The sequence below is a fragment of the Chryseobacterium cupriresistens genome, from assembly GCF_046614675.1.
Classification (GTDB): Bacteria; Bacteroidota; Bacteroidia; order Flavobacteriales; family Weeksellaceae; genus Chryseobacterium; species Chryseobacterium cupriresistens.
Genome location: NZ_JBKKJT010000002.1, coordinates 57,672 through 173,014, shown reverse-complemented (window position 1 = coordinate 173,014; position 115,343 = coordinate 57,672). Strand labels below are relative to the sequence as shown.

General features: G+C 36.1%; 103 protein-coding genes and 1 tRNA gene (2 of these 104 cut by a window edge). 50 read left to right on the top strand and 54 right to left on the bottom strand.

Annotation, left to right across the window (positions count from 1 at the left end; genetic code table 11):
• The 12 genes from ACLI50_RS06010 to lpxB form a co-directional block, all read right to left on the bottom strand.
• Nucleotides 1-2,879 carry the 5' portion of a GEVED domain-containing protein gene (locus tag ACLI50_RS06010; protein WP_411413376.1) on the bottom strand. 1,555 nt of this gene lie to the left of the window's left edge, so only the first 2,879 of its 4,434 coding nucleotides appear in the window; its start codon is at nt 2,877-2,879; the stop codon falls past the left edge of the window.
• 167 nt (nt 2,880-3,046) lie between these two features.
• A complete protein-coding gene (locus ACLI50_RS06005) occupies nt 3,047-6,079 on the bottom strand; it encodes a reprolysin-like metallopeptidase (RefSeq protein ID WP_411413375.1) in 3,033 nt (1,010 codons plus the stop codon).
• A 277-nt stretch (nt 6,080-6,356) separates the two neighbouring features.
• Nucleotides 6,357-7,022, bottom strand: a complete 666-nt coding sequence (locus ACLI50_RS06000; protein WP_202841497.1) for a DUF6048 family protein — start codon at nt 7,020-7,022, stop codon at nt 6,357-6,359.
• Entirely contained in the window at nt 6,988-7,464 is a 477-nt protein-coding gene (locus ACLI50_RS05995) for a hypothetical protein (protein WP_411413374.1), read from the bottom strand. Before ACLI50_RS05995 ends, ACLI50_RS06000 begins: the two co-directional genes overlap by 35 nt.
• 30 nt (nt 7,465-7,494) lie before the next feature.
• The gene (gene rlmD / locus ACLI50_RS05990; RefSeq protein WP_110008260.1) at nt 7,495-8,907 is read right to left on the bottom strand and encodes a 23S rRNA (uracil(1939)-C(5))-methyltransferase RlmD; all 1,413 of its coding nucleotides are present in this window, start codon (nt 8,905-8,907) and stop codon (nt 7,495-7,497) included.
• A 108-nt stretch (nt 8,908-9,015) separates the two neighbouring features.
• Nucleotides 9,016-10,557 carry a TlpA family protein disulfide reductase gene (locus ACLI50_RS05985; RefSeq protein ID WP_227944177.1) on the bottom strand — a complete coding sequence of 514 codons (1,542 nt, stop codon included), beginning with the start codon at nt 10,555-10,557 and terminating at the stop codon, nt 9,016-9,018.
• 309 nt (nt 10,558-10,866) lie between these two features.
• Nucleotides 10,867-11,634: a succinate dehydrogenase/fumarate reductase iron-sulfur subunit gene (locus tag ACLI50_RS05980; RefSeq protein ID WP_062675785.1), complete on the bottom strand. Its 768-nt coding sequence runs from the start codon at nt 11,632-11,634 to the stop codon at nt 10,867-10,869.
• 24 nt (nt 11,635-11,658) lie between these two features.
• Complete coding sequence (locus ACLI50_RS05975; protein ID WP_202841501.1) at nt 11,659-13,671, bottom strand: fumarate reductase/succinate dehydrogenase flavoprotein subunit; 2,013 nt, start codon at nt 13,669-13,671, stop codon at nt 11,659-11,661.
• A 15-nt stretch (nt 13,672-13,686) separates the two neighbouring features.
• Nucleotides 13,687-14,349, bottom strand: a complete 663-nt coding sequence (locus ACLI50_RS05970) for a succinate dehydrogenase cytochrome b subunit (protein ID WP_411413373.1) — start codon at nt 14,347-14,349, stop codon at nt 13,687-13,689.
• Nucleotides 14,350-14,494: 145 nt separating this feature from the next.
• Entirely contained in the window at nt 14,495-16,267 is a 1,773-nt protein-coding gene (locus ACLI50_RS05965; RefSeq protein ID WP_411413372.1) for a ComEC/Rec2 family competence protein, read from the bottom strand.
• 141 nt (nt 16,268-16,408) lie between these two features.
• Nucleotides 16,409-17,500, bottom strand: a complete 1,092-nt coding sequence (locus ACLI50_RS05960) for a glycoside hydrolase family 99 protein (protein WP_411413371.1) — start codon at nt 17,498-17,500, stop codon at nt 16,409-16,411.
• 42 nt (nt 17,501-17,542) lie between these two features.
• A complete protein-coding gene (gene lpxB / locus ACLI50_RS05955) occupies nt 17,543-18,646 on the bottom strand; it encodes a lipid-A-disaccharide synthase (RefSeq protein WP_202841507.1) in 1,104 nt (367 codons plus the stop codon).
• A gap of 78 nt (nt 18,647-18,724) precedes the next feature.
• On the opposite strand from lpxB, the gene ACLI50_RS05950 reads away from it, so the two are divergent.
• Together ACLI50_RS05950 and ACLI50_RS05945 are read left to right on the top strand one after the other, a co-directional pair.
• A complete protein-coding gene (locus ACLI50_RS05950; protein ID WP_202841509.1) occupies nt 18,725-19,234 on the top strand; it encodes a DUF2480 family protein in 510 nt (169 codons plus the stop codon).
• Between the two features lie 109 nt (nt 19,235-19,343).
• Nucleotides 19,344-20,003 carry a DUF937 domain-containing protein gene (locus ACLI50_RS05945; RefSeq protein ID WP_202841511.1) on the top strand — a complete coding sequence of 220 codons (660 nt, stop codon included), beginning with the start codon at nt 19,344-19,346 and terminating at the stop codon, nt 20,001-20,003.
• Between the two features lie 57 nt (nt 20,004-20,060).
• Here the strand turns inward: ACLI50_RS05945 and ACLI50_RS05940 are convergent, their stop codons facing one another.
• Together ACLI50_RS05940 and ACLI50_RS05935 are read right to left on the bottom strand one after the other, a co-directional pair.
• Entirely contained in the window at nt 20,061-20,180 is a 120-nt protein-coding gene (locus ACLI50_RS05940) for a 30S ribosomal protein THX (protein ID WP_065119703.1), read from the bottom strand.
• A gap of 120 nt (nt 20,181-20,300) precedes the next feature.
• A complete protein-coding gene (locus ACLI50_RS05935; RefSeq protein WP_202841513.1) occupies nt 20,301-21,695 on the bottom strand; it encodes an MATE family efflux transporter in 1,395 nt (464 codons plus the stop codon).
• Nucleotides 21,696-21,807: 112 nt separating this feature from the next.
• Between ACLI50_RS05935 and ACLI50_RS05930 the strand changes: the two genes are divergently transcribed.
• The 3 genes from ACLI50_RS05930 (at nt 21,808) to ACLI50_RS05920 (ending at nt 25,904) form a co-directional block, all read left to right on the top strand.
• Nucleotides 21,808-22,170, top strand: coding sequence for an ankyrin repeat domain-containing protein (locus tag ACLI50_RS05930; RefSeq protein ID WP_411413370.1), 363 nt, complete (start codon nt 21,808-21,810; stop codon nt 22,168-22,170).
• Nucleotides 22,171-22,306: 136 nt separating this feature from the next.
• On the top strand, nt 22,307-24,061 hold the full coding sequence (aspS, locus tag ACLI50_RS05925) for an aspartate--tRNA ligase (RefSeq protein WP_411413369.1): 1,755 nt from the start codon (nt 22,307-22,309) through the stop codon (nt 24,059-24,061).
• Nucleotides 24,062-24,572: 511 nt separating this feature from the next.
• Nucleotides 24,573-25,904, top strand: a complete 1,332-nt coding sequence (locus ACLI50_RS05920) for a M12 family metallopeptidase (protein ID WP_202841519.1) — start codon at nt 24,573-24,575, stop codon at nt 25,902-25,904.
• An 86-nt stretch (nt 25,905-25,990) separates the two neighbouring features.
• Here ACLI50_RS05920 and ACLI50_RS05915 read toward each other — a convergent pair whose 3' ends face one another.
• Both ACLI50_RS05915 and ACLI50_RS05910 read right to left on the bottom strand, forming a co-directional pair.
• Complete coding sequence (locus ACLI50_RS05915; protein WP_411413368.1) at nt 25,991-27,268, bottom strand: adenylosuccinate synthase; 1,278 nt, start codon at nt 27,266-27,268, stop codon at nt 25,991-25,993.
• A gap of 178 nt (nt 27,269-27,446) precedes the next feature.
• Complete coding sequence (locus ACLI50_RS05910; RefSeq protein ID WP_202841524.1) at nt 27,447-28,016, bottom strand: Crp/Fnr family transcriptional regulator; 570 nt, start codon at nt 28,014-28,016, stop codon at nt 27,447-27,449.
• 146 nt (nt 28,017-28,162) lie between these two features.
• Here ACLI50_RS05910 and ku point away from each other — a divergent pair, with 146 nt between their 5' ends.
• From ku to ligD, 3 genes are all read left to right on the top strand, one after another.
• Entirely contained in the window at nt 28,163-28,948 is a 786-nt protein-coding gene (gene ku, locus ACLI50_RS05905) for a non-homologous end joining protein Ku (protein WP_411413367.1), read from the top strand.
• Nucleotides 28,948-29,553, top strand: coding sequence for a DNA polymerase ligase N-terminal domain-containing protein (locus tag ACLI50_RS05900; RefSeq protein WP_202841526.1), 606 nt, complete (start codon nt 28,948-28,950; stop codon nt 29,551-29,553). The genes ku and ACLI50_RS05900 overlap by 1 nt, the downstream gene beginning before the upstream one ends.
• Nucleotides 29,554-29,624: 71 nt before the next feature.
• Nucleotides 29,625-31,490, top strand: a complete 1,866-nt coding sequence (gene ligD / locus ACLI50_RS05895) for a DNA ligase D (RefSeq protein ID WP_411413366.1) — start codon at nt 29,625-29,627, stop codon at nt 31,488-31,490.
• Nucleotides 31,491-31,522: 32 nt separating this feature from the next.
• Here the strand turns inward: ligD and ACLI50_RS05890 are convergent, their stop codons facing one another.
• The 6 genes from ACLI50_RS05890 to ACLI50_RS05865 form a co-directional block, all read right to left on the bottom strand.
• Nucleotides 31,523-33,058 (bottom strand): T9SS type A sorting domain-containing protein, encoded by a 1,536-nt coding sequence (locus ACLI50_RS05890; RefSeq protein WP_343642805.1) that lies wholly within the window; start codon nt 33,056-33,058, stop codon nt 31,523-31,525.
• A 150-nt stretch (nt 33,059-33,208) separates the two neighbouring features.
• A complete protein-coding gene (locus ACLI50_RS05885; RefSeq protein ID WP_411413365.1) occupies nt 33,209-34,054 on the bottom strand; it encodes a mechanosensitive ion channel family protein in 846 nt (281 codons plus the stop codon).
• A gap of 280 nt (nt 34,055-34,334) precedes the next feature.
• A complete protein-coding gene (locus ACLI50_RS05880) occupies nt 34,335-35,069 on the bottom strand; it encodes an SDR family NAD(P)-dependent oxidoreductase (protein ID WP_202841535.1) in 735 nt (244 codons plus the stop codon).
• Between the two features lie 183 nt (nt 35,070-35,252).
• Entirely contained in the window at nt 35,253-35,612 is a 360-nt protein-coding gene (gene yajC, locus ACLI50_RS05875; RefSeq protein WP_202841537.1) for a preprotein translocase subunit YajC, read from the bottom strand.
• Between the two features lie 10 nt (nt 35,613-35,622).
• The gene (locus tag ACLI50_RS05870; protein ID WP_202841538.1) at nt 35,623-36,129 is read right to left on the bottom strand and encodes a DUF1573 domain-containing protein; all 507 of its coding nucleotides are present in this window, start codon (nt 36,127-36,129) and stop codon (nt 35,623-35,625) included.
• Between the two features lies 1 nt (nt 36,130).
• Nucleotides 36,131-37,036, bottom strand: coding sequence for a transcription antitermination protein NusB (locus ACLI50_RS05865; RefSeq protein ID WP_110008282.1), 906 nt, complete (start codon nt 37,034-37,036; stop codon nt 36,131-36,133).
• 91 nt (nt 37,037-37,127) lie between these two features.
• On the opposite strand from ACLI50_RS05865, the gene ACLI50_RS05860 reads away from it, so the two are divergent.
• Together ACLI50_RS05860 and ACLI50_RS05855 are read left to right on the top strand one after the other, a co-directional pair.
• Nucleotides 37,128-38,789 (top strand): ABC transporter ATP-binding protein, encoded by a 1,662-nt coding sequence (locus ACLI50_RS05860; RefSeq protein WP_202841539.1) that lies wholly within the window; start codon nt 37,128-37,130, stop codon nt 38,787-38,789.
• Nucleotides 38,790-38,888: 99 nt separating this feature from the next.
• A complete protein-coding gene (locus ACLI50_RS05855; RefSeq protein ID WP_027375472.1) occupies nt 38,889-39,224 on the top strand; it encodes a DUF3276 family protein in 336 nt (111 codons plus the stop codon).
• A gap of 111 nt (nt 39,225-39,335) precedes the next feature.
• Here ACLI50_RS05855 and ACLI50_RS05850 read toward each other — a convergent pair whose 3' ends face one another.
• The 13 genes from ACLI50_RS05850 to ACLI50_RS05790 form a co-directional block, all read right to left on the bottom strand.
• Nucleotides 39,336-41,687, bottom strand: coding sequence for an FG-GAP repeat domain-containing protein (locus ACLI50_RS05850; protein WP_411413364.1), 2,352 nt, complete (start codon nt 41,685-41,687; stop codon nt 39,336-39,338).
• Between the two features lie 213 nt (nt 41,688-41,900).
• The gene (locus ACLI50_RS05845) at nt 41,901-43,571 is read right to left on the bottom strand and encodes a T9SS type A sorting domain-containing protein (RefSeq protein ID WP_202841541.1); all 1,671 of its coding nucleotides are present in this window, start codon (nt 43,569-43,571) and stop codon (nt 41,901-41,903) included.
• A gap of 152 nt (nt 43,572-43,723) precedes the next feature.
• Nucleotides 43,724-43,799: transfer RNA gene (locus ACLI50_RS05840), tRNA-His, on the bottom strand.
• Nucleotides 43,800-43,834: 35 nt separating this feature from the next.
• Nucleotides 43,835-44,554 (bottom strand): bacillithiol biosynthesis deacetylase BshB1, encoded by a 720-nt coding sequence (gene bshB1, locus ACLI50_RS05835; RefSeq protein ID WP_062675760.1) that lies wholly within the window; start codon nt 44,552-44,554, stop codon nt 43,835-43,837.
• An 82-nt stretch (nt 44,555-44,636) separates the two neighbouring features.
• A complete protein-coding gene (locus ACLI50_RS05830; RefSeq protein ID WP_411413363.1) occupies nt 44,637-46,289 on the bottom strand; it encodes a tetratricopeptide repeat protein in 1,653 nt (550 codons plus the stop codon).
• 91 nt (nt 46,290-46,380) lie between these two features.
• The gene (locus ACLI50_RS05825; RefSeq protein ID WP_110008286.1) at nt 46,381-47,253 is read right to left on the bottom strand and encodes a PstS family phosphate ABC transporter substrate-binding protein; all 873 of its coding nucleotides are present in this window, start codon (nt 47,251-47,253) and stop codon (nt 46,381-46,383) included.
• Complete coding sequence (locus tag ACLI50_RS05820; RefSeq protein WP_171006307.1) at nt 47,243-47,440, bottom strand: DUF308 domain-containing protein; 198 nt, start codon at nt 47,438-47,440, stop codon at nt 47,243-47,245. The genes ACLI50_RS05825 and ACLI50_RS05820 overlap by 11 nt, the downstream gene beginning before the upstream one ends.
• A 75-nt stretch (nt 47,441-47,515) precedes the next feature.
• Entirely contained in the window at nt 47,516-48,358 is an 843-nt protein-coding gene (locus ACLI50_RS05815; protein WP_062675757.1) for an energy transducer TonB, read from the bottom strand.
• Nucleotides 48,359-48,387: 29 nt separating this feature from the next.
• Nucleotides 48,388-48,957, bottom strand: coding sequence for an ExbD/TolR family protein (locus ACLI50_RS05810; protein WP_202841545.1), 570 nt, complete (start codon nt 48,955-48,957; stop codon nt 48,388-48,390).
• A gap of 11 nt (nt 48,958-48,968) precedes the next feature.
• Complete coding sequence (locus ACLI50_RS05805) at nt 48,969-49,577, bottom strand: ExbD/TolR family protein (protein WP_047435560.1); 609 nt, start codon at nt 49,575-49,577, stop codon at nt 48,969-48,971.
• Between the two features lie 61 nt (nt 49,578-49,638).
• The gene (locus tag ACLI50_RS05800) at nt 49,639-50,502 is read right to left on the bottom strand and encodes a MotA/TolQ/ExbB proton channel family protein (protein ID WP_076594929.1); all 864 of its coding nucleotides are present in this window, start codon (nt 50,500-50,502) and stop codon (nt 49,639-49,641) included.
• Between the two features lie 240 nt (nt 50,503-50,742).
• Complete coding sequence (leuS, locus tag ACLI50_RS05795; protein WP_411413362.1) at nt 50,743-53,556, bottom strand: leucine--tRNA ligase; 2,814 nt, start codon at nt 53,554-53,556, stop codon at nt 50,743-50,745.
• Nucleotides 53,557-53,730: 174 nt separating this feature from the next.
• The gene (locus tag ACLI50_RS05790) at nt 53,731-54,207 is read right to left on the bottom strand and encodes a lipocalin-like domain-containing protein (protein ID WP_343643691.1); all 477 of its coding nucleotides are present in this window, start codon (nt 54,205-54,207) and stop codon (nt 53,731-53,733) included.
• Nucleotides 54,208-54,352: 145 nt separating this feature from the next.
• On the opposite strand from ACLI50_RS05790, the gene ACLI50_RS05785 reads away from it, so the two are divergent.
• Genes ACLI50_RS05785 through ACLI50_RS05775 form a run of 3 tightly spaced genes read left to right on the top strand, consistent with a single transcriptional unit; the run spans nt 54,353 to nt 56,788 of the window.
• Nucleotides 54,353-55,384 (top strand): acyltransferase family protein, encoded by a 1,032-nt coding sequence (locus ACLI50_RS05785; protein WP_171006308.1) that lies wholly within the window; start codon nt 54,353-54,355, stop codon nt 55,382-55,384.
• A gap of 22 nt (nt 55,385-55,406) precedes the next feature.
• Nucleotides 55,407-56,162: a glycosyltransferase family 2 protein gene (locus ACLI50_RS05780; protein WP_202841548.1), complete on the top strand. Its 756-nt coding sequence runs from the start codon at nt 55,407-55,409 to the stop codon at nt 56,160-56,162.
• Nucleotides 56,162-56,788 (top strand): calponin homology domain-containing protein, encoded by a 627-nt coding sequence (locus tag ACLI50_RS05775; RefSeq protein ID WP_343643692.1) that lies wholly within the window; start codon nt 56,162-56,164, stop codon nt 56,786-56,788. The genes ACLI50_RS05780 and ACLI50_RS05775 overlap by 1 nt, the downstream gene beginning before the upstream one ends.
• Here ACLI50_RS05775 and ACLI50_RS05770 read toward each other — a convergent pair.
• The 7 genes from ACLI50_RS05770 to ACLI50_RS05740 form a co-directional block, all read right to left on the bottom strand.
• Nucleotides 56,780-58,018 carry a 3-deoxy-D-manno-octulosonic acid transferase gene (locus ACLI50_RS05770; protein WP_411413361.1) on the bottom strand — a complete coding sequence of 413 codons (1,239 nt, stop codon included), beginning with the start codon at nt 58,016-58,018 and terminating at the stop codon, nt 56,780-56,782. The genes ACLI50_RS05775 and ACLI50_RS05770 overlap by 9 nt on opposite strands.
• Nucleotides 58,019-58,023: 5 nt before the next feature.
• The gene (locus tag ACLI50_RS05765) at nt 58,024-58,368 is read right to left on the bottom strand and encodes a cupin domain-containing protein (RefSeq protein ID WP_202841552.1); all 345 of its coding nucleotides are present in this window, start codon (nt 58,366-58,368) and stop codon (nt 58,024-58,026) included.
• Complete coding sequence (locus ACLI50_RS05760) at nt 58,365-58,832, bottom strand: DUF1648 domain-containing protein (protein WP_411413360.1); 468 nt, start codon at nt 58,830-58,832, stop codon at nt 58,365-58,367. Before ACLI50_RS05760 ends, ACLI50_RS05765 begins: the two co-directional genes overlap by 4 nt.
• 22 nt (nt 58,833-58,854) lie before the next feature.
• Nucleotides 58,855-59,571, bottom strand: coding sequence for a C40 family peptidase (locus ACLI50_RS05755; protein ID WP_110008296.1), 717 nt, complete (start codon nt 59,569-59,571; stop codon nt 58,855-58,857).
• 85 nt (nt 59,572-59,656) lie between these two features.
• On the bottom strand, nt 59,657-60,304 hold the full coding sequence (locus tag ACLI50_RS05750) for an O-methyltransferase (protein WP_202841554.1): 648 nt from the start codon (nt 60,302-60,304) through the stop codon (nt 59,657-59,659).
• Nucleotides 60,305-60,423: 119 nt separating this feature from the next.
• Nucleotides 60,424-60,579: a CCPGW family putative bacteriocin gene (locus tag ACLI50_RS05745; protein ID WP_407936191.1), complete on the bottom strand. Its 156-nt coding sequence runs from the start codon at nt 60,577-60,579 to the stop codon at nt 60,424-60,426.
• A 605-nt stretch (nt 60,580-61,184) separates the two neighbouring features.
• Nucleotides 61,185-62,018 (bottom strand): OmpA family protein, encoded by an 834-nt coding sequence (locus tag ACLI50_RS05740; RefSeq protein ID WP_227943355.1) that lies wholly within the window; start codon nt 62,016-62,018, stop codon nt 61,185-61,187.
• Between the two features lie 87 nt (nt 62,019-62,105).
• On the opposite strand from ACLI50_RS05740, the gene tilS reads away from it, so the two are divergent.
• The 9 genes from tilS (at nt 62,106) to ACLI50_RS05695 (ending at nt 71,576) form a co-directional block, all read left to right on the top strand.
• Nucleotides 62,106-63,458: a tRNA lysidine(34) synthetase TilS gene (tilS, locus tag ACLI50_RS05735; RefSeq protein ID WP_411413359.1), complete on the top strand. Its 1,353-nt coding sequence runs from the start codon at nt 62,106-62,108 to the stop codon at nt 63,456-63,458.
• Entirely contained in the window at nt 63,431-63,991 is a 561-nt protein-coding gene (locus ACLI50_RS05730; protein WP_411413358.1) for an RNA polymerase sigma factor, read from the top strand. Before tilS ends, ACLI50_RS05730 begins: the two co-directional genes overlap by 28 nt.
• Before the next feature lie 97 nt (nt 63,992-64,088).
• Nucleotides 64,089-65,030 (top strand): redoxin domain-containing protein, encoded by a 942-nt coding sequence (locus ACLI50_RS05725; RefSeq protein WP_411413357.1) that lies wholly within the window; start codon nt 64,089-64,091, stop codon nt 65,028-65,030.
• A 19-nt stretch (nt 65,031-65,049) separates the two neighbouring features.
• On the top strand, nt 65,050-65,229 hold the full coding sequence (locus ACLI50_RS05720) for a hypothetical protein (RefSeq protein ID WP_343643698.1): 180 nt from the start codon (nt 65,050-65,052) through the stop codon (nt 65,227-65,229).
• Between the two features lie 131 nt (nt 65,230-65,360).
• Complete coding sequence (locus ACLI50_RS05715) at nt 65,361-67,430, top strand: protein-disulfide reductase DsbD family protein (RefSeq protein ID WP_395971800.1); 2,070 nt, start codon at nt 65,361-65,363, stop codon at nt 67,428-67,430.
• 135 nt (nt 67,431-67,565) lie between these two features.
• Nucleotides 67,566-69,101: a T9SS type A sorting domain-containing protein gene (locus ACLI50_RS05710; protein WP_411413356.1), complete on the top strand. Its 1,536-nt coding sequence runs from the start codon at nt 67,566-67,568 to the stop codon at nt 69,099-69,101.
• Nucleotides 69,102-69,282: 181 nt separating this feature from the next.
• Nucleotides 69,283-69,807: a biopolymer transporter ExbD gene (locus ACLI50_RS05705; RefSeq protein ID WP_227943349.1), complete on the top strand. Its 525-nt coding sequence runs from the start codon at nt 69,283-69,285 to the stop codon at nt 69,805-69,807.
• A gap of 108 nt (nt 69,808-69,915) precedes the next feature.
• The gene (locus ACLI50_RS05700) at nt 69,916-70,698 is read left to right on the top strand and encodes an alpha/beta fold hydrolase (protein ID WP_343643373.1); all 783 of its coding nucleotides are present in this window, start codon (nt 69,916-69,918) and stop codon (nt 70,696-70,698) included.
• Nucleotides 70,699-70,769: 71 nt separating this feature from the next.
• The gene (locus ACLI50_RS05695) at nt 70,770-71,576 is read left to right on the top strand and encodes a patatin-like phospholipase family protein (protein ID WP_062675737.1); all 807 of its coding nucleotides are present in this window, start codon (nt 70,770-70,772) and stop codon (nt 71,574-71,576) included.
• A 33-nt stretch (nt 71,577-71,609) separates the two neighbouring features.
• Here ACLI50_RS05695 and ACLI50_RS05690 read toward each other — a convergent pair whose 3' ends face one another.
• Entirely contained in the window at nt 71,610-72,614 is a 1,005-nt protein-coding gene (locus ACLI50_RS05690) for a DHH family phosphoesterase (protein ID WP_110011456.1), read from the bottom strand.
• Nucleotides 72,615-72,850: 236 nt separating this feature from the next.
• On the opposite strand from ACLI50_RS05690, the gene rpmH reads away from it, so the two are divergent.
• Both rpmH and ACLI50_RS05680 read left to right on the top strand, forming a co-directional pair.
• On the top strand, nt 72,851-73,009 hold the full coding sequence (rpmH, locus tag ACLI50_RS05685) for a 50S ribosomal protein L34 (protein WP_002976260.1): 159 nt from the start codon (nt 72,851-72,853) through the stop codon (nt 73,007-73,009).
• Between the two features lie 152 nt (nt 73,010-73,161).
• A complete protein-coding gene (locus tag ACLI50_RS05680; RefSeq protein WP_076594903.1) occupies nt 73,162-73,872 on the top strand; it encodes a cell division ATP-binding protein FtsE in 711 nt (236 codons plus the stop codon).
• Between the two features lie 38 nt (nt 73,873-73,910).
• Here ACLI50_RS05680 and ACLI50_RS05675 read toward each other — a convergent pair whose 3' ends face one another.
• Genes ACLI50_RS05675 through ACLI50_RS05665 form a run of 3 tightly spaced genes read right to left on the bottom strand, consistent with a single transcriptional unit; the run spans nt 73,911 to nt 76,643 of the window.
• Nucleotides 73,911-74,603, bottom strand: coding sequence for a tRNA1(Val) (adenine(37)-N6)-methyltransferase (locus ACLI50_RS05675; protein ID WP_411413355.1), 693 nt, complete (start codon nt 74,601-74,603; stop codon nt 73,911-73,913).
• Complete coding sequence (locus tag ACLI50_RS05670) at nt 74,603-76,057, bottom strand: sensor histidine kinase (protein WP_110011458.1); 1,455 nt, start codon at nt 76,055-76,057, stop codon at nt 74,603-74,605. Before ACLI50_RS05670 ends, ACLI50_RS05675 begins: the two co-directional genes overlap by 1 nt.
• 1 nt (nt 76,058) lies before the next feature.
• Nucleotides 76,059-76,643 carry a riboflavin synthase gene (locus ACLI50_RS05665; protein ID WP_110011459.1) on the bottom strand — a complete coding sequence of 195 codons (585 nt, stop codon included), beginning with the start codon at nt 76,641-76,643 and terminating at the stop codon, nt 76,059-76,061.
• 48 nt (nt 76,644-76,691) lie between these two features.
• Between ACLI50_RS05665 and pdxA the strand changes: the two genes are divergently transcribed.
• The 13 genes from pdxA to ACLI50_RS05600 all read left to right on the top strand — a co-directional run bounded on the left by pdxA (nt 76,692) and on the right by ACLI50_RS05600 (nt 89,522).
• Nucleotides 76,692-77,783: a 4-hydroxythreonine-4-phosphate dehydrogenase PdxA gene (gene pdxA, locus ACLI50_RS05660; RefSeq protein WP_202841566.1), complete on the top strand. Its 1,092-nt coding sequence runs from the start codon at nt 76,692-76,694 to the stop codon at nt 77,781-77,783.
• Between the two features lie 84 nt (nt 77,784-77,867).
• Complete coding sequence (locus ACLI50_RS05655; protein ID WP_137906077.1) at nt 77,868-78,398, top strand: YceD family protein; 531 nt, start codon at nt 77,868-77,870, stop codon at nt 78,396-78,398.
• 67 nt (nt 78,399-78,465) lie between these two features.
• Nucleotides 78,466-78,669 carry a 50S ribosomal protein L32 gene (gene rpmF / locus ACLI50_RS05650; RefSeq protein WP_002976251.1) on the top strand — a complete coding sequence of 68 codons (204 nt, stop codon included), beginning with the start codon at nt 78,466-78,468 and terminating at the stop codon, nt 78,667-78,669.
• Between the two features lie 127 nt (nt 78,670-78,796).
• On the top strand, nt 78,797-79,279 hold the full coding sequence (accB, locus tag ACLI50_RS05645) for an acetyl-CoA carboxylase biotin carboxyl carrier protein (protein ID WP_034692974.1): 483 nt from the start codon (nt 78,797-78,799) through the stop codon (nt 79,277-79,279).
• A gap of 83 nt (nt 79,280-79,362) precedes the next feature.
• Entirely contained in the window at nt 79,363-80,718 is a 1,356-nt protein-coding gene (accC, locus tag ACLI50_RS05640) for an acetyl-CoA carboxylase biotin carboxylase subunit (RefSeq protein WP_110011462.1), read from the top strand.
• Between the two features lie 128 nt (nt 80,719-80,846).
• On the top strand, nt 80,847-81,419 hold the full coding sequence (locus ACLI50_RS05635; protein WP_238349655.1) for a Crp/Fnr family transcriptional regulator: 573 nt from the start codon (nt 80,847-80,849) through the stop codon (nt 81,417-81,419).
• A gap of 78 nt (nt 81,420-81,497) precedes the next feature.
• Nucleotides 81,498-82,631: an FAD-dependent oxidoreductase gene (locus ACLI50_RS05630; protein ID WP_202841568.1), complete on the top strand. Its 1,134-nt coding sequence runs from the start codon at nt 81,498-81,500 to the stop codon at nt 82,629-82,631.
• A 284-nt stretch (nt 82,632-82,915) separates the two neighbouring features.
• Complete coding sequence (gene rocD, locus ACLI50_RS05625; protein ID WP_411413354.1) at nt 82,916-84,163, top strand: ornithine--oxo-acid transaminase; 1,248 nt, start codon at nt 82,916-82,918, stop codon at nt 84,161-84,163.
• 398 nt (nt 84,164-84,561) lie between these two features.
• The gene (locus tag ACLI50_RS05620) at nt 84,562-85,308 is read left to right on the top strand and encodes a glycosyltransferase family 2 protein (protein ID WP_202844176.1); all 747 of its coding nucleotides are present in this window, start codon (nt 84,562-84,564) and stop codon (nt 85,306-85,308) included.
• Nucleotides 85,309-85,312: 4 nt separating this feature from the next.
• Nucleotides 85,313-86,299, top strand: coding sequence for a WaaS/CpsH family glycosyltransferase (locus tag ACLI50_RS05615; protein WP_110011465.1), 987 nt, complete (start codon nt 85,313-85,315; stop codon nt 86,297-86,299).
• A 3-nt stretch (nt 86,300-86,302) separates the two neighbouring features.
• A complete protein-coding gene (locus ACLI50_RS05610) occupies nt 86,303-87,490 on the top strand; it encodes a glycosyltransferase family 4 protein (RefSeq protein WP_343643375.1) in 1,188 nt (395 codons plus the stop codon).
• 6 nt (nt 87,491-87,496) lie between these two features.
• Complete coding sequence (locus ACLI50_RS05605) at nt 87,497-88,540, top strand: glycosyltransferase family 2 protein (protein ID WP_411413353.1); 1,044 nt, start codon at nt 87,497-87,499, stop codon at nt 88,538-88,540.
• Nucleotides 88,541-88,544: 4 nt separating this feature from the next.
• Nucleotides 88,545-89,522 carry a WaaS/CpsH family glycosyltransferase gene (locus ACLI50_RS05600; protein ID WP_411413352.1) on the top strand — a complete coding sequence of 326 codons (978 nt, stop codon included), beginning with the start codon at nt 88,545-88,547 and terminating at the stop codon, nt 89,520-89,522.
• A gap of 33 nt (nt 89,523-89,555) precedes the next feature.
• Here ACLI50_RS05600 and ACLI50_RS05595 read toward each other — a convergent pair whose 3' ends face one another.
• Nucleotides 89,556-91,622 (bottom strand): glycosyltransferase, encoded by a 2,067-nt coding sequence (locus ACLI50_RS05595; RefSeq protein WP_202841575.1) that lies wholly within the window; start codon nt 91,620-91,622, stop codon nt 89,556-89,558.
• 245 nt (nt 91,623-91,867) lie between these two features.
• Here ACLI50_RS05595 and ACLI50_RS05590 point away from each other — a divergent pair, with 245 nt between their 5' ends.
• A complete protein-coding gene (locus ACLI50_RS05590; RefSeq protein ID WP_110011470.1) occupies nt 91,868-92,917 on the top strand; it encodes a glycosyltransferase in 1,050 nt (349 codons plus the stop codon).
• A 110-nt stretch (nt 92,918-93,027) separates the two neighbouring features.
• On the opposite strand, the gene ACLI50_RS05585 is transcribed toward ACLI50_RS05590, so the two are convergent.
• Complete coding sequence (locus ACLI50_RS05585; RefSeq protein WP_411413351.1) at nt 93,028-93,798, bottom strand: hypothetical protein; 771 nt, start codon at nt 93,796-93,798, stop codon at nt 93,028-93,030.
• 300 nt (nt 93,799-94,098) lie between these two features.
• The gene (locus tag ACLI50_RS05580) at nt 94,099-95,487 is read right to left on the bottom strand and encodes an MAC/perforin domain-containing protein (RefSeq protein WP_411413350.1); all 1,389 of its coding nucleotides are present in this window, start codon (nt 95,485-95,487) and stop codon (nt 94,099-94,101) included.
• Between the two features lie 433 nt (nt 95,488-95,920).
• Here ACLI50_RS05580 and gltX point away from each other — a divergent pair, with 433 nt between their 5' ends.
• Nucleotides 95,921-97,429, top strand: coding sequence for a glutamate--tRNA ligase (gene gltX, locus ACLI50_RS05575; protein WP_411413349.1), 1,509 nt, complete (start codon nt 95,921-95,923; stop codon nt 97,427-97,429).
• A gap of 49 nt (nt 97,430-97,478) precedes the next feature.
• Nucleotides 97,479-98,435 (top strand): acetyl-CoA carboxylase carboxyltransferase subunit alpha, encoded by a 957-nt coding sequence (locus ACLI50_RS05570; protein ID WP_062675714.1) that lies wholly within the window; start codon nt 97,479-97,481, stop codon nt 98,433-98,435.
• 59 nt (nt 98,436-98,494) lie between these two features.
• Here the strand turns inward: ACLI50_RS05570 and ACLI50_RS05565 are convergent, their stop codons facing one another.
• A complete protein-coding gene (locus ACLI50_RS05565) occupies nt 98,495-99,259 on the bottom strand; it encodes a DUF6759 domain-containing protein (protein WP_411413348.1) in 765 nt (254 codons plus the stop codon).
• Between the two features lie 143 nt (nt 99,260-99,402).
• On the opposite strand from ACLI50_RS05565, the gene tsf reads away from it, so the two are divergent.
• The 8 genes from tsf to ACLI50_RS05525 all read left to right on the top strand — a co-directional run bounded on the left by tsf (nt 99,403) and on the right by ACLI50_RS05525 (nt 110,953).
• Nucleotides 99,403-100,227, top strand: a complete 825-nt coding sequence (gene tsf, locus ACLI50_RS05560; RefSeq protein WP_110011476.1) for a translation elongation factor Ts — start codon at nt 99,403-99,405, stop codon at nt 100,225-100,227.
• Between the two features lie 299 nt (nt 100,228-100,526).
• Nucleotides 100,527-103,358, top strand: coding sequence for a T9SS type B sorting domain-containing protein (locus tag ACLI50_RS05555; RefSeq protein ID WP_411413347.1), 2,832 nt, complete (start codon nt 100,527-100,529; stop codon nt 103,356-103,358).
• Nucleotides 103,359-103,581: 223 nt separating this feature from the next.
• Nucleotides 103,582-106,980 carry a T9SS type B sorting domain-containing protein gene (locus ACLI50_RS05550; protein WP_411413346.1) on the top strand — a complete coding sequence of 1,133 codons (3,399 nt, stop codon included), beginning with the start codon at nt 103,582-103,584 and terminating at the stop codon, nt 106,978-106,980.
• A gap of 203 nt (nt 106,981-107,183) precedes the next feature.
• On the top strand, nt 107,184-107,978 hold the full coding sequence (locus ACLI50_RS05545; protein ID WP_411413345.1) for a hypothetical protein: 795 nt from the start codon (nt 107,184-107,186) through the stop codon (nt 107,976-107,978).
• A gap of 284 nt (nt 107,979-108,262) precedes the next feature.
• A complete protein-coding gene (locus tag ACLI50_RS05540; RefSeq protein ID WP_227943326.1) occupies nt 108,263-109,027 on the top strand; it encodes a DUF6759 domain-containing protein in 765 nt (254 codons plus the stop codon).
• 96 nt (nt 109,028-109,123) lie between these two features.
• Complete coding sequence (gene trmB / locus ACLI50_RS05535; protein WP_411413344.1) at nt 109,124-109,801, top strand: tRNA (guanosine(46)-N7)-methyltransferase TrmB; 678 nt, start codon at nt 109,124-109,126, stop codon at nt 109,799-109,801.
• A gap of 15 nt (nt 109,802-109,816) precedes the next feature.
• Nucleotides 109,817-110,509, top strand: a complete 693-nt coding sequence (locus ACLI50_RS05530) for a DUF6759 domain-containing protein (protein WP_411413343.1) — start codon at nt 109,817-109,819, stop codon at nt 110,507-110,509.
• Nucleotides 110,510-110,515: 6 nt separating this feature from the next.
• Nucleotides 110,516-110,953 (top strand): DUF6759 domain-containing protein, encoded by a 438-nt coding sequence (locus ACLI50_RS05525; RefSeq protein ID WP_202841588.1) that lies wholly within the window; start codon nt 110,516-110,518, stop codon nt 110,951-110,953.
• 198 nt (nt 110,954-111,151) lie between these two features.
• Here the strand turns inward: ACLI50_RS05525 and rpsB are convergent, their stop codons facing one another.
• From rpsB to rplM, 3 genes are all read right to left on the bottom strand, one after another.
• Complete coding sequence (gene rpsB, locus ACLI50_RS05520) at nt 111,152-111,913, bottom strand: 30S ribosomal protein S2 (protein WP_002976219.1); 762 nt, start codon at nt 111,911-111,913, stop codon at nt 111,152-111,154.
• A 207-nt stretch (nt 111,914-112,120) separates the two neighbouring features.
• Nucleotides 112,121-112,507, bottom strand: a complete 387-nt coding sequence (rpsI, locus tag ACLI50_RS05515) for a 30S ribosomal protein S9 (protein WP_002976218.1) — start codon at nt 112,505-112,507, stop codon at nt 112,121-112,123.
• A gap of 6 nt (nt 112,508-112,513) precedes the next feature.
• The gene (rplM, locus tag ACLI50_RS05510) at nt 112,514-112,969 is read right to left on the bottom strand and encodes a 50S ribosomal protein L13 (protein ID WP_002976217.1); all 456 of its coding nucleotides are present in this window, start codon (nt 112,967-112,969) and stop codon (nt 112,514-112,516) included.
• Between the two features lie 348 nt (nt 112,970-113,317).
• Here rplM and ACLI50_RS05505 point away from each other — a divergent pair, with 348 nt between their 5' ends.
• Nucleotides 113,318-114,415, top strand: coding sequence for a DUF3667 domain-containing protein (locus ACLI50_RS05505; protein WP_137905661.1), 1,098 nt, complete (start codon nt 113,318-113,320; stop codon nt 114,413-114,415).
• 41 nt (nt 114,416-114,456) lie between these two features.
• Here ACLI50_RS05505 and ACLI50_RS05500 read toward each other — a convergent pair whose 3' ends face one another.
• Complete coding sequence (locus tag ACLI50_RS05500; protein ID WP_202841590.1) at nt 114,457-114,789, bottom strand: hypothetical protein; 333 nt, start codon at nt 114,787-114,789, stop codon at nt 114,457-114,459.
• 203 nt (nt 114,790-114,992) lie between these two features.
• Between ACLI50_RS05500 and ACLI50_RS05495 the strand changes: the two genes are divergently transcribed.
• Nucleotides 114,993-115,343: the 5' portion of a hypothetical protein gene (locus ACLI50_RS05495; RefSeq protein WP_047435683.1), read on the top strand. Its footprint extends 48 nt past the window's final position; the window shows 351 of its 399 coding nt (coding positions 1-351); its start codon is at nt 114,993-114,995; the stop codon falls past the right edge of the window.

Below are 115,343 nucleotides of genomic sequence, written 5' to 3'. Positions count from 1 at the left end.
ATTCTTACTCTGTAGTCTTCTACTTCTCCATCTACTGCGTTCTGACACATTACAGGAGCATTTGTACGTTTCAGTACAACCCTCATTGTAGTTGTTAATAGTCCTGTGTAAGCATTCGAAGGAACTGCAAAAGTAGCCGTCACCGGAGTTGTTGTGTTGGCTGGAGAAATTAAAATTCTCTCGGCATCTGTAAACTGTCCGTTTCTGTCAAAGTCGATCCAGGCTGTTACAGCATCGTTACCTGTTGCACCTGTCCAGCCTTTTGCTACGGAAATTTTATTATTCTGAGAATCTACATCTAAAGTAATAAGAGTTTCCGGAGAAGTATAACTGATATAATTGGTCTGTACCGAAGTATTATTCATCGGAGGAACTCCAAGGTTCGAAGAGGTAACTGTTACATTCGAAATATGGTCATTCGTACCCGTTCCTGTCATTTGACAGTAAGTTAATGGAGGGGTTGTGAATGTTACTGTTGACGAGTAAGAACCTGTGGAACCGTTACAAGTTGTAGAAACCTGAACATCATAATTAGTCTGCTCTGTAAGACCAGTAATTCCATAGAAGTTCTGACCCGCAGGAACTGTAGCTGTCTGCCACACTCCACCCGGAGAAACTCTCCATCTGATATTATAAGTAGCTCCTGCAGTAGCAACCCATGATACCGTTGCTGTAGTAGCTCCGATATTATTTACTGTAATATTTGTTGGAGCGGCCGTTGAACAAGGCTGAGCATCTACAAATTTTACTGCATAATCTTCTACCTCTCCCTGAGTGAATGTACCACAAGGGTTAGCATTATCAAAATATCTCATTACTACACGCATACGGGTAGGAAGAGTTCCTGTATACACGTTACCACTTGCAACGGTAGGTACTGAGAAAGTAGCCGTTACAGGAGTAGTTGTATTGTATGTGGTATTAAGAATTCTTTCACTGGTTTCAAATGTTCCGTTTCTGTTAAAGTCTACCCAGGCTGAAACTGCATATGAAGAAGGAGAACCCGGCCAGTATTTGTTTACAGAAATTTTATTATTTGCTGAACCTCTTTCAAAGATTACTACTCTTGTAGCATCCGGTGTATAATCTTTATAATTGTCAGATCCGGAATTACTCATCATAATAGGAGTATTCGTAGGAGTAACAGTTACATTATTAATATATCCGCTTGTTGCAGTATTGCTTGTAGGACCTGCTGTACAATAAGTAAGAGTAGGTGTTGTAAAGGTAACAGTTGGTGAGAATGCCCCTGTAGTACCTCCACAAACAGTGGCTACCTGTACATCGTATGCAGTCTGTTCCAATAATCCGGTAAGTAATTGGTTACTGATTAATGGTGTATTTACTGCAATCTGCTGCCATGCTCCGGAAGGAGAAACTCTGTATCTTACGATATAAGTAGCTCCTGTAGTGGATGTCCAAGTAACATTCGCTGAAGAAGGGGTTACATTATTAACCATGATATTAGATGGCGGTGCTGTAGAACATCCAGCCAAATCGATAAGTTTTACTGCATAGTCTTCAGTTTCACCATAATAATAAGTTCCACAAGCACTAATTGGGCTGTATTCATTTAATACAACACGCATTTTTGTAGTCAGGTTTCCTGTATAAGCACCACCGGCAGCAGTTGGTACTGTAAATGTAGCGGTAACCGGAGTTGTTGTATTACTTGGTGAAGTAAGTACTCTTTCACTCGCTTCAAAAACACCATTACGGTTAAAGTCAATCCAAACTCCTGTCAAGAAGCCGTACTGGTAGCCTGGCCACGTTTTTGAAACTGAAACGGTAGCTGTACCTCCTCTTACCAAAGTAACTACTCTTGCAGGATCTGTACTGTAATCTGTATAGCCACTCTGACCGGAGTTGCTGTACATAGACGGAGCACCTTGTGCATTTACAGAAACCTGATTGATATATCCATCAATATAGGTACTCGTAGCAGCGGAATTACAATAAGTAAGTGCAGGAGTTGTAAAGTTGACGCTGGAAGAGAATGCTCCCTGTGTTCCTCCACAGACAGTCGCTACCTGAACTTCATACTGAGTCTGCTCAGTTAATCCGGTAATAATCTGGTTTGCGACCATAGGAGTTGTCACATTGATTGTTGTCCAAGCTCCTCCTGATACAGGTCTGTATCTTACAACATAAGTGGCACCTGCAGAAAGGTACCAGCCTATATTAGCAGAAGTTGTTGTCAGGTTTGAAACTGTAATATTGGTAGGCGGAGCTGTTGAACAAGCCGGAAGCGGGTGGCTTTCCAACTGTATTCTGGGAATATCTGCAAGTCTGTCTTTTGCAGAAGGAGGTGCTGCAGGATCAGGATTTGCGCTATCTTCATAATAGATGATCCCCCTGTTTGCTCCTGCATTGTATGATCCCCAGGCCGTACCTGGAGAAGATGCATAATCAGGAGTTTTTTCATTTACAGCAACCACAAGGTTGTCTGTTCCATTCCATAAAAATGGTGTAGACAATTGAAGAGTTACCCAGCTTCCATTCGTTAAGTTAGGTAAAACTCCGTCAAACACCTGAGTCATAGAACTTACCGGAATCCAGCTTGTATTGGTGGCAAAGTTATTCTGGGTTGTATTTCCCATGTATACCAACCAATCCTTATATACAGCCTGAGAGGATGCAACGGTGGTGGAATAAAACTTTATAGCCGTGATATAGTTTGACGTACCTATAGCAGTCGTAAGCTCTGCAGCAGTATAAATCTGCTGAGAATAACTATACCCATAATAGGAACGTATGGGGAGATACACAGAGGTACCCGTTCCTGTCCCGATCTGGCCTGCCTGAGCCGAGACTTTGGATACAAAGCCTGTGCAAATCAAACAGAGAAACAGAATTAAAGAGGTAAAGAATTTCTTCATAATGTTTTCATTATAATATTAATCACACAAATCTAATCATTTTTTATTATTAATTTATAAGTACATTTATGTTTTTTTTATAAAAAAATAACAAATTAACTACTTATGATCTAAATAAAGAAATCCCCGGGAAGTTCCGGGGATTTACTAATATTTAAAGGTTATCTTTATTTCTTGATAAATTTAGATTTGAACTGTTCAATTCCTTTATCATCAATAGTAATTATATAACCACCTTTCACTAAAGCTGAAACATTTACTTTTCCATTATTGATATTTCCTCTGTCTACTAATTGTCCGGCAGCACTATAAATTTTATAAGTTGCTTTATCTGAAACTTTAGTAATATTTAAAACATCAGTTGCAGGATTTGGATAAATCTGAATACCATTATTTTTAACATCGTTTTCAGAAGTAGAAAGGTTACCTGTGATAACTACATTATAATCCTCAACCTCACCATCGAAAAGTTCTCCACAAACATAATCTGAAGGTAATGATAAACCAATGTTACCTCCTCCAGTTCCAGCACCTACATAGAATGCTACAACTCTCATTCTTAATGGCTGTCCTTCTACTGCATTCGCTGGAATTGTAACGTTTCCGCTTACTACAGTTGATGGCTGCGTTAATGTTACAGGATAATTCAATACTCTTTCTGAATCACTGAAAACACCATCTTTGTTAAAGTCTATAAATGCAGCTACCGTATCATAATCAGCACTACCGGAGTTCCCTACAGTAACAGACATAGGGTAAACATTCCCTTTTGTTAAGTTAATTTGAAGTGCTGTATTTGTTGTATAGTTTGTATATGTACTATTTACAGAAGTGTTATTTACATTCGCAAGTGTCACATTGGCAATATACTCATAGTCTGAACTTGTTGAAGCAGCTGCGCAGTAAGCAAGTGCAGGTGTACTGAAGTTTACGGATGTAGAATATGTTCCTACTGTAGTACCACAAACTAAAGCTACCTGAACTTCATACGTTGTACCATCAATTAAGTTACTTAAGTTGATTGAAGGAACTGCTGTATCAGCTTCAGTCCATACAGTTGTACCTACTTTTCTGTAACGTACTTTATAAGTTGCGCCTGTATAAGACATCCAGGATACACTTCCTGAAGACACTGTAATGTTACTTACAACAACGTTAGTTGGAGCAGCACTGCTACAAGCAGATAGAGGTGCAATACTTACAGGTCCTACCGCATAGAAAACATTTCCTATTGAAGAAACTCTTACTTTAATTGTCTGACCGTTCAATGAAGAAGGGAAAGTGAAGTTTTCGGATCCGTCATTAGGTGTTGATGCTGATAATACCATCCAGGTTGTTCCGTTATCTGTAGTGTAATCAATTTTTACATTAGCAACATTATAAGGAGCTGCATTGGTATTGGCAACAATCCATTGAACTGGCGTTGGAGTATTCACATCAGCATATTGGTTAGCTAATCTGAAAGGACCATTATCTCCTACAACAATAGTCTGAATTTTAAAAGCAGATTGCTGTTGGGCTACATTGGAATTATTATCTCTTACCGTTAATGCAAAATTTGTAGTTCTTGCCTTAGTAGATACGGCTTCCCATGTATTGTTCGCATTATTTAATACTCCGTTCATTACAGAAGTAAATTTCGGGAAGTATCTTGTCGGGCTTGCGTTTGGAGCAGCGGATCTGAATGAAGCTCCTGATGTTGTATTTCCTAAATTATACTTATCAATAGAAACTGAAGCATTATCTACCTCTTCCCAGGAATAAGTCATTGGATCATTTTCAGGATCTGTAGCAGAACCTGTTAAAGCAAAAGCAGTACCTTTAGGTATAGTATATGTTGGAAGATCAGCAATTACCGGTGGATTGTTAGTAATTGTAGTTTCTACATCACAAGTTTTTGCAATTAAATTAGCCTGTACCTGACCGATACTTGCTTTATGGAAATAAGGATCAGAGTTTTGCTGAACATCTGTATCAGGGCCGGTAATACCTGCATATCCCATGATGGTAGTTCCTGAACCTGGTTCCATATTTACTCCGCTTCCTTCAAGATTATGAGAGAAAGTATGGTTAGCTCCTAACTGGTGCCCCATTTCGTGTGCAACATAATCGATATCAAAGGCGTCACCAGACGGAATTCCATTCGCCGGAGAAGTAAATCCTGAACCTTTTCCTTTAGGAACTGCAGTTGTAGGATTGATACATACACACCCGATACATCCGGCGTTTCCTCCACCTCCTGATTTACCGAACAAGTGTCCGATATCATAGTTTTCGTTTCCAACATTGGCTGTCAAAGCTGCTTGCAGCTGTGTGTTCCAAGCCCCTTGTGATCCCGTTGCAGCTGCAGCATATGGATCGGTTGCCGGATCAATATAAATTACATTTGGAAAATTCTGTAAATTCAAATGCAATGCAAAATCTTTCTCAAAAACTCCATTTACTCTGGTTAGCGTGTTATTGATGGCAACCAATGCAGGAGCTCTTTTCTCGGCATCTGTAGCAGTGGCAGGCACGTTTGCAAGTGTCATAAAGTATTGTGTATACTCACCTGTAACAGACATTGCCAGTCTCATTGTTCTGTATTTCTTATCAGAACTTTTGTTAAAAGTTGTTGGCTGATTAGAGAATGACTGCCCATTTTTCAATAAAGCATCTATTTCCTTCTTAGCAGCAGGAGATTCTTCTGTAGAACACAGGAAACCGTTCTTATCCTTTTTTGTTTTAGGATGAACAGCGTAAACCGTTTTGTCTGCTGATGCCGGATCGATAAATTCATATTTATCTCCATGAATAATCATTGACTGAAAATCGTTAGGAGCGATACTGAATCTTAAGTATTTGGTAGGGTCATCGACACTTGTTCCAACATAAGATCCTAATTCATACTTGTCTGCCAGTTCTTTTACAACTACCGGAAAACTGTATACATTAAACCTTTCAATCTTCCCACTCATTGTAGGAAGAGAAATTACTACAGGAGTGGAATTAGCTCCCATTTCCTGTGCATTCTTCAGCTGAGATCTCAGTAAGTTCAGGTCCAGTTTATAGTACCCGTTACCTCTTACATTAGATTGATCTACTCTAAATCCTGTACTTCTTTTGTTGTCGTCTCCTTTTTTAAGAGAAGTAGGTGTCCATTGCCCGAACACTGCCCCTCCTATGCAAGTTAACATTAAAGCAGTAAATACTCTTTTCATAAATTAAAAAACAATTATAATTTCCGCCAAATATAGCTATTTTATAAATCAAACAAATTAAATAACTTAATATTTTTTAATATTATACATCTAAAAAACATATTCATTAAAAAAAACACAAATCAAAGAATATGATTAATTTTATATTCTATATATTGTACAATTCAAGAATTATCATTTATAAAAATTATAAGTAACATTCATTAAAAAAAACACAAACTTTAGGACAATCTAAAGTTTGTGTTTTTTATATTTTAAATGGTAAGAGCAGTTATTTCTAGAACTTATAAGCAATATTCCATGCAAACCCCATATTAAACTTTGAGGAACTTCTTCCAAAGCCGGGAACGATCATTGGAGAAATATCATCCTGTTTGGAAGTGTAAACCATATATCTTGGCTGAAGATTTACATCTATATAAAAATTGGAACTAAACAATTGCACTCTGCCCCCCAATGTACCTTCAAGCCAGAAAGAAGACTGAGAGGATGAAGGAAATGCTTCAGAGGAACTGCTTCCCCCAAATCCGCGAACGGGAATTGCCATATATTCCTGGTTATAGAATGATCCTGCTGCTTTTCCACCAGCATAAAATCCGTTGAATTCATTCTCTGCATCTTTTGCCAGCATATAGAAAGCCCCCAACTTAACGAAGGGACCGCTTGCTTTTGCATCATAACCATTCTTCTGATACACATTCTTTTCAAAACCTGCTTCCGCAATAGCATGCAGATTTCCTTTTATCTTTGACGAAATAAATCCCTGATACAGTTTTCTGTCTGAAAAGAATCCGGCTCCGGTGTTCAGTACATCAAGGCCAACCATAAAATTGGGTTCATATTTCTCATGAACTTTCTTTTCTGCTTCCTTTTTTTTCTCTTGTGCCCAGCTTATTATTCCCAATAAACTAAAAAGAAAGGTAAAGATTAGTCTTGTCTTCATTCTCTATTTGATTTTGCCCGGCTTCCAGTTTCAGAACAGGATTCGGAGTTACTAATTCTGAACTTAAATTCTCATAAGATTTTTTGATTCCGCACCCCGGAGATACATAGGTAGACTTTGTACTATAGCTGATTCTTACATGAGACTCCGGCCCTTTGAATCTGGTTTTGAAATAAACATCCGTATAGGGTGAGTTGTCTACACGTAAAGGAATTAACCTGGAATCAATGTTGGCAAGTTTTCCCAAATCCACCTTTCCTCCGCCATAGTCTACTGATACATACAATGTATCTATGGTTGTATCCTTTCCTTCCACCAATGTTCTGAAACCTACCTTCATTCTGGGAGTTCCTTCTCCGCTTTCACAGATATCATCATCTCCGCCACAGGAAAAAAGCATTCCTAAAAAGCAGATTGCTATGAGAAATTTAAAGTACTTCATATTAAGATTTGAAATTCAAATTTAAATAATTTATTTTTTAACAAGCAATGCAATGTTCTCAACATGGTGCGTTTGCGGGAACATATCTACCGGTAAGATCTTTACTAAAGTATAATGATCTTTCATCAGGGCAAGATCTCTCGCCTGTGTTGCTGAGTTACAGCTTACATAAACTACTTTTTCAGGTGACAGTTTTAAAATCTGCTCTACAACCTTCTGGTGCATTCCATCTCTTGGAGGATCCGTGATTAACACATCTGCTTTAGGATGATTCGCCATAAATTCATCATTGAAAATATCTTTCATATCTCCACAATAGAACGTTGTATTTGTCAATCCGTTCAATGCGGCGTGTTCTATAGCTGCGTCTATGGCTTCCTGTACAGATTCTATTCCAATCACCTGTTTTGCATTTCTTGCTACATACTGGGCGATTGTTCCTGTTCCGGTATAAAGGTCATACACTACTTCATCTCCTTTAAGATCTGCAAACTCCAATGTTTTTCTGTATAGCTCCAGTGCCTGTTTGTAGTTGGTCTGAAAGAATGATTTCGGACCGATTTTAAACTGCAGTCCGTCCATTTCTTCCATAAGGTATCCTTCCCCGAAATATACATTGATATTTAAATCATAAATAGAGTCATTCTGCTTAGGATTAATAGCATATACCAATGTTTTAATCTGCGGGAATTTTTCTAATAAGAATTCAAAAAGTTTTTCTCTGTTTTCTTTTTCTTCTCTGTAAAGCTGGAAAAGAACCATCCATTCTCCTTTGGAGTTCTGTCTCATCATTAAGGTTCTTAAGAATCCTTCCTGATTTCTCACATCAAAAAAGTCAAGGCCAGTATTAACGCCATATTCTTTTACAGCCAGTCTAATGGCATTGGAAGGATCTTCCTGAAGGAAACACTCTTTCAAATCAAGAATCTTGCTCCACATTCCCGGAATATGAAAACCTAAGGCATCTTTGCTCCCGAAATTTTCTTCGGAGCTTATTTCATATTGAGTAAGCCATCTCGCATTGGAGAAGGAAAACTCCATTTTATTTCTGTAAAAATATTGTTCTTCAGATCCTAGAATCGGAACCGTTTCAAAGTCATCAATTCCTCCGATCCTTTTGATATTATTATAGACTTCTTCCTGTTTAAAATCAAGCTGTTTTTCATAGCTCATATTCTGCCACTTGCATCCTCCGCAAGTACCAAAATGAATACATTTAGGCTCAACTCTGTACGGTGATTTTTCAAGAACTTCAATGGCTTCGCCTTCATAGTATTTAGACTTTGCTTTCTTCACTCTCACATTCACAATATCACCTGGAATGGCGCCTGTTACCATTACCGTTTTACCTTCCTCTGTTTTTCCTATTGCCACGCCTTTTGCTCCAGCTGTCAACAATTTTATATTTTCAAGAGTTAGATCTCTTTTTTTCTTCCTACTCATTCTAAAATTTTCTATTTTCCTAATTGAAACTTTAACGTTCCGGTTTGCAAAAATACAATAAAAAAAACCTTATCCGAAGATAAGGTTTCTATACAGTGTTAAAGTTTATTATTTTGTTGGAGCCGGCTGTGGATTTGCTGGCTGTGGGGCTTGCTGCATTGCAGATGGATCAAGCTGCAGTTGTGGCTGCATTTGCGCATTCGGATCTACTTTCGGAGCAGAAAGACCTGTCAGTTTATCAAGAATTGTCACCAATTCCTGCTCACCAAGGTTCACGAAAGATCTGCTGGCAATTTTACCGTCTTTATCGATGATTACAAAGCAAGGTAATTTGAATCCGTATACGCCATATTTCTTAGCGATATCTGAGTTCAATCCTCCTTCTCCGTAAACATTTACTCCCTGAATTCCTTTTAATAAAGAATTACTTGTTTTAATAAACTGGTCTTTTGTATCATCAACGTTTACAAATACAAAATTCATTTTAGACTTATAGAAGTTTACGACTTCTTTTAATACAGGTACGGTAGCTTCGCTGATGTAAGGGTTCCATGAAGCATAGAAGAACAGCATATAAGGTTTTCCTTTGTTTTCAGAAAGCTTGTAAGCTTTTCCGTCTTGTTTTGCTAAAGCTGCTTCGGGAGCTGCCTCTCCGATTTTAAGTCCTGTAATCGCTACCTGCATTTTTAAAAGGTCGCTTTTAATAGTAGCATCTTTAATATCTGAATCGATGATCTTCTTAATCTTGTCGATATTGGCAGCCGGAGTTGTTGGATGAATATCAGCCTGAGCCATTACAAATGCAAGAAGATAATCTTTTGTTGTTTGAGATAAATCTTTTTTAGTTTTTAAATACTGGGCAAACATCTCAGAAGTTGTAATACCTGTTTTTCCTTTGCTGTTTGCTTCAGCATATTTCTGGAAATCAGGAGTCATTTTTACCAGCAGATACTGTCTGTAAAGAGGAATAGTTTTCACCATCGCTTCTTTGTCTGTTTCTAACTGGGTTTCATAATCTTTAAAAGCTTTAGATGATTTGTAAGAAGGGTTTCCGGACATAGGACCGTGAGACATTTCATAGTTGGCAAGCAAATTAAGAATGGTTACTTTCACATCATTTTTTTTCCACTCTAGTAATCCTTTGCTTGGATTATTTTTCTTAGCAAGGTCATCCACGTTTTTATTAATATCCGCTTCAATTTTATGCATTCCTTTCAAAAATGCAGCTTCATCTCCTGCCATCAAAGCGCCTAAGTTAACTTTATTACCATACTCAGCTAAAAACTTCTGAGAAGCTGTAAGGAAATCATTATTCTTTTTAGCATCTCCGGTAATCACATATTCATTTGGGAAGGTAGCTCCGTTTCCTGAGATATTCACTTTTTGTCCTCCTTCAAGATAAATCAGGCTTTGTCTGCCTGCATAGTTGATTACGTACATCCCATCCTTAGGAGCATCAAAACTTCCTGAAAAGTTTCCGTCTTTATCGAGACCTATATTAATTAAAGGCAGGGTTCCTACTCCTGAAGCTTCTACAAATTCAATTCTTTCCAATGGTGAGCTTCCGGTAATTTTTCCTTTTACTTCTACTTTTTTTGAACAAGACATCACAAAGAATGTGATGATAAACAATAAAAGATATTTTTTCATTTCAATTTTTAATATTACACAAAAATACGCTTTTTAGGGCTTGCTAATTCACACTAATTATTTTTTTTAAAAATTTTATTATTACCGTTCAAAAGGGGTATTCCAATTATTGAATGACACCTTTTTGATGGTAAAAAGCATTTGAAAGCTTTTTCATAAAAACGATTCAACTACCTTTCAAATATATAGTTAATAAATAAAGAATGACGAAGATCCGGCCATAAGTTAACAAACTTTAACAGAGTCTTCTTTTTCATAAAAAAATCGCCTCCAAAAATGAAGGCGATTTTCTATGTATTTGAATCAATTCTATCCTTGATCTACAAGAGCAGCCATGTATTCTCTGTTCATTCTTGCAATGTTTTCAAGAGAAATTCCTTTAGGACATTCTACTTCACACGCACCTGTGTTTGAACAGTTACCAAATCCTTCTTCATCCATAGCTTTTACCATGTTCAGAACTCTTCTCTTAGCTTCTACTCTACCTTGTGGAAGTAATGCATACTGAGAAACTTTTGCTCCAACGAATAACATTGCAGATCCGTTTTTACATGTCGCTACACAAGCTCCACATCCGATACAAGCTGCAGCATCCATTGCTTTGTCTGCATCTTCTTTCGGAACAGGAATAGCGTTAGCATCCAATGTATTACCGGAAGTGTTCACAGAAATGAAACCTCCTGCTGCCATTACTCTGTCGAATGCGCTTCTGTCTACCATCAAGTCTTTGATAACAGGGAAAGCAGCACTTCTCCAAGGTTCAATAACGATAGTCTCTCCATCTTTGAACATTCTCATGTGAAGCTGACAAGTTGTGATACCTGTATCAGGTCCGTGAGCTCTACCATTGATGTAAAGAGAACACATACCGCAGATTCCCTCACGACAGTCGTGGTCGAAAGCGATTGGTTCTTTTCCTTCGTTAATTAAATTTTCGTTCAGGATATCTAACATCTCTAAAAATGAAGAGTCTGTAGATACATCTGATATTTTATAGGTCTCAAACTGACCTTTAGTTTTACTATTTTTTTGTCTCCAAATTTTCAGCGTAAGATGTAAGCCTTTTTTTGCACTCATAATGTTATATTTATAGGTTGGAGATTATTTATAACTTCTAGTTTTAACCTCGATGTTCTCGTAGATCAGTTCTTCTTTATGCAACACTTCCGCGTTGATATCGTCTCCCTGATATTCCCAAGCTCCGACGTATTTGTAGTTTACGTCGTCTCTTTCCGCTTCTCCGTCAGGAGTTGAATGATCTTCACGGAAATGTCCACCACAAGATTCGTTTCTGTGTAGTGCATCGATAGCCATTAATTGTCCAAGCTCAAGGAAGTCCGCCACTCTGAATGCTTTTTCAAGCTCAGTGTTCATTCCTTCTCCTTCTCCCGGAACTTTTACATTTTTCCAGAAGTTATTTCTTACTTCTTCAATTTCCTTGATCGCTTCTCTTAACCCTTCAGGAGTTCTTCCCATTCCTACTTTATTCCACATAATGTTTCCTAACTGCTTGTGGAAATAGTCTACAGAATGAGTTCCTTTATTGTTTAAGAAGAAATTAATTTTCTCTTTAATTCCTTTTTCAGCCTCGTCAAATGCTGCTGAATTGGTAGGAATAGTTCCTGTTCTGATATCTGCAGAAAGGTAATCTGCAATCGTGTAAGGAAGTACAAAATATCCATCAGCAAGACCCTGCATCAAAGCAGAAGCACCCAGTCTGTTTGCCCCGTGATCTGAGAAGTTAGCCTCACCGATTACGAAACATCCAGGGATCGTAGACTGAAGATTATAATCAACCCATACACCACCCATTGTATAGTGAACCGCAGGATAGATCTTCATTGGAGTTTTGTAAGGATCATCAGCTGTAATTTTTTCGTACATTACGAATAAGTTACCATACTTCTCCTCAACCCACTTTTTACCAAGATCATAGATCTGCTGATCTGTAGGATTATGAATATGTTTTTCGATAGCGGCTTCTTTACCTTTTTTCATGATCTCTGTAGAGAAATCAAGGTAAACACCTTCTTTAGTATCATTATTTTCAATTCCGTATCCGGCATCACATCTTTCCTTAGCAGCTCTGGAAGCTACGTCTCTAGGTACAAGGTTACCGAATGCAGGATATCTTCTTTCCAGATAATAATCTCTATCTTCTTCTTTAATATTTTCAGGTCTTAATTTACCTTCTCTGATCGCTACTGAATCTTCAATTTTCTTAGGAACCCAGATTCTTCCTGAGTTTCTTAATGATTCAGACATCAAAGTCAGTTTAGACTGCTGTGTTCCGTGAACTGGGATACAAGTAGGGTGAATCTGTACGTAGCATGGGTTTGCGAAGTAAGCTCCTTTCTTGTGAATTTTCCATGCTGCAGAAACGTTCGATCCCATTGCATTGGTAGAAAGGAAATATACGTTTCCGTATCCTCCTGAAGCAATTACTACTGCGTGAGCAGAGTGTCTTTCAATTTCTCCTGTTACAAGGTTTCTTGCAATAATTCCTCTTGCTTTTCCGTCAACAATAACAAGATCCAACATCTCATGACGGTTGTACATCTTAATTCTTCCTTTACCGATCTGACGGCTCATTGCAGAATAAGCACCTAATAATAACTGCTGTCCGGTTTGTCCTTTTGCGTAGAAAGTTCTTTTTACCTGAACCCCACCAAATGAACGGTTATCCAGCTGACCACCGTAATCTCTTCCGAAAGGAACCCCCTGGGAAACACACTGGTCAATAATATTTGCAGAAACTTCAGCTAATCTGTAAACGTTAGCTTCTCTTGCTCTATAGTCACCACCTTTGATGGTATCGTAGAATAATCTGTAAGTAGAGTCACCATCTCCCTGGTAATTCTTAGCTGCGTTGATCCCTCCCTGAGCTGCAATCGAGTGAGCTCTTCTTGGAGAATCCTGGTAGCAGAATGCTTTTACGTTGTATCCTTGCTCAGCTAATGTAGCTGCAGCAGAACCTCCTGCCAAACCTGTACCTACAACAATAATATCAATTTTATCTCTGTTGTTTGGTGCAACAAGGTTCATATGGTCTTTATGATTTTTCCACTTGTCTTTAAGAGGACCCGCTGGAATTCTTGAATCTAATTTACTCATATTAGTATATTGATATTATTGAGTTATAAAATGGAAAACTGCTACGATGATGAATCCTGCAGGAATAAGGATGGAATACCATTTCCCGAAAGCTTTGATCACCGGCGTATATTTTGGATGTCTCGCACCGATAGACTGGAATGAAGACTGGAATCCGTGAGCTAAGTGTAATCCTAACAAAACAAAAGAGATTACATATAAAGCCACTCTCCAAAGATCAGCAAACTTTTCATGAAGCTCAGGCCAGAAACGTTCTGCATCAGGAGTCAATCCTTCTACATACTTGAAATTCATTTCGTGTAGCCAGAAATCATATAAGTGAAGCGCCAAGAAAGCTAAAATAACAGCTCCTGAAATAATCATATTTCTGGACATCCATGAAGAATTCACAGATGCGTTGTTTGCTGCATACTTTACCGGACGCGCTTTATTATTCTTGATCTCCAATACAAATCCCATTACAAAATGGAAAATTACTGCAAAACCAAGAATAGGCTGCATTAAGAACTGCACAAAAGGATTATAGCCCATAAAGTCAGATGCTGTATTGAATGCATCCTTGTTTAGAACTGATAACAAATTGGTTGTCAAATGCAGTATAAGAAAAATCAGCAAAAACAGAGCTGATAATGCCATAGCGTATTTTCTACCTATCGTAGAACTCGTTAAACCTGCCATATAAGTTTAAATTTGAATTTCCACAAAATTAAGAAAGTTTAACAATATCGAAAAGTGAGAAATCTCACAAATAGACAGTTTGTAATCTTTCTAAATAAGATCTTCACCCGTTATAAATACAGGAAAATGGCTAAATTCAGAACCGTCATTTCAGATCATAAGTCTTATCTCTGAAAACTACTTTTTGAATGGAGGGTGACAAGGTTTTTACCTCAAAATGGTCTACTCTTCTGGATGCACAATATGGGTTGATTATATACTGTAAAACCTCCGTCTTATTTTTCATATCCGAAATCCAGAAACATACTCTGCTACCATTTTTTACTGAAAAAATCCTGGTTTTATTAAAATGATGAACCAATATCTCTTCTTTTTGATTTTCAAAAGCCGTGATTCCGCTTCTTATCATCAAAAATAGTAAAACTGCCATCAGCAACCTCATCGCGTTTTTCACCTTGAATTTCAGAATAGCCGGCCTTAACCAATATACAAACACAGATGCAGACATCACTTCTATCCCACTCATTGGGATATTTTCAAAGAAAAGAAAATCAACCTCAGCAAACCAGTGGATCATCTTCAGCAGAACCTGAATAACTTCATCATACACTCTGTTTATAAGATCAAAATCAATTCCCAAAGAAATAAGACCTGTCATTACAAATGAAAAGACAATGATGATCTCAGAAAAAGGAACAATGACAACATTGGCAATAATTGATATGAATGAAAACTGATGAAAATAACAGAGCACCAGAGGAAGTGTTGCCAGCTGTGCTGATAAAGAAATTGTAATGGTGTTATACAGAAGTTTTTCAATATTATTATTCTGTTTTGGAAAGCATTTCAGCAGAGGCTGATTCAGCCAGTAAATTCCCAAAACAGCCAGAAAGCTAAGCTGAAAACCCACATCAAAAAGCTGTTGGGTATCTCCAATCAGAATAAAAAAAGCAGATAAAGCCAGTGAGTGAAGCAGATCCGGTTTCCGCTGGAGCAAAACAAAAATAAAATAAACACTCAACATGATACATGACCGCAATACTGAATTACCCAATCCGATAAAAGCGGCAAACAACCAGATGAAAATCAAACTGAGAATGACCGCATATTTTCTGAGTTTTAAGGTTGTAAAACGAGTCAGTAAAAAATAAAAAATCCCAAAAACAACCACAATATGAGTTCCGGAAATGGCCAGAAAATGAACCAGTCCTGACCTATTAAAATCTCTGACAGTGCGTGCATCAATTTCTGTTCTATCTGCCAGAATAATACCTTTTAGAAATTCTTTAGTTTTTTCAGAAATTGCTGTTTTATCTATTTTTCTAAGAACCTCAAACCTGTATTGTTTTAACCGGTCTACCCATGTTAAATCATTCCGTTCCGCAGAAACAATTCCTTCTGAAATATAAATCTGGTAATGAATATGTTTCCTTTTGAGGTATTGGGCATAATCGAACTGAAAATCATATGTTGGCGCCTGAGGTTGCGTAATATAAGCCTCAGCTTTGTAGTAGTGAATAAAATCCAGTTCTTTCCTGTCTTTTGGAACATAAAAAATTGAATTGAAACAGGTTCCTTCTGCCTGTATTACGCCTTCATATTTTCTATACTTTTCAGAAGAATTTAATTTCTGAGAGATCTTAAATGTAACTGTTTCATGTTTCTTTATCAGAAGCTTATCGTCTGACAAAGAGGTATTATAAAAATGAAGAATAATGCCTCCTCCAAACAATAGGAGCATCAGTAAAACAGTTTTGGTTTTATGTAGAAAATAAGAATGAAAGCAGATTACAACAAGCAGAACCAAACAAGTTACAGCAACCCCATCAATAAAATATTCTGCCAATGCTATTTTATCCTGAAAAAGAATTCCAAGAATAAAACATACTGCCAGAATAAGAAGAGGCTGCTTGTTCAATTTCCATTAATTATCCTTTTAAAATAAGTGATTAAAGGAGAATTTATAAACTCTTAAAGAACTAAATAAGCGCTTTGTCTTCATCAAAAATGTCAACAGAACGCTTTATTTTTTGTTTTAAAAATTAAGTTTGAAAGTATATTATTTCTTTTTCAGAAATTTATCCGTCAAACGCTTCGTTTCTTTTATATAAAATAAAGGATCTTTACCGTAATCTTCATATTTGAAATCACCTGCTTTTTTAGGAACAGCAGGCTCTATTTGTGTTCCTTCATGCCATTCATTGAATGATGTAATTCCAATAAATTCCGGTTTTACCCTGATGGCTGCATCAAACATCTTCTCATAATATTTTCCGTTGTCTCTGCTTTTGAAATTGGCTTCGTTCCATGGGCGGATTCTTGTATCTGAATATCCGGGACCTACACAAGGAATAAAAATCAGATGATGATCTTTAGCAAATTTGGCCATAAAATACCAGTTGGCTGTTGTACTTCCATACACAAACCCTTCACTGGCAAAATAAGTGTAGAAACCGTCAAAACCTGAGTTATTAAAAAATTCAGCATCATTTTTCTCCACCCAAAGCCCGATATAAAGTGCATCTAAATCTGTGTTTCTAACTGTTTCCTCGCCATTTTTGGATAATATTTTCATCCATTCTTCTTTGGGGATTTTATAACTGTCATAGACATAAAACAAAGGCTTCCCTTCTTTTTTATAGAAAGCATGATGATGAGAGTAAGTTTTTACCAGATAAGAAAGCTGTTCTTTTAATTCTGATGTATTTTTATAGAACGGCTCAATATGAAAGGCAATTTTTAAATCAAAGCGATCTGCAATATCCAGATATTTGATAAGACTTTTATCCGTAAACGAATCTTTTCCCAGCCAGCTTACCACCACCACTCCCACCCCGGAGTCTTTGATCATTTTCATATGCTGCTCTATGATTTTTATGTCATTCGAGCTATAATTTCCAAGCGCCGGGTAAAAATTAGCACCAATATCATCTCCTCCTGTGTGATGGCCCAGATTATTCCATTTCGGATTACTCCAGTGAGGAAGAATCTCATGATTCCAGTGCTGATAACTTCCGTCCGTTGCAGGATTTCCATACCAACCGTAATAAAATATCTGGATTTTATCTCTTTTATCGTTCTGCTGGGCAAAACTATTTGAGAAAAATAATGTAAACGTTAATAATAGGAGAAAACGGCTAAAATAATTCATAGTTACAATGTAGATTAAATTCTCAAAAGCATTTGATAAATACTATACTTTCAATATCACTTCAGCAGCATGCTCACTTGCGCCTTTTCCACCAAGCTTTTCTCTAAGAAGGTTATAGTCATTCAGAACCTGTTCTCTTTTCTCTCCAGCTATGATTTTATTCAGTTCTTCTACCAGATTTTTAGTATTCAGGTCATTCTGAATCAATTCTTTTACGACTTCTCTGTCCATAATCAGATTAACCAGAGAAATATAATTGATATTTTTCACCAATCTTTTAGCAATAGCATAGGAAATTTTACTTCCACGATAACAGACTACTTCAGGGATATTCAGCAAAGCTGTTTCCAGTGTTGCAGTTCCGGAAGTCACAAGAGCCGCCTTCGAGCATCTTAGCAGATCATAAGTTTTATTGGAAACAAAATGAACATTATCATCTACATATTTCTGATAAAATTCTTTTGGTAAACTTGGCGCTCCGGCAATGACAAACTGGTAATTTTTAAAATATGATCTTACGGAAAGCATGATTTCAAGCATTTTTTCCACCTCCTGTTCTCTGGAACCGGGCAGCAATGCTATGATTTCTTTTTCGTTCAATCCATGCTCCGACTTGAATTTTTCAATACTGATTTCCTGCAGATCCGAAATAGCATCCAGCAAAGGATGACCTACAAAATGAGAGTGAACGCCGTGTTTTCTGTAAAAATCTTCTTCAAAAGGAAGAATCACCATCATTTCATCCACATACTTTTTGATAATTTCTACGCGGCCTTCTTTCCATGCCCAAAGCTGTGGAGAAATATAATAAACAACTTTAATTCCCAACTCTTTGGCAAATCTTGCAATTCTCAGATTGAATCCCGGATAATCTACCAGAATCAGGATATCAGGTCTGTTTTTCTGAATATCCTCTTTACAGAATTTAATATTATTCAGAATAGTACGGAGGTTCATCACAACTTCCAGAAATCCCATAAAAGCAAGGTCACGGTAATGTTTTACCAGAGTTCCTCCCTGAGCTTTCATCAGGTCGCCACCCCAAAATCTGAATTCCGCTTGGGGATCCTTGTGTTTTAAGGCTTTCATCAGGTTGCTTCCATGCAAATCACCGGAAGCTTCTCCTGCAATAATATAATACTTCATTTCTATAGTAAGGATAGAGAACAAATTAAGACAGATATGATCTTAATTCGTAAATTTGTTCAAAGATAATGATAAAAAATGTCAGAAGAATTTGAAATCCGGAATAAAGTTGCAGAAAGCGGCCTTATCAATTTTGACCTTACCACTTTACTGCCAAAAGGGGAAAGAAAAGGTATTGATCTTAAAGATTTCCTTTTTCAGGAAATGATCCTTAAAGAAAAGGATTTCCGTGAAAAGGTAGATGCAATCGATACGGAACAATATAAAGATACTTATATATACATCTACAATTCTGTAGATACCATTATTCCTCTTTGGGCTTATTTTGTCTTAACTGCAAAACTTACAGATGTAGCTAAGAAAATAGTGTTTGGAAGCCGTGAAGACCTGGAAGTTATTTTAATGCATAATGCCATCCAGACTCATGATTTTGAGGAAATGAGAGGAAAGAGAGTCCTTGTAAAAGGATGTTCAGATAAAGAAATTCCCGAAAATGCTTATATTGAATTGGTAGAACAATTAAAGCCAATGGTAAAATCCCTGATGTTCGGAGAAGCATGTTCTAATGTTCCTATTATCAAAAATTAAAGGCTGCTGAAGCCTTCCTTAAACTTTAACAATATTTGTGAGAGCAGGTTATTTTCTGAGGCATATTTTTTGATAACTTTGGTTTACTTAATACTTAATAAACACAAAAATGAGTTTAATTGACCTTCTTACAGGGAACACCGGCAATCAGGTTGCTGAACAGGCTGAGAACAAATTCGGAATCAGCAAAAATCAGGTAATTGCCCTATTAGCCGTTGCTGCACCTCTTATCATTTCTTATCTTAGAAATAAATCTCAGGATGCTAAAGAAGCGGAAGCTTTAAATAATGCTTTAGATAAAGACCATAACGGCAGTATTTTAAATGATGCTTCACAAATTGAGGCAAGACAGGCTGAAGGAGGATCGATTCTTGATCATATCTTTGGCGGGCAAAAAAGTACTGTTGAAAACCAGTTATCACAAAATACAGGAATTTCAATAGACAAAATTGGTCCTATCCTTGCGATGCTGGCACCTGTAGTTATGGGCTATATCGGACAGCAGAAACAACAGAGTAACGTAGGAGCAGGCGGCCTGGGAGATCTTTTAGGAGGAATTCTTGGAAACGCTTCCAATCAGGCTCAAGCCCAGCAGTCTAATCCTTTGAATGACATTCTTGGAAGTGTTTTGGGAGGTGGCGGACAATCTCAATCATCAGGAAATCCCCTGAACGATATACTGGGAAATGTATTGGGTGGTGGAGGAAACCAACAACAAGGCGGCGGCGGACTAGGCAGCATCCTTGGCAATATTTTAGGTGGTAAATAATTAATTTAATTTTCATAAAAAAGACCGGAGATATGATCTTCGGTCTTTTTATTTTGATTACTTTTTAGATTTTTCTTCAGAAGCGGCAAAAGATTTTGAGGCTTTTTTAGGTCTTCTTTTACCATAACTTCCGGAATTAATTTTTCCTCTTCTTGATTTTTTGTCTCCTTTTCCCATAGTATTATGTATTTGTTGTCCTACGAATTTAGAAAATACAATACTAAAATCCAATTAATGAAGCTGTTAAAGTTTTATAAATTAGGGAGGAAAGCTGGAGAATTCCATCACCCACGCTTTCTACACTTTTATTGTCTTCCATTTTCCTTTTTTAAATAAGATAAAGGCAACAATGGTAATCAATGTTTCTGCGGCTGGAATTGATATAAAAACTCCTTTGGGTCCCAAGTCAAGATATTTTGATAAAAAATAGGCCAGCGGAATCTGAAACAGCCAGAAACCAAAAAGATTAACCCAGGTAGGTGTCCATGTATCACCAGCTCCATTAAAGGCATTGATCATCACCATCCCGATTCCATAGAAAATAAATCCTATACTCATAATCTGAAGTGCATTTTTAGCAAAATCTTTAATGGCAGTTTCCTGAGTAAAAAAGCCTACTAAAAAATTCCCCATAAAAAGAAAGATCAGACTTACAATCAGCATAAAGATGACATTATATTTCACGGTTTTCATCACCGACTGTTCCGCTCTCAACATTTCATTCGCTCCCATATTCTGCCCTACCAATGTAGACGCAGCATTACTCAATCCCCAGGCTGGAAGCATAAAGAACATCATCAGTCTTAAAGCGGTCTGATAGCCTGCCGATGCATTCTCTCCTCCTGTAGTTGCTACCAGTTCTGCAAGGAAAATCCAGCTGCAAGAAGCAATGACAAACTGAAAAATACCGGGAGTTGCAATTTTTATAATAGATTTGATTAATCCGTAATTCGGTTTAAAATAAGAAATCAGAATACGGATCTGAGTATCCGCAACCAAAAGATGGTACAGCTGATAAATAACCCCAATACTACGTCCGATTGTTGTTGCCAAAGCAGCTCCCGTAAGCCCCAAAGCAGGTACAGGCCCCAATCCCTTTATCAGAATCGGACAGAGAATAATATTGGCAATATTGGCTATCCATAAGCTTTTCATCGCAATCATCGCGTTTCCGGCTCCTCTGAAAATACCATTAATTAAAAATAAAAGCATAATGATTGTACTGCTTCCCATCATAATTCTGGTGAAATTTTTTCCATAAGCGGCAGCTTCTGGTTTTGAACCCATCAGGATCAGGATTTCTTCTGCGTAGAGGACTCCCAGTAAGCTTAAAATAAAAGTAACCGTAAAAGAAACCAGCAACACCTGCGCAGCACTTCTGGAAGCCTGTTCCGGGTTTTTCTCACCAATTCGTCTTGCTACCAATGCTGTTGCCGCCATACTCATCCCAATCGCAATAGAATACATTATCGAAAGTACAGATTCGGTAAGCCCTACCGTTTGAATAGCAAAACCGCTTTCTTTCAGATGGCCGACAAAATAAAGATCCACAAGAGCAAATACGGATTCCATAGCCATTTCCAGCATCATGGGAATGGCTAAAAGCAGCACAGCACTTCTGATATTCACTTTCGTAAAATCGGTCTCTTCACCGCTGAATGCTTTTTTCAAAAATTCAATATATTTTGTCATTTCGCAATTAATATTTTGTGTAATCCCAAAAATACAAATCCAATTATTAGAAAAACTTAGCAATTGGTAATAAAATTTAATTTAGATTTGTATATTCTTAAAAATTATCCTTATGAAAAAAATAATCTCTACCATCTTTCTATTTGGAATGTTACTGTCTGGCAGTATGTTATCTGCCCAGAAGATGACTCAGGAAAAGATGAAAGCCATTTATTCTGATGATGTAGCAACATTTAAAAAACAGTTTGCTCCGGGAGATTACAACAAATGTTTCCTTGTTGGAAATATACTTTATTCACCCCTTGGCTTTAGTGTAATGTCTGACAGAAAGAATATTATCAACTTCCTTTTGGATAGCAAGGCTAATGTCAATAAAAAATGTCAGAACAAAACGCCTCTTGAAGTAGCTGATGAAACTAAAGGCAGCGAAGAAGTGAAAAGAATTCTTATTGCAAAAGGCGGTAATAGAGATTAAAAAACTAAAAACAATAGATGAAACTTCCGAAAGGAAGTTTTTTTTATTTATAAAACCTGCAAAAATCTTATCTTTGCCAACGAAAAATTCAAGGTCCGGAACTGGACCTTAAACATTGAACTTTAAACAAATAATTATGTTTCGATCACACACCAACGGAGAGCTATCTCTGAAAAATCTGAATGAAGAAGTTACACTATCAGGATGGGTACAGACTATCCGTGATAAAGGATTTATGATTTGGGTAGATCTTCGGGATCGTTACGGAATTACCCAGCTGGTTTTTGACCAGGACCGCTCTTCTGCCCAACTGATGGAAGAAGCTAAAAAACTGGGCCGTGAATTTGTGATTCAGGCTACCGGAAGAGTTATTGAAAGAGTAAGCAAAAACCCTAATATTCCAACAGGGGAAATCGAAATTCTGGTAGAGAAACTGACAATTCTGAACGATTCTCAGCTTCCTCCCTTCACCATTGAGGATGAAACGGATGGTGGTGAGGAGTTAAGAATGAAATACCGTTACCTGGATATCAGAAGAAATCCGGTAAAAGATAAACTGATCTTCCGCCACAAAATGGCACAGAAAGTAAGAAATTATTTATCTGACGAAGGTTTCATTGAAGTGGAAACACCTGTTTTGATCAAGTCTACTCCAGAGGGAGCAAGAGATTTTGTTGTACCAAGCAGAATGAATCCGGGGCAGTTTTATGCATTGCCACAGTCTCCACAAACTTTCAAACAGCTTTTGATGGTAGGTGGAATGGATAAATACTTCCAGATTGTAAAATGTTTCCGTGATGAGGATTTAAGAGCAGACAGACAGCCGGAGTTTACACAGATCGACTGCGAAATGGCTTTCGTAGAGCAGGAAGATGTCATGAACGTATTTGAAGGGATGACTAAAACTCTTTTAAAAGATATTACAGGTCAGGAATTCGGAGATTTCCCAAGAATGACTTTCGCAGATGCGATGAGAAAATATGGAAATGACAAACCGGATATCCGTTTCGGAATGGAGTTCGTAGAATTGAATGAACTGGTAAAAGGAAAAGACTTTAAGATATTTGATGATGCTGAATTAGTAGTCGGAATCAATGTAGAGGGGTGTGCAGACTATACAAGAAAGCAGATTGATGAACTTGTTGATTGGGTAAAACGTCCGCAGATTGGTGCTTCAGGAATGGTTTGGGCAAAATTCCAGAATGACGGAGTAAAAACCTCATCGGTAAACAAATTCTACAACGAAGAAGATTTAACAAAGATCATCGAAAAATTCGGAGCAAAAGAAGGAGACTTGATGTTGATTCTTTCCGGAAACGAAAATAAAGTAAGAGCTCAGCTTTCTGCATTGAGAATGGAACTTGGAAACCGTTTGGGATTAAGAAAAGGAAATGAGTTTGCTCCACTTTGGGTAGTAGACTTCCCGCTATTGGAATGGGATGAAGATACCGAAAGATACCATGCAATGCACCACCCGTTCACCTCTCCGAAGCCAGAGGATATCCACTTACTGGAAACTGATCCTGGTAAAGCAAGAGCTAACGCTTATGATATGGTTCTGAACGGAAACGAAATCGGTGGAGGATCTATCAGAATTTTTGACAGAGATCTTCAGTCTAAAATGTTTGATTTATTAGGATTTACCAGAGAAGAAGCAGAAGCTCAGTTCGGATTCCTGATGAATGCCTTCAAATACGGAGCACCGCCACACGGAGGTTTAGCATTCGGATTTGACCGTCTTGTAGCTATTCTTGACGGAAATGAAGTGATCAGAGATTACATCGCTTTCCCTAAGAACAATTCAGGACGAGATGTAATGATTGATGCGCCGGCTTCTATTGCAGATGCACAGCTCGACGAACTGGAATTACAATTGAATTTAAAAGCATAATGTAAAGCGGGGTATTTGCCCCGCTTTTTTTATATTCTCCTACAACCTTAAGTTCACCTTGAACTTCCTGATATTTTATCCTGACAATACTATTTTGAAAAACAAATCTTAATCAAGTAATATTATTTAGAATCAAAAAACATTACAAATTTTACTATAATTTATCGATTTACTAACAAAACAAACTTTACACTAGCAAAATATGCATTTTTACACATTATATCAAACATTCATGAAATAACTTGATTTACAATTTAATAGTAAAAATTAAATTAAAACAATTGAATCAACGAAATAAATACATTTTTCAAATAAAAAAAGAACAAATCAATCATTATATTATGTTATATGTAAATATAATTTTTATTAATATATTTACGTTACACAGCTGAATTATAATGAAGACTTAATCAAAACTTAGGAATTGATGTATTTTTATAATCTCATGCGTATGATAATAATATAGCTGTTCATATTTTAAACCTTGATCACCAAACCAATATTAAATAATATGAAAAGCAAACTATTACTCTTATCAGGATGCCTTGTTTTGGCCCTGAATTCATGTAGATCGGATATTGAAAATGCACAAACAGATTCAATAGACCTTACAACGACTAAACAGGACAATGCGAAGATTCACAAATTATTAATTGACGGAAAATACACATATGTTAATGAAGTCAATGGCGAATATTTCTATGCAGATGATATAACAATCAGTACCGAGCAGTTTAATAAATTAAAAAGCCTGGCTAATTCAGAAATATCCACAGCTCAAAAAAGTACTATTGTAAGCTCATTTATTAAAACATGGCCGAATGCCACAGTCTATTATACATTACCCAGCCAGGGAACTATGAGCACTCAGAATTATAATACGTTCCTTACCAATATTAACAAAGCGTTTGAATTGATCTCGTCTCAAACCAGTATGCAGTTTGTTCAACGTACCAATCAAACAGAATACATCACCTTTACTTATACAACTTCCAACAGTTCTCCACTCGGATGGCAACAAAACAGAGTTAACGGTATTAAGATTTATAATATCACGTATCCCGCCATTATCGCTCACGAAATAATGCATTCTATGGGAATTATGCATGAGCAATGCCGTCCGGATAGAGATCAGTACATCATTGTAGATGTTAACAAAGCTGTAGAAGGAAGCCGCCACAACTTTAACATTTACAATGATTACGCAGGATATGGGGATTTTGATTTCGGTTCAGTCATGATGTATCAGTCTACAGACTTTGCTATAGACCCAAGCCAGCCTGTAATGACTAAGCTGGACGGATCTACATTTACCAAACAAAGAACTGGATTGTCTGCCGGTGATTATGCCGGAATAAACCATTTATATGGACCTGTTAATGCCAGTTCCGCAATCAACGGGACTTATACGATGACAACAGCTTTAGCAAACAATAAAAATGTAGATATTACCGGAAGTTCCACTACAGATGGCACCAGTATAATTTTGTATTCAGCTTCTACAGGAAATAATCAGAGATTTACTTTCAGCAAATCAGATCATGGGTATTATATCATCAAATCTATACTGGATCCTTCAAAGGTGTTAACCGTGAGAGGTAACGGAACAACGAATGGAACGGCTGTTGAATTAAGAACCAATGCTAATGCCGATTCTCAGAAATGGTTATTATTCAATCTGGGAAACAATGGCTTTGGTTTTGCTCCCAAAAATGCGCCGGCATTGAGATTAGAGGTAAAAGATGGCTTAACAACCAATCTTACCCCTATTGTAATCGGCACTACGGATCAAACGGTTCAGCCTTCTACAAAGCAGCGCTTTACACTTACAAAAGTTAACTAAGTTTTTTCCATACAATAAAGAGGTTAGAAAATAAATTTTCTAACCTCTTCTGTTTATAAGATCAGTATACACTGCCTGGCATAAAACTATTTGCTGATCAATTTCAACATCTGCTCCCTTCCCGGCCCTGTCGACAGATACGCTACAGGGATTCCCAATTCTGCTTCCAGAAATGACAGAAATTCAATCACTTCCTTTGGCAGCTCCGAAGGGCTTTTCATGGCAGTAAAATCAGCATCCCAGCCATTCATCCATTTCAATACAGGTCTTCCGTTTTCAGGAAGTAAACCTGAAACATCCACTGTTTTTCCATCTTCCAGTTCATAATGGGTACAGATTGCTACAGATTTTAATCCGCTCAAAACATCTGCTTTTGTCAGAACCAGCTGAGTAACCCCGTTGATCATTACCGCATATTTTAAAGCAGGCAAATCCAGCCATCCGGTTCTTCTGGGACGTCCTGTATTGGAACCAAATTCATTTCCTTTCATTCTGAGATCATCACCAAATTCATCTAAAAGTTCCGTTGGAAATATACCATTTCCCACACGCGTACAATACGCTTTCGCTATCCCGTAAATTTCACCGATCTTTTTCGGTGAAACACCTAGACCGCTACTCGCTCCTGATGCTGTCGTTGAGGAAGACGTTACATAAGGATAAGTACCATGATCAATATCCAGCATCGCCGCCTGAGATCCTTCTGCCAATACCTTTTTACCTTCAGATAAAGCTTTGTTGATATAAATTTCAGTTTCTGTACAATTGAATTTTTTAAGGAATTCCACCGCATCAAAAAACTCTTTACTGATTTCTTCCAAAGCAGGCAAAACAATCATTCCTCCTTCTTCAAGCATCCTGTAATCTCTATTCAGAATATGCTGCGCCCTGCTTTGAAAATCTGGTAAAAATATATCCCCTACTCTCAGGCTCTGTCTTAATATTTTGTTTGAATACGCCTGGGCAATTCCATTTTTTGTAGTTCCGATAGTGGTATACTCAGGACTTTGTTCCATGAAAATATCCAGAAGCTTATGCGTTGGCATTGCCAGGTGTGCTTTTTTGGAAATAATGATATTGTTTTCCGGCTGAATGGTTTTATCAAATACCTGAAGATTCAGAATTTCTTTTTTAAAACTTACAGGATCAATAACAGTTCCCGTACCGATTACATTCTGTACTCCTTTCATAAAGATTCCCGAAGGAATCATTTTAAGTGTTATTCTGCGCCCGTTTCTTTCAATGCTGTGCCCAGCATTAGATCCGCCATTAAAACGTGCTGTAATGTCGTAATTTTCACTGATCAGATCAATGAACTTTCCCTTTCCTTCATCTCCCCATTGTAATCCTAATACAATATCCATATTCGTATTTTAAATTTTATGAAGCAAAGCTATGGCAGTCAGAAGGAAAGACCATTGTCATTTGACAAAAAGAGATTTCTTGAGAAACTAGAAGCTAGATTTTAGAAGTTAGTAAACTCACAAACCCTCTTACTCTCCCACTCAAAATAATATCATCTATCAATTATCATTAATAATTCTAGACAATATTTCTCCTGATCCTGCTCAGTGAAGACGGCGTAACGCCAAGGTAAGAAGCCAGCATAGATTGAGGAACTCTGTTGGCAAGACCGGGATAATGATTTAAAAAATGAATGTACCGCGATTTCGCATCCTGATTAAGCATGATACTGGCGACCTTCAGTTTATTTTCCACTACAAAAGCATGGATTCTTGCAAACAAAACAGGCCATACCGCAATTTTCTCTTCCAGAATTTTAAAATGTTCACGGTCAATCACCAGCAATACAGCATCGGTAATCGCTTCAATATCTTCATGCGCGGGCAGTTGATCCGTAAAGCCCTGAAAGTCTCCGATAAATCGTCCTTCATAGATAAAATACCGTGTAAAATCGTCACCTTGCTTGTTGTAATACAAGGACCGGAAAACTCCTTCCTTCACAAAGGCAATTCTCTGACTTACTTTCCCGGCTTCTATAAAAGGCTCTCCTTTTTTTACTGTCATTTCCTGAATTCCTTCAGCAATCAGCAGCTCGTCCTGAGGATTCAGTATTCCGAATTTTTTGATATAAGTAAAAAGCTCTTCCATATTTTGATATCACCACGGATTGCGGAAAGATAAAGATATAAAAGTCGGAGATAAAAACAATTGTCATTTGGCAACAAAGTCCATGAAAGGTACCACACGGGCTTCTGTCGGCATATTAATTGCTTGATTTTTAAAAACGTAAGACAATGAAAGCAATTTGGAACGGCGCAATTGGCTTCGGATTAGTCAACATTCCTGTAAAAATTTATTCCGCAACGGAAACCACAAAACTGGATCTCGATATGCTCGACAAATCTGATTTTTCAAACATCCGGTTCAAGCGAGTAAATGAAAATACAGGAAAAGAAGTAAAATGGGAAAACATTGTTAAAGGTTATCTCATAGACGACAAATATATCGTTCTTGATGAAGAAGATTACGAGGCTGCAAGCCCGGAAAAAACAAAAATACTTTCTATTGACCAGTTTGTAAAGGAAGTAGAAGTAGACAGTATGTATTTTGAGACTCCTTATTATCTGGAACCTCAGAAAAATGGTGAAAATGCCTACAGACTTTTATTAAAAGCTCTTGAAAAAACAGCTATGGTAGGAATAGGGACTTTCGTACTCCGTGACAGCGCAGCTATTGGGATGATCCGTCCTTACAATGACGACATACTGGTTCTTAACCGCCTGAGATTTGATCAGGAAATAAGAGACTATTCAGATTTAAAAATTCCTGCCCAAAAAGCTCCGAAACCTGCAGAGCTGAAAATGGCTGTCAGCCTTATTGAGCAGCTTTCTCAGGAATTTGATCCCGCAATGTATAAAGATACCTATTCTGATGAGCTGATGAAGATCATCAAGCAGAAAGCAAAAGGCAAAAACGTAAAAGCCCAAAAAGCGCAGCCTGCTAAGGAAGGTAAAGTGATTGACCTTATGGCCCAATTAAAAGCCAGCCTGAATACCTCTAAATCCAAATCCGCATCGTAATGGCTCTCAAAGATTATCATAACAAAAGAAAGTTCGATGAAACCAGCGAACCTAAAGGAAAAACAAAGAAAAGCAAAGACAAACTGATTTTTGTAATTCAGAGGCATGCAGCCTCCAGGCTTCATTATGACTTCCGGCTTGAAATGGAAGGTGTACTGAAGAGCTGGGCTGTTCCGAAAGGCCCGTCTTTAGACCCAAAAGACAAACGACTTGCCATGATGGTAGAAGATCATCCTTACGATTATAAAGATTTTGAAGGAAACATCCCGGAAGGAAATTATGGAGCCGGACAAGTGGAAGTGTGGGACAGCGGAACTTATGAACCTCTGGAAGAAAATTCTAAACTTTCTGATGAAAAAGAACTTCTGAAGGAACTCCATGCCGGTTCTTTAAAATTTATTTTGCATGGCAAAAAGCTGAAAGGTGAATTTGCTCTGGTTAAAATGAAAAATAATGATGACAACTCATGGTTACTTATTAAACATAAGGACGAATTTGCAGAAAGTCCTTACGATGCTGAAGAAAACACTTCACCAAAGTCTCTGGTTACCCAATTTTTAGAGGAAAAAAAAAGCCTAAAAATAAAAGAAAAAAAGAAGTCGTAACTTCTGAAAAATCTTTCAGAAACTTCAATTCTTTGACAAATGAAAAAAAGCTTAAGTCTTTCATTAAACCAATGCTGGCTAAACTTTCAGAGGAAGCCTTCAATGATAAAGACTGGATCTTTGAAATAAAATGGGATGGCTACAGAGCTATTGCAGATCTCAGCCATGATACTTCGCTTTTCTATTCCCGGAATGGAATTTCCTTTTTATCAAAATTTGACAAAATTGCTCAGGATTTCGAACAACAAAAACATCGTATGATCCTGGATGGCGAAGTTGTGGTCTATAACGAACAGGGAAGGCCCGATTTTCAGCTTTTGCAACAAATCGGTGATAACCCTGGTGCCGCCCTTGCCTATCAGGTTTTTGATATTCTATGGCTCAATGGCCATTCTACAGAAGATCTTCCTTTAATTCAACGAAAAGAACTTTTAAAAGAAGCTCTGACAGAAACCGAACGGATCAAGTATTGTGATCATATTCCTGAAAAGGGCATTGAGTTTTTTGCGCAAATGAAAGAAATGGAACTGGAAGGGATGATCGCAAAAAGGGCAGACAGCCTGTATGTTGAAAATCACAGAACTACCGATTGGCTTAAAATCAAGTTTTCCAATACAGAAGAGGTCATTATTTGTGGTTTTACGGAACCCAGAGGATCCCGGGAAAGCTTCGGAGCGTTGATATTAGGAAAATTTATCGATGGGCAGCTTACTTACTGTGGTCATACAGGAACAGGTTTCAATACGGCTTCTTTGAAAGAAGTGTATGAGAGACTTCAGAAAATAATTGTAAAGTCAGCTCCATTCGAAACAGCTCCGAAGACCAATATGCCGGTAACGTGGGTAAAACCTGAGCTGGTATGTGAAATCAAATATTCTGAAATTACCAAGGATGGAATCTTCAGACATCCGGTTTTTATCACAATCAGGGATGACAAAAGCCCGGAAGATACTAAAGATCCATCCTTCACCGAAAAATCTAAAGATATGAATACGAAAGCTTCATCAAAAAAGACAAAGACTTCTGAAAAAGAGATTACCTTAGACAAGCATTCCGTAAAGCTTACCAATCAGGATAAGGTATATTTTCCTGAAGATGGCATTACAAAAGGAGATGTCATTGAATATTATCAGTCTGTAGCACGTTATATTCTCCCTTATTTAAAAAATCGTCCGCTTTCTCTCAACCGCTTTCCCAATGGAATTGAAGAGCAGAGCTTTTATCAGAAAGATGCAGGAGATCATGTTCCTGACTGGATAAAAACCACACAGGTATATTCGGAATCCAATGATAAACATATCGATTATATTTACTGTAATGACAAAGCTACTATGGCTTATCTTAATAATTTAGGCTGCATTGATTTCAATCCATGGAACAGTTCTTTACCAGATCTTGAGCATCCGGATTATCTGGTTTTAGACCTTGACCCTTCTTCAAAAAATACATTTGATGAGGTGATTGAAACGGCACTTCAGGTGAATGAAGTTTTAAAATCAATTAAAATAAAAGGTTACTGCAAAACCTCAGGAAGTACAGGAATTCACATTTATATTCCGATGGGTGGTAAATATGATTTTGACCAGGTAAAAGATTTCGCTCATATCCTCATGAAGCAGGTGAATGATAAACTGCCCAAGATTACCACGCTGGAAAGAAGTCTTCAAAAAAGGGATAACAAAAAAATTTACCTTGATTACCTGCAAAACAGAACAGGGCAGACTCTGGCAAGTGCATACAGTCTGAGACCAAAACCCGGAGCTTCAGTTTCCATGCCTCTGGAATGGGACGAATTGAAACTGGGAATGAAACCTACAGATTTTACTATTAACAATACCCTTGAAAGAATTAAAGAGAAAGGAGATTTGTTTAAACCAGTTTTGGGTAAGGGAATTGATATGATGAAGGCTTTGGAGCTGCTGCAGAATATAGAGTAAAAAAAAGAGACGAGAAAATTCTCGTCTCTTTTTTATTCCTTTATAAATTTGTTGGTTATACTTCCGATTTTCAGATAATATATACCGTGTTCAAGATTACTAACGTCTATCTTATTATCTTTAATAATTGCTTTCAATATATTTCTTCCACTTGCATCTGTAATTTCTACATTATTATCCTTCATTTTTCTGGAATTAATATTCAGGATATTCTTTACAGGATTAGGATATATACTTACACTTTCATCCTTAATTCTCTCCTCTTTAGCCGTTAATATATTTCCATTATTTAAAACCTTTGTAATAATACCTTTATTCGGCGTCTGATGATTTCCAAAAATCAATATTTTCTGATCAGCCGTCATGATTGCAGATCTCATAAATTCCTTATAATTTAAATCAACATCAACTATTCCGTTATTCCCAAAACCCGAATCTACGGAACCATCCGTATTAAATTTTTTGATAAATTGGTTAAGGTCTGCTGCGTTTCCCGTGGGGCTTGCCATACATACCAAAAATAAATGGTTGCTATTATCTAATAATAAAGTAGGATAAAGGATATTATTGTCAACATAATAATTATTGCTATTATAGTAAGATTCATTAACAATACCATTCGTTCCAAAACTATTGTCCAGATCTCCATTTTGATTTAATTTCATCAACGTGATCAGAGATACTGGTGAAGCAGCAGAAGACGAAACTCCATATATGTAAGTGTTATTATCTTTACCTGTTGCCGTACAGAAATAAGTTGAATAATTTTGAATCGGGGTATAAGATATCGAATTATTATTATAAGTAGTATCTAAAATGCCATCTGCAGAATACCTTGACTTTATAAATTGTCCATCTGTTTTTTGCCCGATTAATAGTAATTTTGAATCATTTTGAAGTACCAGGCGTCCTAAATTTGCTTCCTGCAGCACAAGACCATTATTTCCAAACGTGGTATCAATAGAACCATTTTCATTAAGGCGGAGAACGGCTAATTTTGATAACTGGTTATCTACTACTGTTGTGCACAGCAAAATTTTGTTATTACTAGTTAAAATTACATTATGAAAATTAAAAGGGCCAGACAGTCCAAGGGTGTCAAAAAATGAGTTAAATACAGAATTAGCAACCACTCCATTAGTACCAAACCCTATATCATAAGTTCCGTTTTCATTCAACCGGATTAACTTATTGCCCAAAATATCACCAAGGATAATTTTTTGATCAGGCTGAATACACATTTTAATCAAACGGGAAATCGGGTTGGAAGAAACTGGCGGAATAAATACTGTATTGAAACTGTTATCTATAGTACCATCAGCATTCAGCCTTTGAATTACATTGGTAGTAGACTGACTGCTATTGGGTATATTGTAAAAGGTTCCACTTACCATAATTTTCTGCTGTGCAGTAAAAGCTCCGGTTTCATAAATAAATCCGTATGCATTGTTAGGCGTGTATGTATATATTCCATTATTGCCAAAAGAAGGATCTAAAAATTGGCTTTGTGCTGTTACAGATGTTACTGCACTAAAAATTCCTATAAAAAGGAGCAGTTTATTAATCATAGTTAGTAATTTTTTGCAAATATAATGTAATATTTGAGCAGGCAATATTAATCTTAAATATTTGTAGCAACAGCAGTTATTCGCATAACTCAGTAATAAAAACTCCCACATAATATAACGCAGGAGTTTCTTTAAAAAAATTAAATATAATTATTGATTGTAAATATGCACATCCCTTTGAGGAAAAGGAATTCCGATTCCTGCTTTATCGAGAGCTTCTTTACAACCGATGATTAATTCTTCATTCATTGTCCAAAAGTTTTCAGTGGAAGTACTTACTCTTACCGATACATTGACAGCACTGTCTCCAAGCTCTGTTATTACTACCTGGGGCGCAGGTGTTTCAAGAGCATATTGATTATTTTTAATAACTTCCATTAGAATATCCTTGGTCTGCCTAAGATCCGCATCATAAGCAACTCCGATATCCAATGATGTTCTTCTTGTTCCCAGCTGGGTAAAATTGGTAATGCTATTATTTGACACTACCCCATTAGGAATAACAATCAGTTGGTTTTGTGGTGTAACCAGCTTTGTATGAAAAATATCAATAGCCTGTACAGTTCCTGACACACCTGAACTGGTAGAAATAAAATCTCCGATTTTAAAAGGTTTTAATAATAAAATTAAAATTCCACCTGCAAAATTCGTTAAGGATCCCTGTAAGGCTAAACCTACTGCCAGACCTGCGGCACCAATCATGGCAACAAATGCAGAAGTCTGTACTCCAAGCTGTGTTACAACAACAATAAACAAAAGAATATTCAATCCCCAGTTGATAATATTTAAAAGAAAGTGCTGGAGCGAAGCTTCCATGTTTCGTTTTTTGAAAGCTTTTTCAACCAGCTTTTTGATCATTCTGATCATCCATGAGCCAATCAGGTAAATTAATAATGCAGAAATGATTGCAGTAAAAATCCTCGGTGCCCATGAAATTGCTGAAGAAATTAAGGTGTCCCAGTGTTGTTGAATCTTGTTCAATTCTAAATCGTCCATTTTTATACTATGTGTTACTATTTATATCAATATTATATCAATACAGCATTGATATCTTCTGCAGGATTTGAAAAAAGAATTCTACCCTTCCCTACCTGAGCGAAGGTGAATCATATTTATCCTTGAAATAGATTGACAGCAGAAAAAGAATGTTTCAGCTTTATTCAATAATCATTCAGAAACTGAATCTTGCAGGAAGAAATAATTTTTGGGACATAGAATTACAAAAACGATACCGAACTGTCTGCTATTAAAGAAAAATAATATTAATGAAAATTCATTAAGGTAATTTCGCAACCAGGCTTTCCGGCAAAAGTCTAAGAATATGATAAATCATTTTCCATTTAAAATTTGGAACAATGGTAAAAGAGTTTCCTGCACCGACAATAAATTTCGCCACATAATCCGGTTCCATGATCAGGGATTGATTCAGTTCCAATCCTTCATTGATTTTTGTTCTGATATACCCGATAATCAAAGCATTCACGATGATTTTACGGGAAGCTAATTCCTGCCTCAGCCCTGCCAGAAACTGCGTAAATGCAGCCTTGGTACTTCCGTAGACAAAATTGCTTTTTCTCCCTTTTACCCCTGACAAGGATGAAAGACCAATTATTCTTTCCAGGTTCGTATTGCTTTTATCCATTGCAATAATACTCAGAATAGACACACCTCCCATATAATTGACCTCCATCATTTGCTTTGCTCCCTTGAAATCAGTGAGAGCTTGTTGGTTGTCTACTAAAAAACCTGCAGCATAGACTACAATATGAGGCTTTACAGAAAGATTGTAATAAAACTGATGATGAGAACCAAAATCAGCAGCATCAAAATACAAAATAGAAACTTTTGAGCGGTCAAGATTATTTGAATCAACAAAATGATCCAGAGATGTTGTATTTCGGGAAGCAGCAATGACTGTGAATCCTTTTTCAACATATTGTATCATACATTGTTTTGCTACATCTGAATTAGCACCAAGAATAAGAACGGTTTTGTTTGTGTTTTGATTCATGAAGCAAAGATAATTTTTTTATTAAACACTATTCCCACTCATTGCTTTCACAATTGGACCCAAAAGCAGCCAAACATATTAAAAATATGGGAAGTAAATACGACTTATGAGATCAAAATCTTATAAAAAGCTGCGGCGGGTGAACAAAGTTCACCCGCCGCAGCTAAATATTTTCAGACTGAATTATTTCTTTTCTTCAGTGGCTGTCTCTTTTTTGTCATCTGCCTTATCAGCAGATTTTGCTCCAAAGCGCGCTTCTGTCATTTCTCTTGAAACCGCTGCTTTTTCGAATTTCAGTTTTCCGGATAATGTTTCAATAACAAAACCATCATCCTGAACCTGAGCAATTCTTCCATGAAGACCCGATGTAAGAACTACTCTTGTTCCTACTTTAAGGTTTTCCTGAAAGTTTTTCTCCTGCTTTTGCTTTCTCATCTGAGGTCTGATCATCAGGAAATAAAACCCTACGAACATCACACCCATTGCTATCATCATCATTGATGAAGATCCTTGTGGCTGTGCCTGTAAAAATAATGTCAACATATTTTAAATATTATGGTTGAATGTTCGCTGTGAACGTTAATCTGATTGGCGATTTTTCTACGTTTGCAAAAACGTCAGCATACTTCTGAACATTTCCGTCGAAGCTTGAAGAATCAAAGTGCAAAGTAACTTTTCCTTTTTTACCCGGCATGATTGGCTCTTTTGTAAAATCAGGAGCTGTACATCCGCATCCTGGCTTCACTTCAGAAATAATTAATGGATTTTTCCCTGTATTGGTAATTTCATATACATGCTCTACTTTATCTCCTTTTTTGATTTTACCAAAATCAAAGCTGTTTTCAGATAAAGCTACAGAAGTAGATGGTTCGTTGGAAACCGGAGCTGCCGTTTCACCGGTTACAGCTGCTGCTGTAGAATCAGTGGTTACCGGAGCCGCAACAGCTGCAGAATCAGTAGTTGCAGTTTCCGTACTTTGAGTTTCTTTGTTTTCTTTTTTACATGAAACTAACCCAAAGCCTATAATTGACAAGGCGATAATTGATAACGTCTTTTTCATTTTATATTCTATTTTGATCTTTACAATATTTATCTAAAATACCATTGATGAAGATATTGGAACGGTCTGTAGCAAATACTTTCGCAATTTCAATATATTCATTAATGATCACTCTTGAAGGTGTGAAAGCAAAGTTGTCAAGCTCTGCAATAGCTGTAGATAAAATTACTTTATCCATAAGAGAAACTCTTTCCAGATCCCAGTTTTCGAGTCTTTCTTCCAGCTTCTTTTCATTGTTCTCCCAGTTGTTCAGGGTATCTCTCAACAATTTTGCAGCAAATGTTTTATCTTCTTCATCTTTAATCATTTTGATCAAAGTTCTGCTTTCTTCATCTTCTCTCAGGAAACCGATTGTTTTTTGTACCATTGAATTGGCGATATGGATATCATCATACCATGAAAGTTCCTTATCACCTAAATAATCATGAAAATCTTCATTCTCAGCAATATATCTTAAGAATAATTTCCCAATAAATTTCTGATCTTCTTCAAAAGAATATCCTTCTTCTTTCATGAAATCCTGATAACGTTTTCCAGCAGTAATTCTCTGGAAAGTTTTTACCAATAAGTCATCATGCATATCCCATTTCAATTGCTTGTGCTGACCTGTAAAAAATAATCTTTCAGGATTTTCTTCCAGTTTACGCAATACCTGGTTGTTGATGAATTTTTGGTTAGGATTAATATCAGCATCAGTTTTAAGAAATTTATTCTTACCAATTTCGATCTGATTCTCTGCCAAATCTTTCAGACCCACCAAAAAGTTGAGCTGATAGATGTATAGATAATAGATTTTCTCTATCCCGGCAAACATGTTTTTCTCTAAAACATCAAATTTTACAGGATTTTGGTAGTAAGAATATACGGTCTGTACTACTTTTTCACGGATTTGTCGTCTTCCTAACATTCAAAGAGCTTTTTTATGGCTGCAAAGATACAAAATTTAAAATTGATGAAATTCGTAGTGTGATGACATTTTTGTAATTTTGTCAAACTATATGAAAGCGCTAAAAACCTTAAACCCTTATTTTTGGAAACACAAAATACTATTGTTTTGGGGGGTACTCTTTATCATTGCCAGTAATTTCTTTAATATATATAAGGTTCAGTTTGTAGGAAAATCTGTTGATGAACTTACAAAAAATGGGAATCTCGGCTTCAACCAACAGGTTTTAATCTATGTTGGAATTATTGTAGGATGTTCTCTTTTAACCGGATTCTTCACTTTTATGATGAGACAGACCATTATTGTTGCGTCAAGGAGAATAGAATATGAACTTAAAAATAAAATCTACAGACATTATCAGGATTTATCTTTAACGGATTATAAACAGACCACCATCGGAGACTTAATGAACAGATTGAGCGAAGATGTTGTTGCAGTAAGAATGTATCTTGGTCCCGGGGTCATGTATGTAGCCAATCTGATTGTCTTAGTATTGATAACGGCGATCTACATGGTAAAAACAGATGCTTCCATGACGATGTGGACTTTACTTCCTCTTCCTATTTTATCGTATGCTATTTATAAGGTAAGTTCAATCATCAATAAAAAGTCAAAAATCATGCAGAAAAGCCAGTCTGCGATTTCAACTTTTGTACAGGACAGCTTTTCCGGAATCCGTGTGGTAAAATTTTTCGCCAGAGAAAAATATATCGAAAAAAACTATGGCATCAAAGTTACTGATTATCAAAACAAAGCCTTGGATCTGGCCAAGACAGAAGCCTATTTCTTCACCATTATTCTTTTCGTTATCGGTTTATTAAACGTAGCCATCATCTGGATTGGAGGTGCCAAATATATTGCCGGAGAATTAAGTATCGGTAAGATTGCTGATTTCTTCATGTATATCAACACCCTGATTTTCCCGTTCTCTATGGTAGGATGGGTAACTTCTGTGAATCAGAGAGCTGAAGCGTCTATGCAGAGGATCAATGAATTCATGGATAAGAAATCGGAGATCATTAATACCAATTTTGAAAACTATCCTATCAAAGGAGATATTGAATTCAGAAACGTTTCTTATGTATATCCAAATACGGGAATCAGGGCACTGGATAATTTAAGTTTTAAAGTAAAAGCCGGAGAGTCATTGGCTATTATGGGTAAAACCGGTAGTGGAAAATCAACAATTGCCTTGCTGTTGTGCAGATTAATAGATCCTACAGAAGGGGAAATTTTAATTGATGGCAAAAACCTGAAGGATCATAATCTGGAGAACTACAGAAACTTTATCGGGTATATTCCTCAGGAAAGTTACTTATTTTCTGATTCTATTGAAAATAATATTGGTTTTGCCATTGATCATCCTTCTCACGAGAAAGTAGTAGAATACTCAAAAATTGCAGATGTTCATAAGAATATTGTAGAGTTTAAAGATCAATATAAAACACTTGTTGGTGAACGCGGAGTAATGCTTTCGGGGGGACAAAAGCAGAGAATTTGTATCGCAAGAGCCTTAATTAAGAACCCCAATATTATCATTTTTGACGATTCTTTGTCTGCTTTAGACACAGAAACTGAGCAGAATATTCTGGAAAATATTGATAGAAAAATCAGCAATGCCACTTCCATAATTATCACACACAGAGAGTCTAGCGCTCAAAAAGCCCATCAAATTATCAACCTTACTGAAATTGCCAATTCTGTAACCGCTTAGCCATTTCATTCTCAATTGTTAAATAAATCATAAAAAAAATTTTGTGATTAAAAGAATTCTTTTATATTTGTTCTTAACAAGATTAAAAAATATCTAACAATGAGTGAATACAAGGAACGCCATGAAAATGAGATTTTCACGAAGGTGTTAAAAGCAGGGAGAAGAACTTATTTCTTTGATGTGCGCGAGACGAAAGCAGGAGATTATTATCTTACAATCACTGAGAGTAAGAAGAATTTCGGAGAGAATGGGGAAGCTACATTCGAGAAGCATAAAATTTACCTTTACAAGGAAGATTTTAAAAGTTTCCAGGAGATGTTTAATGAGTCCACAGATTTCATCATTAATGAAAAGGGTGAGGATGTAATTTCAGAAAAACATGACAAAGACTTCAAAAGCAGATCTTTTACAATTGATTCTGACGACGAAGTTTAAAAAAGAATATCTAAAAACACAAGCATCTGAAAAAGATGCTTTTTTTGTGCTCTGAAATTGTTTAAATATAAAAAAACGGGCTAAAGCCCGTTTATATTGAATATTAATTAGTTATTTCCTTTTTTCGTATTTTACTGATACTATTTCTTTTGAATCTTCTTTATCAAAAGGTGCTGATTTCAGGAAACTGTATAACACATCTGGCAGCTCATTCTGACATGGATCTTCTGAATTTCTGTTATTCATGCTGTTCACACTATTATTTGTAACATTTGCGGCAGAAAACATGACAATTCCCCCATCTTTTCTAAGGGTAGCCAACTCTTCATTCTTAGTACTTGAATCAAAATTTCCGAAGCACATTACATTGTTTTTGGTTTGCAGAACAGGAAATTTTTCAGAAGTAATGCCGGATAAGCTATTCCCATTCAGTTTAAATAATTTATAATCCCCATCAAAATTCCTGTGAGCAATAATTTCAGCAGCACCATCGGCGTCAATATCTCCAACAGCAAGCCCCTTCCAATCTGAAGCAGAGCCCCAATTTGTAAATTCAGTAATTTTTGTGAGAACACCACTATCGTTTACACGATAAACATGGATACCATTATTTACAGCATTACTATCATCCGCATCAAAAAGCAGCACAATCTCATCTTTGCCATCTTTATCTAAATCACCTGATGCTACCGCTTTAATTTTAGAACTTGCAGCCAAGTTAAGTGTATTGACATATACTGACTGTATATCTGTGCCAACAAATTTATATACCCTAACTTCTTTATTAAAATTTCTTACTGTGATAACATCATCTTTTCCTCCACTTATAAAATTTCCTGCAACAACCCCTGCCCATTCGGACTGGGTTCCCCATCCTGTATATTTAGCATGCTCAGCAATATTACCATTTTCAACTTTTAGGACATAAAGACCATTTTCGGTAGCATCTGCATGATCATTTAAAGCTATGATCTCACTTTTATTATCTCCAAAAAAGTCGCCTGCAGCCAATCCTTTCCAGTTATTGGAACCACCATATACTTTACTGGTGGTAACCTGTCGGAAGGCTCTGTCGTGGGGTTCTAAGGTCTGCATTAAGCCGTCAAAATTTCTGATAACAACAAATTCATCATCGCTATCTCCATCGAAATTACCACTGGCAATACCTCTCCAATCGGAGTCTTCTCCATATTCATGATCCGTATTGACAGGCACAACTAAGTGTTCAAAATTTGATAAAAGTGCCCAAGTTATTGAAGAATCAAATACCGTTATATTGCTATAATAATTTTTAGCAGCCTGCAGATCTGAAACGATCTGATATAACATTTGATCATCATATTGAGATAAATACAACCATAAATAAGCGGTATAAGTACCGTATCTAGGAGTCACAGTAGGATCAGAGGTATTAATATTATACTTGATATTCCAATTTTCACCATTATAATTAACCCCATTTTTTATATGTAAAGGAGAGATATAAATATCTTTTGTCAGTGTTTTAGTATAGGCATTGATATCTGCAGTGGTATAAATAAGGCTTCCATTGATTGAAATACCATACCTATTACATTCATAAGGAAAAGCAGCAGTCAAATCAGCATGGGAAATATCTTCACGTAAAGTATCATACTTCCAGTAGGTCCAGACATTAGATCCTAAGTTGGTATTAAGTTGTGTATTTGCTTTTATAAAATTGGCAATTTGATTGAGCTGGACAAGATAATTGTTTTCATTCGTTGCTCTGTACATTTGTACAAGCACCCTTCCAACAGAACTTTGCATATTGAATGGTAAAATTACTCCTGGAAAAGCTATTGGTAGATTATTATCGCTTCGTTCTTTGTAATATCCTATGGTGTTGTTAGAACCTGGCTCTATAAACCATTGATCTGAATGATAATTAAGTGTTTCCTTTATTTTCAGGATAAGGTCATTGGCAATTGCGTTATAGGTTTGTCCGGTATAACGGCCAGGTAAATCATATGTTAAGTTTTGAATAATGTTATCTTTTTTAACGATTGCTGCAAATTTAGCCATAGGATATAATATATTAGCACTATGCACCAGATGAGGATAGGTTGCTCCCGAATCCATTTTTGGTATATTATAGTGATTATTCGACCAAGCAGGACCTATACTATCTCTATAATCAGAAATTTGACTTAAACCCGGTACCTGACCTCTAAGATCATCCCTTCTGTCAATAGTGTTACCAATACATTTTATTAAGGTTTTGGCATATTTTGGTTCTTTTGTCTTCTCATACATTAAAACCAATGCTTCCATATGGGCCGGTACAGCCCACGCGAACTCAAGCTGATCCGGACTTGTTGAATTACCATCCCACTGATCAAGACCTCTTGTATCAAAAAGACGTTTATAATAAGATTGGGAACCTGATTGAGAATAAGATTTTATTGCAAAAAAAACAATAAGAATTGTAAAGATTTTTTTCATGTTAATAGCTTTGATTATGGTAATTTTAACGAGATTTTTCTCACGATTCTGGTTAAACAAATATAAATGTTTTGATCACCACTCATAGAATTTATTTAAAGAACTTTTATATAATATTTTGTAAATAGAGGAAAGATTTATCGATACTGAAAAAAAATAAAAAAAGCCTTTCAAACTTTGAAAGGCTAAAAATAAGTAAGATTTATCCGTACATTATTTCTTGACAAATTTCTCTGTAATGATTTTGCTTTCCGTCTTTACGTTGAGAATATAAATTCCTGGCAGAAATGCTGAAATATCAATTTTCGATTCTTTTGTGGTTATTATAAGTTGCCCGGATAGATTAAATACTTCCACCTTCAAAATTTTATTATTGGTTTCTATATTCAAAATATCTTTAGCGGGATTTGGATAAATTTTAAAATCGTGAATTGGTAATTCTGCAACACCAAGGTTTCCCATCAATTCGTAAGCTCCAGCATCTGGATTACCCATACGGGCTGTTCCTCTTATATCGTCTGAGGGCGCATCTGTCAGCATTCCGTAATTGACAGCAACGCTATTGGGTAACAAGGACAAACCATCATCTGAAGTTCTTAAAACTCCATCAGCTCCAAAAATATTGGCTTCATCTGTAAAACCAGGATTAGTCTGGAATATATTATTAGGATAACCATATAAAGAATTTTGGTTTGCCAAAGTATAAAATCCCTGCGGCAACTGAAACAGGTTATTATAGAAGTAATTTTCAGCCGGCCAGTCATTATGATTTTTATAATCTGCTCCAGGCTGATTATCCGTACCATTGATATTACCCCAGAATATATTGTTTTTCACATAATTATTTCCCAGATAGGTAAAAAATCCGCCGCCTCTTGTTCCTATATTTTTATAAATGGTGTTATTGATCACTTTATTGCTTCCGTAATAAAGAAAAATTCCTCCTCCCATATAGTTTGAAGTATTTTCATAAAGCAGATTATTGACGATGAGATTTGAACCCTTTTCAGTATAAATACCGCCGCCACCATAATAATAGGTATCAATCTGGCTGATCCCGGCTTTATTTTTAGCAATTACATTTTTACTGATTACATTATTTACACCCAAAACCGCATAGATACCTCCACCATCGCCGGTAGCAGTATTATCGTGAATATAGTTATTGGTAATGGTATTGGTTCCTTGAAATACAATCACACCTGCGCCGTCATAAAAAGCTTTATTATTATAAATCTCATTGTTAGAAATGATATTATTACCATTTGAAGTATAAATGCCTCCACCGGAATAGCCGGAGTTCAAATAAATCCTGTTATTGGAAATTGTATTATTTCCATTAATAAAATAGATAGCAGGACCTGCTAATCTCGAAACAATATTTCCGCTTACATTATTATTAACAGTGCCAACAGCAAAACCATTGGAAATGGAAAATCCGTCTAATTTTACTCCAATAGCGCTGGCAATATTCGCTGCAAACAGCACCACATGATAGCAATTATCATTTTTAGTTCCTAAATCTCCCAGGTCGCCGCTTAAGAGCGTTATATTAGTGTTTAAATTCCGGTCTGTTAAAGAAGTTTCTGTTCCATTAAAACCACCGTAGACTGAAATACCATCTTTTAAATAAAACGTCTTATCTCTGATATCTGAAGGAGAAGGATTTCCAAACGGATCTCTGGTAGGAAAATATGTTCCGGCGGCAACCCAGACTTCATCTCCAATCTGACTGCTATTGATTACTTCCTGCAAATCATTGCCTGCTGTAGCCCATGAAGTGTAGGGTGCGCTTCCGGTGGTGGAATTAATATTCACATATCGTACTGTTGAGGAAATTACAATGAAATTGAATATAAAAAGTAAAAAGTAGATCTTTTTCATTACCCGATAATGTTTTATAATTATCGTGCAAATATACTTTTTCTAAGCCAGGATAAAAAAAATAACACACCAAAAAGTGTCATTTCAATACAACTTGATTGTTTTTGGGACATAAAAAAAGCACATTTTCTTTTTGAAAATGTGCTAATTTAGGGTGAATGATGGGTCTCGAACCCACGACCTTCGGAACCACAATCCGACGCTCTAACCAACTGAGCTACAATCACCGTTTTCTGAGTGCAAATATAGGACAATTTCCTCAACTACCAAACAATTCCATCAAAATTTTTCAAAGAAATTAATCTTTCAGACGTAAAGCCCTCAGCATAAGCAACTCCCGATAACCGTCCTAAATCCTGTGCCCGGTACGTTAAGCTTTCATAGAAGTCTTTTGTCGTAATGGGAGTCTCAGGTTCTTTAGAAGTTGGGTCATAAAACTGAGTTTTGTACGCCATACAAGCTTCCAGTTTTTTAGGCAGGTATTCTGAAATGTCAATAACAAATTCCGGTTTAATATCTTTCCACTGAATATAATGAAAAATATGTTTTGGCCTCCACACTTCCTGAGATTCACCTTCCAGTACGGTTTCAATTTTTCTCAGTCCGGACAAAAAGCACGCATCCGACACTAATTTCGCTCCTTTTGCATGATCCGGGTGTCTATCATCAATTGCATTAGCCAAGACGATTTCTGGTCTGTATTTGCGGATCATTTTTACAATCCTCATTTGATATTCTTCGGAATTTACCAAAAATCCATCTTTCATTCCAAGATTCTCTCTTGCGGAAAGCCCAAGGATTTTGGCTGCATCTGCTGCTTCAGTCTTTCTGGTTTCATCTGTACCTCTTGTTCCAAGCTCTCCCCTTGTAAGATCTACAACAACGCATTTTTTTCCTTCAGAAACCATTTTAGCAATAGTTCCGCCACATCCAAGTTCTACATCGTCAGGATGTGCACCAAAAGCAAGTATATCAGTTTTCATAAACTCAAAGATAGGATTTAAAATAAAAACTTCCCAAACATTACGCATGGGAAGTTTTAATATCTATAATTTAAAATTTAAATTACTTGTTGATTTCGGCATTTAATTTAACAGCATCCTGGTAAGTAGGGTCTAACTGTAAAGACTTAGCAACATAATCTTTTGCTTTTGCTATATCAGAATCTTTGCTCATGTATGCTACTGCAAAGTAAGCGTAAGCAAGAGTCTGTTTGTTAGCTTCCTGATCAGCAGGTTTTACCGTGCTGATGAATTTCTCATAAGCCAATTTTGCAGCTTCATTGTTTCCTGCCTGCTGGTAAGAATACCCTTGGCTGTAATATGCCGGAGCCCAATCAGGAAGAAGTGCTGACATTTTTTGCCATGTAAGGATTGCTCCATTCCAGTTTTTAACATCCTGGTAAGCTGTTGCTAACTTAAATAATGAATCAGAATCCTGGCTGTTGGCAGCAACTTTCTGTTTCAATGCTTCAATTTCAGGATTAGTAGGTCCTTTATCAGCTTCTGCCTGAGAAGCTCCTCCACCACCTGCGATGTTTGCCAATTCAAGATCCCACTTCATTGTTTCATCCTTAGCAGCTTTTGCAATACCCACTTTTTGCTGAGCTTCAGCCATTAAAGCAGATTTTTTAGCTGCATCTTTTTCATCTTTTGCTAAGCCGGCAGCAATAAGTCCCTGTAAACCTTGGTCTGCAGGCAATATTCTTGTTTTCTCAGCCTGCGAAACGAAAGTATCCATATTTTGCTTGGCATCTGCATAATTTCTATCTGCATATGCATTATAAGCTCTCAATTTGAATTTGATAGGATCATCAATTTTATCAAAAATCTTATCTAATACCATTTTAGAGTTTGCATAATCTTCATTCGTGAAATATAGTTTTGCAATTTCTAATTGGGTATATGGATCTTCATCAGCATATTTTGTATAGTTGATAAGATCTTGAGTAGCCTTTGCATTTTGCTGGTATCTGATATCGTAACCAGCCAATGCTTTGTACGCAGGAGCGTATGTAGGATCTACAGCAATTGCTTTATCAACGCTTTCTTTCGCTTTTTGCCACACTTGAGCAGCCATCCATAAAGTAGCCATTCTCGTGTAAACTGAAGCTTTATTTTTTGCTACAGGTAACGCCTTGTCGTAAGCAGACATGGCTTCTCCCGGAGATCTTTTCAATCTGTAAGCATCTCCTAATGTATAATAATAATGTGCAGGAACACCTTTTTTCTCAGCTTTCTCAATAGCTTTAGTCAAAAACTGGATTGCCAGGTCCGGTGAACTGTTTTTCTCGAATAAAGTTAAAGCTTCTGCTGCTCTGAAAAGAACTTCAGCATCTTTTTCTCTTGAATCAGCAACTATTTTTTGAATTTCAGCAACAGCATTTTTATCGCCTTTACCTAATTTAACAGCAGCTAAACCAATTTTGTTCAGATAGCTTTTACCGTCTGCAGCTAATCCTTTGTTAAAGTTTTCAGTTGCCTTAGCATAATCCGGTTCTCCTTGTCTTAAGAAAGTATTTCCCAAATAGAAGTAGTTTTCAGCTGTAGGCTCTTTAGCGATCATGTCAGTGAAGTTTGTTTTTGCCTGCGCAAATTTATCACTGTCTATACTGTTGATACCATCCTGCAGTGTTTGTGCAGAGGCAAAACCGGTAAAAAATACCACGGCTGCTCCAAAAGCAATCTTCTTTACATTCATATTCATTATATCTTTCATTTTATATTTTCTAATAATTGAGTTTTATTATACACAATTTTCAGACCAAATCAAAATTTTTAATAAGGACAAATTGTGAATTTAATATTTTTTAACGCATCTGAACTTCTCTCTTATAAATGTTATAAGGTTGTAAGCCTTCTTTCTGTACAATTTTCTGTCCTAAGTGGGTACATGAAAATCTTATAAAACCATTGGCAATATTAAAGTTACCTTCATTAATCAGGAAATAAAGAACTCTGGTAAACGGGTATTCCATCGTGCGAAGTCCATCAAAATCTGCAGTATACGATTTTCCTTTCTCTACCACAGGAAGTACCTTCACCATGTCTCTCAGCTTTTCTGAAGTTTTATCATAGGGACGGCTGAAAGTATTCAATCCAATAACGCCTATTTTATCAGGATATTTTCCCAATTCCTCTATAATCTTCTGATTTCCCGGAATAATAGAAAATTTCAGGTCTTTTGGCTGTTTTTTTAATTTCTCAGCAACAAAGTTCAGGTTACTCGAGTTGGTTCCGTCAAAAATAAATTCTTTTTTATCAGACATCAGACCGCTGCTGATTTCTTCCATTGAAATACTTTCTTTCGGAGAATCTTTAGGAACAACAAAAACCACCGCATCCGCAGCAAATTTAGCAGGAAGGAACTTCAGATCTGTTCTTTCCTCATATGTTTTAATTTCTTCAGGATTAAGATTTCTGGACATCACCACCACTTTAGCACTTCCTTTCAAAAGATCAAGAAGTCCTAAGTCTTCTTTCTTGGTTTCTACTTTGATATGTGTTTCAGGATAGTTGATCATATAGCCTTCGGCTAATGCTTCTGTGACGCTTTGAAAAGATTCGTCAGTGAAAATGGTAAGATCACCTTTGTGATAGGAAGGAGCGTTTTTCTCCTTTTTGCAGCTTGCAAGCATTATGCTCAGTACAAAAATTACTGCAAGCTTGAAACTATTCTTCATTTCTCGATTTTTTAATTCTTGAGATCGCTCTGTAAATTCTGAAAATACCATAGATAATGAGCACCACTCCCAATGCATAAGCAACAGCTGGCTCTAAAATAGTAAAGAAGAATTTGTAGACAATCACTACAATTCCTAAAACGATATAAAACAATCCCGTAACCAGGGATAACCAATTGAACATCATGTAACAAAAATACCAAAAAAAATAAAAAGAGAAGCATAAGCCTCTCTTTTTATTTATATTTTGAATAAATAAGTCTTATTCAAAGTTCATCGTAAATGGTACGCTATAGTAAGATCTAACGCTCTCCCCGTTTCTCTTCGCAGGAGTCCATTTTTTAAGTTTCTTAACTACACGCATCGCTTCACTGTTGAAGTCGCCGTTTGGAGATTTTTCTTCAATAGTAACATTCGAAACAGTACCGTCTTTTTCTACAACGAACTTAAGCTTCGCTTTAAGTGTCCCTTCACCTCCTTCCATCAAAGAAGTATCAAAGTTATCACCCAGGAACTTTCTCAATGCTCCCATACCTCCAGGATATTCTGCAGACTGGTCAACATCTTTATAGATCTCGTTAGGGTTGTTCGCTTTTACTTCTACTGTACTTGCTTTAGTACCTGTAGATGGTGGCGGTGGCGGTGGTGTATAAGCCGGAGCTTTTACCCCCTCCTGATTCTGTAAACCAGTTGTTGTTTCCAACTGCTTAGAAATCGGCGGTGGTGGAGTTTCAATTTTCGGAGCTTTTACAGGCTCAGGAACTACGTTCTGAATAACCTCAATTTTCTCCTCTTCTTTTGGAGGTGGAGGTGGTGGAGGTGGTTCTTCTTCTTTAGGCTGCTCGATAATCGGATCTTCTTCGATAATATCTACCAAATCTGCCTTCACTTCCTGCTTAGGCGGAGCTGTAAGATTTTTAATCGTAAGATAGATGAACGGAGACAAAGCTGCCAAAAGGAATAATGCTGTTCCGATAATAAAAGACTTGGTTAAAAGTCTCGGATACTGATGTCTAAGATCATAGGCACCATATTCCTTGTTTCTATTTTCAAATACGATCTCGTCTAAAGTAAGATTCTGACCGTATACATTTTCATCTGCCATAGATTAGATATAACAATTTTATGGTTAAATTACTTTGTAGCAGCAGCCGGTGCAGCAGCACCTCCTACTTTTTTCTCATAAATAGCTTTTTCCCAAGGCTTGATATCAGTAACCCCGTACTGCTCACTTTTGGTAATTGCCATTTCATCAAGAATATCAACAAAGTTCTTATATACAGCATCGTCAGTTGGCTTAATGATCACGGTAAATTTCGTTTGATCTGCAGCTCTAGATTTTGCCTGCTGAATTACTTTTCTAATTCCTTCTCTATCAAGGGTAGTTTCCATAAGAGTCTGGTCATTCAAGGAAGTAGCATCCTGCTGGTGCCAGAAAACTCTGTTATTTTTTCCTAATAAGATAGAAATTGAGTTAGAAAGTTTAATTTCTGTTGGAGGTGGTTTTTGTTTTTCATCTTTCGGTTTAGCCGGAAGACCCAAATCCATAACGTTCGGTTTACTGAACGTAGTTGTGAACATAAAGAAGGTAATCAATAGAAAACCCAAGTCCACCATCGGAGTCATATCGACTCTGGTACTTTGCTTCTTGGAACGGACCTTGCCGCCCTTGCCGCCTTTCTCTTGTACTTGTACTTCTGCCATTTCTATCGATATTATTCGTTAGGTTTACCTTCTTGTGATGTAATCAACCAAAATTTAAGAAAATCAATATCTCTTAAACCCTCAAATAGACTTTTAACTTTAGGATACTCAGTTGTAACGTCACCTTTAATCGCTAACTTGTAGTCAGGGTTAACGCTCAAACTTTCTTTTACCCAATCAATTAATTGTTTATTTGTACTGTCCATAGGAATACCTGTAGGACTCTTATAATTTTTCTGCTCATCTGCAGGCAAATCCAAATACCCTTTAAGTTGGTTCATTGGAACTCCAATTGCCTGAATTTTCTGGAAAGCTGCTTTTTGGTTGTTGTCAAAAGTAATACCATACTTTTGTCCCATTTTATCCAAAAGTGCAAGTCTTTCTGATGCATTTTCTACTGGCTGGAAATAGAATTTTCCGTCCGGAGTAGCGTTGATAGTCATTAAACTAGCATCAGGAAGCAATTTTTCCGAAATTGAAGATGGCGGTTTGATCTGCTCCACGTCAGGTTTTTTAAACTGAGTGGTCAAGATAAAGAACGTAAGGAGTAGGAACGCAACGTCACACATTGCAGTCATGTCCGTAATTACTCCATGTCTTTTTGGTTTGACTCTCGCCATTATTATAAAATATTTTTAATTAAACTTCTTTTAATTGCTAATGCAAATATCTTGCTAATTCTTAGTTGAATTCAGCGAAAGACTGTTGGATACTCATAGAGATCTCATCGATCTTGTAAGTTAATCCGTCAATTTTAGATGTAAAGAAGTTATAAAGGATAATAGCGATTGCTGAAGTACCAATACCTAAAGCTGTGTTGATCAAGGCTTCAGAGATACCAGTAGATAGAGCAGCTGCATCCGGAGTACCACCTCCTGAACCTAATGCGAAGAACGCCTTAATCATCCCGATTACCGTTCCAAGTAGTGCTACTAACGTTGCAACAGTACCTAAAGTAGAAAGGATCATCATGTTTTTCTCAAGCATTGGCATCTCAAGAGTAGTAGCTTCTTCGATAGCTTTGTTAAGCGCTACCATTTTCTGCTCTTTATTTAATGTAGTATCGTGAGAAAGTGCTTTGTAAGTAGTAAGACCTTCTTTTACTACGTTACCAACAGAACCTTGTTGTCTGTCACACTCTTCGATAGCTTCGTCGATTTTGTTTTGGTTTAGTAAGCTTCTTACCTGTACAACAAAGTTGTCTAAGTTTCCTTTTCCAGCTGCTTTACCAAGAACGAAATATCTTTCAAAAGAGAAAACGATTACAGTAATCATGAAAGTAATCAAGATTGGTACGATAACCCCTCCTTTGTAGATAATACCTAAAAACGATTCTGGGTGAATGTCTTTTCCTTCAACACTTGAAAAAGCTACAGAACCACTTCCTAGTTTATCTGCATCTTTAAAGTTTCCTGGGCTACCAAGAACGAATAAATAAATACATACTCCTATAGCAAATAGAATAGGAATAATAACAGCTGGATTTAAACCTCCTGCCTTTCTAGCAACTACTTGCTCATCATTTTTTGAAACATTCATTTCCATATTTAACTAAATTATATTGTTTTAAAATTTTACAGGGTGTAAATTAAAGGCAAAATTAATTAAAATGCAAGAGTCTTAATTAAACATTTTGCTTTTTTTTGATAAAGAAATTTTAATACGATTTCGAAATAATAATTATTTTAAATTATTTTATTTATTTTTTCCAAATTTAACATTTGAATTAAAAAATCAAAAAAATAAGACACCCATTTTTTTTAATTTCCCAATGTTAATTTTTTTTTAAATTACGATATTCACAATACGGTGAGGGACTACAATGATTTTTTTAGGGGTTTTACCCTCCAAAATCTGTTGCATTTTCTCGTTCGAAATCACCAAATCTTCCACTTCCTTGGCAGATAATTGAGCTGAAAGCGAAATTTTGAACTTCATTTTACCATTTACGCTTACCGGATACTCAATTTCATCTTCAACCAGATAATCCTCATTCAATGCCGGGAATTTTTCAAATTCTATCGATGTACCGTGTCCTAATAAACTCCACAATTCTTCACAGATGTGAGGAGCATATGGAGAAATGATAACGGCAAGCGGTTCTAAAATATTGCGCTTGTTGCATTTTATTTTCTGAAGCTCATTCACAGCAATCATAAATGATGATACGGATGTATTGAAAGAGAAGTTTTCAATATCATATACTACCTTCTTTATTAAGGTATGTAAAACTTTGTATTCCGCTTTTGTAGGTTCTTCGTCTGAAACTTCAAATACGTCTCCGTTGAAATACAGGTTCCAGAATTTTTTAAGGAAACCATATACTCCGCTTAACCCTTGAGTATTCCAAGGCTTGGATTGCTCTAACGGTCCTAAGAACATTTCATATAATCTTAGTCCGTCTGCTCCGTACTCTTCACAGATATCATCAGGATTGACTACATTATATTTTGACTTGGACATTTTTTCTACTTCACGGTCTGTGATGTATTTTCCGTCTTCCAGAATAAATTCTGCATCTGCATAATCCGGTCTCCATGCTTTGAAGGCTTCAGTATCCAATTCGTCAGAAGTTCCTTTTAATAAAGATACATCTACGTGAATCTGCTGAGTCTGGTAATCTTTAGCTAAATTTTTAGATACATACTGATTCGTTCCGTCAATTCTGTATACAAATGCACTCATTCCCAAGATCATTCCCTGGTTGATCAATTTCTGGAATGGCTCATCATGGCTGATATAGCCTCTGTCTTTTAAGAACATGTTCCAGAAACGGGAATATAATAAGTGGCCGGTTGCATGTTCGCTTCCTCCTATATATAAGTCTACCTGTCCCCAATAATCTGCTAATTCTTTTTTAACAAAAGTTTCTTCATCATTAGGATCCATATACCTAAGGAAGTACCATGAGCTTCCTGCCCAACCAGGCATAGTAGATAATTCTAACGGGAAAATTGTTTTATCATCAATAAGATCTGTAGCAACTACCTTCTGGTTAGCTTCATCCCATGCAAATTCTTTTGCATTTCCTAGCGGCGGATCTCCATCTTCTGTTGGTAAGTATTTTTCAACTTCAGGAAGTTCCAAAGGTAAAGCAGAAGTTGGCAACGTGTAAGGCATTCCATCCTTATAATATATAGGAACAGGTTCTCCCCAATAACGCTGTCTTGAGAAAATAGCATCTCGCTGTCTGTAGTTGGTAGTTCCGTGACCGATGCCTTTTGCTTCGATCTCAGAAATCATTTTTGCTTTCGCTTCATTATAATGTAATCCGTTTAAGAAATCAGAGTTTACACAAACGGAATCTTTAGAGTCAAAAGATTTTTCCTGAACGTCTTCTTCGGTTTCTACAACTTTCTTGATTTCAAGATTAAATTTCTTAGCAAATCTGTGGTCACGCTCATCGTGTGCCGGAACTGCCATTACTGCTCCTGTTCCATATCCCATCAACACATAGTCGGAAATATAGATCGGCATTTTTTCATTGCTGAACGGATTGACCGCATAACTTCCGGTGAAAGCTCCGCTCACGTTTTTCACGTCAGACATTCTGTCTCTCTCCGTTTTCTTGGAAGTTTCTTCAATATAAGTATCTACTTCTACTTTTTGAGCATCCGTAGTAATGGTTTCCACTAAAGGATTTTCCGGAGCCAGTACCATAAAGGTTGCTCCAAATATCGTATCAGGTCTTGTTGTAAAAACCTCAACAGTTTCGTCATGTCCTTCTACTTTGAACTGAACCTGTGCTCCCTGAGATTTCCCAATCCAGTATTCCTGGGAATCTTTCAACGGCTGCGGCCAGTCCAGAGTGTTTAATCCCTGTAATAATCTTTCAGAATATGCGGAAATTCTCATGCTCCACTGCATCATTTTCTTTTGGAAAACCGGGAATCCTCCTCTTTCGGATTTTCCATCCTTTACTTCATCGTTGGCCAGTACAGTTCCTAATGCAGGGCACCAGTTTACAGTTGTTTCTGCTCTGTAGGCAAGACGGTAGTTTAAAAGGATATCTTCTTTATCAATATCGGAAGCATTCTTCCATTCTTCTGAAGTGAAATTTAATTCATCATTCTGATTGGCATTTAATCCTTCTGTTCCTTTTTCTTCAAAATGCTGAATCAAAAAATCAATAGATTCTGCCTTATCCGTATCTTTATTATACCACGAATGATACAACTGGATAAAAATCCATTGTGTCCATTTATAATAAGAAGCATCTGAAGTTCTTACTTCTCTGCTCCAGTCGAATGAGAAACCGATTTTTCTCAGCTGCTCTTCATATCTGTTGATATTTTGTTCTGTAGTAATAGCCGGATGCTGTCCTGTCTGAATAGCATATTGTTCAGCAGGAAGTCCAAAGCTGTCATATCCTACCGGGTGGAGTACATTAAACCCCTGATGTCTTTTGTATCTCGCATAGATATCCGATGCAATATATCCCAGCGGGTGACCTACGTGAAGTCCTGCTCCTGATGGGTACGGAAACATATCGAGTACATAAAACTTAGGTTTGTCTGTGTTATTAGAGGTTTTATAGGTTTGATTTTCCTCCCAGTATTTCTGCCACTTTTTTTCTATCTGCTGATGATCGTAAAACACTTGATATATATGTTATATGTTAGACTGATTATTTTTTCTTTTTGTCAAGATTCACAAAATTAATGATTTTAAAGTAAATAGAAATTGAAATTATGATGAATTACAAATTCTACCCTCAACAAAAAAATCCCATCCGGAGATGAGATCTGTTTTTATATCCTGAAGTATATACTATTATTGAGTAACTCTCTTGAAGGTATATGTTCTTGTCTGGAATATAGTAGGATCCTGAGTCTCCTCTCTTACCGCAAGATTGAGTGTTGTTGCATCCAAAGTAATCACCTTTGCATTCTGCGGCTCTACGATTCCCTGAATTTTCATCTGAACGTCTTTTCCTTCCTTATTATAAGTGTAATTGAATTTTATATCTGAAAGAATAGCACACTGACCTGGTGTAGCAGTATCTCCCCAGTTCGTTTTCCCTCCCTTGGAGTCAGCGCTGAACCACCATCTTGTCTTTTTCTGACAGTCTGTATAAGTAATCGTGTTAGAAACCGGGTCTTCACCAACTTCCACAGTGGTAACTACTTCTTTTAACGGTTGCCATGTCCCAACAAGAGGAGCTTCCATAACAGTATCGTTGTCACTGCTGCAGCCTGTAGCGGCAGCAAACAAAGATAAACCTGCAAATAGTAATGCTAATTTCTTCATAGATCAATTTTTTCAAGCGCTAAAATTATAATTTTTTTGATTTATATTACTATTTTTTATGAAAAATTATTTCATCGACGATTATTTATATATATTTAAAAATAGGGACACCTCATTTTCCCTTTATTTAACAAATAATGAATACATGAGCATCGTTCATTCTATTAAAAAAGTTATTTTTGCAGGAAACAAAATACAAATGCAGGATATTACGAGAAACAATTTTGATTTTATACGTGTTCTCCTTGCCTTTATTGTCTTTTTGGGACATCTTGGCACACTCAGCGCTTCTCCTGACCTCAAGATTTTTGAGCACAGCCCTATAGAAATTGCAGTTTTCGGCTTTTTTGCGGTGAGCGGATTTCTTATTGCAAGGAGCTATGAAAGGTCTTCAAGCCTGAAAAGCTATTTAAAAAAGAGAATCAGAAGAATTGTTCCCGCCTACTTATTGGTTATTTTTTTATGTGCAATTTTATTAAGTCTGGTAAGTACCTATTCCTTCATTGAATATTTCAGCAATACACAAGTTTATAAATACCTATTTTGGAATTCATTATTTTTAAACTTTAAAGCACCCTGGCTTCCCGGAGTTTTTGGGAATCAAGCAGTGAATGGTGCCCTATGGACACTGAAAATAGAAATGTGCTACTATTTTGCGGTTCCTCTGTTGTTTTTGCTTTTCGGAAAAAACAATAAATACAGAAATGTAAGTTTGGTTATTCTATACTTCTTATCACTTATTTACCTCAATTATTTTGAATCTTTAAATAAAATTTCGATTGCCAAACAGCTCCCTGGAACATTATCCTATTTTATCCCTGGAATGTTGATTTACTTTAATTTTGATAAATTCATCCAGCATAAAAATCTCATTTTCATCATTGCATTCGTTACTGTGTGGATTGACTTATTTTTAAAAGTTCAGCTTTTTTCTCCAATGATGATCGGGGTTATCGTAATGTACATTGCCTATTCATTCAAATTCTTAAATAATTTTGGAAAATATGGTGATTTCACCTACGGAATCTATATTTTCCACTTTCCTATTATCAGAACTTTTCAGACTTTAGGATTGTTTGAAGATTACAATCCATTTGTAATGGCTTTGGTATGTATGTTGGTGGTTATTGCGGTAGGTGTAAGCTCATGGCATCTTTATGAAAAAAGATTTTTATAATTTAGCAGTTTAAAAAACACAAATGAAAGATCTTGTCTCCATCATTACTCCCTGTTATAATTCTGCGGAATTTATCGAGGAAACCATACAGTCTGTTCTTAATCAAACCTACGAAAACTGGGAGTGGCTGATTACAGATGACCTTTCCAAAGATAATACTCTTGAGATCATTAGAAAATATAATGATCCGAGAATAAAACTGCAGGTACTGAAGAAAAACGGTGGTGCAGGAAATGCAAGAAACAACAGCCTGGAAAGAGCCCAGGGAAGATATATTGCGTTTCTGGATTCTGACGACTACTGGTATCCTGAATATCTGGAAACAATGACGGATTATATGCAGGAACACAATGCAGAACTGGTATATTGTAACTATTCAAGATGTAACGAACAACTTCAGCCTATTCTGAAAGATTTTCTGGCGGACAAAGTGGTTACCTTCTCCAATCTGCTGAAGACATGCCGTCTGGCACCTGTTTCTACGATGTATGACACCAAACGGGTTGGTAAGTTTTTGTTCCCAGTGAAAAGCAAACGCGAAGATCATGTGATGTGGCTGAATCTTTTAAAAGTAATTCCGGAAGGAATTCCTGTACAAAAGACACTGGCAAAATACAGAATGCGTGAAAACAGTGTTTCAAGAAATAAAAAAAATATCATCAAAGATCAGTATCTTGTCTATAAAGATTTCATGGGATTCTCAACAGTAAAATCATTGTATTATACGGCTAACTGGGCCGTAAACGGATTCCTGAAATATTCGAAAATTTTTAATTAATGGAATATTCAAAAGAGTTCAAAGCTGCGCTGAGTGCTTTTTCCGGAACGGAGAAAGATAAACTTATTTTCAGACTCCTGAGAAAGGATAAATTATTGTCGAAAAAGCTCTACTTTGAACTGATAGATCCGGAAACTACCGATGATAAAAGAAATGCCATGGAAGAACATGTGGAGGAACAGGTTCTTCTTGCATCAAAATACGTGGGAAATGCCAAATATTTTCTGTCTGTTGTCCGGAAAATAAGTGCTGAAATTACAGAACATGTAAAAATTACGACTGATAAATTCGGAGAGGTTTCCCTGAATCTTCTTCTCGTGAACAAGGTATTGGAAAATAATGGTGATCTCAGCAGACAAAGGTTTGACAATGTTTACAAACTTTATATTTACATCATCAACAAAATCTTCAAATCTTTGGTCCTTATAAAAAAACTGGATCAAGATTACTGGATGGAAATTGATGAATACCTTCGTGATACCCTGAATAAAGTTTTAGAGAATCCTTATCTCCAAAAGCTGTGCATCAACAATGGTCTTGACTTTAACTGGTTTGAATGTAACAGGATTCCTGACAACATTGATCAGATTATGAAAGATATTAAAAGCCAGGGATTTTTACGATAGAATTTTCTGAAGAATCATTCTCGTAGAATCAGGTTTCCTGTCTACAAATTTTTCAGCATTTTGAGACATTTCAGTAAGTTCTTCTTTGTTATCTTCATTCGTTAGAAATAAGACAAATTCTGAGGCCGTATACTCATCAGAGAAAGATTTCCCTCCATTGGCAGAGATCAGGTCGTCAGCTTCCGGATTCTTTTTGTAGTGATTCCCAAAGATCACCGGAACACCAAAAGTAGCGGCTTCCAGAATATTGTGAAGCCCGGCATCATGAAATCCTCCTCCCACAACAGCTACATCTGCATAAGAATATAATCTGGACAATAAACCTATGCTGTCTATGATCAGAATGGGAGTATTGAAAGTTGAAGATTGAGTGTTTTGTATTTCACTGTACAATAAGGCATCCGGGAATATATTTTTCAAATGCTCTACTCTTTTCAGATCGTGGGGTGCGATAATAAGTTTTACCGTATTATTTTTACGGGAAACCATTTCTGCTATTTTCTCTTCCGCATGCCATGAACTTCCAAAGACTATTGCTTTATTTTCGCCAATAAAGTCTGCAATGAAATCTACATGATTATTTCTTTCCCGCAGCTGTTTTACTCTGTCAAATCGTGTATCTCCTGTTACGGAAGACTTTACCAGTCCTATACTTTTCGCCAATGCCAAAGAAAACTGGGTCTGATGAAAAAACCAATCCACATTTTTCTGAAGCTGTTTTACAAACCATTTTCCGTAGGAAGTAAAGAAAGATTGCCTTTCATAGAACAGCGCCGAAATAACATAAATTTTTGTGCCTTTACTTTTCAGTTCAGCGAGGAGGTTGTACCAATAATCGTATTTAACCGTAAAAAATAGTTCAGTATTAAATTGATCTGTAAATTCTTTGACAGTCTTTTTATTGTCGAAAGGTAAATAACAAACAACGTCAGCAATGTGTTTCTTCTTAACCACATTTTCATATCCTGACGGAGAAAAGAACGTCACCAGAACTTTGTGCTGAGGAAAATTCTCTTGGAGTTTCTCCAGAACAGGTAATCCCTGCTCATATTCACCCAGACTTGCCGCATGCATCCAGATGACTTTATCTGTTTTTGAAAATGAAGATTTTACTTTATCCAAAGACTGCGTTCTCCCTTCAACGCCTTTTTTAGTTTTATCATTAATCAACGCGAAAGCCTTCATTCCGAAGGTAAGGAGACTGATGAAAATATTATATAAAAAAGCCATTTTACTTATTCTTTAATTTCAATTCTGTCATGATCCGTAGGAGGATTGGATATGACCAAAAACTCAATCTCTTCAGTGGATTCATTGGAGATAAAATGTTTTGCTCCCGGCTCAACAGAAATAGATTCTCCCTGGTTAACCAGGAATTTCCTTTCGTTGATATAAAATACGGCTTCTCCTTTCAAAATATAGAAAAACTGTTCTGCCACTTTATGAAAGTGCAGTTTCTCCGAAGTTGCTGCAGGCATCTTCTCCTGCTTTACGGATAAGTCCCGGGTATTTTTAAGGATCCAGCTGTCACATTGGTTCCCCCATGTATAATGTTCTGAATTATTTTTAGAATGTATCATTTAAACAGATAAGCAATAAAGAGTAATGCAGGAGTAAATAAAACGACTGATAAAAAGATCGTGGCCATTGAAATTCTGGGTTTGGCTTTATCATCAGCAGCATATCTGAACATATAGTCCTGAAGGTTGAGAAAAACCATTGCCAGTACAACAAAAAGAATTCTCAGTCCGATTTTCATAATTAAAAACTGAGCACTTATGTTCTGGTCTGTAATTTCTACCGGAAAATTAGTGTCTTCGGGATGTCTGGTGCCATAAGTGAATACAGCATACAATCCCAGCGCCAGTACAGGCATCAGAAAAGCATACATTTTCCCTCCAAATCCATCCGCTTTTCCTTCCATATCAAAATGGACGGGAATTCTCTCTGGCAACGTGTTATAGTTTTTCAGGGTAAATCCCCATAAAAAAGCGACCCATCCAAAATTTAAAATATCAAAAATTGTAAAAAGAATATTTTCCATTTAAGATGAGATTGAATGAGGATTAAATTACACTTTTCAACACTCTCAGTTTATGAGTATGCTTATTCATTTCTTTATTGAAGATTCCGGTGGAATCCAGCGTGTCTATTCTTACTTTTCCGGAAGCATGAATGATCTTCTGATTCTCCAGCATAATTCCTACATGGATAATCTTTCCTTCTGCATTTTCAAAAAAAGCAAGATCACCAGGCTGTGTTTCTTCCACGAAAGTAAGCGGTTCTCCTACTTCAGCCTGTTGTGAAGCATCTCTGGGTATTTTTATATTGTGAATTTTATAAACCAACTGGGTAAATCCGGAGCAGTCTACTGCAAAAAAGCTTTTGCCTCCCCACAGATAAGGCACGTTCAGGAACTCTTTTGCCGTCAGAGCGATGCTTTCGCGCACATCATGACTTCTTCTTGAAGCTACTACCGGAAATTCCACTTCTGAACCCATAGAAAGCAAAGTTTTTCCATCGTTCATTAATACGGAAGAAAAATCTTCGGTAACCACAGTCACTTTTCTTTTGGCCAGCTCTTCGTCTGTTACAGGTTTCAACTGTTTGGTGTCCATCCATCCTTCGTAGCCATCATAATGCATCTTTATTTTGGTCCAGTTTTTATCCACTTCCAGAATATCCGCACTTTCTCCAAACAATATTTCCGTAACAATTTCAGCTCTGTCAGAATTTTCTGCACGAACCGGCGCTACTGTAACAATACAAACTCCTTTATTCATTAATTTTCAATTTAAAGATTGAATAATTTAAAGATTAAAATACAATGTTGTATCTCTTTAAATGTTTAATCCTTGAATATTTCAGTTACTTTCTGCGAAGAAAGTTCACTCCATCACGCAAAGGTAAAATAAGATTTTCAAAATCTTCGTCTTTTGCTGCCAAATCATTCAATTCCTGGATCGACTGGGTAGATTTCAGTTTCGGATTTTCTTCCAGCACTTTCCCATACCATAATACATTGTCAAATAACACCACCGTTCCGGATTTTGTATGAGGTTTAATCAATCTGAAATATTCGGCATAGTTTTCCTTATCAGCATCTACAAAAATCAGATCAAAAAATTCATCTGTTTCTTTTAAATATTCCTTGGCATCCTGAAGTTTAAAATCGATCTGGCTGGCATATTCGCTGGATTCAAAATATTTTTTAGGAAGATAGGCAAGATCTTCATTCACATCCAATGTGGTGATTTTTCCGTCTTTTGCCAGTCCTGATGCAAGACATAAAGTAGCATATCCGGTAAATGTTCCTATTTCAAGAATATTTTTCGGCTGCAGCATCTGGGATATAATCGTCAGCAGTCTTCCCTGCTGATATCCGGAAATCATATGAGGCTGTGTTGTTTTCTGATACGTCTCTCTTCTCAGCTTTTTCAGAATTTCGGATTCCGAAGAAGCGTGCGCCTCCAAATATCTGTCCATTTCAGGATTCTTTTCTTCAAAAAAACTCATACCATTTTAATTTAAACAAATTTAAGGATTTTAAAGCTACTTTTTTAATTCAGGAAGAAGATACAAAAAAAGAGAGAAATTAATCTCTCTTACATGCATCTGTATACTTTAAAAGTTTATTATATTGCTATACAATATTCTCTTATACCGGCACAAACCCATCCCGGGCAACACTTTGTTTGCAGGCTGGTACAAAATATCTGTGGATTACACCCGTTAATAGCACCTTGTACAGTTTTCATTTCTCCTCTTGAAAGTTTTTTTGAATTTTTCATAATAATTTTAGTTTAGTATTAATTTCCTACTCTTTAAGATTTTCGGACACCTCTGTTATTATTTCCTTATATGGAGATTTAAATATACACATTCTTTTATTAATCAGACAATTATATCATACATATTTGATTAATAAATTAAAATTTTACATAATACAGGGGAAAACCCCATATAAAATACCGTAAAAACACGGATGGTATTTTTGTGGTATTAGTTATAAGTTTGCAGTAAGAATAAGGGGTAAAAACACTAAGAGAAAACATGATGATTGCAGGAGAGACACAAACTAACCATGAGAATCACACTAAAGTTGTACTGAAAAGTAGAACTGATTCTTCTGCAGCAAAAAGTAAGAAAGAAATATCCACTTCATTTTTGCAACGAATTATTTCGCTCCTGAAAAAGGAAGAATTAATTTGATTAAGAATAGATCCCGGCCACCTTCGGGATTTATTTTTGTTTTAAACTGTCGAATGTCATTTCCAAAAAATAAAGACAATCTTTTCTTCAAAAAAAATCGGCAGATTCTATTCCGAAACAGATCAACACATCATAAAAAAATCCCGAATTGCTTCGGGATTTATGATGATATAGGGTGTAGTCATTATTTCTTAGGAGCGATATCCATCAGTTTCATAAACTCATCAAGTTTAGGCATAATGATGATTTCCGTTCTTCTGTTTTCTGCTCTTCCGGAAACGCTCATGTTAGTTGCTTTCGGGTTATATTCAGAACGTCCGCCAGCAGTAATTCTTGCCGGATCTACTCCAAACTGAGTCTGAAGTACCTTAGCTACAGAAGTACCTCTTAATGCAGAAAGATCCCAGTTGTCTCTCGGAAGGTTTTGAGAGTTTAACGGAGCGTTATCCGTATTACCTTCAATTAATACTGAGTATTTATCATAATCGTTGATTACTTTTGCTACTTTACCTAACACTTCCTGAGCTGCCGGTAAGATATTGTAATCTCCGGTTTTGTATAACATTTTATCTGAAAGAGAGATCATTACTACTCCTTTCAATACTTTTACCTGTACATCTTCATCAGATACATTATCCAAAGATCTCTTCAGCTTATTAGACAATGCAAGGTTCAGACTGTCGTTCTTGGCATTACTGGAGATCAATTGCTTGATATAAGAATTGGAAGCATTGATTTCTCCTACCAGTTTATCAATGTTAGCAGAACTTTTTCCCGTGTTCGACAAACATGCATCAAGTGATGATTTTAAAGCATCATGCTGGCTTTTCAATAAGTTGTTTTCACCCGCCAATGCAGAGTTCTGAGATTTCAAATCCTGAATTTCTCTTTGTCTTTCTCCAATATTTTCAATACACTGCTTATAGTTTGTGCTCAAAGCATCATACTGCTTTTTGCTGACACAAGATGTCATCCCCAGCGCCATTGCAGAAACTGCTAAAATTTTTAAAATCTTCATAAATAATCATTTTTAGACTACTCAAAGTTAGGAAAATTCAATTGAATTATATCGGTTATCTTTGCATAAAAGAAATTCTCAACATATATGTTGAATAAATCAGCCTTTATCAGTCAGTTAAAAAATCTCGTTCACGAGCCGGAAAATCACACCTATCTTTTAGCGGTAAGCGGAGGAGCAGATTCTATGGTTCTGGCCTCATTGTTCAGGGATTTCAGGCAGGAAATTCAGGATGCCGGGTTTCAGTTTCAGGTAGCTCATATCAATTATAAACTTCGGGGGAATGATTCGGATCTGGATCAGAAAACAGTGCAGGATTTTTGTGAGAAAAATCATATAAAATTTCATTTGTATGAAGTTTCGGGAAAAGACCGGAAGCCTGAAAATTCTATCCAGCTTTGGGCCAGGGAACTGCGATACCGTTTTTTTAACGAAATCAGGGAAAAAGAAAAGCTGGAATTTCTTGTTACCGCCCATCATCTTAATGACCAGCTGGAAACTTTCATCATTAATCTTTCCAAAGCTGCAGGAATCAATGGATTAAGTGGAATCCCATCAAATGATCATCATATTCTGAGGCCTTTCTTACAATTTTCCAAAAAAGAAATTTATCAGTTTGCCGCGCAAAACAATATCGAATTCAGGGAGGATCTTTCTAATAAGAAGAATGATTATCTGAGGAATAAAATCAGGAATGAGATTGTTCCGATGCTGATGGAGACCAACGATCACTTTCTGGAGAACTTCAGAAAAAGTTCTTTATACCTGAATCAAACCAAAGAGTTTGTACAACAACAGATCCAGGAAATAGAAAATCGTCTGACCGTATTTAACCCAAACTATAAAATCTTATCAAAGGGAAAGCTGGATAGTGAAAGCGATTTTGTAAAATTTGAAATTTTAAAGAAATACGGATTCAATCAGGAGGAAGAAATTCCGAAAATTTTTAAAGCCGGAAATAACAGTTCTTTTTTTTCAAAGGAATATCAGTTGATTGTCAACCGGGATGAACTCATCTTTATTGATAAAAGTGAAAAAAAGGAAACTCCGGAAGAAATAGTATTGATGGAACACTTTGATTTTTCCGAAAACCAGATGAGCATCAATCTCGTAGATGATATTGAAAACATTTCGGGGATCAATAAAGGATTTGAATGGGATTTCGATGCAGAAAAGCTTCAGTTCCCACTTCTTTTGAGGAAACAGCAGGATGGAGATGAGTTTTATCCGACAGCGTTTTCAGGAAAAAAGAAAGTTTCTAAATTTTTCAGGGACGAAAAATTATCTGCTTTGATTAAGGAAAAGACCTGGTTATTATGTGACTCCGGGAACCATATCCTGGGAGTTATCCCTCTCAGACAGGATCGCAGGTATCAGGCAGACAGCACTACTCAAAAAAAGATAATTGTAAAGTGGACAGAAAAACAACTAATTCGTTAGCTGTTGATGATTTTAAGAAAGACAGCAATATAGCTTTTGGAATTTTATACCAACAGTATTTTGGTTATACCCAGAAATTCATTCTCAAAAATAAAGGAAATCTTGAAGATGCAGAAGATATCTTCCAGGATGCACTGCTCATTCTTTACGAAAAGTTGAATGCTGACGAATTTAAAGTTCAAACCTGTCTCGGAAATTATATTATCGGAATTGTAAAAAATCTGTGGTTTAAAAAACTCAAAAACAGAAACTTTTATGTTGAGTCTCCTGAACACTATTTCATGGAACATCGGGAGGAAATAAGTACTGCCATTGAAAATGAAAGATATTATTGGGAAAAGCTAGCCGGTTATATCAAGTCTATTTCCTCACATTGCCAGAATCTGATTCATGACATTTTTATCGAAAATAAAAGTATAGAGGAAATTCAGAATAAATATCAGTATTCCAGCAGGCATAATGCTCAGAATCAAAAATACAAATGTGTAGAGCAGATCAAAAGGATTAAAAACAATAGCATTTTTTCTACCTGACAATCAAATCATTAAAAAAATAATTTAATCTATGGGTGATTTTTTCATGAATCAGGGAACTTAATAAGAAAAGAAATATATGTTCAAAAAAATCATTTTGAGTTTTCTTATAGCAATAGGAATTTCATTACATGCACAAAGCACAGGCATCAGTTTTCAAAAAATTGATTTGGAGGCTGCAAAAAAAGTCGCAGCAAAAGAAAATAAACTGATCTTCATTGATCTGTTCACTACCTGGTGTGGCCCATGCAAGCTCATGGCAAAAAACACTTTCACAGATTCCAGAGTCGGAGAAATGTTCAACAAAAATTTTGTAAACCTGGCCATAGACGCGGAAAAAGAAGGCTTAAGCCTGGCCAAAGAATTTAAAGTAGTCAACTACCCTTCTTTTTTATTCCTGGATCCAAAAGGAAAACTGGTTCAATATGATTTCGGCTATTATAATGCTGAACAGTTTTTAGGCGTAGGAGCAGCTGTTATTGAAAAAAAAATGCCTCAGTCCGGTAAAACTTTAGATCAGGTAAAAGGAAAAATGATTGGAGATAAGATAGGTAATTTCAGTGCGAAAGATCATTTGGGAAATACATTTTCTTCATCAGCAGAAAACAAAAAACTGGTGGTTGTTTTTATTCGCGGACAATGGTGCCCTTATTGTAACAAATATATTGAAACATTACAGAATCTGGCTCCTGAACTGAAGTCGAAAAATGCAAAACTCGTTATTATTTCTCCTGAAAAACCGGAATTTATCGAAAAGACAATCAGTAAAACAAAGACCGATTATACCGTTTTATATGATGAAGGCTATAAAATAGCAGAAGCATTTGACGTCCTTTATACTCCTGACAGTGAAACTCTTAATTTATATAATTCAAAATTAAAGGAGGATTTTGCTGACAGCAGATCAGATCATTCCGGAAGACTTCCTGTATCGGCAACCTTCATCCTTAATGAGGATAAAGAAATTAAATGGAGGCATTTTGATACAGATTATAAAAAGAGAGCATCTGTAGAAGATATTGTAAAAAACCTGAATTGATTGGTCCAAAACTTTTATCATGACAAACGATCATCATAATACCACGTTGGCAAAATTGACAAAATCAATAATCACTTTAAATGATGAAATAAGTGATACCGCCATGGTGATGAAGGCAGAAGACGAAATATTTTTAGGCATCAGGCTTAAAAAAAGAAAGTTTCTAAATTTTTTAGGGACGAAAAATTATCTATTTTAGCGAGGCAAAAAATCCGGACACGCACTCATCAGGAAAAATACTGTATTTGACAGCTATCCTTCAGGGAAAACAGAAGATATGCAAAGAATGAGAAAACGAAATGGAGTCTCAAAACTTTAATGAAATGAACAATGAAATTTAGAAACTGGTTTTTATTAATTCTACTATTTTTAGCGACAGGAATTAATGCGCAGATAAAAAATCCTGTAAAGTTTAAATTCACCATCAACGATCTGGGAAACAATCAGTACGAAGCGGTATTGAATGCTACCATGGAAAGCGGATGGCATATTTACTCCAAAGATTTACCGGAAGATACCGGAATTCCAACGGAGTATAAAGTGACAGGAAAGAATATTGAGTTGATTGGAAAATTTACCGAAGTAGGTAAAAAACATGAAGAATTTTCTGAAGCATTCGGAGGTACTATTGTTTTTTATTCCAATGCTGCCGGATTTAAGCAGAAATTTAAATTAAAAGATCCGACAAAACCTGCAGATGTCACTTCCGAGATTACGTATCAGACTTGTGATGACAGAGTTTGCCTGGCTCCCAATACATTAGAATTCAATCAAAAAGTTACTCCAAAAGGGGCAGCGGAAGAGGCTGCAGCCGAGGAAAACGCAGCGCCTGTAAAGGATTCAGTGAAAGTTACCGGGACCGTTACTGAAAATCCTGCAAAAACTGAAACTGCGATCACAGAAGCTTCAAAACTAGATCCAAAGCAGTTGAAAATTGCAACCATCGATTTCAAAAAGCCATTGACAGATTGCGGTACTGCGTCTGCCAAAGTGGATGAAAATTACTGGACGTATCTATTCCTTGGATTTATCGGAGGATTAATCGCTTTGCTTACGCCATGTGTGTTCCCGATGATCCCATTAACGGTTTCTTTCTTTACCAAAGGAAGTAAAAACAAAGCCAAAGGAAAAAGAGACGCTCTTATTTATGGCTTTTTTATCCTTCTGATCTTTGTTTTATTAAGTATTCCTTTCCATATTATTGATGGAATTGCCGGAAATATCTTCAATGAAATTTCCACAAGTGTATGGCTGAACATTGCGTTCTTCATCATATTCATCTTCTTTGCCGGAAGTTTCTTCGGGTATTATGATATCACGCTGCCAAGTTCTATCGCCAACAAATCTTCCAAAGCGGAAGAAGCGGGAGGAATTATCGGTATTTTCTTCATGGCATTAACGTTGGTGATTGTTTCTTTCTCCTGTACAGGACCTATTTTAGGAAGTTTACTGGGAAGTGCAGTAACAGGTTCATCCAATGTTCCTATGCTGCTGACCTTTGCTTTGGCTGGATTCGGGCTGGCATGGGCGATTATTTTTGGACTGCTGGCATTATTCCCGCAGGCATTACAAAGCCTTCCGAAATCCGGAGGATGGATGAATACGGTAAAAGTAGTTTTAGGATTCGTAGAACTGGCATTGGCATTGAAATTCTTGTCTAAAGCTGATCTTGTATCCAAAACATTCTTCTTAAAAAGAGAGCTTTTCATTGCCATCTGGATTATTATCGCCTTAGGATTAGCAATCTATTTATTAGGATTGATCAGATTCCCCCATGATGATAAAAAGCCTAAAATCTCTATAACAAGAAAAATATTAGGGGTATTGGGAATTGGTTTCGTGATCTATCTGGTTCAAGGGTTAATCCCATCTGACCGTCCGAAACTTCAGTTATTAAGTGGAATTTTACCTCCACTCAATGTAAGCTATTTCCATGATGAAAAAGACGGAATTTTAGGAATGCATCCGGAGCACGATTTCTTCAAAGCTGTAGAACTGGCCAAAAAAGAAGATAAACCAATCCTGATCGACTTTACAGGATACGGTTGTGAAAACTGTAGAAAAATGGAGGAATTTGTTTGGAGCGAACCAGATATCTTACCGATTCTTCAGAACGATGTAGTACTGGCTTCTCTCTATGTAGACGATAAGGAAGAGCTTCCTGAGGATCAGAAAACCAAAATCGACCTTGGAGACGGACAGATCAAGAAGGTAAAAACAATTGGAGACAGATGGAGTTTATTCCAGCAGGTGAACTTCAATAATAACTCTCAACCTCACTATGTTTTAATTACTCCTGATGGTAAAGTAATCAACACGCCTGTCTCAGGATATATGCCTAAAGAGGATTTCAAAAAATTCCTTGAATGCGGGGTAAATTTCTATAAAAAGAATAAATAATTTATTAACATATCATTCAAAAACTCACACTTTATCGTGTGAGTTTTTTTATTTCATGAATTAAATAAACAATAAAACACAAAACGTAGTCTAAAATTAATTATATTTGAATAACTATCACCAATTCAAATACATATGAAATATTTAACATCTACTTTTTTATTTCTTATCTATTCCGCATTAGCTGCCCAGTCTGCCCCTTCCATAGAATGGCAAAAAGCATTAGGAGGCACCCATGGTGAATCTGCCAATGCCGTTCAGCAAACCTCCGACGGAGGATACATTGTAGCCGGACATTCTATGTCCAATGATGGAGATGTCACCGGGAATCACGGAGGAGGAGATTACTGGATCGTAAAATTAAACCCTGCAGGAGGCATACAATGGCAAAAAACGTTAGGAGGAAGCCATGTTGATGATGCACAATCCATCCGTCAAACTACCGATGGAGGATATATTATTGCCGGATCATCCAATTCCGGTGACGGGGATATCAGCGGAAATCATGGAAATTATGATTACTGGATTGTAAAACTTGATTCCAACGGGAATATGCAATGGCAGAAATCGCTGGGTGGAAGCAGTATGGATATGGCACAATCTATTCAGCAGACTTCTGAAGGAGGATATATTGTAGCCGGATCTTCAAGTTCCAATGACGGAGATGTGAGCGGAAATCATGGAGGAGGAGACTATTGGATCGTAAAATTAGATATTAACGGAAATATACAATGGCAGAAATCGCTGGGTGGAAGCAGCAGTGAACAGGTCAATTCTGTGCAGCAAACTTTTGATGGCGGGTATATTATTGCAGGAACCACCGTGTCTACAGATGGCGATATTACTGTAAGCTACGGGAACAATGACTTTTGGGTAGTAAAACTCGATTCCGGCGGAAATATGCAATGGCAAAAAACGTTGGGCAATATTGGTGATAACATAGGATATTATGCGCAACAGACTTTTGATGGCGGTTATATTGCCGTGGGCACTTCTTTTAATTCTTCAAATCTTGAGAGCGGACTTCCCGATTATTGGGTTATAAAACTAAGCAATAACGGAACCATCGAGTGGGATAAATATTTTGGAGGAAGTTTTCATGACAACGCCATAACTATTCGCCAGACTCCCGAATGGGATTATATTGTTGCGGGTTGGACAGCTTCCAACAACGGACAGGTAACCAATCACCACGGTAATCTGGATTACTGGATCATAAAACTGGACAGCAGCGGAAATCTGAAGTGGGAGAAAACCCTGGGAGGTCCCGATTTCGATTACTTAACTGCTCTTGAACTGACCGCTGATAACGGATATATTGTTTCAGGAAGTACAGGATCCACAAGTGGAGACGTTACCGGACATCATGGTATGATCGATGCCTGGGTAGTTAAATTAAGTCCTGAACAGCTTGGCATTCCGGAAAATCAACAGAGGCATAAACCCAACCTCTACCCTAACCCTGCAAAAGACTTTTTCTATTTAGATCATCTGCCCCGGGAAAGTACTATTAGCATTACTGATATGTCCGGACGAAAACTTTTCTCTCAAAAATATAACGAAGAAAAAATTAAAATCAGTACATCTGCATTCACGGAAGGACTTTATATGGTACAGGTAAAAAACAAAGAAGAAATTATTCTTACAAAGAAAATAACAATCACCCGGTAACCCCTTGAAAATATCATAATTACCCTTTCCCTTCAGGAAAAGTATTAAAAAACAGAAATATGTAAAATTCACGCAATAATAATCAATAGATTCATGAATCTATAAAGTTTTTAATAATCAAGGCATATGTTTTGTATGAATTCTTCAAAAAAATATAGTCTAACATTTAAAAACTTTAATCATGGCAGAAGTAATTGCACAAGAAAAACAAGGCGGAAAGCAAAAGAAAAAAATGATCCGCGTGGACATGACTCCTATGGTAGATCTGGGATTCCTACTCATCACTTTCTTCATGTTCACCACCAATTTTACAAAACCGAACGTAATGGACCTGGGACTCCCTGCAAAAGATCCAAATCCCAGTTCTATTGATACTCCGGTAATTGGAGATCAAAACCAGATTACCTTTATTCTTGGAAAAGACAACCGCGTATTTTATCATCAGAGCAATCAGAAAGATCTGAATACAGGAAACCTGAAAGAAACAGATTTCAGTGGAATAAAAATTTCAAAGATCATTGCTGAAGCGTATAAAAATGCTCCGGCACCTGATAAATTCACAGTGATTGTAAAACCAACAGACGAAGCCAATTACAAGAATTTTGTAGATATGCTGGACAACCTTGCTATTTCTAAAAAGGAAAGATATGGGGTTACAGATATCAAGCCCTGGGAAACAAAGGTTTACAAGGAATTAACTCAATAAAAGACAAGGGCATTTTTTTAATGCTCTTTTTTTTAACTAAATTTGAAAGGAGAAACGGATCTGCAGATAACCTGCTGTATTATTTTTAACCTTCTAAATTTTGGAATCATGCTGAACTTTGAAAGAAAAGGAAACGGAAAAGAAACATTGGTACTTCTTCACGGATTTATGGAAAATCTATCCATCTGGAGTGATATGGAACATCACCTTTCCAAAGATTTTTCACTGCTCAAAATTGACCTTCCCGGCCATGGACAGTCTGAAATTCTGGCTGAAGTTCACACCATGGAATTGATGGCTGAAGAAGTAAAAAAAGTATTGGATGATCAGCATTTAGAAAAAATACATCTTCTGGGACATTCTATGGGAGGATATACATCTCTCGCTTTTGCAGAGAAGTATCCTGATTCTTTAAAAAGTCTTACATTATTTTTCTCTACGTATTTTCCGGATGATGAAGAGAAAAAACAGCAGCGGATCAAAAGCTACAGAATCATCAAAGATGCTTTCGCCCACTATGCAAGAGCCGGAGTTCCCAATTTATTCAATCCAAACGAAAGGGATATCCTGGAAGGAAAAATAGAAACCGCTCTTGAAACAGCCCTTTCCACCAACAATCTGGGAGCACTTGCCTGTGTAAAAGGTATGGTGGAAAGAACCGACAAAAAGCATGTGCTGGAAAACCTGGAAGCTAAAATCTTAGTACTGGCGGGTAAACATGATAATGCGGTAAAAACGGATATGATGATCAAACATCTTCCGGACAGAACGAATATCAAATCTTATATCCTGGACTGCGGACACAACGGTCATTGGGAAAAGCCAGGAATCTGCGCAGAAATCATCAATACAGAACTTCTTCACAATCTTCCTAAAAAACTGGTTTTATAAAAGAGGTTACCTGACAAATTAAGCTGTGCATAACAAAAAATCCTGTATATTAGTAGAGGATAATTTGGGTAATGGCTTTATTTTCATTCAAAAAAAAGAAACCACCGGCACCACCGGTTATCGGACTTACACTTTCAGGCGGAGGAATGCGTGGGATTGCTCATATTGCCGTACTGAAAGCTTTGGAAGAATACAATCTGAAACCACACATTATTTCAGGAACCAGCGCAGGATCCATCATTGGTGCTTTTTATTCTTTTGGAAAAACGCCGGAAGAGATGATGGAAATTGTCAAGCAAACTTCTTTTTTTTCCAGGTCATCTTTAAAATTATCCAAAAACGGAATCTTCAGTTCCAATTTTATTTTAAAACTGTTCAAAGATTATTTCCCTGAAGACAATTTCGGTATTTTAAAAATTCCGGTGTATGTAGCCGCAACGGAAATGACTCATGGCATTGTAGATTTCTTTTCTGAAGGAGAGCTTTTTGGACCATTACTGGCTTCCTCAAGCGTTCCTTTTATTCTTCCACCGGTAAGAATTGGTGAGAAAATTTATGTGGATGGCGGCGTTCTGGATAATCTTCCCATTGAGCCTATCATGGATAAATGTAATTTTCTGATTGCCTCTCATGTCAATTCCATCAGCTATGATGAGTTAAGCAAGATGAGCCTGATGAAAGAATTCGACAGAATCCTTCACTTAGCGATCGCAAAGTCGGTCTATTCTAAAGCAAAATACTGCAATATTTTTCTTGATCCGCCCAAAATGACGAAATACAGTCTTTTCAACAAAAGATATATGGATGAAATGTTTCAGCAAGTGTATGATTATACCTGCCAGGAGCTTGAAGAAAAGGGGTTTCGTAGAAGTATTTAGAAGTTAATCAGAAAAATTTACAGATTTTTGCCTCTATAAACCTTCCTCTTTTACTTTTTCTTTGAAGTTGACGATCGTTCCCGCTAAAGAATCTAAAGATTTCCCTCCGGCTGCATTAATATGCCCGCCACCATTGAAATATTTTCTTGAGAATTGGTTCACATCCACATCATCTTTACTTCTGAAAGAAATTTTAACGAAGTCTTCGTACAGATCTTCCATAAAGAATGCTGACATTTTCACTCCGGCAATACTCAAACCATAATTCACAAAACCTTCTGTATCTCCTTTCTGGAAACCAAATTCTTTCAGTTCGTTTCTTGTCAGGCTTAAAACCGCTACGGTTCCGTCATTCACCACTTCTATTCTTCCAAGAACCAAAGCAAGCAAATGCAGGCGGGAAACCGTATTGGTATCCCATGTATTGGAAGTAATCATGGCAGGGTCTGCACCGTGTTCAATAAGATTAGCAATAATCCTGTGGGTAGTAGCACTGGTAGAACGAAAACGGAAACCTCCTGTATCCGTCATGATTCCGGTATAAAGACATTCCGCCATATCCTGGTTCACCAGCTTTTCATCCTCCATTGCTTCAATGAAATGATAAATCATCTGTGAAGTGGCAGGAATGACTGTATCAGAATACACAAAATCAAATTGTTCCGGTTGTTGGTGATGATCAATAAGGATTTTCTTCCCCGGAGCTTTTACCAGCCAGTCTCCTAATAATCCTATTCTTGACGGAGAATTAAAATCCAGGCAGAAAATAACATCTGCTCCCGCAATCAAATCCGCAGCCAGTTTTCTTTTATATTCTGCAATAATAACTTTTTTAGATTCCGGCATCCATTTCAGAAATTTCGGAAAATCATTGGGTACGATAACCTCCGCATGAATTCCTTTTGCTTTCAGATAATGTTTTAATCCAAGGCTTGAACCAATAGCATCTCCATCCGGGTTATAATGGGTAAGGATCACTATTCTGCTATCCTGGGTAAGTAATGTATTGATATCTAAAAGTTCTGCTGGTGTAAACATCCGGTGTTTATTTTTCGTTAAAATTAAAGTTTTCAAAGATAGAGCTTTTATATAAATCATTTAAATATTATTTTTGTACCGGAAAAATGGTTTTGTGATGAGGGTTTGTTAATACCCTACCAAAAAACATTACATTTAATTTTAAAAAAAGATAATTAAAGTTTGTAACTTATAAAAATTTATATATCTTTGCAACCTGAAAATTAATAGATTAATTACGATTTAAACATATAGTAATGAGTAAAAGAACATTCCAGCCATCAGAAAGAAAGAGAAGAAACAAACACGGTTTCAGAGAAAGAATGTCTACGCCAAATGGAAGAAGAGTTTTGGCTGCGAGAAGAGCTAAAGGCAGAAAGAGATTAACTGTAAGTGCTGCACGCGCTAAGAGATAATTTCTAATTATCATATACAAAACATGCTTGAGAAGATCCTTTTCAGGCATTTTTTGTTGTTAAAATTTACTAAAATTTAGGCTACATCAACATCTTTTTCTATTTTTAGAAGTTGAAATATTTTTATAAGAAACAGCCTTTAAAATTAAATTATGCCACATACCAATATCTCCGGAGACAATATTATAAGTTTGCAGCACGCGAAGATTGCGCAAAAAAATTTCACTGTTCTTTCTGATGTAAATCTTAACATTAAAAAAGGTAGATTCTGCTACCTTATCGGAAAAACAGGTTCCGGAAAAAGCTCCCTTTTGAAAACGCTTTACGGACACATTCCATTGGCATCAGGACATGGGGCTGTTGTAGGATTTGATCTGGCAAAACTAAAGCCGTCTGATATCCCTAATTTAAGAAGAAAACTGGGAATTGTATTCCAGGATTTCCAGCTGCTTTCAGACAGAACGGTTGAGAAAAACCTGAAGTTCGTTCTTGAAGCAACAGGATGGAATGATAAAGTAAAAATGGAAGACCGTATCAACGAGGTGTTGGGAAGCGTGAACATGAAAAGCAAGAAGCACAAAATGCCTCACGAACTTTCCGGAGGGGAACAGCAGCGTATTGCCATCGCAAGAGCCCTTCTGAATCACCCGGATCTTATCTTAGCCGATGAGCCAACAGGAAACCTTGACCCTGAGACTTCCAACGAAATTATGACGCTATTAAAGCAGGTTGCCCTTGAAAATGGAGCTGCTGTAGTAATGGCAACACATGATTACCACATGATTCAGAACTTCCCTGGTGAAGCCATCAGATGTGAAGACGGAAAAGTTTCTGTATTGGATACTTCAGAATTATTCGAATAAGAATAAAAAAATAAGAAGGTCAGAAATAACTAACTTCTCTATTTAAAAACATGAAACTCTTTGGTGAGTTCAAGATATTGGTCCGAGTATTGTCTCGGACTTTTTTCTATAATAAAATCAGACTCGTTAACTTCTTTTACTTGTGATGAAAACTCCAGAATCAATCTTTTTGCCTTTGCATTTTCAATTCCTCTAATATTCACTTTTCTGTTCAGATGCAGTTTATTTTCCTTACCGATTGAAATAAAAACTTCCCCTGCTTCCACAGGTATGATTACAGAAAACATCCCTTTTTCTGACAATAATTCTGCCGCCTTACTGATCAACTGCATGAAGTTCAATTCTACGGTCTGACGAGCAATTTTATCTTTTTCAGATCCTGATTCTTCAAAATACGGAGGATTGGATACAATAAGATCAAAACGATCTTCCGTTTCAAAAGTTTTAAAGTCCTGATGACTGTTTTTCAACCTGGCATGAAAAGGAGAATTTTCAAAATTGAGCTGGGTAAGCTTGGCAGCATCATCATTAATATCCAGCCCTAAAAATTCCGCCTGTAGATTTCTTTGTGCCAGCATAAGAGAAATTAGTCCTGTGCCTGTTCCTACTTCCAAAATACTGGAAGCATTTTCAACATCCGCCAAAGCACCAAGCAGAACACCGTCTGTTCCTACACGGAAGACATCTTTAGACTGCTGAATTTGAAATTGTTTAAATGTAAATGGCTTCACTATAAATTGGTAGGCAGTGTAATAATGAATGTAGATCCCTTCCCTACTTCTGATTTCACGGAGATCTCACCTTTATAATCTTCGATCATTTTTCTCACCATGGATAAACCAAGCCCCATCCCACTGCTTTTAGATGTAAAGTTTGGCTCAAAGATTCTTTCGTACATATTTTCAGGAATCCCGACTCCGTTATCCTGAACAGAGATAATGACTCTTCTCTGGTGCTGTTCGACATCTACATTGATGATCAGTTTTCTCTTATCACTTTCTGCCTGCTTTGCGTTGGTAACAAGGTTTGTGATAATTCTGGAAAGATAAATCCTGTCCATATTGATCATAATATTCGCCTTGTTGGCATGCATGAAAATACTGTCATCGTTGAATACACGGAGAATATCTTCAACTTCGGTATTCAGATTGATCACTTCATTATTCTTTTCAGGAAGTTTCGCAAATTCTGAGAATGCTGAAGCTACGGTAGCAATCAGATCAATCTGATCAACAATAGTTTTACTCATTTGCTTTACTCTTTCTCTGATATTCGGGTCTTCAGGATCAAATTTTCTTTCAAAATTCTGAATCGTCAGCTTCATTGGCGTCAGCGGATTTTTCACCTCATGAGCCACCTGCTTGGCCATCTCTCTCCATGCTTCTTCGGATGCTTTGAATCTAAGTCTTTCTTTCTGGTCCTGAATCTGTAGAATCATTCTGTTATAAGCTCTTGCCAAAGCATTAAGCTCATCATTCTTATAATATCTGATAGGGCGCATTTCGTTTTCAAACAAGGTAATACGGGTAATCATATCAGAGAATTTCGTAATGGTTTTGGCAAGACTATTAGACGTAACCCAGCTAATCCATATACTAAAAAGGATAAGAAATATATCTACTAAAAGAATATACTTTACATACTGATGAAGAACTTCAAGATAAGCAGATTCATTGTGGTATAAAGGAATATAAACAATTCCGATAGGCTCAAGTTCATTGTTTTTCAGCAAAAGATAGGAAGAGGTAAGCTTTGCATCCTTAGCCGCATCATAATTCACCATGTCTACTCTTGCGTCAGTAGACAGGATCTTATTGATGATTTCTATAGGAATTGTTTTCTGCTCAATTAATCCTTCATCTTTGTTGGAAAGCAAATAGTTTCCTTTCAGATCATAAATAAAAATATCATGCTGGTTGATATCCGCTATTTCAAAGATTTTATTCCCCAAAACCTCCGGAAGATCTTTTGTTTCAATAAGTTTCTGGCTTACCGCATAGTCCAGATATCGCATTACAGCATTGGTTTTATCCTGCATATCGATATTACTCTGCTGTAAAGAATGATTTCTCAATACAAAGTAAGGAACAAGTGATGTAGCAACCACACTTAAAAAACATACCAGCAGGAAACCAAAAAACACACGATTCCTTAAGCTATATCCTTTATACTTATTTATTGACATTCTACTTTTTAATTAACCTAGCAATATACTTACCAATGATATCAAATTCCAGGTTTACTTTGTCACCAATTTTCAAATGTTTCATATTCGTAAACTCCCAGGTATAAGGAATAATAGCTACGGAAAACTGATTATCTTCACTTTTAGCAACAGTAAGACTGATTCCGTTTACAGTAATGGATCCCTGAGGTACCGTTACAAAACTTCCGTCATTATCATACTTCATGGTAATAAAATAACTTCCGTCTTTATTTTCGATACTCACCACTTCACCGGTTTTATCAACATGTCCCTGAACAATATGACCATCGAGTCTTCCATCCATTTTCATACAGCGTTCAAGGTTGACAACGGTTCCCAATTCCCATTTTCCAAGGTTGGTTTTTTCCAATGTTTCATTGATTGCCGTCACCACATAATGATTGTCTTTTATTTCAACAACTGTAAGACAACAGCCGTTGTGCGCAAGGCTTTGATCAATTTTAAGTTCATTTGTAAAAGGGCAAGTCAGGGTAAAATCTATATTGCTTCCTTTTTCTTCAATCTTCTCAATAACACCAACTGCTTCAATAATTCCTGTGAACATATTATTTTTTGCTAAATTTGTAAATTATAATCTTCAAAGATAATCAAAATGAGCCCAAAAAACCATAAAGTACGAGTAGGAATTTCAATCGGTGATTTCAACGGCATCGGCCCGGAGATCATTATGAAGTCTCTGAAAGACAAAACTATTACAGATTTTTTCACACCTGTAATTTTTGGGTCGGGAAAATTATTCACTTATCAGAAAAATATTTTTAAGCTGAATATTAATTTCAACTATGTTAATGAACCTTCGCAGGCACAGGCAGGGAAACTCAATATGGTGAACCTTACCAAAGAAAACGTGAATGTAGAACTGGGAGTTCCTACCGAAGAATCTACAAAGATGGCAATTGATTCTCTGGAAGCAGCTACTGAAGCTTTAATGAAAGGAGACATTGACGTTCTGGTAACCGCTCCGATCAACAAGGATGAAATGGTAAAGATGGGTTTCAAACATGCAGGACACACAGGATATTTTGAAGAGAAATTCAATAAAAAAGGACTAATGTTCCTTGTTACCGAAGATCTTAAAGTGGCTGTTTCAACTCATCATATCCCTATTGCAAAGGTGGCTGAAAATATTTCCAAGGAAAAAATAAAGAAACAGATCCGAGTTTTAAACCAGACGCTGATAGAAGATTTCTGTATTCAAAAGCCTAAAATTGCAGTGCTGGGATTAAATCCTCACGCAGGAGATGGCGGTGTTATCGGAAATGAAGAAATCGAGATCATCAGCCCAGCTATTAAAGAACTTTCTGACAACGGAATACTGGCATTCGGACCTTTTCCTGCAGACAGTTTCTTCCAGCCGGGCAAATACAAAAATTTCGATGCTGTTTTAGCGATGTATCACGACCAGGGGCTGGCTCCTTTTAAAACATTAGCGTATGAAGAAGGAGTAAATTATACGGCAGGACTTCCTTTCATCAGAACATCTCCGGATCATGGAGTTGCTTATGATATTGCAGGAAAAAATATGGCTGACGAACAAAGTTTTACAGAAGCGATCTTCACTGCTATTAAGGTTTTCAAAAACAGAAGTGAATACAGCGAACTGATGAGCAACCGCCTGCAGCCTAGAAAAATGGCTGTAGACAACGGAATAGATGAAGATCTGCCGGAGGAAACTGAAGCATAAATCTTTAAAACAAATTTTAAATTAATTTGTTTCAGATTTTATTTGTTATTATAAAAAAAATGCATATTTTTGCACACTCATTTTATGGACAAGTTAAGAAACTATGACGTAAGCTTTTCCGGACTTAAAAACGGAAAACACGAGTTCAAGTTTGAGATAGATAAAACGTTCTTTCAATTATTTGACACTGAGCAGGAATTTACAAATCCTAGAATAGAAGTGAATGTATCGCTTGATAAACACACTACTTTTCTAGAATTTGAGATTAAAATTAATGGATTAGTTGAATTGGTTTGTGATATCACCAATGAAAATTTTGACTATCCTATTGAGAATGAAATCAAAATTTTGGTGAATTTCGGGGAAGAATATGATGACAGCAATGAAGATGTGATTACCATTCCTACCGGAGAGCATGCTTTCAATGTAGCACATTTGATTTATGAAAATGTAATGCTTTCTATCCCGATGAAAAAGATTTCACCGAATGTAAGTGATGAAGATCTTAAAATTCTTGACCAGTTCAGTCCTAAAGATATTGAGGTAACTGAAGAAGAAGAACATGAAAGTGACCCAAGATGGGATGCTTTAAGAAAATTAAAAGACAATAATTAAATAGAATAATTTAAATATGATGAGATGATGAATCTCATCGCTCATCAATTAAAAAAGTTATTAGAAAATGGCACATCCAAAGAGAAGACAGTCGTCTACAAGAAGAGATAAGAGAAGAACTCACTACAAAGCTGTAGTTCCTCAATTAGCTAAAGATGCAACAACAGGAGAGCTTCACCTATACCACAGAGCTCACTGGCATGAAGGAAAATTATACTACAGAGGTAAAGTAGTATTGGAAAAAGAAGTAGCGGCTACTGAAGAAAACTAAGAGTCGCTTTTCGCTGAAAAAGCCTCATTTTAATACAAAAACCGCCCAATTTTGATAAAATTTGGCGGTTTTTTGTTGTTTTTTACGTTTTTTTGGTATCTTTGGCATCAAATCAAATATCAAATTTATGGACATTAAAGACATACAAAATCTTATCAAGTTTGTATCTAAGGCTGAAGTATCAGAAGTGAAGTACAAAACTAAAGATTTCGAAATCACTATTAAAACTCCATTAGCTGGAAGCGATGCTGTTTATGCACAACCTGCAGTATACCACACTGCTCCACAAGCGGTAGCTGCTCCGGCACCTGTTGCAACTCCGGCCGCTCCTGTTGCTGAAAAAGCTGAAGCTGCATCTGATGACAGCAAATATGTAACAATCAAATCTCCAATGATTGGTACTTTCTATAGAAAACCATCTCCTGATAAAGATGTATTTGTAAATGTAGGGGACGAAGTTTCTGTTGGTAAAGTAGTTTGTGTTATTGAAGCAATGAAGCTATTCAACCAGATTGAATCTGAAATCAGCGGAAAAATTGTTAAAATTTTAGTTGACGACGCTACGCCAGTAGAGTACGACCAACCTTTATTCTTAGTAGATCCATCTTAATTAAATATTGATTAATGATGATTGATAATTGATTATAAAATCAATTTCAAATTTCAAATTTTCAAATTTCAAATCGTATTAAGATGTTCAAAAAAATATTAATAGCCAATCGTGGCGAAATTGCAATGCGTATTTTACGTACTTGTAAAGAAATGGGGATCAAAACCGTTGCAGTATACTCTACTGCTGACAAAGACAGTCTTCACGTAAGATTTGCTGATGAAGCAGTATGTATTGGCCCTGCAATGAGTAAAGACTCTTATCTTAAAATCCCTAATATTATTGCTGCAGCGGAAATTACCAATGCTGATGCTATTCACCCAGGGTACGGATTTTTATCTGAAAATGCTAACTTCTCAAGAATCTGCCAGAAGAACGGTATCAAATTTATTGGTGCTTCTCCTGAACAGATTGAAAAAATGGGAGATAAAGCAAACGCTAAGGCTACTATGAAAGCAGCAGGTGTACCTTGTGTACCAGGTTCTGACGGATTGATCGAATCTTATGAACACGCTGTAAAGATAGCTGAAGAAACAGGATATCCGGTAATGATCAAAGCTACCGCAGGTGGTGGTGGAAAAGGAATGAGAGCTGTTTGGAAAGCTGAAGACCTTAAAGATCACTGGGAATCTGCTATTCAGGAAGCTGTAGCTGCCTTTGGAAATGGAGGTATGTATATGGAAAAACTGATTGAAGAGCCAAGACACATCGAAATTCAGGTTGCTGGTGACCAATTCGGAAAAGCGTGCCATCTTTCTGAAAGAGACTGTTCTGTACAGAGAAGAAATCAGAAATTAACTGAAGAAACGCCTTCTCCTTTCATGACAGATGAACTTCGTGAGAAAATGGGAGAAGCTGCCGTAAAAGCTGCCGAATTCATTGGATATGAAGGGGTAGGAACTATCGAATTCCTTGTAGACAAACACAGAAATTTCTATTTCATGGAAATGAATACAAGAATCCAGGTAGAGCACCCTATCACTGAGCAGGTAATTGATTATGACCTGATCAGAGAACAAATTCTTCTTGCTGCTGGAACTCCTATTTCAGGAATTAACTATTATCCTAAATTACATTCAATCGAATGTAGAATCAACGCAGAAGACCCTTACGCAGACTTCAGACCGTCTCCGGGGAAAATCACAGGATTAAATATCCCTGGAGGACACGGAATCAGAGTAGACACTCACGTGTATTCCGGATATACAATTCCTTCCAACTATGATTCAATGATTGCTAAGCTTATTACTACGGCTCAGACCCGTGAGGAAGCCATTGCAAAAATGAGACGGGCTCTTGAAGAATTCTATATTGAAGGAGTAAAAACAACGATTCCTTTCCACAGACAGCTGATGGATAATGAAGATTATCTTTCAGGGAACTATACTACAAAATTCATGGAAGATTTTGTAATGGATAGAAAATACGATAATCACTAAAAAGAATTATCATTCATATAAAAAGAAGGCGTCCGAAAAGGCGCCTTCTTTAGTTTTATACTCTATTTCGTTCTAATAAAACAGGAAAAATTATTTTTGTAGTATCAATTAAAACCAACATAGGAGCGATGACATCAGCAATACAGGAGAAATTAGCAAAGACACTTCAGATTTCTATGGTGCGTGCGAAGGAATTTTTGGATATTTGCTATATCGTAACTTATGATAAAAGCAAAATGATAGAACCTAAAAATGGAGTATTTGATCGTTTAGGAATCATTTTGAATGGCGCTGTCCGGATTTATTACATCAATGAAAAAGGCGAAGATATCAGCTATCTTTTACAGGTGAATAATGACGTAATTGGTGATTACGCAAGCTATATTACCGGAAAAAAATCAATCGCTGTTATACAGGCTCTTCTAAAAACTGAAGTTTTATATTTTGATAAAAAAGCTGTTGGGATGTTAATTCAGAAAGATATTTTCTGGCTTGGGCTGGCAAAACGCATATCGGATTTAGCTTTTCTGGATGCAAAACAAAGGCTTGACGAACTGTTTTTTTATACACCGGAAGAACGCTATCTCAATCTTTTGAAAAAGTCACCCGAAATTCTGAACAAAATTCCACAGAAATATATTTCGTCATATTTAGGAATTACGCCACAATCGCTGAGCAGAATCCGGAAAAGAATTTGCTAATTTCAGAAAATTAACTTAAGTGAACGTTTTTGGTTTTTCCAGCCATTAATTTTGCCTCATAATATAAATGCAATCACAATGAAAATAGCAATTATCGGTGGCGGAATTGGTGGTTTGACAACAGCTTTAGCCTTACAAAAAAATAATCTGGACGTTACCGTTTACGAAAGTGCACCCGAAATAAAGCCTGTGGGCGCCGGAATCATTATGGCTAATAATGCCATGCAGATTTTTGACAAACTAAGCATTCGCCACAAAATCGAAATGGCAGGTCATAAAATTTCAACTATTAACATTACTAATCCACAGCTCAAAACCTTATCGGATGTACAATTAAATACATTCGAAAGTAAATACGGAGTAAGCAATATTGCCATTCATCGTGCCGATTTACAAATGATTCTGGCTGAAGAAATTGGTTTTGAAAACATTAAACTTTCTAAACGTTTATCCAAAATCGAACAGGAAAACGGTTATCAACTCACTTTTGAAGACGGAACTATCGCTAATGCAGATGCTGTTATTGGAGCAGATGGAATTAAATCAGTAGTACGTCGTCAAATTTTAAATATTGGAAAACTCAGATCTTCCAAGCAAAAATGCTGGCGTGGCGTCATCGAATCTGATTGGACAGAAAAATATAATCACCATGTTTATGAAGCCTGGGGAAAAGGCAGACGCTTCGGCTTCGTGAAAATTAGTGATAACAAAGTTTACTGGTACGCTGTGGTTAACGAGCACCTGGTTAAAAATCCCAATAATCTTGCTGAGCTTTTTGCTGAATTTAATCCCGAAATTCTCAGCATGATTTCCGAAACACCCAAAGAGAAAATATTTGTCAGTGACATTATCGATTTAGAACCGATTTACCAATGGCAAAAAGACCGTGTTTGCCTGATTGGTGATGCAGCCCATGCAACAACACCTAATATGGGACAAGGTGCATGCCAGGCCATTGAAGATGCATACATCATTGGAAAGCTTTTTGGTGAAGGTAAAAAGGTGGATGAAGCTTTCACTCAATACGAAAAACTGCGCATGAAAAAAGCACATTATATCGTCAATACAAGCGCTGCTATTGGTAAAATTTCTCATTATGAAAACAGTGCGGCAGTTTGGCTCCGTAATACTTTATTAAAGGCAACCCCTAGAACTACTAACGAAAGACAAATGGAAAAAGTTTTTGATATTTCGTACAATAGTAATTTATAAGATAAACCCCAATCAAAAGCTGTTTAGGGAACAGCATTTAAAAATATTATAGCCCTGATAGAACAGCAAATCAATACCGGAATGATTAAAATGTAGAATAATCTTCTCAGTATAAATTTCTTATTCTTAAAGATAGAATACCTGCAACTGTTATCCGTTAAGAAAATATTTTCCATTAGGGATTCATTTTCCCTCAAAATATACTCTAATCACAGCCTTATACTCAATTCTATTTTTGTTTATGGGTATCATTAATATTGTGTAAATTTGTAAAAAACAACAATATGTCAACAGCAGAACAAACAAAAAACTCACAGTATTTTATTGACCTTGAAGACAAACATGGAGCGCACAACTATCACCCCCTTCCAGTAGTTCTGGATCGCGGAGAAGGTGTTTTCGTCTGGGATGTGGAGGGCAAAAGGTACTATGATTTTCTTTCAGCATATTCTGCTGTAAACCAGGGACATTCTCATCCTAAAATTGTTGGAGCACTGGTAGAGCAGGCACAAAAGCTGGCTTTAACTTCAAGAGCATTCTACAACTCCAAATTAGGAGAATATGAACAGAAAATAACCACTCTTTTTGGATTTGACAAGGTTTTACCAATGAATTCCGGAGCTGAAGCTGTGGAAACAGCGGTAAAATTAGCCAGAAAATGGAGTTATGAAGTAAAAGGAATTGCAGAAAATGCAGCGAAAATTATCGTTTGCGAAAACAATTTCCATGGAAGAACAACAACAATTGTTTCTTTCTCTAATGATCCTGATGCCAACCAGAATTACGGACCTTTTACACCAGGATTTATCAAAATTCCTTATAACGATATCACTGCATTGGAAGAAGTATTAAGCAGAGAAGCCGGAAATATTGCTGCGTTCTTAGTAGAACCAATTCAGGGAGAGGCCGGAGTGTATGTTCCTGATGAAAACTTCCTTAAAAATGCTTCTGAAATATGTAAAAAATATAATGTCCTTTTCATTGCTGATGAAGTTCAGACAGGTATTGCAAGAACAGGAAAACTGATTGCCTGCCACCATGAAGATGTACAACCGGATATCCTGATCTTAGGGAAAGCACTTTCCGGAGGTATGTATCCCGTATCTGCTGTTTTAGCGAATGACAACATTATGAATGTTATCAAACCGGGACAGCATGGCTCCACGTTCGGAGGAAACCCTATTGCGTGTGCCGTAGCAGTAGCCGCATTGGATGTAGTAGCTGACGAAAAACTGTCTGAAAGAGCAGAAGAATTAGGAAAGCTTTTCAGAGCTGAAATAGAGAAGCTTATTGAAAAGACAAACCTTATTACCAAAGTAAGAGGAAAAGGCCTTTTAAATGCTATTCTGATCAATGATACACCTGATAGCTCTACCGCATGGAATCTTTGCCTGCAGCTGAAAGAAAACGGATTGCTGGCAAAACCTACACATGGTAACATTATCAGACTTGCACCACCATTGGTCATTACTGAAGAACAATTGCAGGATTGCGTGAAGATTATTGAAAAGACTATTCTCGAGTATAAATAAACTGATATTCATCGGATATTTTAATATGATCAACACTATTTGAACTGTTGATTTCCGGAAAAGATTAATGGGTATGGTAGTTAAAAACCATACCCTTAATGTATCTCATCAATACATGTATTTCCCTAGACATACCGTCAGCAATGACTTCAAAAAAGCATAAAAAAATCATATTTTTTCACTTTTTAAAAATTTAGGAATTGTATTTGCTATATACATCCGAATACAATAATGTATATTCTTCAAAGGCGGCATTTTTTCGAAATTTGCATAATAGAGATAAATGACAAAGATTGGTCTATAAAATTCAAATTTAGACTTATCTTTGAAAGATTAAAACTATTTAGAATGACCTTAAGAGAGATAGTACATATTTCCTTATTAAACAAAACGTTGTGATGAATATAAGTGGTTTAATCATAACATATAATGAAGAAAAAAATATACAGGATGTCCTTGAGTCTTTTGATTTTTGTGATGAAATAATTGTGGTAGACTCTTTTAGTACGGATAAAACTGTAGAAATTGCAAAGAAATTCCCCCATGTAAAAGTGATTCAGAATAAATTTGAGGACTTTACAAAGCAGAGAAATTTAGCTCTTGATCACGCAACCAACGACTGGGTATTATTTTTGGATGGTGATGAAAGAATTACTCCGGCCCTGCAGCAGGAAATTATCGGTGAGCTGAACAAACCCGGGCAAAAGGATGCCTATTATTTTTACAGGAAATTCTTTTTTGCCCAAAAACCGATTCACTTTTCAGGAACACAGTCTGATAAAAACTTCAGGCTATTCAGAAAATCGAAGGCCAGATATATGGCGGGAAAAAAGGTACATGAAACTCTGGAGGTTAACGGAACCATCGGTATTTTAAAAAATAAATTACTCCACTACTCCGTTTCAGATTATGAATCTTATAGAAAAAAGATGATTCATTACGGAGTTTTAAAGGGGAAGGAACTGGCTGCAAAAGGGAAAAAGTACAGTGTTTTGGTTCAATATCTTAAAACAGCTTTTAAATTCTTTAAGGCCTATATAATGAGACTGGGTATTTTAGACGGAAAAGAAGGCTATCAATTATCTTATCTGCAGTCTTTAAGCGTTTATGAAACCTATGAATCATTAAAAAAAGAGCAAAATTAGTTAAATGAAGATTTGTATCATTAGTTATGATTTTTGGGATTATGATAAGTATATTGTTGAGACATTATGCAAAAGAGATATTGATGCTCATCATATAAAGATCAGTAGCGTTACTCATTCCAACTTCAATGAAAGAGCTGTAAATGCTTTAAGCAAAACTTTTTTAAATAAAAATCTCAAGACTGAAAAAAGACAGAAATATGTTCTGGATTCTCTGGAACAATTAGGCCATCAGGATCAGATTCTGGTGATGAATCCGGATACATTTGATCTTTCTACTCTCAAAAAAATTAGAAAATATACAGATCGTCTGTTGACCTATCTTTATGATAATCTTGAAAGAGTTCCTGTAGAAGATAAGCTGTATCTTTTTGACAAAGTATTCTCATTCGACTATGTTGACGTCAAAAAGCACGGGTTCGAAAAGTTAACAAACTATATTTATCTTCCCCATTGTTCACAGGAAATCCAACAGCCTGAAATGGATCTTTTCTATATTACATCTTATGATAACAGAAGAGTTTCATTAATAAAATTACTGGCTAAAAAGCTGATTGAACAGGGATTAAAATTCCAGATTATGATCATTGGTAAAAAATCCTGGAAGCATCAGCTGACCAATATTTTCATGACGGTACCGAAAAATCTTTTTCTGATTTTCAGTATCAAAAAAATTCCGCATAACGATCTTCCAAAGTATTATAAAAACTCTAAAGTTTTACTGGACCTTATGCGTGAAGGGCAATACGGGCTCAGCTTCAGGGTTTTTGAAGCCATGGCTCTGGATAAGAAAATCATTACTGATAACGAAGCCATTAAAACCTATGACTTTTACAATCCCAATAATATTTTGATTTTAAACAAAAATATTAGTAATCTTGACAAATCTTTTTTTGAAACACCCTACGAGAAAATTCCGGAAGAAATCTATTACAGATACACTTTGGATAGTTGGGTGAATAAAGTTTTTGAACTTGATACTAAAAACTGACAAATGGGAATCTTAAAAAAAATAAAAAAGCACTTCGAAAGAAAAGAAAAACTTAAATATCTTCAGTCTAAGGATATCGTCAACATTAATCTGTATGATGCTTCCCAAAAAACGATCCTTTTTGCATCAAGAGATTTCCCAGCCCATGATAAAGAATCCGGGGCTAACAGACTGAAAGAACTTATACTTATTTACAAAGAATTAGGATACAACTGCATTATATTCGCTCCCCATATGTTTGAAGACGATTCTTATGTGAAGTTTTATCAGCAGCGCAATGTTATCGTTTACATAGAGAACACTAAGTACAGGAATATCTATGATTTCCTGTCTTCTTTTAAAAAGATAGATTACGTTTGGTTCAACGGGCCTCTGGCTCTGAATCTTTTTTATGAAAAAATGAAAGCCGTTTTATCTTCTGCCAAATTTATTTATGATATGGTAGACATTCATTTTTTAAGGTTTAAAAGAGCCATAGAACTGGAACCTACCCGTATTTCATTAAAGAAGAATTATAAACATTTTTTTCGCCTGGAAACAGTTGTTGCACCACAACTGGATTATATCATTGCCATATCTGATAAGGAGAAAGCAATTATGAGCCAGTATGCAGATAAAAATAAGATCATTACAGTATCTAATATTCATTATCCCAAAATTGATATTTCTGAAAGAAAAAGTTTCAGTGAAAGCAAAGGAATTACCTTCATCGGATCTATCCACGAGCCAAATATTGATGCGGTAAAGTTTCTCTATGAAAAAATAATGCCTATTGTCTGGAAAACCAATCCTGAACTGGAAGTAAGCATCATTGGGAATGTCGCTGAGAAACTTGATCTTAAACTATTTCCTAAGTTTAAATTTTTAGGCTTTGTGGAAAGCATTGAAGAGCATTTTATGAATTCCAGAATTATGGTTGCTCCCTTACGGTTTGGAGCTGGAGTAAAAGGAAAAATAGGACAGGCATTTGAATATTTCTTGCCTGTAATCACAACAGATATCGGAGCGGAAGGAATGAGACTCACCAACCATAAAAATGTATTGATAGCGAATGATGAAAATAGTTTTGCTCAGGCAATTCTACAATTAAATAATGATGAAGAGCTTTGGAATACATTAAGTCAAAATTCTATTGACAGTCTGAAACCATTTTCCATTGAGTCCGTAAGTTCTACATTGAAAAAAATTTAATTAAGAATGGATAATTCTTTTTTTTTAATCAGCATTATTGTTCCGTGCTACAACGCTTCTTATTATGTAAAAGAAGTACTCGAAAGTATACAGAGCCAAACTCATTACAATATTGAATGTATTGTTATTAATGATGGCAGTACAGATAATACTCTTGAAATCATCAATTGTTTTTCAGACGAAAGATTCCATATATACAACCAGAAAAACAAAGGTCTTTCAGATACTCGAAATTTCGGATTGGAAAAAGCCTCCGGAGATTTTATTTTTTTCTGTGACAGTGATGATCTTCTTCCTTCTAATGCCTTGGAATCACTCATATCTGAGTATACAGGTAAAGAGGATATTATTGTGGGAAAAACATCAACCTATTCATGGGAAGAGAAACGAAACGTTTCATTCTTACCTCAGCCTAAAGAAAAACAACGCTTAGAAAATAAAAATACGGAAATCCTGTTTAAAAAAATAACGGAAGACTTAAGTCCAATTGCCCAGAATAAATTATATAAATCTTCATTTTTAAAAGAAAATAATCTCACATTTTTAAGTGGAATTTATCACGAAGATGAATTATGGTTCTTTGAAACGATGTTCCAGGCAAAGAATGTTGTCTTTATTCCTGATATTACTTATTTCTACACTATCGACAACGCACAGTCCATCACTAAAAAGAACAGTGATAAAAATCTTTTAGGATACCTAAGTGTTATTCAAACGATATATAACAACTACTATTTACAATATCCTGAACAAAGCAATATTGCCTACTATATTGCCTACTTAAAGAAAATTATTATTGGAAATTACAAGCATTATTCAAACTATTCCAATACAGCAATTCATAAGATGGAAACGATATTCAAAGAAGTTAATCCTAAATTCAATGATAATATTTCATTGAAAAGTATTGAGAAAAAATATTTCCGGTATATTAATGACCTCAGTTTAAAAGATGCTGAGACCATAAAAAAAGAATATTTCAATAATCCTGTCAACAGTCTCAGAAAATACTACAAAATATTAAGATTCAGTATACTTAACTTAAATTAAAAAAGTGAAAAAAAGAAAATTTCTTTTGGTAATGCCTGACTATTCCGATTTTCCAAAGCTATTTTTAGAGAACTTGGAGAAGGAAGGTTTTGAACCCTATTTAATCACAGACAATGTTTCAGGATTTAAATACAAGGGCTGTGAAAGCATAAAAAATTTTTTCATTAAAAATATTCTTAGAAATAAAGAGTATAAACAATATCTTATTCAAAAGCATTTTCTCGATGAGCTGAATAAAAACCTTTCTGCCATTACGGAAGAATTGGATTATGTCCTGGTGATTCGTCCGGATAATTTCCCAATTTCATTTATAAAGAATCTAAAAAGTAAAACCCAAAGATTAATTGCTTATCAATGGGATGGTATTGAAAAATTTCCAGAGATCAGAAACTATTTCAATTTATTTGATATCTTCTTTTGTTTTGAAAGAGTAGAATCTCAGCCCAATATTCAACCTATTACTAATTTTTATTTTGATCACCTTCCTTCTTCTGAAAAAAAATATAATGCAGAAAAGCCTAAGCTTTACTTTGTAGGTTTATATTGGAAAAGCCGTGAAGAAAAAATTAACCGATTTATTGATGAAGTCTCAGGTTTATCTATTGAACTTTCTATTTTCATTCAATATTTTCAGGAACCTGAAACGAAAAATGATAAAATACAATATATTCAAAACAGAATTAGTTTCCGAGAAAATCTGGATCTTGTTAAAAGTTCAGACATTCTTTTGGATTTTGTTGATCCATTACACAACGGACTTTCCATTCGTTTCTTTGAAGGAATATACTATAAGAAAAAAGTAATTACGGATAATGTGACGGTTAAAAAATACGATTTTTACCATCCTGATAATATCTTTGTTGTGGAAAATAATAATTATAAAAATATTAAACAGTTTCTAAAAAAACCTTATTTTACATTATCAGATGACATTGTAAAAAAATATGGTTTCAGTAATTGGATCAAAAAAATCATAACATAAAAAATAAGCTTTATTGATAAAAGCTTTCTTTATTTAATCTTTAAATCCTAAATAATTTATAATATTATTGATATTCTTTTCCTGTTGCCCAACTGAGAACTTAGCAAGTGGTAGTGCGCTGTTACTATGAAGAGTTTTCCACAAATTTTCATCGTAATATAGTTCCAATATCTTATTTGCGAAATGCTGCGGATCTTCATTGGAAACAAGGGCTGTTTTTCGATCTTCCAGATCCATTCCTTCCGCCCCAATTGATGTAGTGACTACAGGCAATCCAAACTCCAGAGCCTGCCCTATCTTTCCTTTCACTCCAGCTCCATATCGTAGAGGAGCAACAAATATTCTCGAATTTTCAAACCAGTAATCTACACTCTTCTGATAACCTAATATCTGAAACTTCTCAGAATTATATTTTCCTTTAATCTCTTCAGGAAAATGTGGTCCTAAAATATATACTTTAATAGAATCGTCTTTGGCCCAAACTAAAGGCATTATATCTTCATACAAAAACTTGACGGCATCCATATTGGGCATGTGATAGAAACCTCCAATGAATAAAACACCTTCCCGAACAGAATAATCCATATCTCTGCATTCTACAGGTTCATGAATATTACTAACAGTAAAGATCTTTTCATTTTTGATCCCTTGGCCCGAGACAATTTTCTTTTCTTCATCACTGATGGAAATAACCACATCTGACTTTTGCATTCCAAAATATTCCTTTTCCTTAAAGAATCTCATCTCTTTTTTACGGGACTTTGTCACTTCAATATATTTGTTTTCTCTCTCCATTCTTAGATAATGAAGATCGACCATATCATAAATAATCTTCTTTCCGGAGATATCATTTTTAATTTTCCCATACCAAAAATCAAATCCAATCGGTCTGAAAATCCAAACAATATCTACATAATGAAGAGCTTCTTTCACTTGATCCAAAACTTTTACAATTTTGTTCTGAGCATTTACATAGTCTTTACAAACTTCCACACCAATGCTCCGAAAAAAATCAACGTAGATATCATCCTCTTGGTTGGGTTGCTGAATCCCTAAAATAACTCTATGATTATTTTTTTGCAGAATCTTTACAATTTCAAGAAACCTTCTTGAGCCAGAATCCTTATCAGGTTGTGGCATACGTTCCTCCAGAATCAGAATATTGGGCTTTTTATAAAACCTATTAATATTATTTCTTCCTTCATTATCCAGAAATCTTGAATCAGTAAAATACGAATCCCATCTATTCATAAAGACAGTTCTGTTTTTCTGAAGCAAAAGTTCCTTTCCATTATCTTTTCCAGTATAAGAAACATTTTCAAAATGAACAATTTCCGATTTAGGCTGATAATAAATATCCAGCTTCTGCTCATATTTCAAGCGTTGACATAGATCTGTTTCTTCATAATAGGCAGGTAAAAAAGCTTCATCCAAAAGATTAAGTTTTCCATCAGTATCAGTTCTATGTAATAACAAACTACATCCTGAACAATAATCTACTTTTCTTAAAAAGTTATATTTTGGAGTATCAATAGCTTCACCTCTTCCTAGATTAACAATTTCGGTATTATTAAAAATAAGACAGCCCGCCTCTTGCAATGTATTGTCTGAAAATACCATTTTAGAGCCAACTGCACCTACATTTTTATTGTTCTTAAAAACCTCCAACAAACTGGATAAATAGTTTTCCTGAACTTCTACGTCATTGTTCAACAAATAAATATATCTTCCTCTTGCCTTCCGAATTCCTTTATTTATATTTCTTAAAAATCCTAAATTTTCAGTATTATTAATAATTGTAATTCCGGGAACTGTATCCAGATACTTTAAAGTTTCATCTGAGCTGTTATCATTGATAATAATAATTTCTTTTGATACGTCTTTATCATACTGTTCAATTGTATATAAACAATTAAGAGTATATCTGATCTGATTGTAAACAGGAATTATGATAGAAACTTCTGGCTCATTTTCATAAATAAAGCCAAATGTATGTTTTTTAAAAAAGTCGAGTTCAAAATGATTGATCTTTAGTTTTCTCTTATTATTGATAAAATTCCGATCCTTTATTTTATTTTTAAAAAACCTTTTAATTCCCATTTTAAATTTATTATTTTGTCCTGCCTTTTTAGAAAAACAAAATTAAGCATTTATTGTAAACTATGAGAGTAATAAGTTGGTTATCTTTTGTTCCTGGAGTGCAATAAATTCACTTCTGTTTATAAGATTTGATTAATCAACAAAATCATTTAATGCCTAATAAATACCGAAAACTTTAAAGGATATTGATTTCCGTTAATCAAAACATATATGGAAGCATTGTATTCAAAAACAGTAATCTTATTATGAAAAAAAGAAAGATATATTTTGTTTGCCCATCAGTTTCTGTACCTTTTGGGGGTATAAAACAAATTTATAAATATGTAAATATTTTAAACAATCATGGTTATAATGCTACTGTTTTATTAAAAAAAAAGAGAAAAAGAGATAATATATGGTATCGTGACACAAAAATATCTTATCATTATGAACTTTTAAAAAACATAGAAAATAGTAATAACCCTAAAGAACATAAAAATAGTTTTTACGAAAGATTAAAACTGTTCTATAACAATTTATTTTCACATCCCATAGAGAAAGATGCGCTATTTGTTTTTCCGGAAATATATGGAAAATCATTCCATAAAACTATTCCCAATCATCAGTATGTAATACTTAACCAGAATTGCTACTACACCTTTCAGGGGTATGGATTTGATTATAATGAAAAGAATCCTTATTTAGATAAAAATTGTTTAGGAACTATTGTAGCATCAGAAAATGCACAAAAATATTTTAATGTTGTATTTCCTGCTCTTGGTCTATATAGAGTCCGTTTAGGAATTGATACCCATATTTTCAGTTTTGAAAATAAAAAAAAGAAAAAAATTGCTTTTATGCCAAGGAAACTTGCTGAGGATTCTTTACAAGTTATTAATATTTTAAAAGCACGAAAAAAGATGGATGATTGGGAGTTTTTCCCAATTGACAATATGGATGAACAGGAAGTTGCAAAACATTTAAAAGAATCCGTATTTTTTTTAAGCTTCAATCATAGAGAAGGCTTTGGGCTTCCTCCTATAGAAGCTATGTCTTGTGGATGTTTTGTAATCGGTTACTCTGGACAAGGAGGAAAAGAATATTTTAAAGAAGAATTTTCTTGCCTGGTTGAAGAAGGTAACATTATTGATTTTGTTGAAAAAATAGAAAGCCACGCATTAGAATATCATGAGAATCCGACTCTTTTTTCTGAAAAAGGGAAAATAGGGTCACAATTTGTGATGAAAAATTATTCCTTGGAAAATGAAACACAAGATTGGATCAGTACGTGGGAAAAAATAATTTCCCAATGCTAGAGTACGATATTCTTTACAAAAGAAACGCTATATTAGGACGAGACAAACTGCATAAAAAAGCTAACCTTTTCGGCTAGCTTTTTTTATACTTAACTTTTTTTATTAAATTATTATTTTTTATTTGCCCAAACAACACTACCGTTGTTGTTGTAAATCACAATATTTCCATCATTCTGAACTGAAAGTCTTTCAATATTTGATGAGCTTATACCTGTACTGTAAACAGGTTTATGTGAAGAATCATAGACTACCAGATTTCCATCTTCCTGAAAAATAGCGCTTCTTCCACTTCCTGCTGTTGCCGAAGACCAGATATCTTTTTTAGTTCCGTTACTATACATTACCAAATTACCATCTGTCTGGAAAATTAAATAATAGTTATAATTTTCAGAAAATATCTTTTGTCCTTTTACAAATCTAAATCCTTTGTAAATATTACCATTATTATAACTTCCTGTATTAGAACCTCCGTTTCCACCGAAATTGTTTCCGTCAGAACCTCCCTTAGAAGACCACAAAGCATTTCGTCTCCTGTTATAAATTACAAGATTGCCATCATCCTGCATCTCAAGGTTGGCTGCATTCTTGTTGGTGGTGTTGGTACTGAATAAGGGTCTGTTTGAAGAATTATAAACGACAAGATTACCATCTTCCTGAAAAATAGCCCTTGAACCTTCACCAGGAGTCCTGGAACTCCATTCCGGCTGATTCTGGCTATTATAAACTACCAAATTTCCATCATTTTGAAAAATCAGAAAGTGCTGATTATTTCGGGAATAGTATCTTCTATCCTTTACCAAATTAGTGCCAAGTGTAATATTTTGAGCCATTATACAAATTCCTGCCAATAGCCCAAACATTGCTAATAAATGCTTTATCATAAGTTTATGTTTTTTATTTCCTTATGTAAAGATAAATAATAAAAATCATACTTCTATTTACCCCATCAAAATTAGTTGTAAAAGAAAAAATCTAACATCAATTTAACATTTGCTTAAGTCCATATATGTACACCCTGGAAAAGGAATAATTAACAGCACATTATTATAATCAATGAAAATGAATACAAACAGTAAGGCAGTACTATCTTTTAATGGTAAAAAAATATATCATATTATTTATCATTAAAAACCGTCTCAAAACTGAGACGGCTTGTAGTTATAGAATATCAATATTTTTAATTAATAAGCATAGAATTCAATTCCCTCCTTAATATAACCTGAAGGTGTTACGCTGGATCTTGAATAATAATGATCTTTACCGTTCCAATATTGGTAGATAGGAACTGTATTAGGCTGCTGAGTAGCAAAAGCATTAAACTCGATTCCTTCATCTACATATCCCGGATAATATCCCGGAGTTTTTGTATAGTAATGATCTTTACCATTCCAGTATCTGTAGATAGGAACTGTATTGGGAGCTTTGTACAAGAATGCGTGAAACTCTGTTCCTTCAAAAGAATATCCGCTGTAGCTTCCAGCAATTTTTGTATAGTAATGATCTACTCCGTTATAATATCTGTAAATTGGAATGGTGTTAAATTCTAAATACACCTTATTATCAATCAGATATTGATCTACATAGGCTTTAAGCTGAGCTTTTTTAACAGGGTCTTTTACAAAGTCATAAATAATAATCAACCCGTTGCTTCCAAAGTCAACCAAAACAGAATTATTTACATTTGAGCTGTTCTGCCAATTGGAAATATTAACTTTAGTATTGGTCTGATCCAGATTCAAATCTCCTACTAAGCCTTTTGAAGGATCCCCGCCTCTGGTTTTGTAAGTCAACTTTTTAGAAAAATTCATGTGGTATTCAGAAGTATTCACATCATTATCCACATTCACATTAAAAATATTCAGCATTCCTGCCTTTATTCCGATTCTGGCTGCCTTATCACGAGTCTGGCTCGTTGTTTCAGACTGGAATAAAATATCAAGTTTTGCTCCTGTATAAATATCCGTCATTACGTGAGTTCCATAATCCTGAACAATCTGCTGCGGAGTTTTTGTCTGTAAATCCTGAGCAAATTCAGGAGTTATATAATCACCCAGCATATCGGTAGTAGCATTGAATCTTACTCTTTTCTGTTTGATCGTAAGGTTATAACTTCCGTAGATATATTTTGCATCAAACTTATTGTTGGTTGTTACCGCTGAGCCAAAACCTACAGAAAGTATTTTTTTAAACAGTGGAAAATTAACTGTTGCATCCACTTTGGTTGAAACCATTTTCGAATAAGCCTCAGCATTTTCACCATAATCTTCGGAATACTCCTGAGAATTTGTGTTTTCGCTGATTAATCTGTTGCTCTGCTCTAATTTAAAGCGATCAATATCAACTACCTTAAAACCGGCAGCTGTCGCATTGGCATATTCACCGGTAACATTATAACCATGTCCCAGAACATCATAAATTCCGTCTCCCGCAAATTTGGAAGCAGATAAGCGATTATTAGCTTTTGCCGCAGGGCTTTCAGGGGTTGTCTCGCTATTCAGTTCCTCCGTTGAACATGAACTCATAAAAAGCATCAGTAGACTACTGAAGCAAAATAAAATTTGTTTTTTCATAGATTATTTAAAAGTTTCAGCAAATATACTATTCCACAACGAGTGAAGTAAGTAAAATAAGATGACATATATCATCATTTAGTGAATTTAACAATTAAATGAAATAACCTTTAATAAAGCATAGAACATTCACTTAAAAGGGATTTAACAAATAAAATTATTTGCAGAAATAAATTTGATCAGATATAGGAAATAACATTATCATCAATTCAACAACTTTCTTTATGACCCCAACTTCCATAATATAATTTCCTAAACTAAAACCGTAAGATTAAAATATCATTCCATATATCTATCAGGTTATTTTAAAATGACATATGAAGAAAGAAATAAAAAAGAAAGAAATAAAAAAGCAAGGAGAAAAAAAATCAACGGATATAAATCATCCCGTAAACGTATAATTTTAAGTAAATTTGCAAAAATTAAAATTGAAATGGAGAAAGTAAGAGTACGTTTTGCTCCAAGTCCTACAGGACCATTACATTTGGGAGGCGTAAGAACCGCATTATATGATTATCTTTTTGCTAAAAATCAAGGGGGAGAATTTGTATTGAGAATTGAAGATACGGATACGGCCAGATATGTAGAAGGAGCCGAAGAATATATTGAAGAAGCTTTAGAATGGTGCGGAATCATTCCTGATGAGAGTCCTAAAAAAGGAGGAAAATTCGCTCCTTACAGACAGTCTGAAAGAAGAGACATCTATGACAGATATACCGAGCAGATCCTGAAAACAGATTATGCTTACATTGCCTTTGATACGGCTGAAGAACTGGATGCAATGCGTGCCGAATATGAAGCGAAAGGTGATGTTTTCTCTTATGATAATAAAACAAGAAACCGTTTAAGAAACAGCCTTGCCCTTTCTGAAGAAGAGGTTCAAAGGTTATTAGACGAAAAGACGCCTTATGTAGTACGGTTTAAAATGCCTGTAGACAGAGTATTAAATCTTGAAGATATTATTCGTGGAAAATTTTCAGTCAATACCAATACTTTAGATGATAAAGTTCTGGTAAAGAATGACGGAATGCCAACGTATCATTTTGCCAACATTATTGATGACCATGAAATGGAAATCTCCCACGTAATCCGTGGAGAAGAATGGCTTCCATCTTTAGGACTTCACACTTTATTATACGAAGCAATGCAGTGGGAAGCACCACAGTTTGCCCACCTTTCTTTAATCTTAAAACCTGAAGGAAAAGGGAAATTAAGCAAAAGAGACGGAGATAAATTCGGATTCCCGGTGTTCCCGCTTGATTTCGAAGATCCTGCTACCGGTGTGATTTCTAAGGGATACAGAGAAAACGGATATCTTCCTGATGCTTTCATTAATATGGTTGCATTATTAGGATGGTCTCCTGCAGATGATAAAGAAATACTTCCTCTGGATGAAATGATCAGGGAATTTGATCTTCATAAAGTACATAAAGCGGGCGCAAGATTCAGTAAAGAAAAATCTGAGTGGTTCAACCATCAGTATATTCAGCTGAAGTCTGATGAGGAACTTCTTCAGATCCTTAAAAATACCGACCTTGACCTTTCCGGTGTATCGGATGAAAAGCTGTTGAAAGTAATTCATCTGATGAAAGAAAGGGCTACTTTCCCGAAAGATATCTATGAAAACGGTAAATTCTTCTTTGAAGCTCCAGTTTCGTATGATGAAAAAGCATCAAAAAAAGCATGGAATGAAGAAACATCGGCAATTTTAGGTGAATTGGCGACTGCTTTTGAAACAACAGACTTTGTGGCTGAGACATTAAAGCAAACCATGCATGATTTCGCGGAAAACAAAGGATTAGGAATGGGTAAAGTAATGATGCCGTTACGATTATCTTTAGTAGGAGAATTGAAAGGACCGGACGTTCCGGATATTCTGGAAATCCTTGGTAAAGAGGAAAGTATCGCCAGAATAAACAATGCTGTAAATAATTTTAAATAGAATAACCATAATTTTTCATACATTTGAAAGATTTAATTTACTTCAAGAAATGGAATATTTAAGTTTCGAACTTCCTATCAAAGAATTGATGGATCAATACCAGACGTGTTCTTTAGTAGGAGAAGAAAGTGGTGTTGATGTAAAATTAGCATGCAGCCAGATTGAGGATAAGATTTTAGAAAAGAAAAAAGAAATCTATGGAAATCTTACACCTTGGCAAAGAGTACAACTGTCCCGTCATCCGGATCGTCCTTATACATTGGATTATATTAACGGAATGGCAGACAAAGGCAGTTTCTTAGAACTTCATGGAGACAGAAATTTCGCTGATGATCCGGCAATGATTGGAGGATTGATTACCCTTGATGGTCAGAAAGTAATGATCATAGGGACTCAAAAAGGAAGAACGACCAAAGAAAGACAGCACAGAAGATTTGGGATGCCAAATCCGGAAGGATACAGAAAAGCTTTACGATTAATGAAGCTTGCTGAAAAATTCAATATCCCTGTGGTAACTTTAGTAGATACACCGGGAGCTTATCCGGGGCTGGAAGCTGAAGAAAGAGGACAAGGTGAAGCTATTGCAAGAAATATTTTTGAAATGGTGCAGCTGAAAACTCCAATCTTCACTTACATCATCGGAGAAGGTGCCAGTGGCGGAGCATTGGGAATAGGTGTAGGAAATAAGGTATATATGTTGGAGAACACATGGTATACAGTAATTGCACCAGAAAGCTGCTCTTCTATCTTATGGAGAAACTGGGATCACAAAGAAGATGCAGCCAATGCATTGAATCTTACTCCGGCAGATGCCTTAAGAGAAAAGTTCATTGACGGTATCATTGAGGAACCGCTTGGAGGAGCTCATTATGATCAGGAAACAACCTATCTGAACCTGAAAAATTCAATTTTACAAAATATCAAAGCTTTTTCCAAATTTACAGGACAGGAGCTTGAAACCCAGAGACAGGACAAATTCATTGCAATGGGCCAGTTCAAAGGATAAAAAATAAAAAAAGGTTAAGAATTTTTTCTTAACCTTTTTTCTTTAGTTTTCTTCTGTTTCTATTCTGCAACATTCAGTGCAATTTCAATATCCTGGCTGATTTTCTTTAAGGAAGAATATTTGGCATCACAAACCATTGTGGTCAGCACGTACTCTCCTTTATCTACCAGAATAAAATTTTCTCCTTTGGCAGGTACACTGAGATTATAATATTTTTTACCACTTATCTTTACAATAAGATTGCAGGTGGATCTGTTTTTAATATTGATATAGGCTTCGTTTTTATTAATATCATTATTAAAAAGGTGTGTAAGCATTGCTGCTGTTCTTTTATTTTCTTCACTGGGTCCTGCTTTAGAATTACCGGCATTTTTTGCAGAACTCACTGATGCAAAGGTAGTTGTTCTTCTTTCTTCTTTTAAAGCTTCTATAGCAGCTGCTGTATTATTAGAGACAGGTTTTCCATTAGCTGTATATGTTTTTTTTGCGGCCATCGTCTTTCCGCTGTTCAATTCATTATTTTTAACGATATTTTCAATTTTTTCTTTGCTGATTGGTTTTATGGTAGGTTTTGCTTCCGGAGAATTCCCTGCCATGATAATATCAATCAGTTTTCTCTTAAAATAGTCTGTTTTAGCATGTCCGGGATTCTGCTTCAAAAAGCCGGCAATTACCCTTGCCTCTTTTGAGATCTCGGCTTCCTGTTCGGTATAGATGATTACCGTTTCTTTTTCAACAACCGCTTTAGATTTTGTTTTTTTCTTTTTTTGAGAAAAACCTAGTGCAAAAATGCATATAAATAGAAGGAAGAAGATTTTTTTCATTAATCAAACCTTTAAAATAGTATTAAATATATTAATAACGTGAAAAGTCATTTTTTAGTTTATCATTAAAATCATTATCTTTGCACTGCTCTAAAATTAAGCTAAAAATTAATACTAATCTTAAATAAAAAATAATAGATATTATGTCTTATACACCAGTTGCTGCAGATGTAGCTAAATTAAGAAACCAAACAGGTGCAGGTATGATGGACTGCAAGAAAGCTCTAGTTGAAGCTGAAGGAGACTTCGAAAAAGCGGTAGATATCCTTAGAAAAAAAGGACAAAAAGTTGCTGCTAACAGAGCAGACAGAGAGTCTACTGAAGGGGCAGTAATCGCAAGAGTAAACGAAGACAACACTTTAGGTGCTGTAATTTCTTTAAATTGTGAGACTGACTTCGTTGCTAAAAACGAAGCATTCGTTGAGCTTGCTTACGAACTAGCTGAAATGGCGATCTTTGCTGCTACTAAAGAAGAGCTTTTAGCTACAGATTTCCACGGAATCACTGTTGCTGAGAAATTAGTTGAGCAAACAGGAGTTATCGGTGAGAAAATTGAGATCGGATCTTTCGAAAGAATCCAGGGAGCTTTCTTAGGAGCTTACATCCACGCTGGAAACAAAATTGCTGCAATCACTTCCCTATCTGCTAAAGTAGACGGAGCTGAAGAAGCTGCTAAAGCTGTTTCTATGCAGGTTGCTGCAATGAACCCAATCGCTCTTGACGAAACTGCGGTATCTCAGGAAACTATCGACAGAGAGTTGGAAATCGAAAGACACAAACTTACTGAAGAAGGTAAACCTGCCAACATTATCGACAACATCCTTAAAGGTAAAATGCAGAGATTCTACAAAGACAACACTTTGGTACACCAGGATTTTATTAAAGACGGAAGTATCTCAGTTGCTGATTATGTAAAATCTGTAAACGCAGACTTAAAAGTAACAGGATTTGTAAGAGTAAGCCTATAAGCTGACTTTTTCAAGAAATATAGAATCCCGGTGAATTTCACCGGGATTTTTTATTGACACTATTCATATCTATAGATACGATCAAACATTTGAAAAAAATTAATAAATCTAAATAATTCACATATTAAAGAGATAATGACTAAGCATCAGAAAGATCAAGTCCAGCCGCTAATTACCAGTTTCATACCCAAGAAGGCATTTAATTAAAAATAGACGACTTTTATTTAACATTTATTTAAATTTTATTAAAAGTATTTCATTTTTTATTTTATTTTTGTAGAAATCCTAATTCCATACTCATGAAAAGATTTCTACTCAGTTTGGTATTAATTTTTTTGACAATTAATACACTCTTTGCACAAAGGGATACCGAGCACTGGATAGCTCCCTATTACGACAGTGTTGGCGGCAACAGCTATGTCAACATGCTCTATCTTTCCACAGACTCTCCAACTCCCGTTGATGTAACCATTTACAATAATAATGCTCCAGTAACCACCGTTACAATCAGTAAAGGTAGCCCGCAAACTTATAAAGTTACCAACAGTCTTATTTCTGCTACCACTACTACTGACGCATTTGTTGTGGGTAATAAGGGATTGTATTTAAAAGCAGCCAAGCCTTTTTACTGCAGCTTAAGACTGGCTCAGAGTGTTCACGGGGAAGTAATAACCAGTAAAGGAAAAGCCGGAATTGGAAAAACATTTTTCGTGGCTGCCGCTCCCAACACCAATACCAGCAGTATTCAGAATTTTACGGCAGGTGTCCTTGCTACCGAAGACAATACCAATGTAACCGTATCATGGAATCCTACTGCCGGAGTTGTTTTTATTAATGGAAATCCTACTGGAAATACTCAGACTTTCACTTTACAAAAAGGACAATCTTTCATTCTTGCAGGATCCGGTTCTCAGTCCGGAAATAAAACAGGCTTTATCGGTGCCAAAATTGTTTCTGATAAGCCTGTAACGTTGACTAATGGAAGCTGTAATGCCAACTTCTCTGCTTCAACAACAGGAAGTGATCCGGTTCTCGATCAATCTGTTCCGGTTGACAGACTTGGGAATACTTTTGCCATGGTAAAAACAAGATCTACTCAACCTTCCTTAAATATGGAGGGAGGTCTTATTGTTGCTACCGAAGATAATACTGAAGTATATTTAAACGGCGGAGGTACTGCTGTTGCAACACTTGCTGCCGGAGAATGGTACAGAATTAACGAAACCAGCTATGTTGCTCAGGGCACATCAGGACATTCAAATATGTTCATTTCCACCACCAAAAATGTATATTTATACCAGTTTATCGGAGTTTTGCAAAGTGATGCTACCAATGGATTCAACTATATCCCGCCATTAAACTGTTTCCTTCCAAGAAAAATTGATGAAATCGGGAAGATTAATGAAATGCCACTTGGAGTGGGAGGAGCCAGCTCTACTCCCAGTGATCTGGTAGTAAAATTAAACATTCTAACAGAGGCTGGTGCTACTGTAATGTTGAATGACGCGCCTCTTCTCCCTGAAGCAGGTCCTTATCCCCTTGCAGGAAATGCCAACTGGGTAACGTATGCCATCAACAGTGTAACCGGAAATATTAAGATTACGTCTACAAAAGCTGTAACAGCAGGTATCAATGGAGGATATAGCTCTGCAGGATACGGTGGTTATTTTGCAGGATTCTCTTCAATCCCTGTTATTGCAAAAAAAACAGGTGAATGTGTTCCGGGAATCGTTCTTGAAGTAGATGATGGATATGAAACCTACCAGTGGTTCCGTGACGGAGTTGCCATTCCGGGTGCTACCAGCTATACCTACACACCTACACAATCAGGAAATTACACCGTAAAAGTAACTATGGGAACTTGTCCTCCTGTGACAACTCCGATTTATAAAGTACAAAACTGTTTAAAAGAAACCACACAGGCTCTTAATGCTTGTTCTACTAAAATTATTACCCCGACATTTACTTCTTCCACTCAGACTGTGGTTCCAAGTACGGTAGTAATTTTGACTCCTCCTACCAAAGGAACAGCCGTGGTTAATCCAAACGGAACGATCACTTATACCCCTAATCCGGGATATCTGGGACCAGACAAAATCGTTTATAAATTCTGCGGAAACTCAGTTGAGTTTACAGATTGCGAACAGGTAACCTTAAACCTTACTGTAGTACCATTCATTGTAACGGATACTTCTATTAAGGCTTGCTGGTATGATGTAGATCCTTATGCTTATTTTGACCTTACCAAAGCAAAGGTAACAGATTATAATGCTGTTACAAAAAAATATTATCGTACTCTGAATGACCTTACTGCAGGTATCAATGCAATCACAACACCAGAAAATTTCCCTTCAACAGGAGGATTTGTATATGTGAAAGTAACTACTGCTGAAGGATGTACGGCAAATGCCAAAATTGAATTAATTGTACTTCCAATTAAAAAGTCTCCGGTCCTTGTAGATCAGTACATCTGTATGGATGCTAAAACTAACCTGGATGCTGGTCCTGGATATGATTCATATCTATGGAGCACAGGAGCTACCACATCAGGTATCAGAGATATAGGTGTTGGGGAATACACCGTAATCCTTGGTAAGAACGGATGCTTCCTTACCCAGACTGTAAAAGTTAAAAAAGTGGAAGATCCGGTAATCCAAACTATTGAAATCAACAACAATACAGCTACTGTCATTGTAAGCGGTGGTAAAGCACCTTTCAAATATGCGGTTGATGGAACTGCTAACTGGCAGGATTCAAATACCTTCACAGGTTTAACAAGAGGTCAGCACACATTCTATGTAAAAGATTTTTATGACTGTACGCCTATTGCTGTAGAAGTCACAATTCCTAATCTGCTCAATGCAATTACCCCTAACGGAGATAATGTAAATGATTATATAGATTACAGCGAACTGGCTTATAAGGAAAATCTGAGCTTTGTAGTGTATGACAGATACGGAAACATGGTGTTTACCGGAAACCGATTCAACAACTACAGATGGGATGGAAAACATTTTGATAAAAAGCTGGGAACAGGAACATACTGGTACCATATCAGCTGGAATGAATCCAACAAAGAAAAGACTCCAATAAAATATACAGGTTGGATTCTGGTTAAAAACAGAGAGTAATAATTAGTTTAAAACTATATTGAATAAGCCGCGATCGTCTGATCACGGCTTATTTTTATTAATCTTTCCCAGTAAATTTATCTGATAATTATGTTAAAAACAGAAAAAAAATAATACAAACTTAAACTCTTCTTAATCACTATTTCAAAATCATATTTTTTTGTTCTATTTTCAATAATTTAATACTTTTTATCACTAAATTTGCTACAAAGACCACCGCTGAATGAAAAAAATTTTATCTTTTTTGTTTATGCTTTGCATATTCATCTCTGCTTTTGCCCAATTGGACCGGGAGCATTGGTTTGCTCCAATGATAGATAGAACGGGCGCTCCCAATCCTTATCAAAAACTGTATTTATCTACCAACAGAACAACTCCTTTTCCTGTAAATATTTATAACAATAATATTTTAATCGGGACAGTAAATATCAGTAAAAATAATCCCCAGAAGTTTGATGTATTAAGGGATTATATTATTACCAAGCTGCAGGGAGATTTATTTACCCCAACAACTAAGGGATTATATCTTAAGGCTGAATTTCCTTTTTATGCCAATTTAAGGTTTTCAGTATTTAATCATGCAGAAATCATTACTTCCAAAGGAATTTCTTCCACAGGACTAAAGTTTTACGCTGCTGCTGCTCCTATTACTGTGAGCAACTCCATTCTGAATTTCATGACCAGCATACTGGCAACTGAAGACAACACCATTGTTACTGTTTCCGGCTACAGTCCTACTGTACAATTTTCAAATGGAATGACAGGAGCCGCCAACCCGACGATGACATTTACCTTAAATAAAGGGCAGTCTTATATTATTGACGGAATCGGCAACATAGCAGGCAACTTTAATGGCTTCATTGGCGCAAAGATTACTTCGAATAGACCTGTGAACGTAACCAATGGAAACTTTAACGGTCAATATGCAGGAAATTATCCAGTTAGTTCAGATATTTTAATGGATCAGGCAGTACCTGTCAACAGACTTGGAAATGAATTTGCCATTGTAAAAGGAAGCGGACCGATTGGTACCCGTACAGAAGGGGTCATTGTAATTGCTACTGAAGACAATACTCAGATCTTTGTCAATAATGAAATCCTTCCTGTAGCAAACATCAATGCAGGAAAATATTTCATTATTCCCGACTCCAAATACATCCTTCAGGGAAATGGTCATTATAATTTATATCTCAAAACATCTAAAAATGCTTACGTCTATCAGATTTTAGCTGGAGATTCAAATGCAGGAAGTGAAGTATTTACCGGGGGATTCAATTTTATTCCCGCGTTAAACTGCTATCTTCCCAAGCAGATTAATGAACTAGGGCTTATTAATGAAAATTTTGTCCATTCCAACGGCCACCCCGGAGGTATTCTGAATATCACCACAAAGTTGAATATTATTACAGAAAGAGGAGCTAACGTTACAGTTAACGGTACAAATCCTCCTGCAATAACAGGTCCTTACAATATGACAGGCACAACGAATTGGGTTACCTATGGTATTCCCAATGTGACAGGTACTATTACCGTAGTATCAGACAAGGCAATAATGGCTGGAATTACTGCCGGAAGTGATGCCGTAGGATACGGAGGTTTTTTTGCAGGCTTTCCTACGCAGCCAGTTATTTTACAATCTGGAGGCGGCTGTATTCCAGGAATGGTTCTTACCGTAGATCCTTTAATTTATGATACCTACCAATGGTACAGAAACGGGGTTATTGTTCCGGGAGCTACCACTTCGTCCATCACCCCTACTTTACCGGGATATTACACATGCTCTGTAACTATGGGAAGTTGCGCGCCCTTGGTTACTGAACAATTTAAAGTTCTGAACTGTACAAAACTTACCAATACATCCTATAATGTATGTAATGCTAAAACCATAGCTCCTGGATTCAGTAGTTCATCACAGACTCCTAACCCAAGCACTGTAGCTGTTACGACAGCACCTTCATTAGGCACAGCTGTTGTAAACCCATCTACCGGTAGCATTACTTATACGGTAAATACTTTGGGTACATCAGGGACAGATACATTCACTTATACATTCTGCGGAGATGATCCTGACTTCCCGGATTGCGAAACAGTCACTGTTACCCTGAATATTCAGGCTCTAACAGTAATGAATGCAACATTATTTGCCTGTGATATCAATGGGCAGGGAACATTCAACCTGACGACAGCAAATGTGACCAGCAATTCACCTGTTACCATTACTTATTACCCTACCCTTCTGGATGCTCAGAATGAAAATGCAGCGACATTGATCACTAATACAACCGCCTATACCGCAACTAACGGAACAATCGTATACGCAGTTGTTAATGACCATATTGGCTGTAAAAATATTGCACAGATAACACTATCCCTTTTTAATAAAGCTATTGTACCGGATAACTACAATGGTGTTTTCTGTGATGATAATCTCGATGGAACAGTTACAGTCGCACTTTCCAATATAACCCCAATTGTACTTAACAATCCGAATTACTTTACTAATGTAAGATACTATGCCAGTCTTGCAGATGCCAATGCAGGAAACAACAATACCCTTCCAAACAGCTGGAGCTATACAGCCACCACTACCATTTACATCAGAGTAGATTCTCCTGACGGGTGCGCTTCTGTGATCAAACCTTTGCAATTCAGTATCGGAGCTAAAATACCATTAATTACAAAAACCGTTACAGAAAGTACCTGCGATGATGATCTGGACGGAATTAAAAGTGTCAATTTAACACAGTTTATTCCTCAGTTTACCCTGGATCCCAATGTAACTTACACTTTTCATGCAACTTTAGCAGATGCTCAGAATAATGTAAATGCGGTTTTATCCCCAGTGAATATTACTACTTCACAGACTTATTATATCCGTTTTGAAAAAAATGGAGTTTGTCCTGAAATAGGAACTCTGAAAATCAACATTAAAGTTCCTAAAAAATCAGATATTTTAACAGATAAAGCAATTTGCCCGAAAACCACTACCACACTTAATGCAGGACCAGGATTTGAAAAATACCTCTGGAGTACAGGAGCTACCACTCCCTCCATTACGAATGTTGCCCCTGGAAATTATTGGGTAGAGCTTACCTTTAATGGCTGTGTATACAAGCAATATGTAAATGTTACGGAACTGCCACTGCCTATAATAACCACTATTGAAATTGATGGAACAACTGTAAAAGTTGGGGCAAGCGGCGGTACACCTCCTTATGAATATTCTTTAGATGGAGTGGTATGGCAGAGTTCTAATGTTTTTTACAATGTACCAAGAGGAGCACACAATGTATTTGTAAGAGACTCTAAAATGTGTGAAGATGTTAAAAAGCCATTTGCCATTATTAATCTGATCAATACCATTACTCCGAATGGAGATGGTTATAATGAAGTAATAGACTATTCTGCTTTAATGAAGAATGATAATCTCGTATTCCGGATCTTTGACCGATATGGTGCAGAAGTTTTCAGAGGAACCCCTGAAAACAGATACACCTGGGACGGAAGAGTGGGCGGCAGATATGTTCCTACAGCAAATTACTGGTACTTTATCACCTGGACGGAATACGGCTCCAACCTTATGATAAAATATACAAGCTGGCTGCTGGTAAAACACAGATAATACGCAAAGCCGGAAGAAAGGACACCAGAAATTTAATTAATTCTTTCTTCCGGTTTTTTTTATTGAAATCCCCCATTTTTGAATATATGGCAAGTTTCTAACACTCCTTAACAATTAAATCCCAAAGTTTAATATAACTTTAACCACTATTCTTTATCTAATTACACAAAATTGCTTTATTTCTATGTAATTTTGTGCATTATATGAAGAAACTGTTTACTCTACTGCTATTGGTTTTTCTGGCAAAAATTAATGCACAAATATATTCCGGGGAGGTATTTCTGAGAGACAACTCTATTTTATATCTCAATCAGGTGTATGTCACCAACCTGAATACACAAAAAACCGTTCTCACGGACTACAATGGTAATTTTAATATTCCTGCCAATATCGGGGACGTGATCCGGTTTACCTCTATTGTGACCGAAAGAAAAGACATCAAGCTGACTCCTCAATCTATGGAGCAGAAAAATCTGGTTGAGCTCAAAATTGCGTATTACGAAATTCAGGAAATCGTTCTCAGCAGGTTTAAACCTACCGGAAATCTTCGGTATGATGTAAACTCTTTAAGAAAAGAAGACAAAGCATACGCTCTAAAAAAAGTAATTGGTCTTCCTGAACCAAAAGGTGACGGAACACCTCCGGAACTTCCTGTTGCCGGACTCCGGGATGGAGGGCTTAACTTCAGCCTTGAGAGCATCTATGATATTCTTTCCGGAGAAAGAAAGAAAAAACAGCGTTATCAGGCTTATGAAAGAATGAACAGTTCCATAGCACAGATTAAAAATTATCTGGGTAAAGATTATTTCACAAAATTTAAAATACCGGAAAACTTAATTGATAACTTTCTTCAGTTTGTATATTCCTCAGAAAATATTCAGGCTTATGTTTTGGCGGGTAACTTTGAAGCAATAAAAGTCCCTATTGAAAAATATCTTCCTATTTATCAGAAAAGATTAAGAAGCTCGCATCTTCAGGAAGTTGTAGGCAGCAATTAATAAAAGAATCATTTGAAATATTTTATACCTCATGTACGTTACATGGGGTATTTTTTATTGAATGGCTGAAAAACAGCAATGAAGCTTCACTAGAGCAGCTACACTATGGATTATTCAACTTTTAGAACATATTATTCTTCAATATTCAAAAATATGTTTAATTTTATCTCACAAACAAGTGTTTAAAATAAAAACACTGGTATTTCGTTATCCAAATAAAAACTAACCGATCCGTGAAAGCAAATTAAAAGAGAAACACCAAATTTCTAACTTAATATGAATTAATGAAAAAAGTACTTTTACTTCTTTGTTGTATGTTTTTCGTTACTATGTCTTCTCAAAAAAAAGGGAAAGACTACAGTGATATTTTGAAAAGTAAGAATATTTACGAGATCAATGCTTTTTTACGGGATGCCCATCCTGATGATCCCCGAAGGTCCGTTCTTAAACCAAGGGTCATGGAAATGATGAAAGAGTATATCAAAAATGCACATCCTGCCGATCAAAAAGTAAAAGATATGCAGGAAATGCTTGCTATGCTGCGGAGAAGACCTTCTACCAAAATTACTTTTGATGAAATGAATGCCATCATCAAACAAAAACAGATTGCAAAATATAAAGCTGAGCTTGCGGCAAAACAATCTACTACAGTGTATACCCCAAGCACTGCTCAAAATACATATGTTGTAAATGCTGCTGCCAATACTGCCGTTCCCAATACTGAAGCAGAAGAATTCAACATGCTGATGGCAGTGTCTCCTGTAGAACATAAAAACAGAACTGTAAAGATCCTGAATTCCTTATTTGATAATGATCCCAATACTAAAGAATGCATCGTTCTGATTCAAAATAAATCAGACTGTAATATCATTGTAAGAATGGAAGGTGTAGGAACCACCAAATACAGGCTGGCAGTTCCTGCTCAGGGTGAAGGTTCCATTGTGATAGATAAAGGGCAATATCTTTTCACCAGCCTTGTTTGCGGGGCCCAATATGCGTCGCAAAAAACAATTGAAAGGCCAATTATGGTGGCTTTAGGAGGCCATTAACACAAACCAGGAACGAATGATCTCTATGTCTTTTACGACCAAAAGACATAGAGACTCCATAAATTTTCACTATTTTTGCACTCATTTTATAACTCAATGGGCAAGAATAAATTAGCAAGATTTGCAGAAAACAAAATATTACCGAATGTCATTCAACCAACAAGAGAAGATGCTTTGAATGGTTTCGAACTTAAAGGAAAATGGAGAGAAAATTTCTTTAAAAACGACAATCCTATTGTACTGGAGCTGGGCTGCGGAAAAGGAGAATATTCTGTAGGACTCGCAAAAACATTTCCTGAAAAAAACTTTATCGGGGTTGATATTAAAGGGGCAAGATTTTGGTTTGGCGCTAAAGAAGCTATAGAAAACAACATGACTAATGTAGCTTTTCTGAGAACTCAGATCGAACTTGTAGATTATTTCTTTACAGAGAATGAAGTAGATGAAATCTGGATTACATTCCCTGATCCACAGATTAAATACAAAAGAACAAAACACAGATTAACACATCCGGATTTTTTAAACCGATATAAAAAGTTTCTGAAGCCAGGAGGTATTATCCACCTGAAAACCGATTCAGAATTCCTGCATGGGTATACGCTGGGATATTTACAGGGAGCAGGTTATGAGATCATTTCTGCTCATCATGATATCTATGGCGCCCCGGAATACGACCCAAATACGGAGCATTTGAGAGATATCAAAACGTATTATGAAGAGTTATTCTCAGCGAAAGGAAAAACCATAACTTACATCAAATTCCGGATAAGCTGATGAAATAAAAACCTGATGAAAAAAAATTTTTTAACGATTTTATTCTTCACATTTCTTATTCCCGGTTTTACACAGGCTCAGAAAAGCAGTAAAGATATTCTAAAAAGCACGAATATTAAAGAAATTGAAGAATACCTAAAGAATGCACACCCTGATGATCCCAAAAGAACTGTGCTGAAGCCTAAGCTTATTGCTTTAAAAAACTCTGAATGGACAAAGGGAGCCCGTACTGCCAAACCTATGGAAGCAAGGCCTGTTATCTCCGATATCCCTAAAAGCATTATGAGAAACCCTAATTCAGATGATGCTGAAGAGTTTAAAAAACTTATCGCAGAGACTTCTGCTGAACATAAAGAGAAAACAGTGAAGCTTCTGAATGCAATGTTCAATGAAGATATTACACGCAAGGAGGCTATACTCTTATTTAAAAATAATTCTGATTGTAATATTGTATTGAGAGTTGAGGGAAAAGACTTCTATAACCTCGCTGTTCCGGCCCACGGAGAAAATTTTATTGTGATCAATAAAGGTTCATACACGCTTAGTAGTAACATCTGTGATATAAAATATTTCTCCCAGAAAGATATTAAAAAAAGTATATTTGTAACGGTGGGCAGCCCAAAAATGTCCGAAACGCAAGCCAGTGCAATCAAAAAGGATGAGGTTCAGAAAAACAAGCCATCAAACAAAAGAAAAATCAAAAAATAAAATAGTATGAAAAAACTATTAGTTTTTGCCGGAGTTTCAATAATCTTTGCCGGTTGTAATGTAAATTACGGCGGTTATCCGGGAAGAACCTCCTATCCTGCCGGTAATTCAACAGGCAACAGAGCCAATACAGAAAGAGAATATAATGAACTTATAAAGACCTACAAGCCGGAAACAGCTGAAGTTCTGAACGACCTTCTGAATAATGATGATCCGAAGAATCCCAGGACTTCTATTTCTGTAGAAAACAAGTCTCCATGCAATATGGTGCTTACAGTAAGCGGGGGTAATTTCTTCAAGAAAATCCCCATTGGTGCAGGGAAAATTGGATATACCATGGTTCCTAAAAATCAAAATTACAGACTATCGGGTATTCTTTGTAACTCGGTATACCAGTCTACAAAGTTTATCACAACTTCTTATTCTATAAAACTTTCAAATTAAGATATAACCGGCAGAATTCTGCTGGTTTTTATTTTAATGAATATTCTGACCCTTTATTAAGGCCTGCAGAAACAAATACACTTAAAGCGGAGAAAACATAACATCAAAAATAAGAATCCAAAGAAATGATTTCTGATATAAATAAAAAAACGCTGGATCGAAATCCAGCGTTTTTCCTATATTAAAGAAAATCTTCAATTATTCCGCATCGAAATCAGCATCTGTATCAGCAGATACTTTTTCTCCTTCTTCTTTAGATTTTTCTTTATCAGCTTTTCTCTGAGACTGACCTTCTTTGATAGATTCAGAAACTACGCTAAGGATCATATCAATAGACTTAGAAGCATCATCGTTTCCTGGGATAACGAAGTCAACTTTTCTAGGGTCAGAGTTTGTATCAACGATACCGAAAACTGGAATACCTAATTTCTTAGCTTCAGTTACCGCGATGTGTTCTCTCAAGATATCAACTACAAATACAGCAGATGGAAGTCTCACCATGTCAGCGATAGAACCTAAGTTCTTCTCAAGGTTAGCTCTTTGTCTGTCAACTTGTAATCTTTCTTTTTTAGATAAAGTTTCGAATGTACCGTCTTTTTTCATTTTGTCGATAGCATTCATCTTCTTTACAGCCTTTCTGATAGTAACGAAGTTCGTTAACATACCACCTGGCCATCTTTCTGTAATATAAGGCATATTAAGTTCAGAAGCGTGTTTTGCAACTACTTCTTTCGCTTGCTTCTTAGTAGCTACGAAAAGAACTTTTTTACCTGCAGAAGTTAATTTTTCTAAAGCGTTGCAAGCTTCATCCAATTTAACTGCTGTTTTATGTAAGTCTACAATGTGAATACCGTTTTTCTCCATAAAAATGTATGGAGCCATATTTGGATTCCACTTTCTGGTCATGTGACCGAAGTGTACGCCAGCCTCTAAAAGGTCTTTTACATTTGCTTTTGCCATGTTTTCTGTTTTTGTTAGTTTACTTTCCGTCTTTTAAACAATCAACAACTTCTTTAGATGGGAGAAGCGTTTGGATGCTAAACGTAACGGGCAATTGGCGGTCTGCTTTTTGCTTTTGGCAATGGGCTTTTCGCCGAGATTAAGTTTAAAAAAAATTTAATACATTCCTGTAGCCAATAGCCATAAGCCATCTGCCAACGAGAAATCTTAACGTTTTGAGAATTGGAATCTCTTTCTTGCTTTTTTCTGACCTGGCTTCTTTCTTTCCACCATTCTTGCGTCTCTTGTAAGTAAACCAGCTGGCTTCAATGCTAATCTGAACTCAGCGTTGATTTCGCATAAAGCTCTAGAAATACCTAATCTGATAGCTTCTGCCTGACCTGTATTACCACCACCGAATACGTTTACGGTAACGTCATACTGACCAACAGTCTCAGAAAGGATAAACGGTTGGTTTAATTTGTAAACCATCACGTCTGTAGAGAAATATTCTTTAGCATCTTTACCGTTTACTGTAATAACACCAGAACCTGGTTTTACATAAACTCTAGCTACAGAAGTTTTTCTTCTTCCGATTTTGTGAACTATAGACATAATTAATTATTTAAATTCGTTAACATTAATTGTTTTTGGCTGTTGAGCTTCATGTTTGTGCTCAGTTCCTTCATATAAGTAAAGGTTCTTAAGGATAGCAGCTCCTAATCTGTTTTTAGGTAACATACCTTTTACAGATTTCTCTAATACCTTTAAAGAATCTTTCTTCTGAAGTTCAGCCGCAGTCATAGACTTCTGTCCACCAGGATATCCTGTATGCCAGATATAAGTCTTATCAGCCCACTTGTTTCCGGAAAGTGTAATTTTCCCAGCATTCAAAACGATTACGTTATCACCACAATCTACGTGAGGTGTGTAGTTCGTTTTGTGCTTACCTCTCAAAATCTTTGCAACCGTAGAAGCTAATCTACCTAACGGCTGTCCTTCAGCGTCTACCACAACCCATTCTTTATTAGCAGTAGCTTTGTTCGCTGAAACAGTTTTGTAACTTAATGTATTCACACGTTTTAGTTAAAGATTAAACATAATTTACCCCTAAAAGGGTGTGCAAAGGTACAAATTATTTTTGTAACCCAAAAACATATTTTATTTAATCTATATAATCCATGTGTTATACCCCTCTATCAATAGATTTTAACATTATTTACAATTTGGCATAAAACTTGCGAACTTATGAGCCGGTGAAAAAAAACACTTCGAAGATTCTAAAAACACAATGAAACAGCAAAGAGTTTATTCCCTCAACTCTTTCTTTTTATTAAATTTACTTTAAAGATTTCCGTAAAACACCTGGATATAATTATAATTTCATTGAAATATTTATATTTGCGTTAATCATATTCTATATCCATGAGTCACGGAAAACTAAGAGAAGACAAAACCTGCCTGAACTGCGGGCATCAGGTTGAAGAAAGATACTGCCCTCACTGCGGACAGGAAAATACTGAAAGACGGCAGCCCTTTTATTTTCTTTTTACCCATTTCATTGAAGATTTCACGCATTATGACGGTCAGTTCTGGGGAACTGTAAAAAACCTGTTATTTAAGCCTGGTAAACTGACTAATACTTATCTTGAAGGGAAAAGACAGAAGTTTGTACCCCCTGTAAAGCTTTATATTTTTGTCAGTTTCATTACATTTTTTGTGTTTGCCCTTTTTCCTATGGTTAATATTGGTTCTTCGAAAGAGAGAAATACCGGAGAAAATGGCAAGACGAATCTTCTGAAAGTCATGAAGCCTGTTGAAAAACAAAAGCTGATAGACAGTATAAAAGCAAAAAAACATCTGAATGGGGAAGACTCTCTTGCCATTGAAGGACTGAAAGCAGTTCCCGACTCTTCTGAAATAGAAGATATCATTGACATGGACAAAAAGATAGATCCGGATGTCAGTTTTGGTGAATACAAAACCCGAAAGGCTTATGATTCGGCTAAAGCCAAAAATCCGTCATCTCTTACTTTTATTGAAGCCCCAATTGTTCACAAATTCTTTGAACTTAAAGAAAAAGGGGTGAAGAAAAAAGAGATTATGGCCGGTATGGTAGAAAAGTCTTTCCACAATCTTCCCAAAGCACTTTTTATCTACCTTCCTCTTTTTGCATTCTTTTTATGGTTTTTCCATAGTAAGAAAAAATGGTGGTATTTTGATCACGGAATTTTCACGCTGCATTACTTCTCATTTTTACTGCTCACCATCTTATTCATTTTCTTACTCTCCAAATTAGCGGGTCTCACAGACCTCTGGCCGGTTAATACCATTTTGTATTTAGCAATATCAATCCTGTCATTGTACACGATGGCCTATTTTTTTATTGCCCACCGGCGCGTTTATCGTGCTCATGGTTTGGTAAGCATTATTGTCGGGATGATATTATTCACCATTAACTTTATTGCCTTCATGTTTTTACTGCTGGGTCTTGCCCTGATCAGTTTCATGATGATTCATTAATAAAAAAAAGAGACTGTCGTATCGGACAGCCTCTTTTTTATTTATTTTCTCAGTGACTTTGTTGCCCTGAAACTTGCGATGACATAATAGGCCACAAATACCATGGAAAACTTCAGTATAGATGGAATAGCCAGTTCAAGTTTAAAAATTAAAGTACCAGCCCCAACCAGTATAGCCATCACTACAAAAGATAGCCCCAGCTTTTTAGCCAATGTAAAATCCGGAGTATCCAAATAATAAGCAATACCCCAGGCAGCACCAAAAGCAACGGCATAATATAACTCCAAACCGATGTTTTCTGAACTTAAAAGGAAATAATTAATCAGGAAGCTTACTATAGTTCCCAATGCGAAATATATCAACGCTTTTTGCATGTCTGTAAAAATATGCTGCAAAAATAGAAAATTTAATTGTGGCGCAGAATCATTGGAACTATTTAATTATTGAATAAAAGACTGCTTTTATATTTTAAAAGCAATACAATATCACCCAAAAAGGTAATTGAATACCAATATTACAAATTATACATTTGAAATAGAATTAAGAGCTGAATCCACAAACCCAAAAGTCAACAGACATGAAAAAAATCCCTCAAAAAACAGTAAAAATCACTCACTTTAAAGAAAATAATGTTGAAGTGAATGTAATAATCAGTGCCAACACACAATTTGGCGACCCTCATTTTATCATTAATGGAAAGAGAATAGATGATAATAATTTAAATGACGATAAATTCTCTTTCACCATTCCAAAAGCAGATTTAGCATCAGATCATTTACTTTTCGCGACTTCTTTCAATATTAATATGCAGGTAAATCATCTGCAGATTTTAATCAATACATGCAGGATAAAGTTTGAATTTCCTCAGATTCCTTCCAGGAATTTTCATTTCAATCCTTTTGAAGGTAAAACAACTGATGATTTATCC

Excerpts from the sequence above, each read along its gene's own strand:
- ACLI50_RS06005 (WP_411413375.1), bottom strand. The coding sequence starts at position 6,079 with ATGAAAAGAGTATTTACTGCTTTAATGTTAACTTGCATAGGAGGGGCA.
- ACLI50_RS06000 (WP_202841497.1), bottom strand. The coding sequence starts at position 7,022 with ATGAAGACAAGACTAATCTTTACCTTTCTTTTTAGTTTATTGGGAATA.
- ACLI50_RS05995 (WP_411413374.1), bottom strand. The coding sequence starts at position 7,464 with ATGAAGTACTTTAAATTTCTCATAGCAATCTGCTTTTTAGGAATGCTT.
- rlmD (WP_110008260.1), bottom strand. The coding sequence starts at position 8,907 with ATGAGTAGGAAGAAAAAAAGAGATCTAACTCTTGAAAATATAAAATTG.
- ACLI50_RS05985 (WP_227944177.1), bottom strand. The coding sequence starts at position 10,557 with ATGAAAAAATATCTTTTATTGTTTATCATCACATTCTTTGTGATGTCT.
- ACLI50_RS05980 (WP_062675785.1), bottom strand. The coding sequence starts at position 11,634 with ATGAGTGCAAAAAAAGGCTTACATCTTACGCTGAAAATTTGGAGACAA.
- ACLI50_RS05975 (WP_202841501.1), bottom strand. The coding sequence starts at position 13,671 with ATGAGTAAATTAGATTCAAGAATTCCAGCGGGTCCTCTTAAAGACAAG.
- ACLI50_RS05970 (WP_411413373.1), bottom strand. The coding sequence starts at position 14,349 with ATGGCAGGTTTAACGAGTTCTACGATAGGTAGAAAATACGCTATGGCA.
- ACLI50_RS05960 (WP_411413371.1), bottom strand. The coding sequence starts at position 17,500 with ATGAATTATTTTAGCCGTTTTCTCCTATTATTAACGTTTACATTATTT.
- lpxB (WP_202841507.1), bottom strand. The coding sequence starts at position 18,646 with ATGAAGTATTATATTATTGCAGGAGAAGCTTCCGGTGATTTGCATGGA.
- ACLI50_RS05950 (WP_202841509.1), top strand. The coding sequence starts at position 18,725 with ATGTCAGAAGAATTTGAAATCCGGAATAAAGTTGCAGAAAGCGGCCTT.
- ACLI50_RS05945 (WP_202841511.1), top strand. The coding sequence starts at position 19,344 with ATGAGTTTAATTGACCTTCTTACAGGGAACACCGGCAATCAGGTTGCT.
- ACLI50_RS05940 (WP_065119703.1), bottom strand. The coding sequence starts at position 20,180 with ATGGGAAAAGGAGACAAAAAATCAAGAAGAGGAAAAATTAATTCCGGA.
- ACLI50_RS05935 (WP_202841513.1), bottom strand. The coding sequence starts at position 21,695 with ATGACAAAATATATTGAATTTTTGAAAAAAGCATTCAGCGGTGAAGAG.
- ACLI50_RS05930 (WP_411413370.1), top strand. The coding sequence starts at position 21,808 with ATGAAAAAAATAATCTCTACCATCTTTCTATTTGGAATGTTACTGTCT.
- aspS (WP_411413369.1), top strand. The coding sequence starts at position 22,307 with ATGTTTCGATCACACACCAACGGAGAGCTATCTCTGAAAAATCTGAAT.
- ACLI50_RS05920 (WP_202841519.1), top strand. The coding sequence starts at position 24,573 with ATGAAAAGCAAACTATTACTCTTATCAGGATGCCTTGTTTTGGCCCTG.
- ACLI50_RS05915 (WP_411413368.1), bottom strand. The coding sequence starts at position 27,268 with ATGGATATTGTATTAGGATTACAATGGGGAGATGAAGGAAAGGGAAAG.
- ACLI50_RS05910 (WP_202841524.1), bottom strand. The coding sequence starts at position 28,016 with ATGGAAGAGCTTTTTACTTATATCAAAAAATTCGGAATACTGAATCCT.
- ku (WP_411413367.1), top strand. The coding sequence starts at position 28,163 with ATGAAAGCAATTTGGAACGGCGCAATTGGCTTCGGATTAGTCAACATT.
- ACLI50_RS05900 (WP_202841526.1), top strand. The coding sequence starts at position 28,948 with ATGGCTCTCAAAGATTATCATAACAAAAGAAAGTTCGATGAAACCAGC.
- ligD (WP_411413366.1), top strand. The coding sequence starts at position 29,625 with ATGCTGGCTAAACTTTCAGAGGAAGCCTTCAATGATAAAGACTGGATC.
- ACLI50_RS05890 (WP_343642805.1), bottom strand. The coding sequence starts at position 33,058 with ATGATTAATAAACTGCTCCTTTTTATAGGAATTTTTAGTGCAGTAACA.
- ACLI50_RS05885 (WP_411413365.1), bottom strand. The coding sequence starts at position 34,054 with ATGGACGATTTAGAATTGAACAAGATTCAACAACACTGGGACACCTTA.
- ACLI50_RS05880 (WP_202841535.1), bottom strand. The coding sequence starts at position 35,069 with ATGAATCAAAACACAAACAAAACCGTTCTTATTCTTGGTGCTAATTCA.
- yajC (WP_202841537.1), bottom strand. The coding sequence starts at position 35,612 with ATGTTGACATTATTTTTACAGGCACAGCCACAAGGATCTTCATCAATG.
- ACLI50_RS05870 (WP_202841538.1), bottom strand. The coding sequence starts at position 36,129 with ATGAAAAAGACGTTATCAATTATCGCCTTGTCAATTATAGGCTTTGGG.
- ACLI50_RS05865 (WP_110008282.1), bottom strand. The coding sequence starts at position 37,036 with ATGTTAGGAAGACGACAAATCCGTGAAAAAGTAGTACAGACCGTATAT.
- ACLI50_RS05860 (WP_202841539.1), top strand. The coding sequence starts at position 37,128 with ATGAAAGCGCTAAAAACCTTAAACCCTTATTTTTGGAAACACAAAATA.
- ACLI50_RS05855 (WP_027375472.1), top strand. The coding sequence starts at position 38,889 with ATGAGTGAATACAAGGAACGCCATGAAAATGAGATTTTCACGAAGGTG.
- ACLI50_RS05850 (WP_411413364.1), bottom strand. The coding sequence starts at position 41,687 with ATGAAAAAAATCTTTACAATTCTTATTGTTTTTTTTGCAATAAAATCT.
- ACLI50_RS05845 (WP_202841541.1), bottom strand. The coding sequence starts at position 43,571 with ATGAAAAAGATCTACTTTTTACTTTTTATATTCAATTTCATTGTAATT.
- bshB1 (WP_062675760.1), bottom strand. The coding sequence starts at position 44,554 with ATGAAAACTGATATACTTGCTTTTGGTGCACATCCTGACGATGTAGAA.
- ACLI50_RS05830 (WP_411413363.1), bottom strand. The coding sequence starts at position 46,289 with ATGAAAGATATAATGAATATGAATGTAAAGAAGATTGCTTTTGGAGCA.
- ACLI50_RS05825 (WP_110008286.1), bottom strand. The coding sequence starts at position 47,253 with ATGAAGAATAGTTTCAAGCTTGCAGTAATTTTTGTACTGAGCATAATG.
- ACLI50_RS05820 (WP_171006307.1), bottom strand. The coding sequence starts at position 47,440 with ATGATGTTCAATTGGTTATCCCTGGTTACGGGATTGTTTTATATCGTT.
- ACLI50_RS05815 (WP_062675757.1), bottom strand. The coding sequence starts at position 48,358 with ATGGCAGATGAAAATGTATACGGTCAGAATCTTACTTTAGACGAGATC.
- ACLI50_RS05810 (WP_202841545.1), bottom strand. The coding sequence starts at position 48,957 with ATGGCAGAAGTACAAGTACAAGAGAAAGGCGGCAAGGGCGGCAAGGTC.
- ACLI50_RS05805 (WP_047435560.1), bottom strand. The coding sequence starts at position 49,577 with ATGGCGAGAGTCAAACCAAAAAGACATGGAGTAATTACGGACATGACT.
- ACLI50_RS05800 (WP_076594929.1), bottom strand. The coding sequence starts at position 50,502 with ATGGAAATGAATGTTTCAAAAAATGATGAGCAAGTAGTTGCTAGAAAG.
- ACLI50_RS05790 (WP_343643691.1), bottom strand. The coding sequence starts at position 54,207 with ATGAAGAAATTAGCATTACTATTTGCAGGTTTATCTTTGTTTGCTGCC.
- ACLI50_RS05785 (WP_171006308.1), top strand. The coding sequence starts at position 54,353 with ATGAGCATCGTTCATTCTATTAAAAAAGTTATTTTTGCAGGAAACAAA.
- ACLI50_RS05780 (WP_202841548.1), top strand. The coding sequence starts at position 55,407 with ATGAAAGATCTTGTCTCCATCATTACTCCCTGTTATAATTCTGCGGAA.
- ACLI50_RS05775 (WP_343643692.1), top strand. The coding sequence starts at position 56,162 with ATGGAATATTCAAAAGAGTTCAAAGCTGCGCTGAGTGCTTTTTCCGGA.
- ACLI50_RS05770 (WP_411413361.1), bottom strand. The coding sequence starts at position 58,018 with ATGGCTTTTTTATATAATATTTTCATCAGTCTCCTTACCTTCGGAATG.
- ACLI50_RS05765 (WP_202841552.1), bottom strand. The coding sequence starts at position 58,368 with ATGATACATTCTAAAAATAATTCAGAACATTATACATGGGGGAACCAA.
- ACLI50_RS05760 (WP_411413360.1), bottom strand. The coding sequence starts at position 58,832 with ATGGAAAATATTCTTTTTACAATTTTTGATATTTTAAATTTTGGATGG.
- ACLI50_RS05755 (WP_110008296.1), bottom strand. The coding sequence starts at position 59,571 with ATGAATAAAGGAGTTTGTATTGTTACAGTAGCGCCGGTTCGTGCAGAA.
- ACLI50_RS05750 (WP_202841554.1), bottom strand. The coding sequence starts at position 60,304 with ATGAGTTTTTTTGAAGAAAAGAATCCTGAAATGGACAGATATTTGGAG.
- ACLI50_RS05745 (WP_407936191.1), bottom strand. The coding sequence starts at position 60,579 with ATGAAAAATTCAAAAAAACTTTCAAGAGGAGAAATGAAAACTGTACAA.
- ACLI50_RS05740 (WP_227943355.1), bottom strand. The coding sequence starts at position 62,018 with ATGAAGATTTTAAAAATTTTAGCAGTTTCTGCAATGGCGCTGGGGATG.
- tilS (WP_411413359.1), top strand. The coding sequence starts at position 62,106 with ATGTTGAATAAATCAGCCTTTATCAGTCAGTTAAAAAATCTCGTTCAC.
- ACLI50_RS05720 (WP_343643698.1), top strand. The coding sequence starts at position 65,050 with ATGACAAACGATCATCATAATACCACGTTGGCAAAATTGACAAAATCA.
- ACLI50_RS05715 (WP_395971800.1), top strand. The coding sequence starts at position 65,361 with ATGAAATTTAGAAACTGGTTTTTATTAATTCTACTATTTTTAGCGACA.
- ACLI50_RS05710 (WP_411413356.1), top strand. The coding sequence starts at position 67,566 with ATGAAATATTTAACATCTACTTTTTTATTTCTTATCTATTCCGCATTA.
- ACLI50_RS05705 (WP_227943349.1), top strand. The coding sequence starts at position 69,283 with ATGGCAGAAGTAATTGCACAAGAAAAACAAGGCGGAAAGCAAAAGAAA.
- ACLI50_RS05700 (WP_343643373.1), top strand. The coding sequence starts at position 69,916 with ATGCTGAACTTTGAAAGAAAAGGAAACGGAAAAGAAACATTGGTACTT.
- ACLI50_RS05695 (WP_062675737.1), top strand. The coding sequence starts at position 70,770 with ATGGCTTTATTTTCATTCAAAAAAAAGAAACCACCGGCACCACCGGTT.
- ACLI50_RS05690 (WP_110011456.1), bottom strand. The coding sequence starts at position 72,614 with ATGTTTACACCAGCAGAACTTTTAGATATCAATACATTACTTACCCAG.
- rpmH (WP_002976260.1), top strand. The coding sequence starts at position 72,851 with ATGAGTAAAAGAACATTCCAGCCATCAGAAAGAAAGAGAAGAAACAAA.
- ACLI50_RS05680 (WP_076594903.1), top strand. The coding sequence starts at position 73,162 with ATGCCACATACCAATATCTCCGGAGACAATATTATAAGTTTGCAGCAC.
- ACLI50_RS05670 (WP_110011458.1), bottom strand. The coding sequence starts at position 76,057 with ATGTCAATAAATAAGTATAAAGGATATAGCTTAAGGAATCGTGTGTTT.
- ACLI50_RS05665 (WP_110011459.1), bottom strand. The coding sequence starts at position 76,643 with ATGTTCACAGGAATTATTGAAGCAGTTGGTGTTATTGAGAAGATTGAA.
- pdxA (WP_202841566.1), top strand. The coding sequence starts at position 76,692 with ATGAGCCCAAAAAACCATAAAGTACGAGTAGGAATTTCAATCGGTGAT.
- ACLI50_RS05655 (WP_137906077.1), top strand. The coding sequence starts at position 77,868 with ATGGACAAGTTAAGAAACTATGACGTAAGCTTTTCCGGACTTAAAAAC.
- rpmF (WP_002976251.1), top strand. The coding sequence starts at position 78,466 with ATGGCACATCCAAAGAGAAGACAGTCGTCTACAAGAAGAGATAAGAGA.
- accB (WP_034692974.1), top strand. The coding sequence starts at position 78,797 with ATGGACATTAAAGACATACAAAATCTTATCAAGTTTGTATCTAAGGCT.
- accC (WP_110011462.1), top strand. The coding sequence starts at position 79,363 with ATGTTCAAAAAAATATTAATAGCCAATCGTGGCGAAATTGCAATGCGT.
- ACLI50_RS05635 (WP_238349655.1), top strand. The coding sequence starts at position 80,847 with ATGACATCAGCAATACAGGAGAAATTAGCAAAGACACTTCAGATTTCT.
- ACLI50_RS05630 (WP_202841568.1), top strand. The coding sequence starts at position 81,498 with ATGAAAATAGCAATTATCGGTGGCGGAATTGGTGGTTTGACAACAGCT.
- rocD (WP_411413354.1), top strand. The coding sequence starts at position 82,916 with ATGTCAACAGCAGAACAAACAAAAAACTCACAGTATTTTATTGACCTT.
- ACLI50_RS05620 (WP_202844176.1), top strand. The coding sequence starts at position 84,562 with ATGAATATAAGTGGTTTAATCATAACATATAATGAAGAAAAAAATATA.
- ACLI50_RS05615 (WP_110011465.1), top strand. The coding sequence starts at position 85,313 with ATGAAGATTTGTATCATTAGTTATGATTTTTGGGATTATGATAAGTAT.
- ACLI50_RS05610 (WP_343643375.1), top strand. The coding sequence starts at position 86,303 with ATGGGAATCTTAAAAAAAATAAAAAAGCACTTCGAAAGAAAAGAAAAA.
- ACLI50_RS05605 (WP_411413353.1), top strand. The coding sequence starts at position 87,497 with ATGGATAATTCTTTTTTTTTAATCAGCATTATTGTTCCGTGCTACAAC.
- ACLI50_RS05595 (WP_202841575.1), bottom strand. The coding sequence starts at position 91,622 with ATGGGAATTAAAAGGTTTTTTAAAAATAAAATAAAGGATCGGAATTTT.
- ACLI50_RS05590 (WP_110011470.1), top strand. The coding sequence starts at position 91,868 with ATGAAAAAAAGAAAGATATATTTTGTTTGCCCATCAGTTTCTGTACCT.
- ACLI50_RS05585 (WP_411413351.1), bottom strand. The coding sequence starts at position 93,798 with ATGATAAAGCATTTATTAGCAATGTTTGGGCTATTGGCAGGAATTTGT.
- ACLI50_RS05580 (WP_411413350.1), bottom strand. The coding sequence starts at position 95,487 with ATGAAAAAACAAATTTTATTTTGCTTCAGTAGTCTACTGATGCTTTTT.
- gltX (WP_411413349.1), top strand. The coding sequence starts at position 95,921 with ATGGAGAAAGTAAGAGTACGTTTTGCTCCAAGTCCTACAGGACCATTA.
- ACLI50_RS05570 (WP_062675714.1), top strand. The coding sequence starts at position 97,479 with ATGGAATATTTAAGTTTCGAACTTCCTATCAAAGAATTGATGGATCAA.
- ACLI50_RS05565 (WP_411413348.1), bottom strand. The coding sequence starts at position 99,259 with ATGAAAAAAATCTTCTTCCTTCTATTTATATGCATTTTTGCACTAGGT.
- tsf (WP_110011476.1), top strand. The coding sequence starts at position 99,403 with ATGTCTTATACACCAGTTGCTGCAGATGTAGCTAAATTAAGAAACCAA.
- ACLI50_RS05555 (WP_411413347.1), top strand. The coding sequence starts at position 100,527 with ATGAAAAGATTTCTACTCAGTTTGGTATTAATTTTTTTGACAATTAAT.
- ACLI50_RS05550 (WP_411413346.1), top strand. The coding sequence starts at position 103,582 with ATGAAAAAAATTTTATCTTTTTTGTTTATGCTTTGCATATTCATCTCT.
- ACLI50_RS05545 (WP_411413345.1), top strand. The coding sequence starts at position 107,184 with ATGAAGAAACTGTTTACTCTACTGCTATTGGTTTTTCTGGCAAAAATT.
- ACLI50_RS05540 (WP_227943326.1), top strand. The coding sequence starts at position 108,263 with ATGAAAAAAGTACTTTTACTTCTTTGTTGTATGTTTTTCGTTACTATG.
- trmB (WP_411413344.1), top strand. The coding sequence starts at position 109,124 with ATGGGCAAGAATAAATTAGCAAGATTTGCAGAAAACAAAATATTACCG.
- ACLI50_RS05530 (WP_411413343.1), top strand. The coding sequence starts at position 109,817 with ATGAAAAAAAATTTTTTAACGATTTTATTCTTCACATTTCTTATTCCC.
- ACLI50_RS05525 (WP_202841588.1), top strand. The coding sequence starts at position 110,516 with ATGAAAAAACTATTAGTTTTTGCCGGAGTTTCAATAATCTTTGCCGGT.
- rpsB (WP_002976219.1), bottom strand. The coding sequence starts at position 111,913 with ATGGCAAAAGCAAATGTAAAAGACCTTTTAGAGGCTGGCGTACACTTC.
- rpsI (WP_002976218.1), bottom strand. The coding sequence starts at position 112,507 with ATGTCTATAGTTCACAAAATCGGAAGAAGAAAAACTTCTGTAGCTAGA.
- ACLI50_RS05505 (WP_137905661.1), top strand. The coding sequence starts at position 113,318 with ATGAGTCACGGAAAACTAAGAGAAGACAAAACCTGCCTGAACTGCGGG.
- ACLI50_RS05500 (WP_202841590.1), bottom strand. The coding sequence starts at position 114,789 with ATGCAAAAAGCGTTGATATATTTCGCATTGGGAACTATAGTAAGCTTC.